General features: G+C 72.3%; 98 protein-coding genes and 2 pseudogenes (2 of these 100 running past the window's edge). 39 read left to right on the top strand and 61 right to left on the bottom strand.

The window, feature by feature from the left end:
- Window positions 1-329 carry the 5' portion of a DUF2891 domain-containing protein gene (locus miv_RS02135; RefSeq protein ID WP_207181191.1) on the bottom strand. Its footprint begins 676 nt before the window's first position, so 329 of the gene's 1,005 nt are visible here — the first part of the coding sequence; the start codon lies at window positions 327-329; its stop codon lies off the left edge, out of view.
- A 164-nt stretch (window positions 330-493) separates the two neighbouring features.
- Between miv_RS02135 and miv_RS02130 the strand changes: the two genes are divergently transcribed.
- The gene (locus tag miv_RS02130) at window positions 494-1,396 is read left to right on the top strand and encodes a PhzF family phenazine biosynthesis protein (RefSeq protein ID WP_207181188.1); all 903 of its coding nucleotides are present in this window, start codon (window positions 494-496) and stop codon (window positions 1,394-1,396) included.
- Entirely contained in the window at window positions 1,393-2,103 is a 711-nt protein-coding gene (locus miv_RS02125) for an NUDIX hydrolase (RefSeq protein WP_244748824.1), read from the top strand. Before miv_RS02130 ends, miv_RS02125 begins: the two co-directional genes overlap by 4 nt.
- Window positions 2,104-2,143: 40 nt before the next feature.
- Here the strand turns inward: miv_RS02125 and miv_RS02120 are convergent.
- A pseudogene (locus tag miv_RS02120) lies at window positions 2,144-2,913 on the bottom strand (IS5 family transposase); the annotation flags it as partial.
- A 74-nt stretch (window positions 2,914-2,987) separates the two neighbouring features.
- Window positions 2,988-6,050: a DNA polymerase I gene (gene polA, locus miv_RS02115; RefSeq protein WP_207181185.1), complete on the bottom strand. Its 3,063-nt coding sequence runs from the start codon at window positions 6,048-6,050 to the stop codon at window positions 2,988-2,990.
- Between the two features lie 262 nt (window positions 6,051-6,312).
- On the opposite strand from polA, the gene miv_RS02110 reads away from it, so the two are divergent.
- Window positions 6,313-6,798 (top strand): hypothetical protein, encoded by a 486-nt coding sequence (locus tag miv_RS02110; protein WP_048427432.1) that lies wholly within the window; start codon window positions 6,313-6,315, stop codon window positions 6,796-6,798.
- Entirely contained in the window at window positions 6,798-7,463 is a 666-nt protein-coding gene (locus miv_RS02105; RefSeq protein ID WP_048427431.1) for a ribonuclease T2 family protein, read from the top strand. The genes miv_RS02110 and miv_RS02105 overlap by 1 nt, the downstream gene beginning before the upstream one ends.
- 275 nt (window positions 7,464-7,738) lie before the next feature.
- On the opposite strand, the gene miv_RS02100 is transcribed toward miv_RS02105, so the two are convergent.
- Window positions 7,739-8,626 carry an alpha/beta fold hydrolase gene (locus miv_RS02100; RefSeq protein ID WP_207181183.1) on the bottom strand — a complete coding sequence of 296 codons (888 nt, stop codon included), beginning with the start codon at window positions 8,624-8,626 and terminating at the stop codon, window positions 7,739-7,741.
- 14 nt (window positions 8,627-8,640) lie between these two features.
- Here miv_RS02100 and miv_RS02095 point away from each other — a divergent pair, with 14 nt between their 5' ends.
- Together miv_RS02095 and miv_RS02090 are read left to right on the top strand one after the other, a co-directional pair.
- Entirely contained in the window at window positions 8,641-9,840 is a 1,200-nt protein-coding gene (locus miv_RS02095) for a LysR family transcriptional regulator (RefSeq protein ID WP_425312960.1), read from the top strand.
- 187 nt (window positions 9,841-10,027) lie between these two features.
- Window positions 10,028-11,008 carry a catalase family peroxidase gene (locus tag miv_RS02090; protein ID WP_048427428.1) on the top strand — a complete coding sequence of 327 codons (981 nt, stop codon included), beginning with the start codon at window positions 10,028-10,030 and terminating at the stop codon, window positions 11,006-11,008.
- Window positions 11,009-11,012: 4 nt separating this feature from the next.
- Here the strand turns inward: miv_RS02090 and miv_RS02085 are convergent, their stop codons facing one another.
- From miv_RS02085 to miv_RS02070, 4 genes are read right to left on the bottom strand one after another with little or no spacing between them, the layout of a single operon-like run.
- Window positions 11,013-11,603 carry a class I SAM-dependent DNA methyltransferase gene (locus miv_RS02085; protein ID WP_048427427.1) on the bottom strand — a complete coding sequence of 197 codons (591 nt, stop codon included), beginning with the start codon at window positions 11,601-11,603 and terminating at the stop codon, window positions 11,013-11,015.
- Window positions 11,604-11,614: 11 nt separating this feature from the next.
- Window positions 11,615-12,352 (bottom strand): PIG-L deacetylase family protein, encoded by a 738-nt coding sequence (locus miv_RS02080; RefSeq protein WP_207181179.1) that lies wholly within the window; start codon window positions 12,350-12,352, stop codon window positions 11,615-11,617.
- Window positions 12,352-13,497: an acyl-CoA dehydrogenase family protein gene (locus tag miv_RS02075; RefSeq protein ID WP_122982699.1), complete on the bottom strand. Its 1,146-nt coding sequence runs from the start codon at window positions 13,495-13,497 to the stop codon at window positions 12,352-12,354. Before miv_RS02075 ends, miv_RS02080 begins: the two co-directional genes overlap by 1 nt.
- Window positions 13,490-14,695: a glycosyltransferase family 2 protein gene (locus miv_RS02070; RefSeq protein ID WP_244496337.1), complete on the bottom strand. Its 1,206-nt coding sequence runs from the start codon at window positions 14,693-14,695 to the stop codon at window positions 13,490-13,492. The genes miv_RS02075 and miv_RS02070 overlap by 8 nt, the downstream gene beginning before the upstream one ends.
- Before the next feature lie 206 nt (window positions 14,696-14,901).
- Here miv_RS02070 and miv_RS02065 point away from each other — a divergent pair, with 206 nt between their 5' ends.
- Together miv_RS02065 and miv_RS02060 are read left to right on the top strand one after the other, a co-directional pair.
- The gene (locus tag miv_RS02065) at window positions 14,902-15,555 is read left to right on the top strand and encodes an outer membrane protein (protein WP_207181176.1); all 654 of its coding nucleotides are present in this window, start codon (window positions 14,902-14,904) and stop codon (window positions 15,553-15,555) included.
- Window positions 15,556-16,037: 482 nt separating this feature from the next.
- Entirely contained in the window at window positions 16,038-17,432 is a 1,395-nt protein-coding gene (locus miv_RS02060; RefSeq protein ID WP_207181175.1) for a Hint domain-containing protein, read from the top strand.
- A 641-nt stretch (window positions 17,433-18,073) separates the two neighbouring features.
- Here the strand turns inward: miv_RS02060 and miv_RS02055 are convergent.
- A complete protein-coding gene (locus tag miv_RS02055; protein WP_207181172.1) occupies window positions 18,074-19,282 on the bottom strand; it encodes an MFS transporter in 1,209 nt (402 codons plus the stop codon).
- 91 nt (window positions 19,283-19,373) lie between these two features.
- Between miv_RS02055 and miv_RS02050 the strand changes: the two genes are divergently transcribed.
- Window positions 19,374-19,949, top strand: a complete 576-nt coding sequence (locus miv_RS02050) for a TetR/AcrR family transcriptional regulator (RefSeq protein WP_048427421.1) — start codon at window positions 19,374-19,376, stop codon at window positions 19,947-19,949.
- A 36-nt stretch (window positions 19,950-19,985) separates the two neighbouring features.
- Here the strand turns inward: miv_RS02050 and pepT are convergent, their stop codons facing one another.
- Window positions 19,986-21,248, bottom strand: coding sequence for a peptidase T (pepT, locus tag miv_RS02045; protein WP_207181170.1), 1,263 nt, complete (start codon window positions 21,246-21,248; stop codon window positions 19,986-19,988).
- Window positions 21,249-21,262: 14 nt separating this feature from the next.
- On the bottom strand, window positions 21,263-21,883 hold the full coding sequence (locus tag miv_RS02040) for a glutathione S-transferase family protein (protein ID WP_207181168.1): 621 nt from the start codon (window positions 21,881-21,883) through the stop codon (window positions 21,263-21,265).
- 462 nt (window positions 21,884-22,345) lie between these two features.
- On the opposite strand from miv_RS02040, the gene miv_RS02035 reads away from it, so the two are divergent.
- Window positions 22,346-24,076, top strand: coding sequence for a phospholipase D-like domain-containing protein (locus tag miv_RS02035; protein WP_207181166.1), 1,731 nt, complete (start codon window positions 22,346-22,348; stop codon window positions 24,074-24,076).
- 56 nt (window positions 24,077-24,132) lie between these two features.
- Window positions 24,133-25,182, top strand: a complete 1,050-nt coding sequence (locus miv_RS02030) for a DUF2278 family protein (protein WP_058617094.1) — start codon at window positions 24,133-24,135, stop codon at window positions 25,180-25,182.
- 66 nt (window positions 25,183-25,248) lie between these two features.
- On the opposite strand, the gene mqo is transcribed toward miv_RS02030, so the two are convergent.
- The 4 genes from mqo to miv_RS02010 all read right to left on the bottom strand — a co-directional run bounded on the left by mqo (window position 25,249) and on the right by miv_RS02010 (window position 30,617).
- On the bottom strand, window positions 25,249-26,955 hold the full coding sequence (mqo, locus tag miv_RS02025) for a malate dehydrogenase (quinone) (RefSeq protein ID WP_207181165.1): 1,707 nt from the start codon (window positions 26,953-26,955) through the stop codon (window positions 25,249-25,251).
- 512 nt (window positions 26,956-27,467) lie between these two features.
- Window positions 27,468-27,974, bottom strand: coding sequence for a CYTH domain-containing protein (locus miv_RS02020; protein ID WP_048427415.1), 507 nt, complete (start codon window positions 27,972-27,974; stop codon window positions 27,468-27,470).
- A 140-nt stretch (window positions 27,975-28,114) separates the two neighbouring features.
- Window positions 28,115-28,885: a histidine utilization transcriptional repressor HutC gene (gene hutC / locus miv_RS02015; RefSeq protein WP_207181164.1), complete on the bottom strand. Its 771-nt coding sequence runs from the start codon at window positions 28,883-28,885 to the stop codon at window positions 28,115-28,117.
- A gap of 373 nt (window positions 28,886-29,258) precedes the next feature.
- Entirely contained in the window at window positions 29,259-30,617 is a 1,359-nt protein-coding gene (locus miv_RS02010; protein ID WP_058617090.1) for a formimidoylglutamate deiminase, read from the bottom strand.
- A 120-nt stretch (window positions 30,618-30,737) separates the two neighbouring features.
- Here miv_RS02010 and hutI point away from each other — a divergent pair, with 120 nt between their 5' ends.
- The 3 genes from hutI to hutU all read left to right on the top strand — a co-directional run bounded on the left by hutI (window position 30,738) and on the right by hutU (window position 35,490).
- Window positions 30,738-31,961 carry an imidazolonepropionase gene (gene hutI / locus miv_RS02005; protein WP_207181163.1) on the top strand — a complete coding sequence of 408 codons (1,224 nt, stop codon included), beginning with the start codon at window positions 30,738-30,740 and terminating at the stop codon, window positions 31,959-31,961.
- Entirely contained in the window at window positions 31,958-33,493 is a 1,536-nt protein-coding gene (hutH, locus tag miv_RS02000) for a histidine ammonia-lyase (RefSeq protein WP_048427411.1), read from the top strand. Before hutI ends, hutH begins: the two co-directional genes overlap by 4 nt.
- A 332-nt stretch (window positions 33,494-33,825) precedes the next feature.
- Window positions 33,826-35,490: a urocanate hydratase gene (hutU, locus tag miv_RS01995; protein ID WP_207181162.1), complete on the top strand. Its 1,665-nt coding sequence runs from the start codon at window positions 33,826-33,828 to the stop codon at window positions 35,488-35,490.
- Window positions 35,491-36,695: 1,205 nt separating this feature from the next.
- On the opposite strand, the gene miv_RS01990 is transcribed toward hutU, so the two are convergent.
- On the bottom strand, window positions 36,696-37,775 hold the full coding sequence (locus tag miv_RS01990) for a replication initiator protein A (protein ID WP_207183358.1): 1,080 nt from the start codon (window positions 37,773-37,775) through the stop codon (window positions 36,696-36,698).
- 290 nt (window positions 37,776-38,065) lie between these two features.
- Between miv_RS01990 and miv_RS01985 the strand changes: the two genes are divergently transcribed.
- Both miv_RS01985 and miv_RS01980 read left to right on the top strand, forming a co-directional pair.
- Window positions 38,066-38,482, top strand: coding sequence for a DUF1236 domain-containing protein (locus miv_RS01985; RefSeq protein ID WP_207181161.1), 417 nt, complete (start codon window positions 38,066-38,068; stop codon window positions 38,480-38,482).
- 78 nt (window positions 38,483-38,560) lie between these two features.
- Window positions 38,561-40,879, top strand: coding sequence for a PAS domain-containing protein (locus miv_RS01980; RefSeq protein WP_207181159.1), 2,319 nt, complete (start codon window positions 38,561-38,563; stop codon window positions 40,877-40,879).
- Between the two features lie 381 nt (window positions 40,880-41,260).
- Here the strand turns inward: miv_RS01980 and miv_RS01975 are convergent, their stop codons facing one another.
- The 5 genes from miv_RS01975 to miv_RS01955 form a co-directional block, all read right to left on the bottom strand.
- A complete protein-coding gene (locus miv_RS01975; RefSeq protein ID WP_207181157.1) occupies window positions 41,261-43,690 on the bottom strand; it encodes a glycosyl hydrolase 2 galactose-binding domain-containing protein in 2,430 nt (809 codons plus the stop codon).
- Between the two features lie 164 nt (window positions 43,691-43,854).
- Window positions 43,855-44,841 carry a DUF1839 family protein gene (locus miv_RS01970; RefSeq protein WP_207181155.1) on the bottom strand — a complete coding sequence of 329 codons (987 nt, stop codon included), beginning with the start codon at window positions 44,839-44,841 and terminating at the stop codon, window positions 43,855-43,857.
- A gap of 7 nt (window positions 44,842-44,848) precedes the next feature.
- On the bottom strand, window positions 44,849-45,829 hold the full coding sequence (locus miv_RS01965) for an amino acid--[acyl-carrier-protein] ligase (protein ID WP_207181154.1): 981 nt from the start codon (window positions 45,827-45,829) through the stop codon (window positions 44,849-44,851).
- Window positions 45,829-47,070: an acyl-CoA dehydrogenase family protein gene (locus miv_RS01960; RefSeq protein ID WP_244748823.1), complete on the bottom strand. Its 1,242-nt coding sequence runs from the start codon at window positions 47,068-47,070 to the stop codon at window positions 45,829-45,831. The genes miv_RS01965 and miv_RS01960 overlap by 1 nt, the downstream gene beginning before the upstream one ends.
- Complete coding sequence (locus miv_RS01955) at window positions 47,067-47,321, bottom strand: acyl carrier protein (RefSeq protein ID WP_048426474.1); 255 nt, start codon at window positions 47,319-47,321, stop codon at window positions 47,067-47,069. The genes miv_RS01960 and miv_RS01955 overlap by 4 nt, the downstream gene beginning before the upstream one ends.
- A gap of 382 nt (window positions 47,322-47,703) precedes the next feature.
- Here miv_RS01955 and repA point away from each other — a divergent pair, with 382 nt between their 5' ends.
- Together repA and repB are read left to right on the top strand one after the other, a co-directional pair.
- Complete coding sequence (repA, locus tag miv_RS01950) at window positions 47,704-48,930, top strand: plasmid partitioning protein RepA (protein ID WP_207181151.1); 1,227 nt, start codon at window positions 47,704-47,706, stop codon at window positions 48,928-48,930.
- Window positions 48,927-50,027 (top strand): plasmid partitioning protein RepB, encoded by a 1,101-nt coding sequence (repB, locus tag miv_RS01945; RefSeq protein WP_207181149.1) that lies wholly within the window; start codon window positions 48,927-48,929, stop codon window positions 50,025-50,027. The genes repA and repB overlap by 4 nt, the downstream gene beginning before the upstream one ends.
- Window positions 50,028-50,205: 178 nt before the next feature.
- On the opposite strand, the gene miv_RS01940 is transcribed toward repB, so the two are convergent.
- Entirely contained in the window at window positions 50,206-50,613 is a 408-nt protein-coding gene (locus miv_RS01940; RefSeq protein WP_048426750.1) for a MerR family transcriptional regulator, read from the bottom strand.
- Window positions 50,614-50,756: 143 nt separating this feature from the next.
- Between miv_RS01940 and miv_RS01935 the strand changes: the two genes are divergently transcribed.
- The 4 genes from miv_RS01935 to miv_RS01920 all read left to right on the top strand — a co-directional run bounded on the left by miv_RS01935 (window position 50,757) and on the right by miv_RS01920 (window position 52,550).
- The gene (locus miv_RS01935; protein WP_207181147.1) at window positions 50,757-51,506 is read left to right on the top strand and encodes a MauE/DoxX family redox-associated membrane protein; all 750 of its coding nucleotides are present in this window, start codon (window positions 50,757-50,759) and stop codon (window positions 51,504-51,506) included.
- A 71-nt stretch (window positions 51,507-51,577) separates the two neighbouring features.
- Window positions 51,578-51,781 carry a hypothetical protein gene (locus miv_RS01930; protein ID WP_207181145.1) on the top strand — a complete coding sequence of 68 codons (204 nt, stop codon included), beginning with the start codon at window positions 51,578-51,580 and terminating at the stop codon, window positions 51,779-51,781.
- 59 nt (window positions 51,782-51,840) lie between these two features.
- Window positions 51,841-52,083, top strand: a complete 243-nt coding sequence (locus miv_RS01925; protein WP_048426752.1) for a DUF551 domain-containing protein — start codon at window positions 51,841-51,843, stop codon at window positions 52,081-52,083.
- Window positions 52,083-52,550 carry an MgtC/SapB family protein gene (locus miv_RS01920; protein WP_207181143.1) on the top strand — a complete coding sequence of 156 codons (468 nt, stop codon included), beginning with the start codon at window positions 52,083-52,085 and terminating at the stop codon, window positions 52,548-52,550. Before miv_RS01925 ends, miv_RS01920 begins: the two co-directional genes overlap by 1 nt.
- Window positions 52,551-52,798: 248 nt before the next feature.
- Here the strand turns inward: miv_RS01920 and miv_RS01915 are convergent, their stop codons facing one another.
- The 6 genes from miv_RS01915 to miv_RS01890 form a co-directional block, all read right to left on the bottom strand.
- Window positions 52,799-55,132 carry an FdhF/YdeP family oxidoreductase gene (locus tag miv_RS01915; protein ID WP_048426754.1) on the bottom strand — a complete coding sequence of 778 codons (2,334 nt, stop codon included), beginning with the start codon at window positions 55,130-55,132 and terminating at the stop codon, window positions 52,799-52,801.
- Window positions 55,133-55,217: 85 nt separating this feature from the next.
- A complete protein-coding gene (locus tag miv_RS01910; RefSeq protein ID WP_048426755.1) occupies window positions 55,218-55,685 on the bottom strand; it encodes a YaiI/YqxD family protein in 468 nt (155 codons plus the stop codon).
- A 5-nt stretch (window positions 55,686-55,690) separates the two neighbouring features.
- On the bottom strand, window positions 55,691-55,882 hold the full coding sequence (locus miv_RS01905; protein WP_048426756.1) for a hypothetical protein: 192 nt from the start codon (window positions 55,880-55,882) through the stop codon (window positions 55,691-55,693).
- An 87-nt stretch (window positions 55,883-55,969) separates the two neighbouring features.
- On the bottom strand, window positions 55,970-57,151 hold the full coding sequence (locus miv_RS01900; RefSeq protein ID WP_207181140.1) for a glycosyltransferase family 4 protein: 1,182 nt from the start codon (window positions 57,149-57,151) through the stop codon (window positions 55,970-55,972).
- 5 nt (window positions 57,152-57,156) lie between these two features.
- Entirely contained in the window at window positions 57,157-58,188 is a 1,032-nt protein-coding gene (locus miv_RS01895) for a glycoside hydrolase family 5 protein (RefSeq protein ID WP_207181138.1), read from the bottom strand.
- A gap of 16 nt (window positions 58,189-58,204) precedes the next feature.
- Window positions 58,205-59,569: a lipopolysaccharide biosynthesis protein gene (locus miv_RS01890; RefSeq protein WP_207181136.1), complete on the bottom strand. Its 1,365-nt coding sequence runs from the start codon at window positions 59,567-59,569 to the stop codon at window positions 58,205-58,207.
- A gap of 362 nt (window positions 59,570-59,931) precedes the next feature.
- Here miv_RS01890 and miv_RS01885 point away from each other — a divergent pair, with 362 nt between their 5' ends.
- From miv_RS01885 to miv_RS01875, 3 genes are read left to right on the top strand one after another with little or no spacing between them, the layout of a single operon-like run.
- Window positions 59,932-60,741 (top strand): WecB/TagA/CpsF family glycosyltransferase, encoded by an 810-nt coding sequence (locus miv_RS01885; RefSeq protein WP_058618572.1) that lies wholly within the window; start codon window positions 59,932-59,934, stop codon window positions 60,739-60,741.
- Window positions 60,742-60,767: 26 nt separating this feature from the next.
- A complete protein-coding gene (locus tag miv_RS01880) occupies window positions 60,768-62,609 on the top strand; it encodes an alpha/beta fold hydrolase (protein ID WP_207181133.1) in 1,842 nt (613 codons plus the stop codon).
- Between the two features lie 39 nt (window positions 62,610-62,648).
- Window positions 62,649-63,515, top strand: coding sequence for a glycosyltransferase family 2 protein (locus miv_RS01875; RefSeq protein ID WP_207181131.1), 867 nt, complete (start codon window positions 62,649-62,651; stop codon window positions 63,513-63,515).
- 13 nt (window positions 63,516-63,528) lie between these two features.
- Here the strand turns inward: miv_RS01875 and miv_RS01870 are convergent, their stop codons facing one another.
- Window positions 63,529-65,469: an SDR family NAD(P)-dependent oxidoreductase gene (locus miv_RS01870; RefSeq protein WP_207181129.1), complete on the bottom strand. Its 1,941-nt coding sequence runs from the start codon at window positions 65,467-65,469 to the stop codon at window positions 63,529-63,531.
- A gap of 186 nt (window positions 65,470-65,655) precedes the next feature.
- Between miv_RS01870 and miv_RS01865 the strand changes: the two genes are divergently transcribed.
- Together miv_RS01865 and miv_RS01860 are read left to right on the top strand one after the other, a co-directional pair.
- Complete coding sequence (locus miv_RS01865; protein WP_207181127.1) at window positions 65,656-67,251, top strand: GMC family oxidoreductase; 1,596 nt, start codon at window positions 65,656-65,658, stop codon at window positions 67,249-67,251.
- 44 nt (window positions 67,252-67,295) lie between these two features.
- Window positions 67,296-67,772, top strand: a complete 477-nt coding sequence (locus tag miv_RS01860) for an ureidoglycolate lyase (protein ID WP_207181125.1) — start codon at window positions 67,296-67,298, stop codon at window positions 67,770-67,772.
- A 4-nt stretch (window positions 67,773-67,776) separates the two neighbouring features.
- On the opposite strand, the gene miv_RS01855 is transcribed toward miv_RS01860, so the two are convergent.
- The 5 genes from miv_RS01855 to miv_RS01835 all read right to left on the bottom strand — a co-directional run bounded on the left by miv_RS01855 (window position 67,777) and on the right by miv_RS01835 (window position 71,831).
- Window positions 67,777-68,550 carry a DUF4198 domain-containing protein gene (locus miv_RS01855; protein ID WP_207181124.1) on the bottom strand — a complete coding sequence of 258 codons (774 nt, stop codon included), beginning with the start codon at window positions 68,548-68,550 and terminating at the stop codon, window positions 67,777-67,779.
- 447 nt (window positions 68,551-68,997) lie between these two features.
- Window positions 68,998-70,314, bottom strand: a complete 1,317-nt coding sequence (locus miv_RS01850) for a CCA tRNA nucleotidyltransferase (protein WP_207181123.1) — start codon at window positions 70,312-70,314, stop codon at window positions 68,998-69,000.
- Entirely contained in the window at window positions 70,311-70,568 is a 258-nt protein-coding gene (locus miv_RS01845; protein WP_207181122.1) for a DUF6111 family protein, read from the bottom strand. Before miv_RS01845 ends, miv_RS01850 begins: the two co-directional genes overlap by 4 nt.
- Before the next feature lie 7 nt (window positions 70,569-70,575).
- A complete protein-coding gene (locus tag miv_RS01840; protein ID WP_058618579.1) occupies window positions 70,576-71,235 on the bottom strand; it encodes a CoA pyrophosphatase in 660 nt (219 codons plus the stop codon).
- Window positions 71,232-71,831: a DUF1285 domain-containing protein gene (locus tag miv_RS01835; RefSeq protein ID WP_048461285.1), complete on the bottom strand. Its 600-nt coding sequence runs from the start codon at window positions 71,829-71,831 to the stop codon at window positions 71,232-71,234. The genes miv_RS01840 and miv_RS01835 overlap by 4 nt, the downstream gene beginning before the upstream one ends.
- Before the next feature lie 384 nt (window positions 71,832-72,215).
- Here miv_RS01835 and miv_RS01830 point away from each other — a divergent pair, with 384 nt between their 5' ends.
- Window positions 72,216-73,625, top strand: coding sequence for a pilus assembly protein TadG-related protein (locus miv_RS01830; RefSeq protein WP_058618581.1), 1,410 nt, complete (start codon window positions 72,216-72,218; stop codon window positions 73,623-73,625).
- Window positions 73,626-73,649: 24 nt separating this feature from the next.
- On the opposite strand, the gene miv_RS01825 is transcribed toward miv_RS01830, so the two are convergent.
- Complete coding sequence (locus miv_RS01825; protein WP_048430791.1) at window positions 73,650-74,081, bottom strand: PaaI family thioesterase; 432 nt, start codon at window positions 74,079-74,081, stop codon at window positions 73,650-73,652.
- 113 nt (window positions 74,082-74,194) lie between these two features.
- Between miv_RS01825 and miv_RS01820 the strand changes: the two genes are divergently transcribed.
- Window positions 74,195-74,647, top strand: coding sequence for a PaaI family thioesterase (locus tag miv_RS01820; protein ID WP_048430790.1), 453 nt, complete (start codon window positions 74,195-74,197; stop codon window positions 74,645-74,647).
- A gap of 44 nt (window positions 74,648-74,691) precedes the next feature.
- Here the strand turns inward: miv_RS01820 and miv_RS01815 are convergent, their stop codons facing one another.
- The gene (locus miv_RS01815) at window positions 74,692-75,048 is read right to left on the bottom strand and encodes a c-type cytochrome (protein WP_048430789.1); all 357 of its coding nucleotides are present in this window, start codon (window positions 75,046-75,048) and stop codon (window positions 74,692-74,694) included.
- A gap of 267 nt (window positions 75,049-75,315) precedes the next feature.
- On the opposite strand from miv_RS01815, the gene miv_RS01810 reads away from it, so the two are divergent.
- On the top strand, window positions 75,316-76,749 hold the full coding sequence (locus tag miv_RS01810) for an FAD-linked oxidase C-terminal domain-containing protein (protein ID WP_207181121.1): 1,434 nt from the start codon (window positions 75,316-75,318) through the stop codon (window positions 76,747-76,749).
- Window positions 76,750-76,771: 22 nt separating this feature from the next.
- Here the strand turns inward: miv_RS01810 and miv_RS01805 are convergent, their stop codons facing one another.
- The 6 genes from miv_RS01805 to miv_RS01780 all read right to left on the bottom strand — a co-directional run bounded on the left by miv_RS01805 (window position 76,772) and on the right by miv_RS01780 (window position 84,614).
- A complete protein-coding gene (locus tag miv_RS01805) occupies window positions 76,772-77,617 on the bottom strand; it encodes a 23S rRNA (adenine(2030)-N(6))-methyltransferase RlmJ (RefSeq protein WP_207181119.1) in 846 nt (281 codons plus the stop codon).
- An 80-nt stretch (window positions 77,618-77,697) separates the two neighbouring features.
- Window positions 77,698-79,311 (bottom strand): ABC transporter ATP-binding protein, encoded by a 1,614-nt coding sequence (locus miv_RS01800; RefSeq protein ID WP_207181117.1) that lies wholly within the window; start codon window positions 79,309-79,311, stop codon window positions 77,698-77,700.
- Window positions 79,312-79,577: 266 nt separating this feature from the next.
- Window positions 79,578-80,990: a M20 family metallopeptidase gene (locus miv_RS01795; protein ID WP_207181115.1), complete on the bottom strand. Its 1,413-nt coding sequence runs from the start codon at window positions 80,988-80,990 to the stop codon at window positions 79,578-79,580.
- A 262-nt stretch (window positions 80,991-81,252) separates the two neighbouring features.
- Window positions 81,253-82,170 carry an ABC transporter permease gene (locus tag miv_RS01790; protein ID WP_048426210.1) on the bottom strand — a complete coding sequence of 306 codons (918 nt, stop codon included), beginning with the start codon at window positions 82,168-82,170 and terminating at the stop codon, window positions 81,253-81,255.
- A complete protein-coding gene (locus miv_RS01785; protein WP_048426209.1) occupies window positions 82,167-83,081 on the bottom strand; it encodes an ABC transporter permease in 915 nt (304 codons plus the stop codon). Before miv_RS01785 ends, miv_RS01790 begins: the two co-directional genes overlap by 4 nt.
- A 12-nt stretch (window positions 83,082-83,093) precedes the next feature.
- On the bottom strand, window positions 83,094-84,614 hold the full coding sequence (locus miv_RS01780; RefSeq protein ID WP_244749021.1) for an ABC transporter substrate-binding protein: 1,521 nt from the start codon (window positions 84,612-84,614) through the stop codon (window positions 83,094-83,096).
- A gap of 231 nt (window positions 84,615-84,845) precedes the next feature.
- On the opposite strand from miv_RS01780, the gene miv_RS01775 reads away from it, so the two are divergent.
- The 5 genes from miv_RS01775 to miv_RS01755 all read left to right on the top strand — a co-directional run bounded on the left by miv_RS01775 (window position 84,846) and on the right by miv_RS01755 (window position 90,422).
- Entirely contained in the window at window positions 84,846-85,745 is a 900-nt protein-coding gene (locus miv_RS01775) for a LysR family transcriptional regulator (protein ID WP_207181111.1), read from the top strand.
- Window positions 85,746-86,094: 349 nt separating this feature from the next.
- A complete protein-coding gene (locus miv_RS01770; RefSeq protein ID WP_207181109.1) occupies window positions 86,095-87,792 on the top strand; it encodes a methyl-accepting chemotaxis protein in 1,698 nt (565 codons plus the stop codon).
- Between the two features lie 352 nt (window positions 87,793-88,144).
- Window positions 88,145-88,543 (top strand): DUF350 domain-containing protein, encoded by a 399-nt coding sequence (locus tag miv_RS01765; RefSeq protein WP_058618588.1) that lies wholly within the window; start codon window positions 88,145-88,147, stop codon window positions 88,541-88,543.
- Window positions 88,544-88,551: 8 nt separating this feature from the next.
- Window positions 88,552-89,250, top strand: a complete 699-nt coding sequence (locus miv_RS01760) for a DUF1190 domain-containing protein (protein ID WP_207181107.1) — start codon at window positions 88,552-88,554, stop codon at window positions 89,248-89,250.
- Window positions 89,250-90,422, top strand: a complete 1,173-nt coding sequence (locus miv_RS01755; protein ID WP_207181105.1) for a glutathionylspermidine synthase family protein — start codon at window positions 89,250-89,252, stop codon at window positions 90,420-90,422. The genes miv_RS01760 and miv_RS01755 overlap by 1 nt, the downstream gene beginning before the upstream one ends.
- Before the next feature lie 6 nt (window positions 90,423-90,428).
- Here the strand turns inward: miv_RS01755 and fhuF are convergent, their stop codons facing one another.
- From fhuF to miv_RS01725, 6 genes are all read right to left on the bottom strand, one after another.
- Window positions 90,429-91,136 (bottom strand): siderophore-iron reductase FhuF, encoded by a 708-nt coding sequence (gene fhuF / locus miv_RS01750; RefSeq protein WP_058618590.1) that lies wholly within the window; start codon window positions 91,134-91,136, stop codon window positions 90,429-90,431.
- On the bottom strand, window positions 91,133-92,368 hold the full coding sequence (locus tag miv_RS01745; protein ID WP_207181103.1) for an MFS transporter: 1,236 nt from the start codon (window positions 92,366-92,368) through the stop codon (window positions 91,133-91,135). Before miv_RS01745 ends, fhuF begins: the two co-directional genes overlap by 4 nt.
- Before the next feature lie 350 nt (window positions 92,369-92,718).
- Entirely contained in the window at window positions 92,719-93,171 is a 453-nt protein-coding gene (locus miv_RS01740; RefSeq protein WP_058618592.1) for a response regulator, read from the bottom strand.
- Entirely contained in the window at window positions 93,168-94,283 is a 1,116-nt protein-coding gene (locus miv_RS01735) for a sensor histidine kinase (RefSeq protein WP_048461292.1), read from the bottom strand. Before miv_RS01735 ends, miv_RS01740 begins: the two co-directional genes overlap by 4 nt.
- A 91-nt stretch (window positions 94,284-94,374) precedes the next feature.
- Window positions 94,375-94,740: a hypothetical protein gene (locus miv_RS01730; RefSeq protein WP_207181101.1), complete on the bottom strand. Its 366-nt coding sequence runs from the start codon at window positions 94,738-94,740 to the stop codon at window positions 94,375-94,377.
- 76 nt (window positions 94,741-94,816) lie between these two features.
- A complete protein-coding gene (locus miv_RS01725; protein WP_207181099.1) occupies window positions 94,817-96,784 on the bottom strand; it encodes an alpha/beta hydrolase domain-containing protein in 1,968 nt (655 codons plus the stop codon).
- 206 nt (window positions 96,785-96,990) lie between these two features.
- Between miv_RS01725 and miv_RS01720 the strand changes: the two are divergent.
- Window positions 96,991-97,958: pseudogene (locus miv_RS01720) on the top strand (IS3 family transposase); the annotation flags it as partial.
- Here miv_RS01720 and nadC read toward each other — a convergent pair.
- The 9 genes from nadC to miv_RS01675 form a co-directional block, all read right to left on the bottom strand.
- Window positions 97,922-98,791 carry a carboxylating nicotinate-nucleotide diphosphorylase gene (gene nadC, locus miv_RS01715; RefSeq protein ID WP_058618594.1) on the bottom strand — a complete coding sequence of 290 codons (870 nt, stop codon included), beginning with the start codon at window positions 98,789-98,791 and terminating at the stop codon, window positions 97,922-97,924. The pseudogene miv_RS01720 and the gene nadC sit on opposite strands and share 37 nt — an antisense overlap.
- Entirely contained in the window at window positions 98,788-100,320 is a 1,533-nt protein-coding gene (locus tag miv_RS01710) for an L-aspartate oxidase (RefSeq protein WP_207181097.1), read from the bottom strand. The genes nadC and miv_RS01710 overlap by 4 nt, the downstream gene beginning before the upstream one ends.
- Window positions 100,317-101,318, bottom strand: a complete 1,002-nt coding sequence (gene nadA, locus miv_RS01705; RefSeq protein ID WP_207181096.1) for a quinolinate synthase NadA — start codon at window positions 101,316-101,318, stop codon at window positions 100,317-100,319. The genes miv_RS01710 and nadA overlap by 4 nt, the downstream gene beginning before the upstream one ends.
- Before the next feature lie 133 nt (window positions 101,319-101,451).
- Complete coding sequence (locus tag miv_RS01700; protein WP_207181094.1) at window positions 101,452-102,411, bottom strand: NUDIX hydrolase; 960 nt, start codon at window positions 102,409-102,411, stop codon at window positions 101,452-101,454.
- Between the two features lie 100 nt (window positions 102,412-102,511).
- Window positions 102,512-103,180 (bottom strand): RES family NAD+ phosphorylase, encoded by a 669-nt coding sequence (locus miv_RS01695; RefSeq protein WP_207183356.1) that lies wholly within the window; start codon window positions 103,178-103,180, stop codon window positions 102,512-102,514.
- Between the two features lie 26 nt (window positions 103,181-103,206).
- On the bottom strand, window positions 103,207-103,746 hold the full coding sequence (locus tag miv_RS01690; protein WP_207181093.1) for an MbcA/ParS/Xre antitoxin family protein: 540 nt from the start codon (window positions 103,744-103,746) through the stop codon (window positions 103,207-103,209).
- 68 nt (window positions 103,747-103,814) lie between these two features.
- A complete protein-coding gene (locus miv_RS01685; protein ID WP_244748822.1) occupies window positions 103,815-105,185 on the bottom strand; it encodes an ATP-binding protein in 1,371 nt (456 codons plus the stop codon).
- Between the two features lie 5 nt (window positions 105,186-105,190).
- Window positions 105,191-105,922: a response regulator gene (locus miv_RS01680; RefSeq protein ID WP_207181092.1), complete on the bottom strand. Its 732-nt coding sequence runs from the start codon at window positions 105,920-105,922 to the stop codon at window positions 105,191-105,193.
- Entirely contained in the window at window positions 105,919-106,611 is a 693-nt protein-coding gene (locus miv_RS01675; protein WP_425312959.1) for a MarR family winged helix-turn-helix transcriptional regulator, read from the bottom strand. The genes miv_RS01680 and miv_RS01675 overlap by 4 nt, the downstream gene beginning before the upstream one ends.
- Window positions 106,612-106,819: 208 nt before the next feature.
- Between miv_RS01675 and miv_RS01670 the strand changes: the two genes are divergently transcribed.
- Together miv_RS01670 and miv_RS01665 are read left to right on the top strand one after the other, a co-directional pair.
- On the top strand, window positions 106,820-107,707 hold the full coding sequence (locus miv_RS01670; RefSeq protein WP_207181091.1) for a branched-chain amino acid aminotransferase: 888 nt from the start codon (window positions 106,820-106,822) through the stop codon (window positions 107,705-107,707).
- Between the two features lie 175 nt (window positions 107,708-107,882).
- Window positions 107,883-108,143: a DUF3072 domain-containing protein gene (locus miv_RS01665; protein WP_058620194.1), complete on the top strand. Its 261-nt coding sequence runs from the start codon at window positions 107,883-107,885 to the stop codon at window positions 108,141-108,143.
- Between the two features lie 416 nt (window positions 108,144-108,559).
- Here the strand turns inward: miv_RS01665 and miv_RS01655 are convergent, their stop codons facing one another.
- Window positions 108,560-109,498 (bottom strand): LysR substrate-binding domain-containing protein, encoded by a 939-nt coding sequence (locus tag miv_RS01655; protein WP_207181090.1) that lies wholly within the window; start codon window positions 109,496-109,498, stop codon window positions 108,560-108,562.
- Window positions 109,499-109,645: 147 nt separating this feature from the next.
- Here miv_RS01655 and miv_RS01650 point away from each other — a divergent pair, with 147 nt between their 5' ends.
- Window positions 109,646-109,969: a DUF1127 domain-containing protein gene (locus miv_RS01650; protein WP_207181088.1), complete on the top strand. Its 324-nt coding sequence runs from the start codon at window positions 109,646-109,648 to the stop codon at window positions 109,967-109,969.
- Window positions 109,970-110,034: 65 nt separating this feature from the next.
- On the opposite strand, the gene miv_RS01645 is transcribed toward miv_RS01650, so the two are convergent.
- From miv_RS01645 to miv_RS01630, 3 genes are all read right to left on the bottom strand, one after another.
- Window positions 110,035-110,436, bottom strand: coding sequence for a nuclear transport factor 2 family protein (locus miv_RS01645; protein ID WP_207181087.1), 402 nt, complete (start codon window positions 110,434-110,436; stop codon window positions 110,035-110,037).
- 277 nt (window positions 110,437-110,713) lie between these two features.
- Entirely contained in the window at window positions 110,714-112,111 is a 1,398-nt protein-coding gene (locus miv_RS01635) for an MATE family efflux transporter (protein ID WP_058620642.1), read from the bottom strand.
- Window positions 112,104-112,773: the final stretch of a monovalent cation:proton antiporter-2 (CPA2) family protein gene (locus tag miv_RS01630; RefSeq protein ID WP_058620641.1), read on the bottom strand. The gene runs 1,190 nt beyond the window's last position; the window shows 670 of its 1,860 coding nt (coding positions 1,191-1,860); its start codon lies beyond the right edge, outside the window — the gene reads right to left on this strand; it ends in the stop codon at window positions 112,104-112,106. Before miv_RS01630 ends, miv_RS01635 begins: the two co-directional genes overlap by 8 nt.

Here is a 112,773-nt window from a genome sequence, read left to right as displayed (position 1 = left end):
TTGAAGCCCCGCGCGGTCGGGGCCTCCAGGTAGGCGCACTCGCCCGCGACCTTCTCGGGCGTCAGCTGGCGGTCGAACAGCGCGCGGATCGCGGCGGCCTGCGGTCCTTCGGGGAAGAGCCGCAGCACCCGGGCGAGCAGCCAGTAGCCATGGACGCAGGAATGCCAGTCGAAGCTGCCGTGGAACACCGGGTGCAGGGCGGCGGGCGTGCGCGCGTCGTCCGGCCCGGCCAGCGTGTGGTCGGGCTTGTTCGGGTATTCCCGGGTGACGTGGCCGAGGGTGAGCGCGGCGAAGCGGGCGCCGGTCTCGGGGGTGAGAATATGGGGCATGGCAGGGCGCTCCGTCGGATCGTCCCGCACGCCTACACCATTCGGCGGCGGCGTTTCACCTGCAGCCGTCAGACCTTGCCGCCCTCCCCTTGCCGCCCTCCCCTTGCGCCCTCCCCCCGATCCGTGCTGCCTCGCGCCACGCCTTCGGACGGATGGATGCTCCAATGCCCGCACGCCGCTACGCCACCCTGGACGTGTTCACGCAGACGGCGCTCGCCGGCAACCCGCTGGCGGTCGTGCTCGACGCCGAGGGGCTGGACGAGGCCGCGATGCAGGCCATCGCCCGGGAATTCAACCTGTCGGAGACGGTGTTCGTGCTGCCGCCCGCCGAGAGCCGGCACCGGGCGCGGCTGCGGATCTTCACGCCCACCCAGGAGCTCGCCTTCGCGGGCCACCCGACCGTCGGCACCGCGGTGCTGCTCGCGCTGGGCGACCGGCGGGCGGAGGTCGCCGACGCGGTGGCGTTCGGGCTCGAGGAGCAGGTCGGCGTGGTGCCCTGCGTGGTCGAGGCCGGCGAGGGACGCGGCCGCGCCCGCTTCCGCCTGCCGCGCCTGCCGGAGAGCTGGGGCGAGGAGCCGGACGCCACGGCGCTCGCCGGGGCGCTCGGCCTGTCGCCCTCCGAGATCGGGTTCGCCCGCCACCGGCCGAGCCGCTACAGCGCCGGCACGCCGTTCCACCTCGTGCCGGTGCGGAACCTCGACGCCCTCGGGCGGGCCCGGGCGAGCGCCGCCTCCCTGACCGAGGCCCTCGGGCCCGGCGCCAAGGTCTTCCTCTATACCGGCGAGACCGGCGATCCCGCCCACGACTTCCGGGCCCGGATGTTCGCCCCCGCCGCCGGCATCGCCGAGGACCCGGCGACCGGCGGGGCGGTGGCGGCCTTCGCGGGCGCCCTGATCCAGTTCGAGCCCTTGGGCGGCGGCACCCACGACCTCCGCATCGCGCAAGGGGTCGAGATGGGCCGGCCGAGCGAGATCCTGCTCCAGCTCACGATCGATGACGGGGCCTTGCGGGCGGCGGAGATCGGCGGCAGCGCCGTCCTGGTCTCCGAGGGCGTGCTGCACCTGTGACCGGCGTCACCCTCACGCCGGCCCGCGCGGTCGCGGCCCGGATGGTCGCGCAGGACTGGCCCTGGGCCCGCGACAACCGGGCCGCCATCGCGGCGCATTGGGAGCGGCGCCGGGCGGCCCGGCCGGCGATGTTCAACGGTACCGTGCTGATGCTGCGGCGCTGGGCGCTCGCCGACGGGGTTCTGGACCTCGACCTGGTCGAGGCCGAGTTCGCCGCCCTCCTGGCCTTCAAGGATTGGGGCTTCCCGGACGGGAGCGTCCTCAACGTCTTCGCGGCGGCGGTGCCCCGCACCCGGGACGGCGCCTTCCTGCTCGGCGAGATGGGACCGCACACCGCCGCCGCGGGGCGGGTCTACTTCCCCTGCGGCACCCCGGACCGCAGCGACATCGCCCCCGACGGCCGGGTCGACCTCGCGGCGAGCGCATTGCGCGAATTGCGGGAGGAGACCGGCCTCACCGCGCCGGAGGGGCCGGATCCCGGCTGGATCGTCGTGCGCGACGGCGGCCTGATGGCGCTCCTGCGCCCGGTTCAGCTCGCCGAGGACGAGGCGGAGGTGCGAACGCGGATCGCCGCCCACCTCGCCGCCGAGGCGGAGCCGGAACTGTCCGGCATCGTCGCCGTGCGCAAGGCCGCGGATCTCGACCCCGCCCGGATGCCGGGCTTCGCGCGGCACTACCTCGAGGCCGTGCTGGCGGGGACCGCCTGAACGTGCGTTCGGCGAGGCGCAGCTGTTTCGAGAGCGCCTGACAGGACGGCACGATCCGGGTGAGCGTGACGAGGCTGGCCTGGAGGAACGTGAAGGCCTCGTGGATGTCGGCGCGGCGTTCGTCGCGGACGGGCAAGCGGCGGGCGCGGCTGAGCCAGACATGGCTGCGCTCGACCACCCAGCGATGCCGCCCGTGCCCGTCGCTCCGCTCGATGCCGTGCCGGGCAATCCGCGGCCTGATCCCGCGCGCCCGGCGCTCCTGCCGCCGCACCTTGGCATCAGGCCTTGTCGGCGTGCAGCGTGTCGGGCCGCCCGCGCGGGCGTCCCCGCTTCCCGCTGCGGACAGGCGGGATCGCGCCCAGCGTCGGGCCATCGGCGGGCTGTCGCGGCAGTGGGCGCCGATCCGAACGAGGCCGAGCGGCGTGCCGCGCGCGTCGGTGACGAGGTGGCGCCTGGTCCCCGGCTTGCCCCGATCCGTCGGGTTCGGGCCGGTGGCAGCCCCCCTTTCTTCGCCGGCACGCTCGCGCCGCCGACGCTCGCCCGGCTCCCGTCGATCTCGCCCGCCACATACCGGTCGCTTGCCGGCCGCTTGCCGGTCGCGCAGTCGGCGCCGGCAACTCATGCCGCGGCGGCACGTCATCTCGGCCGGCAGCCTCTCCCGGGGAATGCCCGGGCGCAACACGAACAGGATGCCCGTCAGGGCAGCCCGATCGTCCACCCGGGGACGCCCGCCCCTCGGGCGGGGCGGGTGCGGCGGCAGAAGGGGGCGGTCGCAGCCCAGAGATCGTCGGGGAGAAGCGGGCGAGCCATAACAACCCGACGACCCACCCGACCCGCTCGTGCCGGTCTGGTAGGCGCTCTCGAGGACGGGGGACGAGCCGCCCTCAATGCGCCTCCTGCCAGTTCAAGGCTGCCTTGGCCTCGACGGCGAGGGGAACCCGCAGGGTGACGGCCGGGTGGGGCGCCTCCTCCATCACCCGGGCGATGATCGGCAGCGCGCGGTCGACCTCGTCGTCGGGCGCCTCGAACACGAGCTCGTCGTGGACCTGGAGCAGCATCCGGGTCGCGAGGCCGGCTTCCGCCAGCGCGCCCTCCATCCGGGCCATCGCCCGCCGGATGATGTCGGCGGCCGTGCCCTGGATCGGCGCGTTGATCGCCTGGCGCTCGACCGAGGCGCGCTCCTGCGGGTTGTTGGAGCGGATCTGCGGGTAGTGGCAGACCCGGCCGAACAGGGTCGTGACGTAGCCCTTGTCGCGGCAGAGCTTCTTGGTGTCGTCGATATAGGCGCGGATGCCGGGGAAGCGCTCGAAATACTGCTTGATGAAGGCCGCGGCCTCGCCCTGCGGGATGCCGAGCCGGTCGGCGAGGCCGAAGGCCGAGATGCCGTAGATGATGCCGAAATTGATGGTCTTGGCCTTGCGGCGCAGGTCCGAGGTCATCTGGTCGAGGGGCACGCCGAACATCGCCGAGGCGGTGGCCGCGTGGATGTCGATGCCGTCCTCGAAGGCCTGGCGCAGCTGCGGGATGTCGGCGATGTGGGCGAGCAGGCGCAACTCGATCTGGCTGTAATCGGCCGAGATCAGCTTGTGCCCGGCATCGGCCACGAAGGCCTGGCGGATGCGCCGGCCCTCCTCGGTCCGGACCGGGATGTTCTGGAGGTTGGGGTCCGACGAGGAGAGGCGTCCGGTCGTGGTCGCGGCGAGCGCGAAGGAGGTGTGGACCCGGTCGGTGCCGCGGTCGGCGTGCTCCTGCAGGCTGTCGGTGTAGGTCGATTTCAGCTTCGAGAGCTGGCGCCATTCGAGGATCCGGCGCGGCAGGTCGTGACCCTGGCCGGCCAGCTCCTCGAGCAGGGTCGCGGGGGTCGCCCACTGGCCGGACGGGGTCTTCTTGGCGCCGGGCAGGCCCATCTTGCCGAACAGGATGTCGCCGATCTGCTTCGGGGACGAGACGGAGAACTTTTCCCCCGCCATCTCCTGGATCTCGTCCTCGAGCCGCGCCAGCGACTGGGCGAAATCGCCCGAGAGCCGGCTCAGCATCTGGCGATCGACCTTGATGCCCTCGCGCTCCATCCGCGCCAGCACCGGCACGAGGGGCCGCTCCAGGGTCTCGTAGACGGTGGCGCGGCGCTCGGCGGCGAGCCGCGGCTTCATCAGCCGCCACAGCCGCAGGGTCACGTCGGCGTCCTCGGCCGCGTAGGCCGTGGCCTTGTCGAGGGCGACACGATCGAAGGTGATCTTCTGGCGCCCGGTCCCGGCGACGTCCGCGAAGGTGATCGGCTGGTGGCCGAGATGGCGGCGGGCGAGCTCGTCCATGCCGTGCGAGCCCTTGCCGGCATCGAGCACGTAGGAGATCAGCATCGTGTCGTCGAAGGGCCGGACCTCGATGCCGTGGCGGGCGAGCACCAGCCAGTCGTACTTGACGTTCTGGCCGATCTTGAGCACCGCCGGATTCTCCAGCAGCGGCTTCAGGCGCGTCTGCACGGCCTCCCAGGAGAGCTGCCCCGGCAGCAGGCCGCCGCCGAACAGGTCCTCGCCGCCGCGATGGCTGAGCGGGATGTAGCAGGCCTGGCCCGGCGCGGTGGCGAGCGAGACGCCGACGAGGTCGGCCTTGTTGGCGTCGAGCGCGGTCGTCTCGGTATCGACCGCGACGATGCCCGCCTCGACCGCCTCGGCGATCCAGGATTCCAGGCTCTCGACCGTGGTGACGGTCTGGTAAGCGGCGGTGTCGAACGGCTTGACCGATTCCGCCGCGCGCGCCGCCACCAGGGTGGTGGGCGTCGCCTCGGTCGGGGCCTTGGGCTTGGGCGGCCCATCCGGCAGGGCGAGATCGGCGAAGGGATCGACCTCGGCCGCGGCCGAAGCGGGGGCGCCGTCCGGCGTGTCGCCGAAGAACGGCGTGACGTCGCTGCCGCCCTTCTCGTTCGAGAAGCCCGAATCGGCGCCCGCCGGCAGGAGCGAGGGGTCGGGGCGCACCGCCTCGGGGTCGACGTGCAGCATCTGGGCGATGCGGCGCGTCAGGGTGTTGAACTCCATCGCCTTGAGGAAGCCGACCAGGCGCTCGGGGTCGGGCTTCGGAAGCCTGAGGTCGTCGAGCGGCACCGGCACCGGCACCGCTTCATCGAGGGCGACGAGGCGGCGCGACAGGCGGGCCTGGTCGATGTTGGCGAGCAGCGTCTCGCGCCGCTTGGGCTGCTTGATGGTGGCGGCCTTGTCGAGCAGCGCCTCCAGGCTGCCGAACTCCTTGATGAGCGCTGCGGCGGTCTTCAGGCCGATGCCCGGCACGCCCGGCACGTTGTCGGAGGTGTCGCCGATCAGCGCCAGGGCGTCGCCGATCTGCTCGGGCCCCAGGCCCTCCCAGCGCTCCAGGATGGCGGCGCGGTCGAGGTTGCGCTCGGGCCGGTAGCCCGGCTTGCCCTTCTGGCCCGATTCGAAATCATAGAACCGCACGAGATCGCCGACGAGCTGCATCAGGTCCTTGTCGGAGGACACGATGATCACGCCCGCCCCCCGCGCCTCGGCCTGGCGGGAATAGGTCGCGATCAGGTCGTCGGCCTCGTAGCGCTGCAACTCGATCGGGTGCAGGCCGAAGGCGCGCACCGCGTCGCGCATCAGCGGCATCTGGCGCTTGAGGTCGTCGGGCGCGTCGGGCCGGTGGCCCTTGTAGTCCGGAAAGATCTCCTTCCGGAACGAGCCCTCGGACTTGTCGAACACGATGCCGAGATGGGTCGGCACCACGCCGGCCGCGCCCTCCTGCACGAACTGCGCGAGCTTGGCGCAGAACAGCCGCACCGCCCCGGTCGGCAGCCCGTCGGAGGGCCGGAAGTTGTAGCGCTCGGGCTGGTTGATCGACTGGAAATAGGCCCGGAAGATGAACGACGAGCCGTCGACCAGGAGCACCTGATCGCCGGGGCCGACGGGCTTCGTCTCGGGGGCGGTCTCGGTGCTCATGCGGGCTGACACTTTTGCGGCGGTCGGTCGAGACCCGTCTTAGTGCGTCGCCGGGACGAGGCAAACCGCGGCGCGGGCGCGCTCCCCGGGGAATGGGTGTGCCTCCCGCACACCAGGAGCCCGTGAAAGCGCGGGCGGACTAGCCCGGAAGCTTGACTTGGCGCGGGCGGAAGCCTGGTGTCGGGTGAGAGAGCAACCGTCATTCGCCCGGGGACAGGGTGCCGCCTTCGGGCCGGCGCCGACCGGGCCCGGGGACCGGCCCATGCCCAAGACATCCATCAGCAGGACACCCCTTCTCGCCGCCCTCCTGCTGGGTCTCACCGCCGCCGGCCTGTCGGCCGCGCAAGCCCGCTCGGCCCGCCAGGAGATCGCCCCGGCCGAGGAGCGCGAATTCCCGTTCGACGCCCAGATCCCGGGCTGCCAGGACGAGGGCGTGCTGGAGAAGATCACCTACCAGTTCGCCGAGAAGGAGGCGAAGTTCTGGAACTCGACGCTGACGATCGCGACCTACGACAGCATCGAGCGCACCGCCTGGCGTCCCTGGGGCCTCGACTTCTACCCGCGCCGCTTCTGCACCGCGGTCGCCACCACCTCGGACGGGGTGCGCCGGCGGGTCGACTACTCGGTGCGCGAGAGCCTCGGCATCATCGGGTCGACCTACGGCGTCGAGTTCTGCGTCCACGGCCTCGACCGCAACCTCGCCTACGCCTACGCCTCGGCCTCGTCCTGCCGCGAGGCCCGGCCCTGATGCGCGCGCTGGCCGCCCTCCTCCTCGCGGCGAGCGTCGCGGGGTCGCTCGCCGCCGGCCCGGCCGCCGCGCAGGGGCGCGGGGGCGGCGAGCCCGGCGTGTTCGACTTCTACGTCCTCGCCCTGTCGTGGTCGCCGACCTATTGCGCGCTCACCGGCGAGCGGCGCAACGACCGCCAGTGCGAGACCGGCCGCAACCCCGGCTTCGTGGTCCACGGTCTGTGGCCGCAATACGACCGCGGCTTCCCGAGCGAGTGCGGCGCCTTCTCCCGCAGCCCGAGCCGCCCGGCGCTGCAGGAGGCCGAGGGCGTCTTCCCGAGCGAGGGCCTGGCCCGCCACGAATGGCGCCAGCACGGCACCTGCTCGGGCCTCGACCCCGCCGCCTATTTCCGCGCGACCGCCAAGGCCCGCGACGCGGTGACGATCCCCGCCGCGCTCGCGAGCCCCAAGGAGGATCTGCGCGCCGCGCCGATCGACATCGCCCGCCAGTTCGTTGCCGCCAATCCGGGCCTGCGCCCGGACATGATGTCGGTGACGTGCCGGTCCGGGCAGCTCCAGGAGGTGCGGATCTGCTTCACCAAGGATCTGCGCGGCTTTGCCGCCTGCCCCGAGGTGGCGCGCCAGAACTGCCGGGCCGGCGAGGTGACGGTGGGGGCGGGGCGGTAGCGCCTCGCCGTCCCGTGGGGGGCGTTCGCGCGCGGGCGCCGCGGAGCGCCCGGGGCGGTGAACGCCCGACGTGAACGCCCGACGTCGTCGTGCCGGGGCCCGCGCGCGATCCCGCGGAAAGGCCGCCGCGGTGGAAAGCCGTCGGCCCGCTTCGGCTCGCGGTGTCGACAAAGCGGGCCTCGACGGCGTGCGATCGTGGCGCCGGGCCCGATCGCCTTGCCGCCGGGCAATGCCCCCGGCCTTCGATTTTTGCCGACTTTGCTTCGAAGGACCCGTCAGTCCGTCGTCGAAAACCCCCTCTCGTCTCTCTCGAGATGTCGACCCAGGAAATCGCCCACCAGGTGTGCGATCTCGGCGGCGTGCGTCTCCAGGGCGAAGTGTCCCGTGTCGAGGAAATGGATCTCGGCCTCGGGGAGATCGCGTCGGTAGGCCTCCGCCCCGGGCGGGATGAAGAAGGGATCGTTTTTCCCCCATACCGCCAGCAGCGGCGGCCGATGCTCGCGGAAGTAGGCCTGGAATTGCGGGTAGAGTGCCACGTTCGTACGGTAGCTGAGGATCAGATCGAGCTGGATCTCCCGGGCTCCCGGACGATGCATGTAGTGCATGTCCAGCACCATCCCGTCGGGGGATAGGCGGCCGGCCGGCGCGCCGTGCGCGTACTGCACATGGATCGCCTCGTCGGTGAGCGCTGCGCGGCAGGCCTCGCGGTTCCCCGGGCTCGGGTCGCGCCAATAGGCCTGCCACGGCTCCCATTCCCGGCTGAGCCCCTCGAGGTAGGCGTTGCCGTTCTGGGAGACGATGGCCGTCACCCGCTCGGGATGACGCATGGCGAGCCGGAGTCCGGTGGGGGCGCCGTAGTCGAAGATGTACAGCGCGTAGCGAGTCAGTCCCATGGCCTCGACGAAGCCTTCGATCACCCCGGCAAGACGATCGAAGCTGTAATCGAAGGCATCGCGCCCGGGCGACGTCGTGTTGCCGAAGCCCGGGAGATCGGGGGCGATGACGCGGTAGCGATCGGCCAGGAGTGGGATCAGATCGCGGAACATGTGCGAGGCGGTCGGGAAGCCGTGCAGCAGGAGGAGGACCGGCGCATCGCGCGGACCCGCCTCCCGGTAGAAGACGCCAACATCGCCGACTTGCTTGGTGCCGTAGCCGACCGTCATAGTGCCGTTCTCCGATGGGGAGGGAGCGTGCGGACGAGGCTCATGCGGCGCTGCCTCCACGGACCGTCGCGGCGAGACGCATCACGGTCCCGCCCGGTCCGAGCGCTCCTGAGACGCGTGCGTCGCGCCTGGCCGTCTCGTGGCGTCGTCATGATCCCCGCGGCTCCGCGCCGCTGGACGAAGGGGATCTAGCACCTTGCTGCAGATGCAATAAGATCGCCCCATCGCAAGCTACGATTTCAGGACATGAAACGATGGATCGGCTCGATGCGATGGCGGTGTTCGTCGCCGTCGTCGAGACCGGCTCGCTCGCCGCCGCGGGGCGAAAGCTCGGCCACTCACCGGCGACCGTCACCCGGGCGGTGGCGATGCTGGAGGAGCGCCTGGGCGAGCGTCTGCTGCACCGCTCGACCCGGGCGCTGCGATTGACGGAACGCGGCGAGCATCAGGTCGCCGTCTATCGCAGCATCCTGGCCGAGCTCGCCGAAGCGGATGGTAGCGATGCGGCCGGTGATCGGATCACGGGCCGGATCGCCCTGACCGCGCCGGAGCTGTTCGGCCGCTCCGTCCTGATGCCCGTCGTCGAGACGTTCCTCGACGAGCACCCCGACGTCAGCCTGCGCATGCTCCTGCTGAACCGCGTGGTGAGCCTGGTCGAGGAAGGCGTCGACGTCGCGGTCCGGCTCGCGCCGCTCCCCGCCTCGGGCATGATCGCCGTCAGGCTCGGCGAGATGCGCAGGCTGGTATGCGCGGCACCGGACTATCTTGCCCATGCGGGGATACCGCCGGATCCGGGCGCCCTGCAGCATCACCGCTGCATCGGCACGGAGGACGGCGCCGCCCGCGAGCAGTGGCATTTCATCGATCGCACCTCGGCCCGCGAACGCCGGCTCTCGATGGCCGTCCAGCCCCGCATCGCACTCAACGGCGCAGGCGCCGCCATCGATGCCGCGATCCGCGGTCAAGGCGTCTGCCGCGCCATGGCCTATCAGGCGGTCGAGCACATCGAAGCCGGCCGCCTGACGGCGCTCCTGTGCGACTTCGAGCCCGAGCCGCTGCCGATCCACCTGGTCTTCCATGCGATTCCGCGGCGGAACGCGGCCCTGCGCGCCTTCGTCGACCATGCGACGCCGAGATTGAGGGCGGCCGTCAGAAACGTCTCGGATCGTACCGCACGCGCCGCAGGTGCTTCGTCGGATGTCCGCTCCGGGTGACCTGCGGCGCAGCGTTCAGGCGAAATAACTCAGTCGAACGCAGTCCGTCCGGCGGCCGGTCCCGCGCGATTCCGCCCCTCCGGCGTGCCCCTTTGGCAGAGAGCATCGGCAACACGCCAGAAACAGACTTGCCAACAAGTTGCGCCCAATTCATTCTGCCGCCGCAGAATCCTGGGGAAACGCCGTCATGATCCGATCTTCCGCGCTCCTGGCCGGCGCCGCCGCGCTCGCCGCCCTCGCCGCTCCCGTGCACGCGGAGGAGGCCGATCCCGCCGCCATCGTCGGCCTGCAATTCGCGGTCAGCGGCAACCACAAGGGCGTGCGGGCGAGCGGGGCCAAGGGCATCTGCCTGAAGGGCACCTTCACGCCGGCCGCCGACGCCGCCTCCCTGTCCAAGGCGCCCCAATTCACGAAGACCGTGCCGGTCACCGCCCGCTTCTCGATGGGCGGCGGCAATCCGAAGATCTCGGACAAGACGAAGGCCACGACCCGCGGCTTCGCGATGCGGATGGCGGACCCGGGCGGCGACATGACCTTCGTGATCATCTCCGCCCCGGTCTTCTCGACCAAGACGCCGGCGCAGCTGGAGGAATTCCTGAAGGTCCGGGTGCCGGGGCCGGACGGCAAGCCGGATGCCGACAGGATCAAGGCCTTCGCGGCGCAGAACCCCGAGACCGGCCGCCAGGCGGCGTGGCTCAACGCCCGGCCGGTGCCGGCGAGCTTCGCGGGCACCGATTACTGGGCGGTCCACGCCTACACGCTGACGAACGCCAAGGGCGACAAGACCGTCGCGAAGCTGAAGTTCGTCGCCGCCGACAAGGCCGGCCTCTCCGACGAGGAGCTGAAGACCAAGCCCGATTCGTTCTACGCCGACGAGTTGAAGGAGCGGCTGGCGCGAGGCCCGGCGCGGTTCGACCTCGTGGCGATCCTGGCCAAGTCCGGCGACCCGACCGCGGACGTCACCGCGACCTGGCCGGAGGAGGAGCGCCAGACCCGCAGCCTCGGCGCCCTGGCGATCACGGGAATCGAGCCCGACGCCACCTGCGACGCCGCCACCTTCGATCCCGTGGTCGACCTGCCCGACGGCATCGCCGGCCCGGCCGACGACCCGATGTTCGCGATCCGCTCGCCGGCCTACGCGGTGTCGCTGTCGCGCCGCTCGAACTGAGGGATCACCCCCCGCGGCCGCGCAGCACGTCGAGGCGGTAATCCGCCGTGCGGACCTGCCGATCGAGGGCGAGGTGGCCGCGGGTCTCGCGGATGAACAGGTCGGCGGCCTCGTCGCCGGTGAGCGGGTAGTGGGTCTCGCCGGTCCAGTGCACCAGCACGACGTCGCCGTCCGGGTGCAGGCTCGCCCGGACCCGGGCGACGAGGCGGGCGACGTCGCCGGCATCGAGGTAGTAGACGACCTCCGACAGGAGGATCAGGTCGAAGCGCCCCTCCGGCCACTCCTCCGGGATCCGGGCCCGCATCAGGCGCAAGCCCGGCCGGTCGCCGCAGCGCGCCCGGGTCTGGGCCAGGGCGGCCTCGGCCACGTCGAGGGCCATGAGGGTATCGCACCGGGAGGCGAGGGCCGCGGTCAGCACCCCGATCGAGCAGCCGACCTCCAGGGCCGAGGCGTAGCGCGCCCGCGGCAGGGCCGCGAGGGTGGCGGCGTACTTGTCGCGCTCGTAGGGGCTTTCGGCGAAGTTCCACGGATCGGGATCGGCGGCGTAGCGGGCGTCGAAGTAGTCCGGCGGCAGCGAGGTCGCGTAGCGGGTCATCGAACGGGTCCTCACGGATCGACCGCGAGGACGATCTCGTCCTCCCGGAGGAAGCGGGCGATCATCGCCGGTTCCAGGCGGAATCCCTGCGGGTCGTCGGCGATCAGGGTGGTGGTCTGCGAGCGGTGGGCGGCGATGGCCGCCGCCTTGGCGTCGCGGTGCGGGGCGACGGCGAGGCGCGCGCCCCGGGGCGGCGGACCGACCTCCGTCTCCGGTGGCAGCGTCCAGCCCCAGACCGGGTAGGCGTAGAGCCGCACGTCCCCCAAACGATCCCGCGCCGTGCGGGCGAGGGCCGCACTCGCCCGGTGGTCGCCATGCGGGTCGTGGTCCCAGGTCACGAACAGGGCGCCCGCCCCGCAATCCCGGGCCGCGGCGGCGATCGCCTCGGCCGCCGCCTCGGCCCGCGGGCCTTCTGCCGGCACGAACCGGTCGGGCAGGCGCAGGAAGGCGACGTGGGCGGCGGGCAGGCCGAGGCAGGCCGCCGCCGCCAGGGTCTCGGCCTCGCGCAGGGCCCGCAGCCGCTCGGGCGGGTGGCTCGGCGAGGTCGGGTGCGAGCCGGTCCCGTCGCTCACCACGACGAGGCGGAGCGGGATCCCGCGAAGGCAGGCCTCGGCGATGAGCGCGCCGCAGCCGAGGCTCTCGTCGTCGGGATGGGGCGCCACCACGACGATCCCGCCGCGCGGCACGATCTCCCGCAGGTCGCGAAGCGGCAGCGCCGCCGCGGCGGCGAGGAAGGCGTCGGCCCGCATCAGCCCGCGCCTCCCGGGACCCAGAGCCGGTCGGCCGGCTCTCCGGCGGCCAGGATCGTGGCGGCGGCGGCGGTGAGCGCCCGGTCGGGGGCGGGCTGGCGCAGATAGGTCGCGAGGTCCCGCGACAGGCGCTCGAGCGGGTGACCGCTCAGGAACCCCTGCAGGCCGACCGAGCGCTGGGCGAGGCCCAGCACCTCGAGCCCCGCCCGCTCGACCGCGAGCCGGGTCAGGCCCACGAAGGCGACGATGCGCCCGGGAGCCAGGGTCTCGTCCGCGACGAGGCCGGCGGCCCGGGCGACGAAGAGCCGGGCGCCTTCGAGCGCGATGGCGCCCTCGCCGAGGCGGGCGAGCTGGTGGGGGTCGGCGCCGCGCCCGGTCCGGGAGAGGTGGCCGCGCCAGGCCTCGAACACCGCCTCGATGCCTCCGAGTTGCACCGCCGCGAAGCGCCAGGCGCCGCCGGAGAAATGCGGCTCGCGGTGGTAGTCGTCCGGCTCCCCGAGGCGGGCGAGGGGGGCAAGGCCGGTGAGGTCGACGGTGCCGGTGGCCGAGGCCCGCATGCCTTGCGCGCGCCAGGCCGAGAGGTCGGCCCGCGTGCCGGGATCGAGGGCGACGACGAGCATCTCGGGCTCCGTCCTCCCCGGGCGGCGCGCCGTCACGAGGGCGCGGGTGACCCGGCCGGCCCCGGACGCGAAGGTCTTGCGGCCGCGCAGGGACCCGTCCTCGTCAAGGACGAGGCCGCCCGTCGGCGGCTCGGTGTTCCAGACCCCGAACAGATGCCCGCTCACGGCATCCGCCAGGAGGGCGCGGCGCTCCGCCGGGGCGGCATAGCGCAGGACGAGGTCGAGGGCGTTGACGTGGCCCTCGTAGAGCCGGCCGAGCGCCAGGCTGCCCGAGCCGACGAGCCGCAGGACCTCGGCGAGGTCGGCCGCCCCCGGCTCGCCGCCGAGGCCGTCGCCGCCCTCCTCCGCCGGCACCGGCGCGGCGAGGAGGCCGAGCCGGGCGAGGTCGAGGATGTCGGCGGCCGGGAAGCCGTCGTCGCGGTCCTGCGCGTCGGCCCGGCCGGCGGACAGGGACGCGATCCGGCGCGCGGCGGCGACCGCGCGGGCGGGCTCGCGGTCCCGGCCGCGGTCGATCGGATCAGGCATTGCCCGCCTCCCCCGAGGCCCGGCCGAGCACCGGGCGGCCGCGCCGGACGGATCTCAGGCGGCGCAAAACGTCGGTCCCGTGCCGCAACCCGGCGAGGACGAGGCGCGCCGCGGCGATCCGCCGGGGCAGCGCGTCCGGGCGCAGGGGCCGGCGGGCGAGGAGCGGGCTCGCCGCCTCGATCGCGGGAAGCGCGGCGCCGAAGGCCGGCAGGGCGGCGATGCGGCGGGCTTCCGCCGGCGCGATCCGCAGCCACGGCGCCCAGAGCCGGGTGTGGCCGAGGCGCCCGGCCCCGTGCAGGCGCCGCAGCCGGCGCGCCCAGGCGTAGCGGAACAGCGCCCGGCCCAAGGGTTCGAGGCGCGGGTCGCACGGGCTCTGCGGCGCCTCGCAGCGCAGCCGCATCGTGTCGGCCGCGCCTCCGGGGGCGCGGCCGTCGAGCCGGCCCGAGGTGACGACGACGATGCCGGGGTCGTGGCGCACCCGGGCATCGATCGCCAGCAGGGCCGCGACGAAGGCGCGGTCCTCCCCGAGCGGGAGCGCCGGCAGGCCGCCGGCGGCGCGATAGGCCGACAGGCTCACGGCGAGCGACGCGCCGGAGCGGGTGGCGTGGCGCGGCGCGGGATCGTGCGGCAGCGGATCGATGCGGGCTTCGAGGGCGACGAGCAAGGCCTCGTAGGCGCCTTCGCGCCGCCCGCGGGCATGGAGGGCATCCGGCAGCCGCGCGGCCTCGGCCTCGTCGAGGGCGATCCGGCCGGCGACCGCGTCGGCCCCCCGCGCCAGCGCCGCGAGGTTGCGGGCGATCCAATCCGGCGGCACCCGGCTGTCCGCGTCGGTGGTCAGGATCACGCCCTCGGACGCCCCCTCGTCGAGCCAGGCGGCGGCCGCCTCCATCGCCTCGCGCCGGGCCCAGCCGGCCTGGGCCCCGGGCCAGTCGCGCGCGATCACCCGCAAGGGCAGGCCGAGCGGGCCCGCGAGTTCCGCGACGGCCGCCGCCGTGCCGTCGGTGCAGTTGTTGAGGAACAGGACGATCCCGAAGGCCCCGGCCCCCTCCTGCCCGGCGAGTGCCCGCAGGCAGGGGCCGATCCGGTCGACCTCGTTGCGGACCGGCACGGCGACGACGCAGCGCGGCGGGCCGGCCGGCTCAGGGATGCAGCCGCAGGTCGGCTGCTCTCGATGAGTCGGCCCCTCTCGATTCGTCACGTACGGGGTCTCCGGCGGGCCGCAAAGCCGGCCCTCCGGAACAACCTAATTCATACCCCACCCCAGTTCTCTGGGGTGCGACCTTGTCGACACCGGGAGGCCGGGCCTCGTCGGCCGCTTCCCGAAGTTTGCAGGTTCAAACCGCCGCGCCGCGCAGCCCGTACGGACCGGGTGCGAATCCGAGCGAGCTCGGCTATGCTGCCGGCATGATCGCACCTGCGGATCGCCGTCCTCGCCGCCTCGCGGCCTGCTCCGTCCTCTGCGCCGCCCTCGGCGTCGCGACCTCGGGCGTCGCGGCCCTGCGGCCGGATCCCGCCGCCGCCCAGGGCCTTGCCGGGTTCGGGTTCCTGCCCGTCTTCGCCTGGCCCCGGGGTCTCGAGGACCGGCTCGGCGAGGAATCGCGCTGGTCGGGCTCCTACGCCCGGTTCTCCACCGGGTTCGAGGCGGTGTCGTCGCGGCGTTTCGGCAGCTATGCCGGGCCGACGATCGGCTTCGAGGGCGGACGGATGTGGCGGGAGGGCGACTTCGTCTACGGCATCGCCGGCGGGTTCGACTACCTGGCGGCGACCTCCGGCGGTCTCACCCCGGGCTTCGGTGGCCTGTCCTACACCCGCGACTTCGCCGGGGCGGTGCAGGTCAAGGTCGGCACCCTGCTGACGCCGGACGTGCTGCTCTACGCCCGCGCCGGGGCGGCGGCCGTGCACGGCACGCTGCGGGCCGGGGCAACCCCGGTCTCGATGCCGTTCTCGCGCGACGACGTCGTGGTCCGGCCCGACGCGCATGTCGGGGTCGAATGGGCGATCACCGACCGCCTGTCGGTCGCCGTCGAGGCGGGCGTGGGCGGCTACGGGCTGCGCTGAGCCGCACAGCCCCGCGCCGATCACGGCCGTCCGGGGTCGCGGCGATTCCCCAGTCCCTTCGCGTGCTCCTTGATCGGCACGAGCGATCCGAAAGCCCGGAACCGCGCGCAGCCCTGTTCCTCTCGATCGTCCCGTCAGACGAGGGCCGGGAGCGGCGCATCGCCGGCATGCCGCGGACGTTCGGCGTCGGCCAAGCCGGGATCCTGCACGAAGACGAGTTACCGACTGACGCAGGATAATCTGGCAATTTTTCTACCGCGCGAAGACGATTTTTCATGCCATCATGTCACCCGATGTTATCAAGAATGTCTCAATAAGATCACATCTCACCACGATGTGTCATCGAGGATGCAACAAGCCCCGGATTGACCCCGACGGCTCTTTACCGAATCCCGGACCTGTTGCGAAAAATCGTGCACCGACGCGATTTCGGCGGTGCCGCCCCGACGCAGGCACCGAACAACGATAAGGGGGACGGCGCGATGGCGATCACCTTCAACGGGACGGTCTACGGGCCGGGATTTGCGGGGCAGGACGACGGCGCGCCGTCGGCGGGCTTCAGGCTGGACAGCGTCTCGACCGGCAACATCACCCTGACCGGCACGGTCAACAAGGCAGGCGATCCCGTTCAGGCCGTCGGCATCCTGCCGGGTGCCACGGCCTCCTCCACCCAGACCCTCTACGCGACGCAGTACGATTCCAGTAGCCTGATCCAGTTCACGGACAGCACCACCACTCCGGCGAACCGCTACATCTTCTCCAACACGCAGCTGGCCCCGCGTCAGCAGGTGACCTTCGACAGCAACAACACGGTCGGCGACTACGCACCCTGCTACGCGAGCGGCACGCTGATCCGCACCGCGACCGGCGACGTCGCGGTCGAGGCGCTGTCCGTCGGCGACCGCGTCGTCACCGCCTCCGGCGAGGCCCGCCCGATCCGCTGGATCGGCCACCGCACGGTGAATTGCGCCCGCCACCCCAACAGCGCGGCGGTTCACCCGGTGCGCGTCCTCGCCCACGCCTTCGGCGACGGTCTGCCCGCCCGCGACCTATGGCTTTCCCCCGACCATGCCGTGCGCGTCACCGTGCTCGACGACGTGCTGATCCCGATCAAGCACCTTCTGAACGACGCCACCATCGCCCAGGAGCCGGTCGACGAGATCACCTATTGGCACGTCGAACTTGACAGCCACGACATCCTTATCGCCGAGGGCCTGCCGGCCGAGAGCTTCCTCGACACCGGCGTGCGCGCCGGCTTCGAGAACGGCGCCGAGCACATGACGCTCCACCCGGACTTCACCCCGCTCTCGCTCGACGATTTCTGCCTGCCGCTGGTGCAGGACGGGCCGATCGTCGACGCCGTGCGCACCCGGTTGATCGCCCGCGCCAAGGCGCTGGGCTGGACCCTGACCGACGAGGACGACCTCCACCTCGTCGCGGACGGCGTGGCGATCCGGCCGGAGCGCGACGGGACGACGGCGCGCTTCGTCCTGCCGGCCGGGATCGTCACGGCGTGGCTGACGTCGCGCAGCTTCGTGCCCGAGCGGGTGCGGGTCGGCGCGGGCGACGGGCGGCGCCTCGGCGTGCCGGTGCGGGGCATCTCGGTGATCGACGGCCACGGCGTGATCCGTGCCCTGCCGATGGACAGCGCCGTGCTGGAGACCGGCTTCTCCTTCGTGCAGGACGGCCAGGCAGGTCCCTGGCGCTGGACGACCGGTGCGGCTCCGCTGCCCGCCTCGCTGTGGGCCGGCTGCGACGGCAACGTGACGCTGGTGGTCGAGACCGCCCCGGATCAGGGCACCCTGCAGGCCTGGCTCGCGCCGGCCGTGGCTGCGGAGAGCGCAGCCTCCACGACCCGGGCCGGCATCGCCGCCTGAGGCTGCGGTCTCGCCGTCAGGGCCGGAGGCCTCGGTCTCCGGCCCTGCCCCGTCACGCCGACGTCCGGTGCCGGCTGCCAGCTTCGCACCGAAACGTCGCTCCGGCTTGCTCGAGCGCCACGCCTTCCGGCCCGGGATCCTGACGACGGTACGCCCGCGGGCAGTCCGCCTGCCCTCGTCGTACCCTTTGGCGGATTCGGTTCCGGAGCCCGATCTCGCCGACCGTCCGATGCCGCTCCCTGCGGTGGCCGAGCTCGTCTACCGCGACAACGAGAGCCTGGGGCCCATCGGGCCAGAAGCGTCGCGGCTCCGGCGGGTGCAAGGGTCCGTCGACGGATAAAGGGCTGACGGGGCAGAAGGCGCTCCCGGCCGAGCCCCGCGCGGACCGACGGCGCCGCCCGCCGGCTCTGGGACACCAAATCGCGGGCCGGCATCGCCGCCCCCGCTGCAGCAGAAGAGCGGGCGCGGTTCCGGGCCGAGATCGGGCGGGAGACGGAGACCACCGATATTCTCGCCGCGGTCCGGGGCGGGTTCGCCGGGCGATTGCCTGACGGGGGCCCGGCCGGTGCAGTTCGCCCGCCGGATCCCGTCGCGCGGTTCAGACCGCCGGCCGGAGGGACTATCCATCGCCCGGCACACTTTTACGCCACCGCCAGCCCCCGCCCCATCCGCGCCCGCATCACCGTGAGCCCGCCGAGACTCACGGCCAGGACCACCCCGGCATAGAGGTCCGCCGTCGCGGCGTAGCCGAGGCTGCGGGCGAGGAAGCCGGCGGCGACGGCCGGCAGGCTGAAGGCGAGGTAGCTCTGGACGTAGAAGGCGGCCAGGAGCCCGGCCCGTTCCTCGGGCTCGGCGAGCGGCATGATCGTGCCGAGGCAGCCGAGGAAGCTGGCGCCGAAGCCGGCGCCGGTCACGAGGGTTCCGAGGATCAGGACCGGTACGCTTGCCGCGTGGATGCCGGCAACGACCGTGACGACTCCGAAAGCCGTGGCGAGAACCCCGAAGGTCAGGTTGGTGCGCGGCGCCGCCATGCGCCGCACCAGCACCGAGACGGCGCCGGCCACCATCAGGGCGGTGACGACGGCCCCGCCGGTGAGCGGCGCCCGGCTGCCGGTGGCGGTGGCGACGACCGAGGGGACGAGGGACAGGTAGAAGCCGCCGAGCGTCCAGTTGGCGAGGTTGATCGGCGTCACCAGCGCCAGGGGCCGGCGGATCCGGGGGGGCACCGCCATGCGGGGCCGGAGCGAGGCGAGCGCCCCCGGCCGGAGCATGGCGGTCTCCGGGATGCGCCAGATGGCGAGCGCCAGCCCGGCGAAGACGAGGAGCAGCACCCCGTAGACGAGGTGGAGCGGCCACGGGCCGTACTGGATCAGCGCGGCGGTGCCGAGCGCCCCCAGCGCCATGCCGGCGAGCGGCGCCACCGCATTGACGACCTGCCCGCGGGCGCGATCGACATCGACCAGGGCCGCGCCCAGGGAGGCGGCGGCGGTGCCGGTGGCGAGCCCCTGGACGATCCGGGCGACGACGAGCCAGCCCGCGCCCTGGCCGACCAGCAGGAACAGCCCCATGGCCAGCGCCTCGAGCGCCAGGGCCCCGGCGATCACCGGGCGCCGCCCGAGATGGTCCGAGAGCGAACCGGCGACGAGCAGCGCCTTCAGCAGCGCGACCGCGTAGACCGCGAAGACGAGCGTCACGAAGACCGGCGAGAGCGCCAGGGTCTCCTGGTAGATGCGATAGAGCGGCGTCGGGGCGGCTGCGGCGACGAAGAACGCCCCGAGCGTCGCGGCGTGGAAGACGAGCGGGTCACGCCACTGGGGGCCACGCCACCGGAATTCTTGACCTTCGCGCATCGCTGTGGCCCTTAAAGCAAATCCGTTGCGTTAATGGTCTAAAGCTGCGGCGCGCTAAAAGCAAATTCTTTGCGTTTGGAGGATGGGACGAATGGCGGAGCGGGGGGGAGGGCCACGCCCCGGCGGGCGCAGCGCGCGGGTCCAGGCCGCGGTCCACCGGGCCGCCCGCGACCTGCTCGCCCGGATGGACCGCGCCGAGGTCACGATCCCGCTCATCGCCGCGGAGGCCGGCGTCACGCCCTCGACGATCTATCGCCGCTGGGGCGAGCTGAACGAGCTTCTGGCCGACGTCGCGGTCGAGCGCCTGCGCCCGGACATGGTGCCGGTCGAGACCGGCCACGGCCGCGGCGACCTCCTGGCCTGGGCCGAGCAATATGCCGAGGAGATGTCGTCCGGCCTCGGCCGCGAGATGATCCGCGACGTGCTGGCGGCCGAGGGTGGGACCGGCCCCCGCCGCTGCTGCAGCTACGCCCGCCAGCAGATCGCCCTCATCGCCGAGCGCGCCGCCGCCCGGGGCGAGGCGTTTCCGAGCCTCGACGCCGTGCTCGACGGCGTGCTCGCGCCGATCCTGTTCCGGATCCTGTTCGACGAGGCGCTCGGCCCCGCGCGGGTCGGGGAACTGGTCGAGAGGGTGTTCGAGGGCGATCGGCGCGTCGACGATCCGTAGTTTTCACGAACCACGGGATGAAAGCCTCCGCCCGAATCATTTCGGCCCCGAATCGACGCTCCCCTCCCCCGCCGCCAGCCCGCAGATCCGCCGCGTCACCCGGTACGACGCCGCGAAGGCCGGGACCGGCAGGAACTCGAACCGGGAGTGGAAATTGCTGGCGCCGGTGAAGTAGTTCGGGGTCGGCAGGCCGCGGGCCGAGAGCGCCGCGCCGTCGGTGCCGCCGCGCATCGGGATCGCCTTCGGCGCGATCCCCTCCGCGGCCAGCGCGGCGAACAGGAGGTCGACGGAGCGGCGGTCGTCGCCGAGGCTGTCGTGGATGTTGCCGTAGGTGTCGGCGATCCGGCATTCGACCCGCCCGGTCGGGTAGAGGGCGGCGATGTCCTCGGCCACCGCGTGCAGGCGCGCCTTGCGGGCGGCGAAGCCTTCGCGGTCGAAATCGCGGATCATCGCCTGGAGGCGGGCCTCGCCGGAATGCGCCTGGAGGCCGTTGAACCAGACGTAGCCCTCGCGCCCCTCGGTGGTCTCCGGCGTCTCGGCCCGGTCGAACCGGCCGATGAAGTCGTGCGCCATCAGGAGCGGGTTCACCATCACGCCCTTGGCCGACATCGGATGCGCGGCGACGCCGGTGAACACGATCTCGGCGCCGGCCGCGTTGAAGGTCTCGATCACCACCTCGCCGACCGCGCAGGCGTCGATCGTGTAGGCGAAGTCGCACGGGAAGCGCGCGAGGTCGAGAGCCTTGGCGCCGCGAAGCCCGATCTCCTCGTCGGGCACGAAGGCCACCACGATGTCGCCGTGCGCGTCCTCCGGCGCCAGGGTGGCGAGCAGCGTCATCACCACGGCGATCGCCGCCTTGTTGTCGGCTCCGAGCACGCTGGTCCCGTCGCCGACGATCACGTCCTCACCGCGGTAGTGCGCGAGTTCGGGATGCTCGGCGGCGCGCAGCCAGATGTCTTTGGCGGGATTGAGGCAGAGGTCGTCGCCCTCGAATCGCAGGACCTGCGGGCGGATCTCGGGCGAGAGCCCGACATCGACCGTGTCGAGATGGGCGATGAAGCCGATCCGCGGCGCGCCCGGCCGGGTCCCGGGCTTGCGGGCGGTGAGGATCGCGTGCGCGTCGAGCACCACGTCGCGGAGGCCGAGCTCGCGCAGCTCGACGGCCAGCAATTCGGCGAGCCGGCGCTGGCCCGGCGTGCTCGGAAGGGCGGCCGCCCGGGCGTCGCTCTGGCTCGGCACGGCGAGGTAGCGGAAGAACCGCGCGATGAGCTGCGCCCGGAGCGCGGTCTCGTCCGTCATGGCGTGGGGCTCCATCAGCTGAGCGCGACCGAGAAGCCGCGCTGCACCGCCGGGCGGCTCATCAGGGCATCGTACCAGCGCCGCACGTTCGGATACTCGGCGAGGTCGACCCGGTGCCGGGCGTGGCGCCAGGCCCAGCCCAGGATGGCGAAATCCGCGATCGAGAGGTCGCCGGCGACGAACGCGCGATCGGCCAGGCGCCGGTCGAGCACGCCGTAGAGCCGGTGCGTCTCCTTCTGGTAGCGGGCGAGCCCGTAGGCGCGGTCCGTCTCGTCGACCGAGAGGAAGTGGTGGACCTGGCCCGGCATCGGCCCGAAGCCGCCCATCTGCCACATCAGCCACTCCATGACCTGGACCCGGCCGCGGCCGGTCGCCGGCAGGAAGCGCCCGGTCTTCTCGGCGAGGTAGACCAGGATCGCGCCGGATTCGAACACCGAGAGCGGCGCCCCGTCCGGCCCGTCGGGATCGACGATTGCCGGGATGCGGTTGTTGGGGCTGATGGCGAGGAAGTCGGGCTCGAACTGCCGGCCCTTGGTGATGTCGACGGGCTCGACCCGGTAGGGGAGCCCCATCTCCTCGAGCGCGACGCTGATCTTGCGCCCGTTCGGCGTGTCCCAGGCGTAGAGCTGGATCATGCGGTGCCTCCTCCGGTGACGGGGAGGGACCGTAATGCGGTTCCGGTCCGGAGTCGTGTCGGTTCTGCAGCCGGCATATCCGCTGCGGATCGTGCGCCCTCCAGCTCTTGGACGATGGGGATCGGTCTCGGCGCACCGACAACGGAATCAGCCTTGGATAGTCGGCCGCATCCTCGATGAACAAAAGAAATTTACTTAAAAGATATTTTTTATCTAATTATTTCATCTATATTTTTCTACCTAATATTGAATTAGATACGGATGGACGACATTTTTGCTTGATAAAAGCATTATTGAAATCGATTTCGCATCAATATAGTCGGCTACTGAAATCGTCGTCGTATCGATCGCCGATCGAGATCGGATATTTTTTGCGGCTTAACCTGTAATACAATTGCTGAATTTATAAAATATCGCTACCCTGCCCTCGCAATCGACATTCCTTTGGCGGGAGACGCAGGGATGCGGGCGGCGACGGCGGGCGGATCGATCGACCTGAAGGCGATTGCAGGCACGCGGGTGGTGCTCCTCGCGATCGCGATCGCCGAGGAGGCGCGCGAGGGCCTTCTCGGCTTCGCCATCGCGCGGATGAACGGGGAGGCGCCCGACTGGCTCGAGGGCCGCAAGGTCTTCCGCTCGGTCGTGCCCCGTCCCGATCCCCAGGACCGCTTTCCGAGCAACCTGCACCCGATCCAGAGCCTGATCTGGTCAGACTACGAGGCCCGGCCCGGCACGACCACGCGCTACCGCGTGCAGCCCGTCCGCGGCACGCCCGCGGCCCCGGTCCTCGGCGAGGGGACCGAGATCACGGTCACGACCGAGGACCCCGCAACCGGCACCCACGGGATCTGGTTCAACCGCGGCGCCATCGCCTCGCAGGCCTTCTCCAGCCATTTCCAGAACCGGCCGCCCGAGGACGAGGACGATCCCGCCGATCCCGAGGTGCGCTGGCTCTCTCGCGGCGCCCTCGATGCCGCCCTCGCCTTCATCGACCGCGCGCGGGACGGCGAAGCGCTGCGGGTCGCCGCCTACGAGTTCACCTACCCGCCGATTCTCCTCGCCCTGAAGCGGGCGGCCGCCCGCGGGGTCGACGTCCAAGTCGTGCACGAGGGCGGCCAGGATTACGACCGGGACGACAAGCGGCTGGAGGATACCTCCGCCACCGTCGCGGCGCGCACCGCGATCGAGGCGCTCGGCCTCGACGGGCAGGCGAACCTGCGGCTCATCCCGCGCATCCGGCGGCGCAAGATCCCGCACAACAAGTTCATCGTCTGGATTCGGGCGGGCGGCGCCCGCGAGGTCCTGACCGGCTCGACCAATTTCACCGCCTCGGGCTTCATCGGCCAGACCAACGTCTTGTATGTCGTGCGCGACGAGGGCGTGGCGCGGGCCTATCTCGACTACTGGACCGAGCTGTCGCTCGACCCCACGACGCCGACGCTCTCGACCTGGACGCAGGGGCGCACCCCGCCGGACGCGCTCGACGCCCTGACGGCCGTGCCCGGCATCACGCCGTTCTTCTCGCCGCGCAAGAACGACGCGATGCTGAGCTGGTACGCGGCCCGCATCGCCGAGGCACAGGAGACGGTGATGTTCACCGCGGCCTTCGGGGTGAACAAGCTCCTGGCAGCCCAGTTCGGCATCGACCGCAACTTCGTGCGTTTCCTCCTGCTCGAGGACGCGCCGGACCGGGAGCTGCGCGACACGTTGAGGAGCGACCCGGACGTGGTGGCCGCCTACGGCGCGCTGCTGGGCGCCTATGCCGAGGGCAAGAAGGCGTTCCCGGACACAAGCCTCGACGACTGGTTCCTGAAGGAGGAGCTCTTCCGCAAGCAGGGCCACGTGTTCTTCATCCACACCAAGTTCCTGCTGATCAATCCGCTCGGCGACGATCCGCTGGTGTGCACCGGCTCTGCGAACTTCTCCTCCTCGTCGCTCACCGGCAACGACGAGAACATGCTGCTGATCCGCGGCGACACGCGGGTAGCCGACATCTACCTGACCGAGTTCGACCGGCTCTTCCGCCATTTCTACGCGCGCCAGACCATCGACCGCCTCGCCGAGCGGGGAGCGCCGCTGGCCGAGGCCAAGTTCCTCGACGAGACGGCCGGCTGGCTCGACGCCTACGTCGCGCCCGGCCGGATGAAGACCAACCGCCAGCGCCTGTTCTTTCCCGCCTGGCCCGACCGCTGAACGGACCGGTTCCCCCGGACCGATCCGCGTCCGAGACATCACCCGGGAGCCCCGTCATGCCGCTCAAGAACTATTCCGTCCTGAAGGGCCGGCCGATCAACAACCGCCTGGCCACCGGCCGCAGCCCGCATTACCAAGTGCTCGTCTCGGCCAACGGCGAGTTGCACCGCATCGCCATCAACGTGCAGTCGCAGGACGGCAGCGAGGTGCAGTTCCTCGTCCGCTCCCGCTTCGAGCACCCGATCACCGAGGCGCTGGCGGCCCTTGCCGAGGGCGTGAGCCCGGCGCCGAGCCAGCCGAACGGCATCGCTCTCGACTACGTCCGGGGCAACCTGATGCAGCCCTGGGAGTTGAAACCGCTGCCCCTCTCGGCCGCCGGACCGGACAACGACCTCAACGAGAAGCTCGACGCCTACGTGCAGCGCGCGATGGCGGACGAAGAATCCTGGATCTATGCCTTCGGCGAGACCTGGGGACCGGAGAACGACAAGGCCGACCGGTATTTCGGTTTTCGGCCGGGCCGGGGCATCCACGACATCCACATGAACCAGGGCAACCCGCCCGGGCGCTTCGCCGGCGATAACGGCCCCTACCAGGATGGGGGCCTGATCTTCTGGTTCCCGCGCGAGGAGCAGTGGGTGTCGGTGTTCCTGAAGTTTCAGACCCAGGCCTGGCACTCGGACGACGCCTCGGCGAATCCCGCGGTGCCGGCCGATCCGGACCACGGCGGGGAGCCGCACGCCCCGGTCGACCGCGACCGCATCCCGCCTCGCGACGTGCCGGACGGGCTGGTGCGCATCATCGCGGCTCTCGTCAACGACACCCACACGCCAGAGCGCGAGACGGTGACGCTGCTCAACACCGCGGATGTCCCCGTCGACCTGACCGGCTGGTCGCTCAAGGACAAGCAGAAGAACGCGATGCCGCTCACCGGCACGATCGCGGCCGGCGCGACGCTGACCGTGGCGGTGCAGGCGCCGGTCGCCCTGTCGAACAAGGGAGGCATCATCACCCTCCTCGACGAGAAGAAGATCAAGGTGCACGGCGTCGCCTACACGAAGGAGCAGGCGCGCCAGCCCGGCCGCACTATCCCGTTCCAGGCCTGAACCACCTCGCCCCGGGTCCGACCGGGAACGCCGACCGGACCCGGACGTCGCCGGGGGCGAGGTCGATCAGGGCGCCAGATCGCCCACCGGCCCCTTGGCGGGGGCCTCGCCGCCGGACGCGCTCACCGGAATCGGCTTCAGGGTGCCGCGGTCGATCGCCGGCGGGGTCGGGAGCTGGAGCTGCTCGCTGGTATAGGCCCATTCCCGGGCCACCTTCTCGGGATCGTCGTTGAGCTTCTCGCCGAAGCTCGGGACGATCCGGCGGATCTTCTCCTGCCACTCGGGGGTGGCGACCCTCTGGGCGAAGACCCGCTGGAGCACCTCGAGCATGATCGGGGCGGCCGTCGAGGCGCCCGGCGAGGCGCCGAGCAACGCCGCGATGGTGCCGTCCTTGGCGTTGACGATCTCGGTGCCGAGCTTCAGCACGCCGCCCTTGTTCGTGTCGCGCTTGATGATCTGCACGCGCTGGCCGGCCTGCCACAGGCGCCACTCGCCCTTCTTGGCGTTCGGGAAGTATTCGCGCAGCGCCGCCATCCGGTCGTCGTCGGAGAGCATCAGCTGGCCGGCGAGGTACTCGACCAGCGGGTACTCGTCGATGCCGACCCGCATCATCGGCCAGACGTTGCTGCTCGTGGTCGAGGTGAGCAGGTCGAGATAGGAGCCCTCCTTCAGGAACTTGGTCGAGAAGGTCGCGAACGGCCCGAACAGCAGGACGCGCTTGCCGCCGAGCACCCGGGTGTCGAGATGGGGCACCGACATCGGCGGCGAGCCGACCGAGGCCTTGCCGTAGGCCTTGGCCAGATGCAGCGTCGCGACGTCCGGGTTCTCGTTGATCAGGAACGAGCCGCCGACCGGGAAGCCGGCATAGTCCTCGCCCTCCGGGATGCCGGAGGCCTGGAGCAGGTGCAGGGCGCCGCCGCCAGCGCCGATGAACACGAACTTGGCGTCGATGCTCCGGCGCGACCCGTCCTTGAGGTTGCGCGCGGTGACCCGCCAGGAGCCGTCGGCGTTCCTGGCGATGCCCTGGACCTCGGTCGAGGCATCGAGCCGGAAGGTCTTCTGGCCCTGCAGGTGGGCGACGTACTGGCGGGTGACCTCGCCCCACTCGACGTCGGTGCCGAGCGGCGACCAGGTGGCGGCGACCTTCTGGTTCGGGTCGCGCCCCTCCATCATCAGGGGGACCCATGTCTTGAGCTGCTCGGGGTCGGTCGAGAACTCCATCCCGGCAAACAGCGGGCTCGCCTTCAGCGCCTCGTAGCGCTTCCTGAGATAGGCGATGTTGTCGTCACCCCAGACGAAGCTCATGTGGGGGGTGTAGTTGATGAAGGTCTTGGGGTCCTTCAGCACGCCGTTCTTGACCTGCCAGGCCAGGAACTGGCGGGTGACCTGGAACGCCTCGTTGATCTCGACCGCCTTGGCGATCTCGATCTTGCCCTTCTTCTCGGGCGTGTAGTTCAGCTCGGCGAGCGCGGAATGGCCGGTGCCGGCGTTGTTCCAGCCGTTCGAGCTCTCCATCGCCACCTTGTCGAGGCGCTCGAGCATGCGGATCGACCAGGTCGGCTCCAGCTCGTTGAGCCAGACGCCGAGCGTCGCGCTCATGATGCCGCCGCCGATCAGCAGCACGTCGACCGTGTCGGCGCCCTGCGCCAGGGCGAGGGACTCGGGCAGGGCCGAGGCCGCGAGGCCGGCGGCGGCGCCGCCAAGAATCCGGCGGCGGCTGATCCCGGTGGAGCCGGTGGCCTTCGGGGAGGTGGTCGTGTCGTCGGCGCGCATGGCCCAATCCCGTTCTCGTTCAGGCCGGTCCGGCCGCGCGATGCGCGGGCCCCCGGTCGTGACAGGCGTCCGATCGCGACGCGCGGGCGGGCCCGCACGGCGCGTGAAGCCATTTTCGGGGTGGTTTCCTCGTGAGGCCGCTGTCGCGGGGCCGCGGCACCCCGACCCGGTCCGGTCGGTCCCTCGCGGCGACGTGTCCCGGTCCGCTCGATCGGACGCGCGAGGCGACGCGGATTCTACGATCCGCTGGCCGGCCTCGGGCGGTCGCGACCGCCTGGGACGAGAAGAATGCCGCCGATCTGAGCTCGGCGGTTGTGTGGCGGCCTCATAGACGATGCGCAGGCGAAGGACAATCGCCGCCCGGCCCTCGGCGCAGCCGATTCCATCGGCCCGCAGGGCGGGCCGTGCTGAAGACCGTCAACGCTTCCTCAACGGAGCGGGCCCGGAGACCTTGGGGGATGCTCCCCGCGATCATCGTCCGGGCGCCGTCGGAGGGGCGCCCGCCCCGGGCCTCACAGCCGCGCCGCGACGACCTCGGTCAGGGTCACGGGGCGGCCGGCCTCGCGGGCGAGCCGCAGCAGCGTCGACTGGCGGAAGCGCACATCGGCGGTGATCTCTCGGCCGATCCAGTCCGGCAGGGCGAGGGGTTGCGCCTCGTGCTCCAACTCGACCTCGGCCAGGACCATGCCGGCGAGCGCGCCGCCATACTCGTCCACCACCCACTCCATCCCGTCATGGGGCACGCAGTGGCGGGTCTTCTCGATCAGGCAGGTCTCGCAGACGAGGCCCAGCATCGCCTCCGCGTCGGCCCGGGGGATCTCGTACTCGAATTCCGGCCGCGCCAGGCCGTCGCGCCGGCCCTTGACGGTGATCCAGGCCTGCTCGTCGTCGAGCCGCACCCGGACCTTGCCGCCGGCGAACTCGCCGACGAGCCCGTCCGTCAGCCGGCGCCGGCTCACCGCCCGGTCGCGCCAACCCGCATGGGCGACCAGGAACTTCCGCTCGACCTCGTACCGCATCACCCTCGACCGCGCGTGCCCCGCCCCCGACGGAGGTCCGTCCCGGGCGACGATCGCGCGACCGCGCGGGCCGGGATCGGCCGTGGCCGGGGCGGCGGGGCTGATAGCCGATCGCGCCCGTAAGAGCCAGGGCCGGCGAGCTAGGCCTCGCGTCCTACCCCTGGGCCCGGCCCATGCGAGGGCGCGAAGCGGGCGACGAGCTCGTGCGCCTCGCCCGGATAGGTCAGGCGCACGACCGTGACGGGGCGCCCGGCACTCCAGGTCCGGCGTTCGACGACGAGGCAGGCCGCGCCGGGGGCGCAGGCCATCGCGGCGGCGATGTCGGCGTCGGCGGCGCGGGCGCGGATGCGGTGCTCGGCCGCGGTCCAGGGCACGTGGCGGACGAGCCAGGTCCCGGGCGGCTCGTCGGCGAAATCCTGCGCCTCGGCCTCCGGCACCGCCGCGAGATGGACCAGTCGCTCCTCGAGGCAGAACGGGCGCGGTCCCGCATCGTGCCGCACGGTGAGCGCCAGGACCGGGGCCGGCGCGTCGAGCCCGAGCGCCGCGCGGTCGGCCTGCGTGCTGCGCCGGCGTCGGCGCGCCAGCAGGGCGAAGCGGTAGGGCAGGCCCAGGGCCTCGACCTCGGTGCGGATCTCCGGGATCTCCAGCACCGCCGATTGCGAATGCGGCTGGCGCACGAAGGAGCCGACCTTGCGCCGACGCTCGATCAGCCCGGCGGCGGCGAGCTGAGTCAGCACCTTGTTGACCGTCATGCGCGAGCAGCCGAACTGCGCCGTCAGCTCGTGCTCGAACGGAATGCGGTGACCGGGGGGCCAGCGGCCGGACAGGATATGACCCTGGATCTCCGACAGGATCTGCTGGTGCAGCGAGATCGGCCGGGCCTCGGGGCGGGCGGGATCGTGCGCGGTCATGAGTCAGCCCGTCCGCTCAGGTGATCGTGCGCGCCCACGCCGCCTCCGCCGTCCGCCGGCCTTCCCGGAAGGGCCGGACCGCCTCCCCATACCCGAGCTTGATAGCGGGATCGGCATGACAATTTCAACTTGGCCCGACGCGATGACGGAAAGTCGCGGGATCCCCTCTCCCGTGTGGAGGAGGGGTAGGGGTGAGGGCGATACGCTCCAGCGTGAAACTCTGATCGTCGCTCCGGCCGCGTGTCCGTCGAGCTTTACTCATGACCGCGGCATCATCGCGTGGGATTTTCGATCGCCCGGACCCTCGCACTCGGGAGAGGCGGGACGTACTCTGATGGAATCAGCGGGGTGATCTCGAACCGGCGACCGCCCCTCACGCCGCCATCAGCCGCCCGAGCACCCGCGCGTACCGCGCCGCCACCGCCTCCCGGGCGACGTGCCGCCCGCCCGCGACGACCTGGCGGCCGTCCACCCAGACCGCGTCCACCGCCCGCGCGCCGGCAGCGAAGATCCAGCCGTCGAGAAGGGCGTCGCCCCGGCGCTCGATCAGGGCCGGGTCCGCTCCGTCGAGCGCCACGCCGTCGGCCGGGGCGCCGACCGCGAGCCCGCCCCCCTCGGCGGCCAGCGCCTGCGTGCCGCCGGCAAGGCCCGCCTCGAACAGGGCGCGCCCGGTCGAGGCGCCGGGGGCGGCGAGCACGTTGCGCTGGCGTGCCCCGAGGCGCTGGGCGTATTCGAGCTGACGCAGCTCGTCGGCGGCCCCCACCAGCACGTTCGAATCGGTGCCCACGCCGTAGCGCCCGCCCGCCGCGACGAAACCGGGACCCGGGAAGATGCCGTCGCCGAGGCTCGCCTCGGTCACCGGGCACAGGCCCGCGACGGCGCCGCTCGTGGCAAAGCGCGTCGTCTCGTCGGGCGTCATGTGGGTGGCGTGGATCAGGCACCAGCGGGAATCGAGCCCGGCCTGGTCCAGGAGCCATTGCACGGGCCGCGCCCCGGACCAGCTCAAGGAATCCTCGACCTCCCGCACCTGCTCGGCGGCGTGGATGTGGATCGGCCCGCCCTCCGCCAGCGCGGCCGCGGCGGAGAGGTCCTCCGGCGTCACCGCCCGCAGGCTGTGGGGTGCGACGCCCAGCGTGGCGCCGGGGAGGCCCGCCACGACGGTCCGGGAGGCGTCGACCATGCGGGCGAAGAGATCGAGGTCGGAGACGAAGCGGCGCTGGCCGTCGGTCGGCGCGACGCCGCCGAAATTCGACCAGCGGTAGAGCACCGGCAGCAGGGTGAGGCGCAGGCCCGTGAGGGCGGCCGCCGCCGCGATCCGCTCCGCCATCTCGGCGACCTGGGCGTAGGGCGCGCCGTCGGGCGCGTGATGCAGGTAGTGGAACTCGCCGACCCGGGTGAAGCCGGATTCGAGCATCTCGACATAGGCCTGGGCCGCCACCGCCTCGGCCTCGTCGGGGCTCATCCGCAGGGCGAAGCGGTACATCGTCTCGCGCCAGGTCCAGAACGTGTCGGCGGAGGGGCCGCGCCGCTCGGCGAGCCCCGCCATGCCGCGCTGGAAGGCGTGGCTGTGCAGGTTCGGCAGCCCCGGCACCAGCACCGCCACCCGGGTGTCGCCCGGCTCCGGCGCGCAGGCAGCCTCGACCGCCGAGAACCGCCCCGCCGTCACGGTCAGCCGGACGTCGGCCTGCCAGCCCGTGGGGGTGAGGGCGTGGCTCGCATGCAGCACGGTCATCGGCGCGTCTCCTGCGGTGGGGCCCGGAACGGGAGGGCTGGGCTGCGCCCTGGTCCGCTCATGTCTATACAAAGCGCATCGATCATGTCTATACATATGCACGAATCAAGGGAGACGCGCATGAGCGAGACAGAGGACGGACCGCGGGTCTGGCGCAACGTCCGGCTCGCCACCTTCGCGCCCGGACGTCCCGGGATCGGCGCGGTGGACCACGGCGCCCTCGCGATCCGCGACGGCCGCATCCTGTATGCCGGGCCCGAGGCCGCGCTGCCGGGCGCCGCTCTGAGCGAGGCCGAGGTGATCGACGGCGAGGGCCGCTGGATCACCCCGGGGCTGATCGACTGCCATACCCACCTCGTCTGGGCCGGCGACCGGGCGCACGAATTCGAGCTGCGCTTGCGCGGAGCCTCCTACGAGGAGGTGGCGCGGGCCGGCGGCGGCATCGTCTCCTCGGTCGCGGCCCTGCGCAAGGCGAGCGAGGACGACCTCGTGCGCCAGACCCTGCCGCGGCTCGACGCGCTGATGGCCGAGGGGGTCACCACCGTCGAGGTGAAGTCGGGCTACGGGCTCGACCTCGCCGGCGAGCGCAAGTCCCTGCGGGCCGCCCGCCGCCTCGCCGGGATGCGGCCGGTCTCGATCCGCACCACCTTCCTGGGCGCCCACGCCCTGCCGCCGGAGGCCCGCGGCGACAAGGACGCGTTCATCGGCGAGGTCGCCGACGCGATACTGCCGGCGCTCGCCGCGGAGGGGCTCGTCGATGCGGTCGACGCATTCTGCGAGGGCATCGCTTTCTCGCCCGAGCAGGTGGAGCGGGTGTTCGCGCGGGCGAAGGCCCTCGGCCTGCCGGTGAAGCTCCATGCCGACCAGCTCTCGAATCTCGGCGGCGCCGCGCTGGCGGCCCGCCACGACGCCCTCTCGGCCGACCATCTGGAGCACACCGACGAGGCCGGGGCGATGGCCATGGCGCGGAGCGGCACCGTCGCGGTGCTGCTGCCCGGCGCCTACTACTTCATCCGCGAGACCAGGCTGCCGCCGGTGGAGCTGTTTCGCCGCCACGGCGTGCCCATGGCGGTCGCGACCGACGCCAATCCGGGCACCTCGCCGCTGACCTCGCCGCTGCTCGCCATGAACATGGCCGCGACCCTTTTTCGCCTCACCGTCGACGAGTGCCTGGCCGGCACCACCCGCGAGGCCGCCCGCGCCCTCGGCCTCCTGTCCGAGATCGGCACCCTCGAGGCCGGCAAGCGCGCCGACCTCGCGGTATGGTCGGTCGAGCGGCCGGCCGAGCTCGTCTACCGCATGGGCTTCAACCCGCTCCACGCCCGCATCCGGGGGACACGATGACCGAGACGATCACCCTCGTGCCGGGCGCGGTGCCGCTGGCCGGCTGGCGCGCGATCTATCGCGGCGCACCCGCCCGCCTCGATCCCTCCTGCGCGGCCGTCGTGGCGGAGAGCGCGGCCGCGGTCGCCCGGATCCTCGCCCGCGGCGAGCCGGTCTACGGGATCAATACCGGATTCGGGAAACTGGCGAGCGTGCGGATCGAGGCCGGCGACCTCGCGACGCTCCAGCGCAACATCGTGCTCTCCCACGCCGCCGGAATCGGCGAGCCGAGCCCCGTGCCGGTGGTGCGGCTGATGCTGGCGCTCAAGCTCGCGAGCCTGGCGCAGGGCGCCTCGGGCGTGCAGCCCGCCACCCTCGACCTCTTGGGCGCGATGCTCGCCCGCGACGTGATCCCGGTCGTGCCCTGCCAGGGCTCGGTGGGGGCGTCCGGCGACCTGGCGCCGCTCGCCCACATGGCCGCGGTGATGATCGGGGTCGGCGAGGCTTTTACGCCGGCCGGCCGCCTGCCCGCCGCCGAGGCGCTGGCGGCGGCCGGCCTCGTCCCGGCCTCGCTCGGCCCGAAGGAGGGACTGGCCCTTCTCAACGGCACCCAGTTCTCGACCGCCAACGCGCTGGCCGGCCTGTTCGAGGCCGAAGCGGTGCTGCAATCGGCCCTCGTCGTCGGCGCGCTCGCGACCGACGCGGCACGGGGCTCCGATGCGCCGTTCGATCCGCGCATCCACGCGCTGCGCCGCCACCCCGGCCAGATCGCCACCGCGGCGACGCTGCGCGCCCTGATGGCCGGTAGCGCCATCCGGGCCTCGCACCTGACCGGCGACGAGCGGGTGCAGGACCCCTACTGCCTGCGCTGCCAGCCCCAGGTGATGGGCGCCTGCCTCGACCTGCTGCGCCAGGCCGCCGAGACGCTGGCGACGGAGGCCAACGGCGTCTCCGACAACCCGCTGATTTTTTCCGAGACCGACGAGGCCCTGTCCGGCGGCAACTTCCACGCCGAGCCGGTGGCCTTCGCCGCCGACATGATCGCCATGGCGCTCTGCGAGATCGGCTCCCTGTCGGAGCGGCGCATCGCCATGCTGGTCGATCCGGCGCTCTCGGGCCTGCCGGCCTTCCTAACGCCGAAGCCGGGGCTGAATTCCGGCTTCATGATCCCGCAGGTGACGGCGGCGGCCCTCGTCTCCGAGAACAAGCAGCGGGCGATGCCGGCGAGCGTCGATTCGATCCCGACCTCCGCCAACCAGGAGGACCACGTCTCGATGGCCGCCCACGGCGCCCGCCGCCTGCTGCCGATGGCCGAGAACGCCGCCGCCGTGGTGGCGATCGAGGCCCTGGCAGCCGCGCAGGGCTGCGACTTCCACGCGCCGCTCATCTCGAGCCCGGCCCTGGAGGCGGTGCGGGCGCGGCTGCGCGCCGAGGTGCCCCGCCTCGACGACGACCGGCACTTCCACCCCGACATCGCGGCGGCGCTGGCGCTGGTGCGAGATGGCAGCCTGGTCGCGGCGGTGGCGGGGGTGTCCCTGCCGGTGCTCGACTAGAGCATTTTCCGACGAAGTGGATACCGGTTCGTCGAAGAAGAGGCGGCAAAACAAAGACTTAGAGAGCTTCGCGATTGCAACGCGATCGTGAATTGCTCTAGAAGCCATTCATCCGCTCGACAGAACCGATGCGATTTTTGTTTGATCGGTTCAGATCAATGAAAGCGATGGATCCCCTCTCCCATACGGGAGAGGGGAAATGCGCCACGTTTTGTTCGAACACATCAGTCAATAGTGCAGATGTTCATCGATGAGCGGATCTGCCCATCCAGCCTGACAGCCGTCGAAGCGAATCGCGCCTCGACCTCCCCCCTCGCCCGGAACCCCCGCCCATGACCCGCATCGACAACGCCCGCACCATCCGCGCGCCCCACGGCACCACCCTCACCGCCAAGAGCTGGCTCACCGAGGCGCCGCTGAGGATGCTGATGAACAACCTCGATCCCGACGTCGCCGAGAGGCCGGGGGAACTGGTGGTCTATGGCGGCATCGGCCGGGCCGCGCGGGACTGGGCGAGCTTCGACCGCATCGTGGCGGCGCTGAGGGATCTCGACGACGACCAAACCCTGCTGGTCCAGTCCGGCAAGCCGGTCGGGATTTTTCGCACCCACGCCGACGCGCCCCGGGTGCTGATCGCCAACTCGAATCTCGTGCCGCACTGGGCGACCTGGGAGCATTTTCACGAGCTCGATCGCAAGGGCCTGATGATGTACGGCCAGATGACGGCGGGCTCCTGGATCTACATCGGCAGCCAGGGCATCGTGCAGGGCACCTACGAGACCTTCGTGGAGATGGGCCGCCAGCATTACGCCGGCGACCTCTCCGGCCGCTGGATTCTGACGGCGGGCCTGGGGGGCATGGGCGGGGCCCAGACGCTCGCCGCCACCATGGCGGGCGCGTCCTGCCTCGCCGTCGAGGCGCAGGCCTCGCGCATCGAGTTCCGCCTGCGCACCGGTTACGTCGACGTCCAGGCCCGCGACCTCGACCACGCGCTCGCGCTGATCGAGGAATCCTGCCGCGCCAAGACCCCGCGGTCGGTCGCGCTGCTCGGCAACGCGGCGGAGATCTTCGGCGAACTCTACGCCCGCGGCGTGCGCCCCGACTGCGTCACCGACCAGACCTCGGCCCACGATCCGGTCAACGGCTACCTGCCGGCGGGCTGGACGGTCACCGAATGGGAGGCCAGGCGGGAGACCGATCCGGCGGCGGTCGCCGCGGCGGCGAAACGCTCGATGGCGGTGCATGTCCGGGCGATGCTCGATTTCCACCGCGCCGGCGTGCCGGTGGTCGATTACGGCAACAACATCCGCCAGATGGCCCTGGAGGAGGGCGTCGAGGACGCCTTCGCCTTCCCGGGCTTCGTCCCGGCCTATATCCGCCCGCTCTTCTGCCGCGGCGTCGGCCCGTTCCGCTGGTGCGCCCTCTCGGGCGACCCGGAGGACATCTACCGCACCGACGCCAAGGTGAAGGAGCTGCTGCCGGACAACCAGCACCTCCACCGCTGGCTCGACATGGCGCGGGAGAAAATCCGGTTCCAGGGCCTGCCGGCGCGGATCTGCTGGGTGGGCCTCGGCGACCGCCACCGTCTCGGCCTCGCCTTCAACGAGATGGTCCGTACCGGCGAGTTGAAGGCGCCGATCGTCATCGGGCGCGATCACCTCGATTCCGGCTCGGTCGCCTCGCCGAACCGCGAGACGGAGGCCATGCGCGACGGCTCGGATGCGGTCTCGGACTGGCCGCTGCTGAACGCGCTCCTCAACACCGCGTCCGGCGCCACCTGGGTCTCGCTGCACCATGGCGGCGGTGTCGGGATGGGCTTCTCGCAGCATGCCGGCATGGTGATCGTCTGCGACGGCAGCGAGGCCGCCGACCGGCGCCTGGAGCGGGTTTTGTGGAACGACCCCGCCACCGGCGTGATGCGCCACGCCGACGCCGGCTACGACGACGCGGTGGCCTGCGCCCGCGAGCATGGGCTCGACCTGCCGTCGCTCGGGTAAGGACGTCCACGCGTCAGCCCACCTGCGCCTCGTGTCGATGATCGACCGATCCCGAAGGATGGCTCCAGCAAGGACCGAGATTTCTGGAGCCATCCTTCGTGGTCATCCGATCGTCTGCCGTCATTCTTTCGCGGTCGAAGCCGGGGCGGAATGGCGATCCGAACGTCGGCTTGTCTGCCGTATGGTATCGGGTGGCGCAGGACGTATTTCGGGAACGGGGCCGAAATCCACGGTGACCGGACGCCTGGACGTTCTGACAGCCCGGTCCGACCGCGCGTCGGATTTCGCCGTCGTGATCCCCAGGACCGCCTTCCCGGGCCCGCCTCGTCCACTGGAACAGGGTCCGGGATTGCGGGGAAACCGTGCAGGGCTTCGAGCCGGATCGGCTGCTTGTCCCCGCTGTCCCCGATGTACGTCCTCGTGCCGCGACGGTGTTTTTTCATCCCGCATCGCTGGCGCGGACGCATCGCGATCGGGACTGCCGACCCGCAATGTCCTGTCCGCCGCGCCCGGCCGCCACTCGCCATAGGGATCCACCGCCGCCCGGGCGTACTTCACGAACGGCTCGCCGAGGCGCCGCCCTCCGCTCTTCCGCCTTCATGCCTCGTCTGGCAGCCCGTCCGATCCCGTGATTCCGCTCGTACGATGCGAGGTTCCGCGAGTCGAGAACCCGATCCTCCCTCCCGGAGAGTCCCACAGGAAAGCTTACGCGAGTCGAGTCCAGCCCGGCGCCCCCGGTTCGACAGACGCGATGGCCGATCGGTTCGTTCCGACGAGTCGGTGGACTCCTGTGGATCGCCTGTGACTCGCCTCTCGACTCGGGAATGCGGCGCACGACTCGGGGATCACGGTCCCTGTCCGGGTTTTCCCCAGTATGCACCGTTTAGAGTGTTACAGGAATCTTTATGGATTTAGGCGCTCCGGCGGCGGCGATTCCTCGAACTCGCCCAAAAGCTTAATGCGGGTGGGCCGTTCCCGATGTGCCGAGGATCCGTCCCCGTTGTACCGGCCGTCCCGTCCCCGATGTGCCGTGCCGGCGTTCCCGATGGGACGGGGCCGTTCCCGAAGTACCGATCCACCCCGGTGCCGTTCCCGATGTGCCGACTCGGCCCGAGTCATTCACAGGGATTCCGGGGATTTCCCCTCGGGGCCGGGGGCTCCCCGCGCCCGCCGACCCGTACATCGGGAACGGGCGGGCCTGTGGATTACCGGGCGTCGCGCACGAACCGCTCGGCGAAGCCCAAAAAGGCGCTCTCGTAGTGCTTCGGCTCGCGGGTCGCGTCGCCCTCGAGCCAGTGGTCGAACTCGGTCTTGAGGCCGTAGACGTCCCAGCCCGGATGGGCCTTGCGGCAGAGCGCGAGCGTCTCGTCCGACAGGTGGCGGAAGAGCGGCAGCTCGGTCCCGGCCTTGGGCTTGCGGCTGCGTTTCGGCTTTTCCGCCGGAGCCGCCAGCACCTCGTCGCTCGCGAGGTCGCGGCGGATCATCCGCAGGTGCGGCTCGCCGCGCTCCTTCTCCTCGATCCGCAGGACGAAGCCCGGCAGCTCGTCGGCCTTGGCGATCTTGGCGATCTCGAACTTGAACCGGCGATAGGTCCCCTCGGCGCCCGACTTGTCGAACAGGGTCGGCAGGCTGATGGCGAACCCCCCCTCCCCCGCCCCGCCGGCATGCTTGCGGGCGATGCGGTAGAGCCAGCGCTCGCGCCCGCCGGTGATGCCGAAATAGGCGGGGTCGATGGCGAGCACGCCGCCATCCATCAGCACGCCCTCGTAGAACCAGTCCGACAGGGTGATCGACATGCCCCGGCTGGCATTGGTCTCCTCGTCGATCGTGTCGTCGAAGGCGTCGATCCAGCTGAACTGCCGCTCCTTGCGCTTGGCCTTCTCGGCCCGGATGTTGGTGCGCACCGAGGTCGATTGCAGGCGAAACAGCGCGTCGCGCAGGAGCTTGTACTGACGCCCGCCGGTCTCGCGGCCGATCCCCTTGAGGAGGTCGTAGGGCATGAAGTGGAGCTTGCGCGGGATGTCGTTGCGGCCCCGCTTTTTCATCTCGCAGATCGTCGAGGCGGCCCAGATCAGGATGTCGGCATCCCAGATCGTCGCCATGCCGTAGGCCTGGTTCGGCAGCACCCGCACCCAGACCGAGCCGTCCGGGCTCGTATAGTCGATTTCTTTCAGGCGCTTCTGCTTGGCGATCGAGAAGAACGGCCGCTCCATCGTCTCCCGCTGGTCGCGGAAGTGCACGAAGGGCACCACCATGTCGATCTGGTCGTTGCGCCGATGGCTCATCGTCACGCCCGTCTTCAATCCCGCAGCCGTGGGCGCCGGCCCTCGCCGTGCCGGGCCGCTCCCGTCGCCATGCCGTTCCGATCGCATCCCATGCCGGCGACGCTAGGACCCGCCCGCCTTCCAAATCGTGGACGAAACAGGGGTTTTCGATCCCGTCCCCGATCCTCTTCAATCGCGGTTAACGGCGAATCCGGATTCCACCCGCGGCCTTAACCGGTCGCGTCCGGGAACCGGGACGGCGGCCGCGCGGTTCTCGACCCAACAGCCAAGCTCGCTCGGGACCGCCCGCCATGACCTCTCGCCTCATGCCCCTCGCCGCCGCCCTCCTCCTCGGTCTCGGCATCACCGCCGCCGAGGCCCAGGGCACGGCGCGCGGCGCCCAGGACGGCGCGACGCGGGGCGAGGCGATCGCCGGGCCGGTGGGCGCGGTGGTGGGCAGCGCGATCGGGGCGGCGGTCGGGACCGCCAACAGCCTGCTCGGCATCGACCGGCGCGAGCGCTTCCGCATCTACGCCGCCGGCGAGCACCGGCCGTCCTTCCGCTATGCGGGCCCGCTGCAGGTCGGCACGGTGCTGCCGCCGGACGGGGTCGTCTACTACGACGTGCCGCCGGAATTCGCCCTGAAGGGCCTCAACTACACGATCGTCAACGACCATCCCGTCCTGGTCGAGCCCGGCACTCGCCGCGTCGTCGAGGTGATCGACTGAGGATGACGGGGGGATCGCGCGTGGCGCCGGGCGGCCGTTCGCGCTAAGAGCGGGGCCGGATCACCCCGCCGGCCCTGAATGTCCCGTCCCCCCGACCTGCCGAGAGCCGTGTGCGATCCCGAGCGCCTCGCCGCGCTCGAGGATTACGCGGTGCTCGACACCCTGCCCGAGCGGGGCTTCGACGACGTGGTGCGGCTGGCGAGCCGCCTGTGCGACGCGCCGGTGGCGCTGGTGAGCCTGGTGGCCGGCGACCGGCAATGGTTCAAGGCCCGCACGGGCTTCCCCTGGCCGCAGACGGATCTCGACCGCTCGGTCTGCGCCCATGCCCTTGCCCAGCCCGACTCGCTCCTCGTCATTCCCGACCTGAGCCAGGATCCCCGCACCCGGGCCAATCCCCTCGTCACCGCCGCGCCCGGCATCCGGTTCTATGCCGGGGCCCCCTTGCGGACGGCGGAGGGGCAGGTGCTCGGCACGCTCTGCGTGATCGACTACGTGCCCCGGCCGGACGGCCTCTCCGAGACCGAGGCCGGCGACCTGCGGGCGCTGGCGCGCCAGCTGATGAGCCAGCTCGAGCTGCGCCGGGCGGTGGCGGACCGCGAGGCGGCCCTGCGGGCGGCGCGGGCCACCGAGGAGCGCTACCGCCTCGCGGCGCGGGCCACCAACGACGCGATCTGGGACTGGGACTTCGCCGCCGACCACGTCCTGTGGAACGAGGCCCTGGAGGCCGCCTACGGCCACGTCCTCGACACGGTCGCGCCGACGGGCGCGTGGTGGATCGACCACATCCATCCCGACGACCGCGCCCGGATCGACGCCTCGATCCACGCCGTCATCGACGGGGCCGGGACCGCCTGGAGCGACGAGTACCGCTTCCGCCGCGCCGACGGCTCCTATGCCCGGGTCTTCGACCGCGGCTCGGTGATCCGCGACGAGACGGGCCGCGCCATGCGGATGATCGGCGCGATGTTCGATCTGTCCGAGCGCGAACGCGCGGAGGCCGCCCGGCGCGACTCCGAGCGCCGGCTCGACCTCGAGCGCAGCCTGCTCGAATCGGTCTTCCGGCAGGCACCGGTCGGCATCTCGGTCGTCGGGCGCGAGCCGGGCGGGCCGAACCTCGTCAACGCCCGTGGCGAGGAGATCCTGGGCCACGCCGTCGGCGAGCGCACGCTCGCCCGCTACGAATCCTACGGCGCCGTGCATGCCGACGGGCGCCCCTACGCCCCGGACGATTACCCGTCGCTGCGCGCCCTGCGGGACGGCACGGTGGTGACCGGCGAGGCGATGCGCTACCGCAACGCCGCCACGGGCCTGCGCCTGCTCGAGATCTCGAGCGCGCCGGTGCGCGACGAGGACGGGGCGATCCAGGCGGCGGTGACGGTGTTCCTCGACGTGACCGAGCAGCGCCGGGCCGAGGCGCAGCTGCGCCGCCTCGCCCTCGTCGCCGAGCAGTCGAGCGACTTCATCGCCATCGCGGATGCGGAAGGGCGGATCGCCTACGTCAACCCGGCCGGCCGCACCCTGGTCGGCCTCGCCGACGAAGCCGCGGCCCGGGCGATGCGCCTGACCGACTTCTTCCCGCCCGACGACCTGCCCTTCGCCGAGACCACGATCCTGCCGGCGATCCGGGAGGGCGGGGCTTACGGGGGGTCCTGGAGCGGCGATTTCCGCCTGCGCAACCTCGCCACCGGCGCCACCGTGCCGGTGCGCTACAACCTCTTTGCCCTGCGCGGGCCCGGCGACGCCTTCGAGGGCTTCGCGGCGGTGAGCCACGACATCTCGGCCCGCAAGGCGGCGGAGGCGCAGCAGGAGATCCTCAACCGCGAGCTGAGCCACCGGCTCAAGAACACCCTGGCGATGGTGCAGGCGATCGCCATGCAGACCCTGCGCAACGCCGCCGACCCGATGGCGGCCCGCGAGGCCCTGGCGGCCCGGCTGATCGCGCTCGGCAAGGCCCACGACCTCCTGCTCACCGGCGAGGGCGAGAGCGCCGACCTGCGGGCGGTGCTCGACGGGGCGCTCGCCATCCACGACGACGGCCGGCCCGGGCGCTTCCGCCTCTCGGGGCCGCCGGTGCCGTGCGGCTCGCGGGCAGCCCTGTCGCTCGCCCTGATGGCGCACGAGCTCGCCACCAACGCGGTCAAGTACGGGGCCCTGCGCGCGCCGGACGGCCACGTCACCCTCGCGTGGCGCATCGACGGTTCCGACATCCTCGCCCTGCGCTGGCAGGAGCATGGCGGCCCCCGGGTGACGCCGCCGGCCCGCCGGGGTTTCGGCTCGCGCCTGATCGAGCGGGGCCTTGCCGGGACCGTCGACGGCGAGGTGGCGACCCACTACCCGCCCGAGGGCGTGGTCTGCACCCTGAAGGCGCCGCTGGCGGAGCTCATGCGGGGGGAGTGACGGCCCCCGGCCTTCCGGAAGCACGGCCGCACGATGGGCCTCGCCCACCGCTCATCGCGCCAGGAACGCGCCTGCGCGCCCGCACCACCTCGCCCGGGCGGTCCTCGGGCCGGAGGTGGCCGCCGGGCCAGGGCACGAGGACCCGGGCAGGCGAGCTTGCGCCCGGCCGGCCTCGTCCTGGCCGGATCCTCGTCCAGCGCGGCGCGATAAGTCTCGCACGCCGCGGTGGCGGACCGCCGGATCCCGGATCTCCTTCCACGGCGTTGCGGCCGTCCGGGAAACGGGTTGGAGCCGTCATGGAACGTTCAGTGCGCCGGCACGCATGTTCGTCAGCGTCCGGGTACCGTGTTGCCGTGCGATCGGGCGCCGCGGCGCGGGCGCTCAGAACCGGACCGTCCCGCTCCCGTTCACCGCCCGCACCGTGCCGCTCGGCCGGTCCGCCGTCTCGTGCAATGCGATCAGGCGTTCGCTTCCCGGCGCCAGGTGGAACCAGTTGTCCGCCGGCCTCCCCGCCCCGTCGAGCGCAAGGTGGACCGATAACGCGTGCCGCTCCGCCGCGACCCTCAGCGCGAGGCCGGCCTCGCCGTCGACCAGCTCCGCCGAGAGCCCGATCTCCCGGGGAGCGGCGGCCCGCCCGGCCGGGAAATGGAAGGCATCGGCCAGCACCGTGCCGCCGGTGCGGCTGAGCCGCAGATGGGCGAGGTCGTGCGCCGCCGGGCCGAACCGGTAGGCGCTCGTGGCGTCGAAGAAGCGTCCGAGCAGGGCGGCCGAGGACAGGGTGAGCGACGAGCGCGGCGCCAGCGACACCGCCCTCTCGGCCCGGGCAGCGACCTTGCCGGCGCCGGTGGTGAAGGTGAGCGCCAGGGTGGCGTCCAACGGTTCGGCGGTCTCGTTCAGCAAGTGGGCGTGGAGGCCGTTCAGCCCTTCGTCGGTGAGGAGCGCCTGGACCGGCCGGAAGGCCCGCTTCAGGGCATACCAGGCGGATTTCGGCCGCCCGGCGACGTCGACCACGCCCCAGCCCGCGCCCGGCGCGAGGTCGCGCCAGAGCCAGACTAGGCCGCCGGCGGTGACCGAGCCGGCGCGCCGCCACTCGGCGAAGGTCGCCTCCGTCACCTCGGCGACCGCCGCCCGGCCGAGCGTCAGGTAGCGCTCCGGGTCGTCGTCGCGCAGGCGCGCCGGGTCGACGCCGTAGAGGGCGCCGACATAGTGGTCGCGCACGCCCTCGAAATCCCAGTCGGCGCCGCGGTCGCGCGGGATTCCGAGGCCCCAGGCCGGATCGCGCGGATCGGTCAGGCCGGCGTCGGCGAGCGAGGCCGGCTCCGGCACGTTGGCGAAGGCCAGGCACTCCGAGGCGAAGCGCACCTCGGCCCGGCGGGCATCCTCGAACGGGCGGAGATAGGCGCCCACGCCGTAATAATGGGTGACGCCGGCATCGGGGGAGAACGGCAGGTCGCCGCCCGCGGGCGAGTTCGGCACCACGACGAGGTCGGGCCGGCGCAGGGCCGCCGCCTCGCGCAGCATCGCCTCCACCGCCGTGGTCCGCCAGACGGCCTCCGGAAATCCGAGCATCGCGGCCTGCTGCTCGATCTCGCTGCCGCCGCCGAGGACGCAGAGCGAGGGCGAGGCCTGGAGCCGGTCGAGGAGCTGGGCGATCTCGGTCTCGAGCGCCGACCGGAAAGCGGGATCGTCGACCGGATAATCGAAATTGGCGAGCATCAGGTCCTGCCAGACCAGGAGACCGAGCTCGTCGCAGAGATCGTGGAAGGCTTGGCTCTCGTACAGCATCGTGCCGCCGACCCGCAGCATGGTCATGCCGGCCTCGACGGCGAGCCGCAGGAGCGGTTCGTAGGCGGCGCGCTCCCCTGGCAGCCCGACGAGGTCGGGCGGGGTCCAGCAGGCGCCGCGGCAGAAGACCGGCACGCCGTTGACCGCGAGGCTCAGGCCCTCCGCGAAGGGGCGCCGCTGCGTGATCGTGCGAAATCCGACCCGGCCGAGGTCGAAGGTCCGCCCATCGGCCTCGACCGTGACGGCGTGCCGCCGCGGCTCGCCGTGGGTGTGGGGCCACCACAGGGCGATGCCGGGCAGGGCGAGCCGGCCCTCGAACCGGCCGGGCGCGGTCGCGGGCAACACGGTCGTCCGGCCGTCGCAATGCAGGGTCACCGGACCGGCGGCGTCGGGCAGGGTGAGACCGACGGCGAGGATCCCGGTCCCGTCCGCGACGCTCGCCCCGAGGTCGATCTCGGTCGGCCGCCCCCCCTCCCCTCTCCGGGTGATCGGCCGGTAGGGGCCGACCGCGTCGATGCTCGGGCACCAGCCCGGCATGAAGCCGAGCAGCGTGGTGCGGGCGTGGCGCAGCGAGCCCGGGGTCGCGAGCTGCGGCCGCCAGCGGCCGCGCTTGTGCGGACGGGCGAGGTCCTGCGCCAGCGACCGGAAGGCGAGCGCGAGGGTGTGGGAGCCGTCGAGGTCGAGGCTCACCTCGTGGGCGAGGAACATCGAGCGGGAGGTGAGGCGAAGCTCCCCGTCGAGCCAGACCTCGCACAGCGTCGCGAGACCCTCGAAGCGCAGGGTCTCGCGGCCCCGGCCTTCGATCCGCGTGCGGTACCAGACGTCCGAGCCGTGCAGCGGCGTCGGCGCCGCATCCGACCACAGCCCGGCGGCGCGCAGCGCCCCGGCGGCGGTGCCGGGGACCGGGGCCGGGATGAATCCGGCGAGCCCGTCGAGGGCACCCGGATTCGTGCAGGCGCCCGGGGCGGTGACGATCATCTCCCACGGCCCGTCGAGGGGCCGGTCGACGGTGCGCAGAACGGCCATGGTGTCCCTGGTGGCTGCTGTCGCGTGTTCGAGGGCGCTGAAACGCTCCCCGGCATGCCGGGGGAAGGAGGGCGCGGGGTGTCTCCTCTCCCCGCCCACGGGGAGAGGAGACACCCCGCGCCATTCGTCTGTGCCGGATCGACCCACTCCGTCGATCGCGCGCGTCAGCCCGCCGCCAGCGCCCGGTCGAGGGCCGCGAACACCGCCGCGTAGGTCGCCTCGGCGCCGGCGAGGCGCTCGGGCAGGCCGGCGAGCTTGCCGCGGGCATAGGCGCGGGCGAGCTGGAACTGGAAGGCCTTGGCCTCCTGCGACAGCCGCGTCGCCGCCTCCGCCGCCTCGTCGAACGACCCCGCCCCTTGCGCCGTCAGCCAGGCGAGGTGGCTGCCGAGCAGCTCGAAATTCGCCCCGAGCTGGCGCGTGGTGTTGAAGGCGTAGGCGTGGAAGGCCGAGAGCGGGCGCTGCACGAAGGCATCGTCCTTGCCCGCGAGCGCCGCGCGGAAGGCCGTCACCGGGTTCCCGACCGGCGCGTGGGCGCGGTGCCGGCGCAGCAGCGCCAGGGCGGCGCCCGCGAGTTCCGACCCCGCCAGGGCCGGGCCGCAGGGCTTCACGAACTCGGCGTAGGGCAGGAGCTCGCCGCGGGCGAAAATCCCGTCGTAATCCTCGCCCGCGAGCTGGAAGCGGCCGGCATTGTGGAGGTAGTCGAGCCGGCGTTCCTGCGGGTCGAGGGCGAGGATCCCGATCGTGGTCTTCGAGGCCTCGCGCCGGTAGGTGGTGCCGGCGGTGTCGGGCAGGAAGAACGCGTTGACCTCGACGAGGACGGGCAAGCCGCGGGCCGCCTGGACCCGGGCGTGGTCCTCCAGGGTCTCGTAGAGCGCGAGTTCGAGGATCTCGAGGCCGTAGAGCGCCTCGAGATCGGCGGCCTTCGGCTTGAAGAACGTGAACTGGTCGCCTTCGAAATCCTGGCGCAGGGTGAAGCCCAGCATCGCCTCGGGCTCGAGCCCCCGCAGGTGCAGGAGCTCGATCCAGAGATCGACGTAGCAGTTCGTCTCCGGCCAGGTCCGGTCGGCGGCGTGGAGCGGGTGCGGGGCGTGGGGCGCCGCGGACGTCTCCGTCCGCGGCGATTCCAGAGGAAGGGCGAGGGCGGCCGACATCGCGGCCTCAGCCGAAGAGCCGGGCGCGGACCTCCGCCGGCCAGGCGTCGAGGTCGAGGCCGTGGTGGCGCAGGAGCGCGAGGGTGATCCGCTCGAGCCCGAACCCGACGCAGGCCGTGTGGGCCGTGGTGCCGTCGGCCTGGGCGATGCCCCAGGTCGTGCCGAAATGGTCCTGGTGGTAGTTGAAGCTCAGGCAGGCGGTCGGCTTGTCCTCGCTGTTGACCGGCACGTTCAGCTCGAACTTCAGCGCCTGGGCGCGCTGGTTGTTGGCGAGCATCTTGCCGGCGCGGCCGAAGAACGGATCGTTGGCCGGATCGATGGCGAGCGGCAGGCCGAGGTCGCTCATCATCGTGGTGCCGCGGGTCAGCCACAGCTCGCGGAAGGCCAGCACCTGCTCGGGCGTGCCCATGCGGACGTATTCGCGCATGCGGAACAGCTGCATGCGGGTCGGCTCCAGCGAGGGCTCGTGCCGGAAGCAGTAGGATTGCAGGTCGAACAGCAGGCCGCCCTCGGGCAGCCGGCCGCGGGCGGCGGCGACCGGATAGAGCGGGTAGCAGGCGGCCGGGGTCAGGACGATGTCGGTGGCGGCCTGCTTGGCGGTCCAGTCCTCGTCGGCATCGAGGCAGGCGAGCAGGCGGGCGTGGTCGGCCTCGTTGCCGCAGAAGCTGTGCACCGTGCCGGCGAGGTGCGGGAAGCCCTTGAGGTAGCCGCTGCGCTCGAAGCTCGCGCGGGCCATGCCGGGCGGGAAGCGCAGGACCTCGGCCCCGTCGGCCGCGCCGATCCGCGAGACCAGCCGGTCGAGGGCCTCGACCACGCTCTCGAAGGCGCCGGAGCGGCCGTAGAGCCCGTCGACCCCGGTGCGGATCAGGAGACCGCGATCGAACAGGCGGTCGAGGAACGAGCGCGGCTCGGAGGGCTCGGGCAGGGTTCCGACGAAGGAGGCCTCGTCGGCGGCGGGCAGCAGGTCGGAGGAGAGGCTCTGGTCCATCACGCGCTCAGGAGCTTGCCGCTGCCCTTCTGCACCAGCAGGAGGTTGGCGGTGTTGGAGAGGATGCGGTCGTTGTTGATCATCAGCGGCGCCGAGAGGACGTCGCGCAGCTGCCGGCCGAGGCTGAACGGGGTGCCGTTCTTGTAGCCGAGGATGCCGACGACGCTCAGCGCCCGCTGCACGATGTCGACGGCCTGGACCGAGACGGTGGTCTTGACGTTGTTCAGCATGATCGAGAAGCCGATCGCGCTCAGAGCATCGGGGTCGCCCTTGGCGGCCTCGTAGCGGGCGAGCCCGGCGACGACCGTGCTCTTCATCGCCTGGAGCTCGTTGGCGGCTTCCGCGAGCCGCAGCGCGCCCGGGGGCACCTGGCCCGGCTTCTTGCGCGCCTCGGCCTGAACGAAGGCGCGGGCGCGGTCGACCGCGTAGGACGCGATCCCGAACCACACGCTGCCCCAGAGCAGGTGCGAGGCGGCGAGCATCGATTGCGCGGCGATCTCCGCGAAGGGCTTCTGCAGCACCTGGGCCAGGGGCAGGCCCTCGGCCTTGAGCAGGAAGCCGTCGCTGCAGGTGCCGCGCATGCCGAGCGTGTCCCAGGTGCTGGTGCGCTCCAGGGTGATCTGGTCGGCCAGCAGCGCCACCAGCACCTGGTCGGAGGTCGCGGCCTCGGGGTGACGGCGGGCGGTGGCGAGGATCAGGTCGGCCTGCGCGCCGTACGAGATGACGCTCGCCTCCTTGGTCAGCCGGAAGGTGTCGCCGTCTCCCGTTCCCTGGGCCTCCACGGCGCAGAGGCTGTTGCGGAGATCGCCGCCGATTCCGGCCTCGGTGGTCGAGGAGGCGATCAGCATCTGCTCGCCCGCGATCCGCCGCATCAGCGCGGCATGCCAGGCGCTGTCCTGCCCGTGGGTGACGAGGCTCGCGAGTTTGATGTGGTGCATCGCGAACACCATCGCGGCGGCCGAGCAGGCGCGGCCGAGAATGGCGCAGACCTCCGCGATCTCACTCATCGAGGCCCCCTCCCCTCCCAGCGAGACGGGAACCTGGATGCCGAACAGGCGCTCGGCCTTGAGCGCGGCCACCGCCTCGGCGGGGAACCGGCCCTCGCGGTCGACCGCGTCGGCGTGGCGGCCGGCGATCTCCGCGGCGCGCTTGGCGCGCGCGTCGAGGTCGCCCGCCGGTGCGTCCGTCGCGACGGGTGCCGCACCGGGCACCGTCGCCGCGACCTCGACATGCATGTTCATGCGGCCTCCTGCTGGCGCAGGCCCGCCACGGTGTCCCGGATGATCCGGATGGTCGAGAACGAGCGCCGGCCGAGCGCCGAGTCCGGGAACTCGATGTCGAACCGCTCCTCGAGGGCCAGCATCAGCTGCACGGAGCCGAAGGAATCGAGGCCCTTCTCGAACAGGTCGTCGTCGTCCGACAGAGTGTCGACCACGCCCTTGAGCGATTCCAGCGACTTCAGCACGTCACGAATGTCGGAGATTTCGACCATGAGACTCCACCTTATCTGCTTGGCGTAGGATCGCATCCCGTAGATGAAATTGCAATCTTGCGCCTAATTCGTGGTAAATTTTTACATGTCTATTTTTGAGAATTTCCTGCTCCATTGTGGAGCGGGTGGTTGATCCGATTTGACACGGCCATTCAACTCCAGACAGCTTAACGGCTGGCGAAGCGCCGGGCCGACGCCAGGGTGGAGATCTCGTCAAGCTTACGGAATTGCCCTCGGGGGCCGGGTGAACGGGGCGCTGTCGCGCCGGGCTTGTGCGGGGCTTGCGCCGGGATCGGGCCGGCGATTGCGAATCGGCCGAAAACCGGCGAATTGCAGATCGAGCGCCGAACCGGCGAATTTTCTGCAAACAGGGCCCGCGCGGATGAATCAGCACACGCCGCCTCACTCCCCTGCCCCGGTCTCCCCGTCCGCGCAGGTCGCGCCCGCCGCGACGATCGGCGCCCACGCGGCGACCCTGCGGGCGCAGTTGCAGGCGATCTCCTCCGGGCTGTTTCCCCCCACCGCCGCCAAGGGCCTGCGCCGCTTCACCTCGGCGGAGGCGGCCCGGATCATCGGCGTGACGGTGTCGCGGTTGCAGCAGCTCGCCGCCGAGGGGCTGGGGCCGCAGCCCGAGGTGTCGTCGAACGGCCGCCGCTCCTATTCGCTGTCCGACATCCACGGCCTGCGCGCCTATCTCGACGAGAACACCCGGGGTGGCCGGCGCTACCAGCCGCGGCGCAGCGGCGCCGAGCATCTGCAGGTCGTCGCGGTGGCGAACTTCAAGGGCGGCTCGGGCAAGACCACCACCACCGCCCACCTCGCCCAATCCCTGGTGCTGCGCGGCTACCGGGTGCTCGCCATCGACCTCGACCCGCAGGCGAGCCTCTCGGCCCTGATGGGCGTGCAGCCCGAGCTCGACGTCGGCGCCGACGAGACGCTGTACGGCGCGATCCGGTACGACGACGCCAGGCCCCTGCGCGACGTCGTGCGGCCGACCTACTTCACCGGCCTCGACCTCGTGCCGGCCAACCTCGAACTGATGGAGTTCGAGCACGAGACGCCGCGGGCGCTGACCCGCCGCCGGGCCGGCGAGCCGCTGTTCTTCGACCGGGTGGCGCACGCCATCGACACGGTGGCGGAGGATTACGACATCGTCGTCATCGATTGCCCGCCCCAGCTCGGCTACCTGACCCTCTCGGCGCTCTGCGCCGCGACCTCGCTCCTCATCACCGTGCATCCGCAGATGCTCGACGTCGCCTCGATGAGCCAGTTCCTGGCGATGACCGAGGACCTGCTCGGCGTGGTGGCGGAATCCGGCGGACGGCTGCACTACGACTGGCTGCGCTACCTCGTGACCCGCTACGAGCAGCAGGACGCTCCGCAGACCCGCATCGTCGGGATGCTGCGCACCCTGTTCGAGGACGCGGTGCTGACAGCGCCGATGCTGAAGTCGTCCGCTGTGTCGGATGCCGGCCTGTCGAAGCAGACCCTCTACGAGATCGGCCGCGAGGGTGTGACCCGCTCGACCTACGACCGGGCGCTCGAATCCCTGGAGGCGGTCAACGGCGAGATCGAGGGCCTGATCCGTCGCGCCTGGGGCCGCGCATGAGCCGCAAGTCGAACCTCGACGCGCTGTTCGGCGCCAAGCCCAGCCTCCAGCCCGCCCCGACGCCCGCCCCGCCTCCGGTCGACCCCGCGGCCGAGGCCCTCTCGCCGGAGCCGGAGGCGTTTGCAGCTGCAAACCCGGCGCCGGCCGAGCCCGAGTTCGCAGCTGCAAACCCGGGGAATCCGGGCCCGCGCCCCCCGGAGCGCAGCCGCAGCGGTGCCGTGCGGGCGATGAGCAGCACGCTGCGCGGGCTCGCCGCCCGGGCCGATGCCGCCGCCGAGATCGAGGCCGGCACGGTCGTCGTCGAGATCGCGCCCGAGCGGATCGACGATTCCTTCATCGCCGACCGGGTGGCGGACGCGACCGATCCGGGCCTGCCGGCTCTCGTCGAGAGCATCCGCGAGAGCGGCCAGCAGGTGCCGATCCTGGTGCGGCCGCACCCGTCCGACCCGGACCGGTTCCAGGTCGCCTACGGCCGGCGGCGCATCCAGGCGGCGCGCCGCCTCACCCGGCCGGTCCGCGCCGTGGTGCGCCCGCTCTCGGATGCCGAGCTGGTGGTGGCCCAGGGCAAGGAGAACCTGGAGCGCCAGGATCTCAGCTACATCGAGCGGGCCTTCTTCGCGCTCCGGCTCGAGGAGCACGGCTTCCCCCGCGCCACGATCATCGCCGCGATGGGCGTCGGCAAGGGCGACCTCTCGACCCTGATCTCTGTGGCCCGCACGGTCCCGGCGGAGGTCGTCCGGGCGATCGGCCCGGCCCCTGCCGCCGGGCGCCCGCGCTGGATGCTGCTCGCCGAGCGGATCCGGGCGGCGAGCCCGAAGCGGATCGCCGGGCTCGTCGCCGATCCGGCCCTCGCCGACAAGCCGACGAACGAGCGTTTCGCGGCGGTGCTCTCCGCCCTGTCGCCGCCGGCGGCCCCGCGGCCGGCGCCGCAGATCTGGAGCGACGAGGCCGGCCGCGGCATCGCCCGGATCGAGCGCGGCCCCGACCGGGTTGCGCTCTCCTTCGACGAGACGGCCGAGCCCGGCCTCGCCGATTACGTCCTCGACCGCCTGCCCGAGATCCTGGCCGCCTACCGGGCCGGTCGCGCCCGGCCCTGACACGGGATCCGGTGCGAGATCCGAAGGCGCGCGTCGCGCTGCGCGTGAGCGGCGCCCGATCGCCTTGCAGCGGGGAGCCGCTCCCGATCATTGGTCTTGCCACATGTTCTCTCGGCGAACCGGCGCCCGCTTCGTCGAAAAATGCTCCAGGCCCGAAGGAATCCCGCGGGTTGGCGCGTCAGCCGGGCTCGAAGGCGGTGATGATCGGGCACGGCCCGCTCTCGGTCGCGCCGCAGGCCGTCGCGAGGCGCGCGAGCGCGTCGCGGGCCGCCGTCAGCTCGGCGATCCTGGCGTCGAGGGCGTCGATGCGGTGGCGGGCGAGCTCGCGCGCCCGGGTCCGGTCCTCGCCGGCATCGAGCGACAGGAGTTCGGCGATTTCCTCCAGGGTGAAGCCCGCACCCTGCGCCCCGCGGATGAAGCGCAGGCGCCGGATCTCCTCGGCGCCGTAGCGCCGGATGCCGCCGGCCCGCGCCGGCACCGGCAGGAGCCCGCGGCGCTGGTAGTAGCGGATCGTCTCGACCCCGACGCCGCCCGCCCGGGCCAAGCCGGCAATGGTCAGACCGGCAATGGTCAGGTCCGTGGTCATCGGGGGCGATCCGGCGGGGTGGCGGGCATGGCTTGACTCCGTAGCGTGGTACGGATGTTAGGCCATCGATCCTCCTTCGTGAAACCGACCCGCGTGAAACCGACGCGCGAGCCCGTTTTCCGCGAACCCGACGAGGATGCCCGATGACCACCCCCACCGGCCGCACGGCCACGCTCTACCGCATGGAGACGGACGCGCATGTCTGTCCCTACGGCCTCAAGGCCCGCCACCTGCTCCAGCAGGCCGGCTACGCGGTCGACGACCGCCCGCTCGCGACGCGCGAGGCCACCGATCGTTTCAAGGCCGAGCACGGGGTGAAGACCACCCCGCAGGTCTTCATCGCGGGCGAGCGCGTCGGGGGCTACGACGACCTGCGCCGCCGGCTCGGCCGGACGGTGCGCGATCCGAACGCGGTGAGCTACCGCCCGGTCGCCGCCGTATTCGGGATGACCGCCCTGATGGCGCTCGCCGCCAGCCAGGCCGCCTTCGGCACGCCGTTCACCCTGCGGGCGGGCGAGTGGTTCATCGCCTTCAGCATGTGCGTGCTGGCGATCCTCAAGCTCCAGAACGTCGAGACCTTCTCGACCATGTTCCTGGGCTACGACCTGCTGGCGCGGCGCTTCGTGCCGTACGCCTCGATCTATCCCTATGCCGAGGCGCTCGCCGGCCTGCTGATGGCCGCCGGGGTGCTGACCTGGCTCTCCGTTCCGGTGGCGCTCGTCATCGGCGGGATCGGCGCGGTCTCGGTGTTCAAGGCGGTCTATCTCGATCGGCGCGCGCTGAAATGCGCCTGCGTCGGCGGCGGCAGCAACGTGCCCCTCGGCTTCGTGTCGCTGACCGAGAACCTGATGATGGTGGCGATGGCGGTCTGGATGGCCGCGACGGCGCTGTGAGCCGACGGGGCGGGAACCATCGGGAGAGTGCGGCGATGGACCGGGAGACCCGCCGCATCCCGAGGCTCCCCATGCGCTACGCTCTCCTGATCCTCGCGCTCCTCGCGCCCACCGCACTTCTCGCGCAGGCCGGGCCGGCGCCGGATCCCGCCGAGGGGCGAAAGGTCTGCGAGGCCAAGGCCGACCGGAGCGGCATCACCGGGGACAACCGGGCGACCTACCTGCGCGAGTGCGAGGCCGGCGAGCGCCTGGTGCGCGGGACCGCGCCCCGTTGAGGGCGAACGTCGGCAGGGACGGCGCGTTGATCCGAGGAGAAGACCCGCCGGAGGAGCCGATGACCGATTGGAGGCCCATCGACCGCGCACCCCAGGATGGCCGCTGGATCATCGCCATCCACCGGGGCGAACCCGACCGGCGCGCGGTGATCCGCTGGGATCCCGGGCGTGTCGGCGACGGGCGGCCCTGGCATGTCGCCACCACGGAATACGGCTACGCGCCGGAGGCGTTCACCCACTGGATGCCGTTTCCCGACCCACCGACACAGGATCGAGAAACGGAGGGAGAGCAGGGGGCCTGATGCCGTCAGACGCCACGGCCTTCACCCTGTCGGAGATCGTCTGGCGCCTCGGCGTCGCCACCCTGTGCGGCATGGTGCTGGGCCTGGAGCGCGAATGGCGCGGCAAGGATGCGGGGCTGCGCACCCACGCCCTCGTGGCGCTCAGTTCGGCGCTCATCACCGCCTCGGCGCTCAGCCTCTACGCGATGGTGCGCCGGCAGGGCGGGGATGCCGATCCGCTGCGGGTGATCCAGGGTCTGGCGCAGGCGATCGGCTTCATCGCCGCCGGCACGATCTTCGTCGCCCGCCGCAGCGTGAAGAACCTCACCACGGCGGCGAGCGTGTGGTTCTCGGCCTCGGCCGGCATCGTCGCCGGGGCGGCGCAGTTCACGCTGCTCGCCGTCGCGATGGGGTTCGGCCTGACGATCCTGGTCGTGCTGAAGCTGCTCGACCGGTTCGGCCTGGCGCGCAGCGAGGAGGGGGAGTGACCCCTCGAACGAGAAGCACCGCCGCGATGGCGTCGCGGCGGTGCTTGCCCTTCGCGAGGGCCTTCCTCCCCAGACTGCGGACCGCTCTCGAGGGCGGCTTGTGTCGTGTCTGTGATCACAGTGGTACCCGCCGAGTCGCGCCCGTACAAGCACAATTGTGCGCCATCCGCGGGCAACCGGCACTTTGATGCGCAAGGCCGGGCGCCGAAACGGGCAGGGGAGGGGTGCGTGCACCCCTCCCGCCGCGATCAGATCGGGTGGGCCGAATGCCCGGTCGGCTCGCGCCGGTCCGCCTTCGGCCCGCCGGCCTCCGGCCGAATCCGCACCGGTACCGATTTCGCCGCCGGCGTGCCCGACTGCACGTCGTGGTGCGAGAGCGCCATCAGCGGGTTCATCTCGGGGTAGTAGGCCCCCAGGCACCCGTCCGGCAGGGAGAACGGCGTCACGGTGAGGCCGGTCACCTCGCGGGTGATGCCGTCGCCGGCATCGCTGACGAGCGACACGACCTGTCCCGCGGAGAGGCCCGCCCGGCGAATCTCGGCCGGGTTCATCAGGAGCACGTCACGAGTGCCCTCGATCCCGCGCAGGCGGTCGCTGTAGCCGTAGATCGTGGTGTTGAACTGGTCGTTCGACCGCATGGTGATCAACCGGTAGCGGCCCTCCGCGTCCTCGAAGCCGGTGGCCGACATCACCTCGGGGGCCGTGAATTCGGCCTTGCCGCTCTCGGTCTTCCAGATCCGCTCGCGTGCCGAGTTGCCGCGGTAGAACCCGCCGGGGATCCAGAGCCGGTCGTTGAAATCGTGGAACTCCTCGACGTAGGTCTGGGCGATCTCGTCGCGGATCAGGCCGTAATCGCCGACCCAGGCGTCCCAGGTCACCTTCGGGTTCGGCGCGAGCGTCGCCTTGGCGAGGCCGGCCACGATCGCGACCTCGGATTTCAGGAAGTCGCTCGCCGGGGTGCGGCGCCCTTGCGAGCCGTAGATGCAGCTGAACGTGTCCTCGATGCTCACCGCCTGCGGCCCGCCGGCCTGCTTGTCCTCCTCCGTGCGGCCGAGGCAGGGCAGCAGGTAGGCGATCTCGCCGTTGACGAGGTGCGAGCGGTTGAGCTTCGTCGCGACCTGCACGGTGAGCCGCATCCCGGTCCAGGCCTTCTCCATCCGGTCCTGGTCGGGGATCGCCCGCACGAAGTTGCCCCCGAGCCCGATGAAGGCCTTGATCGTACCCGCGAGGATGCCCTCGCAGGCCTCCACCGTGTTGACGCCCTTCTCCCGCGGCGGCTCGAAGCCGAACTGCTGGCTCAACCGGTCCAGGGGCACCAGCTCGGGCTTCTCCGAGATGCCGACGGTGCGCTGCCCCTGGACGTTGGAGTGGCCCCGCACCGGCGACACGCCGGTGCCGTCGCGCCCGATATTGCCCCTGAGGAGCAGGAGGTTGACGACCATCGCGACGTTCTCGAAGCCGTGAACGTGCTGCGTCAGGCCCATGCCGTAGAAGGCACAGACCCGCTCGGCCTCGACATAGACCTGGCCCGCCGCCTCGATGTCGGCGCGGCCGATCCCGGATTCGCGCTCGATCTCCTCCCACGAGGTCGCCCGGACCTTCGCCTCGAAGGCGTCGAGCCCGGTCGTGTGCTGGGCGATGAAGTCGACGTCGAGGACGCGGGTGCCGCGCGCCTTGGCGGCGTCGTCGGCGGCGAAGACGTGCTTGCACAGGCCGAGGATCACCGCGATGTCGCCGCCGGGCCGGACCTGGTGGTACTGCGCGCTGATCGGCGTCGCCTTGCGGGTCAGCATCTCGACCGGGCTCTGCGGGTTGGTGAAGCTCTCCAGGCCCCGCTCGCGCACGGGGTTGAAGGTGATGATCTTCACGCCGCGCTTCGAGGCCTCCTGCAGCGGGTGCAGGAACCGCGGCGAGTTGGTGCCGGTGTTCTGGCCGAAGAAGAACATCGCGTCGCACGTCGACAGGTCGTCGAACACCACGGTGCCGACGCTGGCGCCGATCACCTTCTTCAGGGCCACCGAGGTCGTCTCGTGGCACATGTTGGAGGAATCGGGCAGGTTGTTGTGGCCGTAGAGCCGCGCGAACAGGGCGTAGAGATACGAGGTCTCGAGGCTCGCCCGCCCCGACGAGTAGAACACCGCCGATTTCGGATCGAGCCGCTGCAGCTCCGCGCCGATCTCCCGGAAGGCCTCGTCCCATCCGCACGCCACGTAGCGGTCGCTGGCGCGGTCGTAGCGTAAGGGGTGGGTCAGGCGGCCGGTCTGCTCCAGCTGGTAGTCGCTCCAGCCGCGCAATTCGGTCAGGGTGTGCTTGCCGAAGAACTCGGGGGTGCAGCGCCGCGTCGTCAGCTCCCACAGGGTCGCCTTGGCGCCGTTCTCGCAGAACTCGAAGGGATGGTAGTTCGCGGGCTTCGCCCACGAGCACGAGACGCACATGAAGCCTTTCGGCTTGTTCTGGCGAAACAGCGTCTCGGTGGCGAGCGGCGTCGCCCATTCCTTGCCGAACACCTCGGCGATGCCGCGCACCGAGCCCCAGCCGCCGGCTGGGCTGTCGTAGTGGACCGTCTTTTCCTCGACCGACATGCTGGCTCTCCCGTCCGGCAGGCGCGGGAACCGCGGCTGACGACAAGGAACCCGCAGGGGGTAGGGAAGTTCGCCCGCGCCCGGCTCAGCCGCCCTGGGCGTTGCGCCGCAGCCGCACCAGGGCCCGGTCGAGGGCGCCGAGGAAGGCCGAGCGGTCCTTCGCCGAGAAGGGTTTCGGGCCGCCGGTGACGGCGCCGGCCTCGCGCAGGGACTGCATCAGGTCGCGGGTGGCGAGCGCCATGCCGACGGACGAATCGGTGAAGGCCTTGCCGGTGGGCCCGAGCACGCTCGCCCCGGCCTTCACGCAGCGGCTCGCCAGCGGTACGTCGGCGGTGACCACGACCGCCTGCGGCCCGGCCCGCTCGGCGATCCAGTCGTCGGCGGCGTCGAACTTGTCCGACACGATCACCCGCTCGATCCACGGCTCGCGCGGGATGGCGATGAAGCTGTTGGCCACCACGACGACATGAGCGCCGTGCCGCCCGGCGACGCGGTAGACCTCCTCCTTCACCGGGCAGGCATCGGCGTCGACGTAGACGGTGATCGCGGTCATGCGCGTCAGGTACCGGGATTGAGGAAGAGGCTGTCGAATTCGGGCGGCGCGTAGTTCCGCCCGGTGATGTCGGTGATGACGACGTAATCGTGGCCCTCGGCCTCGAGTTCCTGCGCCTTCTCCAGGGCGTCCTCCGGTGAGGTGCGCTGGTGCGAGAGCGGGCCGTTGGCGGTGTGGGCGGTCACGACGAGCTGCATCTCTGTCCTTGTGCTGGCGGGGCGCGCCTCGGGCGCCGCCTCGACCCCCCGGCAGGGGAGGGGGCCGTCCAGGGTCGGGGAAGAGGGTTAACGAGGTGTTGACGGCCCGGCCCCGCGGTCCTGCCCGGTGAGGACGGCCTCGTAGACCGCGACGTAGCGGGCGGCGACGCCCGACCAGCGGTAGGCCGACAGGTCCTCGGTGCCGGGCAACTTCGCGCCACCAGGATCGAGCCGGCTTTCGGCCAGGCTCTCGTAGGCGTCCCGGATCGCTCCGGCCACGGTTGCGGGATCGGCGAAATCGCACAGCGAAATCAAGGGGTGGCGCCGTTTAAGCCAAGCGAAGGCCTCGTTGGGATGGGCCACCGGAACGAGGCCGGCGCTCAGCGCCTCGATCAGCGCGAGGCCGAAGCCCTCGTATTCGGAGGCCGAGACGAACAGGCTCGACTGCCCGATCAGCGCACGGACCGCCGGAACGTCGAGCCCGACATGCAGCGTGACCGCCTCCGTCAGGCCGAGCCGGTCGATCTCGGCGGTGAGCGCCTCGACCGTCACGTCCGACGGGACCCCGACGATCCGCAGGCGCCAGCCGGGGCCCAGCGCCCGCATCGCGGCGAGCAGCCGGTCGAGGCGCTTGTTGTGCGAGAAGCGGCCGATGGTCAGGAGCGCGCGGCGCGGCTCGGCCGAGGCGGCGCCCGCGAACTTGTCGAGGTCGACCCCGTTCGGGATCACCGTGACGCCGCCCGGCGTGATCGGTGCGAACATCCGGGCGTCGCTCTCGCTGCAGGCGACGATGGCCGCGTAGGCCCGCACGCTCAGCCGGGTCGGTCCGGCGAACCACAGCGCCTTCAGGCGCGACTGGGCGTTGGTGTGGAAGAAGCCGCCATGCGTCGTCGCCACCATCGGCCGGCGGTGGAAGGGCCGCGCAAAGGCCAGCGCATCGAAGAAGAAGTCGACGGCGTGGACGTGGACGAGGTCGGCGTCGCCGAGGTGGCGGAAGACCGAGGGCGCCAGCGGGTAGCGGTGCGAGCCGGAGAAGGGGATCCGTTCGATGTCGATCCCCTCCAGGCGCTCGCGGGCCGGCAGCCTGACGTCGGGATTCGAAAAGAGCCGGTCGAGGGTCACGACGCGCACCCGATGGCCGAGACGCGCCTGCTCGCGGGCGAGGTTGGCGACCACGTCCTCGAGCCCGCCGCGGTTCGGCAGGAACTGGCGGACGACGTGCAGGATCGAGCGCGGCCGCGCCGGAAGCGTCGTGCGAGGGGCCGTCATGCCGCTCACCGCTCGCAGGTCGGCTTGGCCTGGGCGGCGCCCTGGATCGCGGCCACCACGGGAGCGTTGGCGCCGGACGGGTCGAGCTTCAGGGGGTAGTCGGGCGCCCACAGGTCGCCGGCGGACCAGGCGGTCCAGCCGACCCATTGCTGCGGGTTGGCGTTGACGTGGTCGAGCACCGCCCGCAGGCGCTCCGGGCAGTTCCGGCGCGCCGAGGCGCCGATCTCGCCCAGGAAGGCGCGGCGCCCGGTCTTCGCCAGCCAGCCGGTGAGGCGCTCCACCGCCTCCAGCGCGTCGGCGCCCCGGCTGCACTCGGCATGGGTGCCCGAGAAGTCGGCGTCGAGGTACTGGTGGACCTCGTAGGCGAAATTCCGGCCCGGATCGGCCACGCCCAGCATGATCGCGGCGTTGTTGCCGGTCGGCAGGTCGGCGGTCCAGCTATGGGCGCCGCTCCAGCCCGAGCCCGAGACCAGCACCAGCTGCCGCGCCCCCGTCTCGCGGATCGCCGCGATGGCGGCGTTGGCGGCGACGAGCCAGCGCGCCGCCGGGATGTCGTGCGGCTCGTTCATCAGCCCGAACGCCACCGAGGCGTCGCCGCGGAAGTGCTGCGCCAGGCGCCGCCAGACATCCGCGAAGGCCTCGGCCGTGACCATCTCCGAATCGATCCGCGCCTTGCCGTGATAGGCGTAGTTGTGCAGGTCGATCACCGTGCGCAGGCCGGCCTGCGTTGCGGCCGAGACCGTGGCTTCGAGGCGGGCGAGCTCGTCCGGGTCGAGGGGCTGGCGCAGGACCGGCTGCAGCCGTTCCCAGCGGATCGGCAGCCGCACCGCCGTGAGGCCGAGGGCGGCGAAGCGGCCGATCGTCTCGGCCGAGGGATAGAGGTAGTCGAAGCCGTAGCGCCCCGGCACGGTGCCGAACTCGGCCCCGCTGAGGTTGACCCCGCGCAGGCACAGCGGCTCGGCCGCCCGCGCCGGGGGGGTGAGAAGCGCGCCGGCCAGGGACAGGGCGACGGCGAGGCGGGCGAGACGGTGGCGCATGTCACTCTGCCGCTTGTCACTCTGCCGCATGGGGAACCGCCGCGGGCGGAGCGGCCGGCGTCGGCGCCCAGGCCCGGCGGGTGAAGAACGCGGTCGCCCGGCTGTCCACGTCCCAGTGCGCTCGCACCCAGTGTGCCAGGACGAGATTGATCACCACCGTCCAGACCACGTTCGCCACCGCGACGCCGAGGATGCCGAACGGCACCGCCACGAGGCAGAGCAGGACCGCGTAGACCGAGAACAGGGCCGCGTTGGCGACCAGGATGTAGCGCTCGCCGCCGCCGATCGTCAGGAGCGAGGCCCCCGGCCCGAAGAACGCGATGACGACCGAGGACAGGCTGAGCACCATCAGCACGTCGGTATGGGCGGCGAAGTCGGGCTTGAACAGCGCGAGCGCGAAGGGCGCGCCGACCGCCATCATCACCGCGCCGGCCGCGGAGATCGCGAAGCTCGCGAGCGACAGCCGGCCGACGAGGCGCTGCGCGCCGACCCGGTCGCCGGCCTGGAAATGGGCGGCGATCATCGGCATGCTCACGGTGTCGATCGCCGCGCTCGGCAGGTTGACCAGCGTCGCGTAGCGCAGGGCCACGAAGTAGAACGCCGCCTGCTCCATCCCCAGCAGCGCACCGACGATCACGGTCTCGAGGAAGGCCGTCACCGCCACCATGGCGTTGTTGGCGGTGAACAGGAGGCTCTCGCCGCGCCAGGCCGGGCCCTTGGCGGGATGGCGCAGGCCCCCGCGCCAGGAATCCCAGCCGTGATGCCGGGCGAGGTGCCAGAACTGGTAGAGCGTCATCGCGGCGAGCAGGCCGAGCAGGATCAGCATCGCCTCGGTGGCGCCGCCGAGGAGGCCGAGGAAGGCCGCGCCCGCGAACAGGACCGAGCAGGCGCCGCGCCAGATCACCTCCCTCGGCAGCAGCGCGAGCCAGATGCGGCCGTGGATGCGGAAGTAGCTCTGCAGGTACTCGGCGAGCGCGAACACCGCCGCGAAGGCGCAGGCGAGGTGGAGCCGGTGATAGGGATCGGGCAGCGATTCCTCGGCGAAGAACACCACCGCGCTCACCGCCGCCATCGCGGCGACGGCGCCGCCGAGCCAGCCGAGGTTGTAGCGCACCAGGGCGTCGTTGTGCGGAGCCACCCCGTCCTGCGCCCGGTAATGCTTGAGCACCAGGTTCTGCTGGCCGAGCGCCGCGATCAGCCCGAGCCCGCTGCCCAGCGTGAACAGGAAGACGTAGACGCCGTACTCGTAGGTGGTGAGGAGCCGGCTCGCGACGAGCAGCATCACGAAGCCCAGGACGGCGCTGGCGATCCGGGCGACGAAGGCCGAGGCGAATTGCTGCGAGCGCCCCGACCGGCGCAGTCGCGCGACGAGTGTCAGCATCGTGTCGGTCGCCTCTCGATCGGGCGAAGGGGCGGCAGCCGGCGCCGGCCCTCCTCGTCGTTCGACCTAGCAGGCATCTCCTATCGGGGCTTTAACGAGGTCGCGCGTGCCCGAGACGATCGCCGTAAAAGCTTCGTGGTCGTCGAACTATAACGACAAGCTTAGCCTTTCATCAAGGTTGCGAAACCCACGAGTCGAGATCACTCCAAGGTGCCGTTAACCTTGTGTTGAATTAAGGCTGCATCTGCGAAGAGGGGAGGTGCATTGACTTTGCGCGGGGTGGCGCCGGTCGGTACTTCTTCACCGATCCCGGCGATGATCTTGCCTCGACACGGATCATCCCAACCCCTCGGAAGCCTCCCATGCCTGACCGCGCCCTCGACGCGGCGCCCCGAGCAGCGAGCGCAGACCGGCTCGACCTCGAAGGCGTCAGCGTCGCCGACATCACCCGCGACGAACTCCTCGCGCAGCTGCACGAGGCCCTGGAGCGGCGAACGCAGCTCTGCCTCGGCTTCTGCAACGCCAACATGCTGCTGGCGGCCCTGCGTCTTCCGGCCTACGCGGCGGCGTTGCGCGGCTTCCTGCTCGTCAGCGACGGCCTCGGCATCGACCTGTGCTCGGCGCTGTTTCGCGGCCGCTTCTTCCGCGAGAATCTCAACGGCACCGATCTCGTCCCGGCCTTCCTCGCCGCCGAGACCACGCCGCGCACGCTCTATCTCCTGGGGGCGAAACCCGGCATCGCCGGAGCCGCGGCGCACAACCTCGCGCTCGCCTATCCGCAGCATCGGGTCGTCGGCGTCCGGCACGGCTATTTCCGGCCCGAGGAGGCCGGCGCGGTCCTGGCCGAGATCAACGCCGCCGCGCCCGACATCCTGCTCGTCGCCCTCGGCAATCCGGCCCAGGAGATGTTCATCGCCGAGCACGGGCCGCGGATCGACGCGCGCCTGCTGATGGGGGTCGGCGCGCTCATCGACTACACCGCCGGGGTGGCGACCCGCGCGCCCGAATCCGTCCGGGCGCTGCGGCTCGAATGGGTCTTCCGCCTGCTGCGCGAGCCGCGCCGCCTGGGGCGGCGCTACACCCTCGACGTCGTGGTGTTCCTGGCCACGATCCTGAAGCTCAGGCTCGCGCGCTGGCGGCGCGATCATCCCGTCCGGGTCGCCCGCCCGTGAGCCCGTCCTCGAATCCGAGACCGCCCGTGAGCCCGACCGCCCACACCCAGCCGCCCGGCTCCCACGGGTCCGAGGCCGTCGCGCCGATCCCGGTCGACATTCCTGTCGCCTTGGGCGACGCCTTCGCCTGGTACACGCCCGGTCAGCTCCCGCGCGGGGTGCTGCTCTGCGGCACCTTCGGCTTCGAGCAGGGCTGCGCCTACCGCTCCTGGCGCGAACTCGCCGCCCTGATTGCCGGGGCCGGCTGCCCGACCCTGCGCTTCGACTATCCGGGCCAGGGCGATGCCCGCGACCCCGACGGTCCCGAGATCCCGGCCGCCCTCGATGCGATCCGCGCCGGCATCGCCTTCCTGCGCGAGCGGGCGGGGGTGGACGAGATCGCGGTCGTGGGCCTGCGCCTCGGCGCCACCCTGGCGGCCCTGTCGCAGGAGGGAGACCCGGGGCCGGGGATCGACCGGCTGGTGATGCTGAGCCCGTTCGCCACCGGCAAGGCCTACCGGCGCGAGATGGCGATGCAGTCCCGCCTCCTCGACGTGATGCCCGACCGCACGCCGATGCCCCAGGAGCCCGACGCGCTGATGGTCGGCAGCTTCGTGCTCGGGCCGCAGACCCTCGCCGATCTCGGCCGCCTCGACCTGATGGCGCCGGCCCGGGCGCCCGCCCGGCGGATCCTGCTGCTCGGCCCGAAGGTCGATTCCCTGGCCGAGCGCTACCGGGCGCTCGGCAGTGCCGTCGAGACCGGCCCGTTCCCCGACCTGACCCAGCTCGTCTCCGATCCGCTCTTCTCCCGCACCCCCGTGGAGACCTTCGCGGTGGTGCGCGACTTCGTGGTGGCGGGTGCGGACGGGGCCAGCGCGGCGGGGACGAGGGCCGCGGCGGGGGCGGTCGCCCCCGCGCCCGGCCGGCTGACGGATGCGGCGTGGTCCGAGGAGGTGTCGCGCTTTAGCCCCGGCCTCGTCGGCATCCTGTGCCGGCCGGCCGCGGCGTGGAGCGGCGATACCGTGCTGGTGGTCAATTCCGGCCGCAACCCGCGGGCCGGGCACGGCCGGCAGACGACGCGGCTGGCGCGACGGCTGGCGGCGGCGGGCATCGCCTCCTTCCGCTTCGATTTGCGCGGCATCGGCGACAGCCCCGACCGGCCGGACGGCTCGCTGCCGCTCTACGCGGCGGATTCGGTCGCCGAGGTCACGGCGGCGATCGACCATCTCGCGGCGCTCGGCCACACCCCCGGCGTGGTCCTGGGCAATTGCAGCGGCGCCTACCAGGCGTTCCAGGCGCTGGCGCAGGATGCGCGCCTGCGCGCCGCGCTCCTCGTCAACCTCTACTGCTTCGACCTGAAGCCCGGCACCGACGTCGAGACGATGGTGCGGGACACGTTTCGCCACAGCCAGGGATATCTCGCCCGCGCCCGCCAGGGGCGGTTCTGGCGCCGGATCCTCAGCGGGGAGATCGGGCTCACGCGCATCGCGGCCGCGCTCCTGCGCGACGGCCGCGCCCGCCTCGACCGCTGGACCACCCGAATGCCGTGGCGCACGCTCCAGCGCGCCAGCGTCGCCGGGCGGGTGGCGCGCATCCGCCGGCGCGGCGCGCGGATCTGCATGGTCTACAGCGCCGACGACCTCGGCATCCCGACGGTGCGGGCGCATTTCGGTGCCTCGGACGACCGGATCGGCCGCCGCCTCGGCTACCCGGTCACGATCCTGCCGGGCACCGACCACAATCTCAGCCGCCAGGCCGACCAGGACCGGATCTTCGCGCTGCTCGAACGGGTGGTGCGCGACGCGCGGCCCGCGGCCGGCGAGCCGGCCCCGGCGCGGCCGAGCCGCAGCCCGCGCGGCCTGGCGCTGCGCCTGTCGCGCAGCGGCTGACCGCCGATGCCCGGAGACCTCCCGAACCCGAGCCGCGCCATGCCCCCGCTCCTCTCGCTCCTCGTCTGCACCAAGGGCCGCTCGGCCCAGATCGAGCGGCTGTTCGACTCGCTGACCCGCCAGACCCGCCGCGACTTCGAGGTGGTGCTCGTCGACCAGAACGAGCCCGGCATCCTCGACCCCGTGGTGGCGCGCTACCGCGGCGCCCTCGCCATCGACCACGTCCGCTCGGCTCCGGGCCTGTCGCGGGCCCGCAACGTCGGGCTCGCCCGCTGCCGCGGCGACCTGATCGCCTTCCCGGACGACGATTGCTGGTACCCGGACGCGCTCGTCGCCGAGGTGGTGGAGCTGTTCGCCGCGCACCCGGAGGCCGACGCGGTGACCGGGCGCACCCTCGACGCGACGGGCCGCGAATCCCTCGGTGCCTTCCTGGCGACCGACAGCACGGTCGACCGGCGCAACGTCTGGTCGGCGGGCAATTCCAACGGCCTGTTCGTGCGCCGGGAGGCGGCCCGCGCCGTCGGCGGGTTCGACGAGACCCTCGGGGTCGGGGCGGCGACCCCGTTCCGCTCCGGCGAGGAGACCGACTTCCTGCTCCGCCTCCTCGGGCAGGGGAGGGGGGTGGTCTTCCGCCACGGATTGATCGTCCACCACGATCAGGTGGCGAGCGCCGGCCGCCACCGGCGCGCCGCCGACTATGCCCGCGGGTTCGGCCGGGTGCTGCGGCTCCACCGCTACGGCCTGCCCTACCTCGTCTTCCGCCTCGCCCGCTTCACCGCGAGCGGCGGCCGCGCGCTGCTACGGCGGGATGCCGGGACGGCGTACGACAAGGCGCTGTGGGCGATCGGGACGGTGGCGGGCTACTGCGCCGGGCGGTCGAAGGCCGGGATGGCCGCGGGGGAATAGGCCACCCTCGTCCTCAGCCGGCGTGCGAGAGCTGCGCTGCCTCGCCCGCAGCCTCGTGCCGCGCGAGAAAGTCCGGGATTGCCTCGCCGAACACCGCGTCCGCCGCCGCCCGGTCGTCCGCCGCCACGGCCGCCGCGAGGCGGTCGAGCCAGGCCGACAGCTGGGCGCGGTCGGCGAAGATGGGCTTGGCCGCCATCACGCCGTCGATGCCGGCGAGGTTCACCATCGGCTCGTCGCGGGCGAACAGGATCTCGTTCAGGCGCTCGCCCGGGCGGGCGCCGGTGACCACCACGTCGATGTCCTCGCCGGGCTCGAAGCCGGCGAGGCGAATCATCCGCTCCGCGAGATCGCGGATGCGCACCGGCTGGCCCATCTTGAGCACGTAGACGGCGGCGCGCTGGTCGCCGGCCTGCGGATCGCGGGCCTCGCGGTCGGCGTGCGAGGCGGCGGTGAGCACCAGATCGGCGGCCTCCCGCACGGTCATGAAGTAGCGCACCATGTCGGGGTGGGTCAGCGTGACCGGACCGCCGCGGGCGATCTGCGCCTTGAACACCGGCACCACCGAGCCGACCGAGCCGAGCACGTTGCCGAAGCGCACCGCGACGAGGCGGGTCTCGTCGGGCGCGCGGCCGGCATCGAGGGCCTGGGCGTACATCTCGGCGAAGCGCTTCGTCACGCCGAGCTGCGAGACCGGCTCGATCGCCTTGTCGGTCGAGATCATCACCAGCGCCCGCGCACCCGCCGCCAGCGTCGCGTCGGCGACGTTGACCGAGCCGAAGACGTTGGTCTTGATCCCCTCGCTCCAGTCGCGCTCCAGGTAGGGCACCTGCTTGAGCGCGGCGGCGTGGAAGACGGCATCGGGCCGGAAGTCCGCCAGCACCCGGAAGAGCCGGTCGCGGTCGCGGATGTCGGCGATGACGCCGCTCACCCGCGCGTCGCCGGAGAGGCCGGGGCGGCTCAGCACCCCGTGCAGGGCCGGCTCGGAACTCTCCAGCACCAGGACGGCGCTCGCCCCGAAGGCGAGCGCGCGGGCGCAGATCTCCGAGCCGATCGAGCCGCCGCCGCCGGTGACGACGACCCGCTGCCCGGTCAGAAAATGCTCCAGCCGCGGCCGGTCGATGGCGACCGTCGGGCGCAGCAGGAGATCCTCGATCTCGATCGGGGCGAGCTCGGCCCCGCGGCCGGTATCGCCGAGGCTCGTCACCCGGGCGAGCGGCAGGCCGAGGCGGCGCGCCTTGGCGATCAGCGCCTCCGGCTCGGCCTCGGGGGCGAGCGCGCTCGGGGTCGCGACGAGGCGGCGGATCGGTACGCCGCGGGCGGCCATGCCGGCCACCACCTCGTCGAGGTCGGAGACCGCGCCGAGGACCGGCACGCCGCGCATGGTCTGGCCCTGCTCCTCGGCCCGGGGCGAGAGGATGCCCTTCGGATCGAGCTTGCGCACCGCGCCCGATTCGATCGCGCGGAGCACCACCTCGATGTCGTGGCCGCGCCCGATCAGCAGGGTCGGGGTGCTGGCGGCCCGGGCCGCGCTCTGGCGCGAGCGGCTGTATTTCAGGTACCGGAACGCCAGCCGCGGCCCGCCGAGCAGGAAGATCTGCAGGACGAAGTAGAGGCCGATGGCGATCTTGCCGAAGAAGTAGATCCCGAACAGGACCGGCGAGACCAGGACGTAGTCGAGCACGAGCAGCAGCAGCGTGAGCACCGCCACCGCCCGCACGATGTTGGCCAGATCCGGCAGCGAGGCGAAGCGCCACTTGGTCCGATAGAGCCCGAAGGCACGGTAGACCAGGCCGGCGCAGGCCACGAAGGGCGGCAGCAGGAGCGGCAGGTGGGCGAGCCGTTCGGCCAGCAGCGGGCCGTCGAACCGGATCACGAAGGTGAGGAGCACGGCGAGGGCCGTCGCCACGAGGTCGTGGGCGATGATCGTCGCGGTCTTGAGGATCTGTCTGCGCATCGGGAGCCGGCCGCGGTATCGGCCGCGGCTCCCGCGGTGTCAACGCGGGGGCGGGCGCAGGCGCCGCGCGGGCCATGTCCCAGTGCCATGTCCCGGTGCCATGTCCCCGGTGCCATGTCCCGATGCGGGATCGCCGCCGGGCGGCGCCCGGCCTATAACGACGGGAACGAACAGCCCGGGGGGAGCATGGACGCGTTCGACTTCGTCATCGTCGGCGGGGGCACGGCGGGCTGCGTGCTGGCCGACCGCCTGAGCGAGGACGGCCGCCACCGCGTGCTGCTGCTGGAGGCCGGCGGCGAGGGGAGGGGGTTCTGGGTCGGCATCCCGGCGGGATTCCCGAAGCTCCTCACCGGCGCGGCCTTCAACTGGCGCTTCGCCACCGAGCCCGAGCCGAACACCCACGACCGGACCATCGTGGTGCCCCGCGGCAAGGGGCTCGGCGGCTCGACGCTGATCAACGGCATGATCTTCGTGCGCGGCCAGCCCCAGGACTTCGACACCTGGGCCCAAAGCGGCAACCGCGGCTGGAGCTGGACCGACGTGCTGCCCTATTTCCGCAAGCTCGAGCATTTCGAGGGCGGCGACCCCGCCCTGCGCGGCCGCGGCGGTCCGCTCCACGTCACCCGGGTCGGGGTGAAAAACCCCCTCGCCGACGCCTTCATCCGGGCCGGCACCGAGGCCGGCTATCCCGAGAACCCGGACTACAACGGCGCCTCGCAGGAGGGCTTCGGCTACTATCAAGCCAACCAGCGCAACGGCCGGCGCTGGAGCGCCCGGGACGCCTACCTGACGCCCGCCCGCCGGCGCCCGAACCTGACGGTGCGCACGAACGCCCACGTCCTGCGCCTCGACCTCGACGGCACCCGCGCGACCGGCGTCACCTACCGGCGCGAGGGACGCGAGGAGCGGGTGGCGGCACGGGCCGAGGTGATCCTGGCGGCGGGCGCCGTGCAGTCGCCCCACCTCCTCCAACTCTCCGGCATCGGCCGGCCCGAGGTGCTGGCGGCGGCCGGCCTCCCGGTCCGCCACGCCCTGCCGGGGGTGGGCGAGAACTACCGCGACCACTACGCCACGCGGATGAACTGGCGGGTGAAGCTCCCGGTGACCCTGAACGAGGCGACCCGCGGCTGGCGCCTCGGCCTCGCGGTCGCGCAATACGCGCTCACCCGCCGCGGCATCCTCACGCTGGGCACCGGCCTCGCCCACGGCTTCGTGCGCACCCGGCCCGAGCTGGCGGGGCCCGACGTGCAGTACTTCTTCATGCATGCGAGCTACGCCAACGCCGCCGACCGCACCCTGGACCGCGAGCCCGGCATGACGATCGGCGTGACGCAGCTGCGCCCGGAATCCCGCGGCACCATCCACGCGGTCTCGAGCGACCCGTTGCGCCCCCCGGCGATCCGCCCGAACTTCCTGAGCGTGCGCAGCGACCAGGAGGCCCTGATCGAGGGCATGCGCATCGCCCGCCGGGTGATCGACCAGCCGGCCATGGATCCCTACCGCGCCCACGAGCTCGCTCCCGGCCCGGGCGTGCAGTCGGACGACGAGTGGCTCGATTTCGCCCGCCGCAACGGCCAGACCATCTACCACCCGGTCGGTACCTGCAGCATGGGCCAGGGGCCCGAGGCGGTGGTGGACGAGCGCCTGCGGGTGCGCGGGATCGAGGGCCTGCGGGTGATCGACGCCGCCGTGATGCCGACCGAGGTCTCGGCCAACACCCAGGCCGCCGTGATGATGATCGCCGAGAAGGGAGCCGACATGGTGCGCGAGGATCGCCGCTGAGCTACGGCACCCGGGACCAGAGATCCCCTCGAGGAGCCGACCCGATGCGCACCCTTCCGATCGCGCCGATCACCGCGGAGGCCTTCGCGCCCTACGGCACCCTGCTGGTCGGCCCCGCCGCCGGCCCGCGGCAGGACCGGGCGGCCGAGATCGAGAACGGCCGGCCGGGCGTGCCGCTCAACCTCGCGCTGATCCGGAGCGAGCCCTTCGCCGCGACGATGCCGCTGCGCCGGCTTGAGCGGCACCCGCGCTCGGCGCAAGCCTTCCTGCCGCTCGCGGTCGGCGACTACCTCGTGGTGGTGGCCCCGGATGCGGGGGACCGGCCGGACGAGGCGGGTCTCTGCGCCTTCCGGGTCCCGGCCGGCACCGGGATCGTCTATCGCAGCGGCACCTGGCACGCCCACATGACCACGCTCGCCGCCCCCGGCACCTTCGCGATGCTGGTCCACGAGGATGGCGGGCCGGAGGATTGCGTGTTCGCGCCGATCGAGCCGGTCTCCGTGGACCTGCCGGAGGCGTGAGGCGTCAGTTCACCGACGGTTCGTCGAGGCGGAACGCGAAGGTCGCCGTGTAGACGTCCTCGTCGGCGAGCGTCGGGGTGGCGGACGGACTCACCGTCTGGCTCACCGTCAGCACCTGGCTGCCGGCCTTGCGGATCGGCACCGTGGCGATGCCGTCCTGGTCGGTGGCGTAGGCCGGCAGGCCGGCCCGCTCGGGCTCCATGCCGCTCTCGCCGTAATAGAGATCGGCCCCCGGCAGCGGTGCGCCGCGAAACAGCACCCGCACCCGGATCGCCCCGGCGGTCGGGCCCGGCACCTCCACCGGCACGATCTCGAGCGTGTGGCCCACCACCCGCAGCCAGGGCGCGCCGGGGCCGAAGGCGGCCTTGGCGTACTTCACCGACCAGCGGCTCTCGCGGGCCTCCGCCACCAGGCGCCGGCTGGCATTGACGTGGGTGCCGTCGCGCAACGTCGTCCAGTAGCCGGAATCGTAGGTCGCCGCGACGAGCGTCCGGCCGGGCTTCGTGCCGAGGGGCGCCAGCAGGGCGGGGGGCACGTCCGGGGGCGCGGGCTTCACGCCGGCCCGCAGGCCGTTCGCCCCGTCCTGCGTCAGGGCGACGAGCTCGATCAGCTTCGGCAGGCTCGGCGCCCGGCGCTTCGAGGCGTGGCCGTAATTGACCCGCACCTGCGGCACCGCATCGATGGTGCTCAAGGTCAGCCACAACTCGTGCGCCCCGGCGCGGGCCGAACCCCCGAGGACGAGGGCGGCGGCCAGGGTGGTGCGGAGCAGGGGCAGCATCGGTGATCGAACTCCTCGGGCCGGCGTCGAGGACCATCGGCCCCGTAGGCGCCAAGGGCCATCGGCCCTCGGATGCGTCAAGGCCGTGGGGCCCCTGCGGCCGGTGCGAGGCACGCATCGCCGTCGCGGTCGCAACGCACCATAACGCATCCCGAGGCGAAACGGCTCCCCGCCGGATGCCCCGGAGTCACATTCCCTTGGTCCGGATGCCCTCGGACAGGATGGCCCACGGCCGACTTGCCTTGGCTCCGCACTCCCAGCCTGCATCGGCCGGGTCGTCCGTGACCGGTCGGCCGGTCATGTCGGCTTGGCCTGCCGGCCTTGGCCTCTGCCGGTCATTTCGTCCGCCAGCCTGAACGGGACCAGTGCCCCGGCGGCGCGCGCCGCCACCGTGCCCACCGTCGTCGCGGTCCGCATCCTCCCGCCTCCCATCCGGGCGAGCCCGGATCAGCCGTTGCAAGAGCTTTGCGGACGGGTGGCGTCTTCGGCCGCTCCTCGATCCGTCCCTTGGTCTGTCCCCCCGGCCGCCGCCAGGGCGAGCGCCGCGAGGCGCTTGCGCGCCGCCGCGTCGGTCGGGCAGCCCTCCGCCAGCCAGGCGTGACGGGCGGCCGCGAGGCCCTGCCCGAGGCCGCGGCCGGGCGGTGCGCCCGCCGCCACCAGGGCGGCCCCGGTCACCGGCAGGACCGGCACCCGCTCCTCGCCGGCGGCGAAGCGGGCGAGGAGGTCCGCGGCCCCGGGCGCGAGGACGGGCCGCGGCTCGCCCGCCAGCACCAGGGCGGCATCGGCCGAGGCGACCGGGCCGTGCAGGGCGACGAGGCGGCGGATGTCCTGGTCCGTCAGGGGCGCCGGCGCCCCGTGCAGGGCGGCCTCGGCCCCGGCATAGCCCATGAGCCGGGCGTGCTCGGCCTTCGACAGGCGAAGAGTCTCGCGCAGCCGCTCGGCATCGGCGGCCGAGCGCACCGCCAAGGCGGCGAGGCGGCGCGCCGGGTCGGGCGCCGGCTCCGCCGCGGCGAGCCGCGCGAGGCGGCCGAGATCGCCGACCCCGCCGATCAGGCGCTGCAGCAGGCCCGTGCCCGACAGGACCGCGACGACGGCGGGCGCGCCGGGGGCGACGAGGAGCTTCAGGAGTTCCCCCCGCACCCGCTCGCGCGAGAGGAGCGCCAGCCCGTCCCGGGCCTCGACCGCCGCAGTCAGGCCCTCCGGGTCCGGGGCGCCGGCGCCGTAGCGGGCGTGGAAGCGGAAGAAGCGCAGGACCCGCAGGTAATCCTCGCGGATGCGCTGCGGCGCCGCGCCGATGAAGCGCACCCGGCCCGCCGCGAGGTCGGCCAAGCCCCCGACCGTGTCGTGGATCCGCCCGTCCGGCGTCGCCGACAGGGCGTTGATCGTGAAGTCGCGCCGGGCGGCATCCTGCGCGAAATCGCGGCCGAAGCGCACCACGGCGTGGCGCCCGTCGGTCTCGATGTCCTCGCGCAGGGTCGTGACCTCGAACGGCTCGCCCTCCGCCACCACCGTGACGGTGCCGTGGGCGATGCCGGTCGGCACCGGCTTCAGGCCGGCCGCGCGGGCGCGCGCCACCACCTCCTCGGGACGCAGCGTGGTGGCAAGGTCGATATCCTCGACCCTTCGGCCGAGGAGCGCGTCGCGCACCGCGCCGCCGACGAGGCGGGTCTCCTCTCCGGGCGCCTCGAGCGCCGCGAGCACCCGGGTCAGGCGCGGCCGCGCCAGGACGGCGCGCAGCGCGGCCTCGTCGAGGGGGTGGATCACCGGAACTGCCCGGGCACCACCCGGCCGTTCTCGATATGGGTCGGCACGAAGCCGTCCCGGTGCCGCTCGGCGGTGAGCGCCACCACCACGAAGGACAGGATCACGAAGGCGGCGCCCGCGATGGCGAGCCGCGTCGCCTGCTCGCTCCAGTGCGACCAGAGCAGCGGGTTGCGCCGGCTCACCACCAGCCAGCCGGCGAAGACCGCGAAGGGCAGGAGGAACAGCAGCACGTCGTCGATCAGCGCCCGGGCCATGGATGTCTCACTCGTTCCCGTCGCGGAGCCGGTCGTAGAGGTTGCGCACGATGCCGGCGGTGACGCCCCAGATGTAGCGCTCGCCGAAGGGGATCGCGTAGTAGCGCCGCTGGCGCCCGCGCCATTCCCGGCTGTGCAGGGCGTGGTTGGCCACGTCCATCAGGAAGGCGAGCGGCACCTCGAACGCCTCCGCGACCTCGTGCGGGTTGAGGGTCAGGCGCGCGTCCGGCGCCACCAGCCCGACCACCGGCGTCACCAGGAAGCCGGTGCCCGACAGGTAGGGGTCGAGGTAGCCGAGCGGCGTCACCGCCGCCGGATCGAGGCCGACCTCCTCCTGCGCCTCCCGCAGGGCCGCCGCCAGCGGCGAGGGATCGGCCGGATCGATCTTGCCGCCCGGGAAGGCGATCTGGCCCGAATGGTCGCGCAGGTGCGAGGCCCGCAGGGTGAACAGCACCGAGACGCCGTCGTCGCGCGGCACCACCGGCACCAGCACGGCGGCGAGACGGGGCGGGCGCGCGAGGGCGGCCTCCAGCACGTCGGGTTCGAGGTCGTGGTCGCCCCTCGGATTGGCGGTCGAATCCTCCGGGCCCGGCGGCGCGGGCCGCAGGCGGGTGCGGGCCCTCGCGAGGAAATGGTCCAGCGCGGTCGGCGCGGCGAGGTCGGTCACGACAGCTCGGCCGCGCGGGCGAGCCGGTGGAAGCGCCCGCCGGCCGCGAGGCCGAACCAGCGCTCGCCCGCCTCCTCGCGCTCCTCGCACAGGGCCACGAGGTCGTAGGCGAGCGCCCGGGTGATCCGGGCCCAGAGGCCGTGGCGCACCGCGATGTAGGGCTTGAACCCGCCCTCCCGGTCCTGCTCGACCCGCAGCGGGTGGGCGTCGTCGAGGGGGACCACGTCGTCGAGGTTGGTGCGGAACGCGATCACCCGGTTCTCGCCCTCGCCCTCCACCGCCATCTCGACCGCCAGGAAGGCCGCGTCCTCGACCTCGATCCCGACCCGCTCGACCGGCGTCACCAGCACGGTGCGCCCGTCGGGGTCGCGGCGCAGGATGGTGGAGAACAGCTTGACCATCGCCGGCCGGGCGATCGGGCTGCCGTTGTAGTGCCAGGTCCCGTCGGCGGCGATGCGCAGGGGGATCTCGCCGCAATAGTCCGGGTTCCAGCGCTCGACCGGCGGCGGCCCGCGCCGGCCCGCTTCCGCGCCGAGTGCCGCGGTCAGTCGTTCGAGGACCCCGCCGGGCGGGCTGCCGTTCGGATCGTGCGTCATCCCCCTCGATATAGCGGATCGGGGCGGTTTGTGCAGGCGCGTCGGGCGATCCCGCGCGCCTCGTCGGGATGCCGAGGCCGCACGTCTGTCGGCCCGTGCGCGCACCCGCGACGGGGCCGCGATCCCGCGGCGGCAGCCGCCCCACGCGAGGCGACGTCGCGGGAATTGGGAGGAATTGGCAATGGGCTTCCAAAAACACCGCGGCGCGGCAGGCCCGAAAAGATGCACAAACAGGCAAATCATCACGGATTCCGGCTTTCCACAATCATTTTAATATATTTTTTATGATTGCTGACCCAGCGTCATGGAATAATGAAAGCGCATGAGCATTCGTTTGGGCATCGCGGGAAGCTCCGGCGATTTTCGGGAGATGATGATGCCAGCGTGGCGATCATCTTCGCGATCGTCTTGCCTGTCTTGCTGGCCAGCATCGGGGTCGCGGTCGACTACGCGTCCTGGCTCGTTCGCAAGCAGCAACTCCAGGCCATCGCCGACGCCACGGCGCTCGCCGTCGTCTCCGACATGCAGGTCAGCGCCTACGACCGGCGCCGGATCCAGGCCGTCGCGGAAGCTCAGGTGAAGAGCCTGGCGGGCACGCGGCTCGGCGGCGACCCGATCGGGGTGGTGGCCGAGCCGGTCACTCGTCGGCCGGGGCCGGCCGGCGGCGGCGCCCTCACCGAGGAGGTGGCCGACGAGCGCGACCGGGCGCCGTCGGGCGTGAGGGTGAGCCTGTCGCAGCGCAAGCGCGCGATCATGACCACGCTCGTCACGCCGCAGCTCACCGACATCACCGTCCAGGCGACCGCCGAGCTCGTCGGCATCTCCAAGGTCTGCGTCATCGCGTTGAACGGGCAGGCGAACGGCGCCATCGACCTGCAGGACCGGGCCCGCGTCTCGGCCACCGGCTGCTCGGTCTACGCCCTGTCCGCCGCTGCCGCGGCCATCGATGTCCGCGGCACATCCGAGCTGAGCGCCCTGAAATCCTGCGCGGTGGGCGGCTATGCCGGCTCGTCCCAGCGCTACAAGCCGCTGCCGATCACGGGCTGCCCGGCGATCAAGGACCCCCTCGCCGGCCGGGTCGCCCCCGTGGTCGGCCCCTGCAAGTTCCCGCAGGCGCTGGTGATCGGAAACCGGACCATCACCCTCGACCCCGGCACCTATTGCGGCGGGCTGATCCTCACCGCCGGGGCGAAGGTTAGGCTCAATCCCGGGATCTACGTCATCAAGGACGGTCCGCTCGTGATCGGGTCGGACATGGTGACGGTGAACGGTCATCATGCCGCCGCCCCGTGCCTGTGCTATCACAAGGACACGTCGTCCCAGATGCGGGAGGCGATGCATTGCGCAGGGCCATCCTCGTTGCCGCCGGCCTCGCTCAGCGGCGACGAGGTCGGGTTCTACTTCACCGGGACGGTGCCGCCGGAAGGCGACAACGTCGCCCGGCCCCTGCAGATGATGCCGCGCTCCAGCGTGTCGCTCAGCGCGCCGAAGGACGGGGCGATGGCGGGGCTGCTGTTCTTCGAGGACCGCAACGCCGTGGCGAACCGCGCCTTCGAGATCCTGAGCGACGAGGCGCGCCGCCTCGTCGGCACGATCTACCTGCCGCGCGGCACCTTCCTGGTCGCCGCCGATCAGGTCGTCGCCGATCGCTCGGAATACACCGCCATCATCGCGCAGAAGCTGGTGCTGTCGCAGGCCCCGCGCCTCGTCGTCAACGCGAACTACTCGGCGAGTCCCGTGCCGGTGCCGCAGGGGGTCGGCCCGACGAGTGCGTATCCGGCGCTCACGAACTGATCCGGGTGCCGGAGGTGAACCGGATCAGGCCGCGCCGGCCTCCGGCCGCCGCCGCAGGATCTTCCACACCCCGGTGGCGGTGGCGACGATGCGCCCGTCGCAGCGCGCATCCCCGCGCAGGAAGACCAGGCTCTGCGTGCGGCGCACCACCTCGGGCGTCATCGTGATCGTCTCGCCGATCCGTCCGGCCGCGACGAACTGCATCTCGAACTGCACCGTGACGCAGTTCGCCCCGCCCGCCGCCTGCATGGCGGTGAAGCCCAGCGCCCGGTCGGCGAAGGTCATCATCATGCCGCCCTGGATCACGCCGATCAGGTTGGCATGCCGGGGCTCGGCCCGGAACGCGAAGTGCAGGGTCTCGCCCTCCTCGCGTAGGAGCACCGGACCGACCAGGGCGATGAAGCCCGGATCGTCGAAGGCGCGCCAGCCGGCCGGGTCGGAATCGGGCGAGGTCATGAAGGGTCTCGGGGCTCGAGGGTGCTGGACAGCGCGGCCGCGGCCGTGCCTCAACGGTCCTACACAACGAGCCGGGGGGAGGCCCAGCGCCCGTGACGGACCAGACGCCAGAGATGCGAAGGCACGCCGATCCCGAGGAGATCGCCGCCCGCGTGCGCGCCAGCTTCGACAGGCAGGGCCTGATGCGGACCCTCGGGGCGACGCTGGAGGCGGTCTCGCCCGGCGCGGTCGAGATCGCGCTGACGCCCGGTCCCGGGGTGTCGCAGCAGCACGGCTTCGTCCATGCGGGGGCGGTGAGCGCCATCGCCGACAGCGCGGCGGGCTATGCGGGCCTGACCCTGATGCCGCCCGGCGCCGGGGTGCTGACCGCGGAGTTCAAGATCAACCTGCTCGCCCCTGCCACCGGGGAGCGCCTGCGGGCGAGGGGCCGGGTGGTCAAGGCCGGCCGCACCCTGACGCTGGCGCAGGCCGAGGTCTTCGCCGAGAGCGCGGGGCGCGAGAAGCTCGTCGCGCTGCTCACCGCCACCCTGATGGCCGTGCAGGACCGCGACGGCATCGGAGATTGAGGCAAAAAAGGCCCCGGCGAGCGCCGCCGGGGCCGGAACGAGCCTTACTTCTGGGTCTCGAGGTAGGCTTCCAGGTCCTTGATCTTCTTGTCGTCCTTGATGCCGGCGAAGATCATCTTGTTGCCGGGGACCTTGGCCTTCGGGTCCTTGATGTATTCCATGAAGGTGGCCGAATCCCAGGTCAGGCCGGAATTCTTCATCGCGGCCGAATAGTTGTAGCCTTCGTGGGTGCCGGCCTTGCGGCCGATCAGGCCCTTGAGGTCCGGGCCGACGCCGTTCTTGCCGAAGGCGTGGCAGGCCTTGCACTGGGTGAAGACCTTCTCGCCGGCCGCGGCGTCCTGCGCCTGGGCGGCGAAGGGGGCGAGGACCGCCAGGGCGGCACCGAGGATGAGCTGACGCATGAGGTTCCCTCCAACGGACGTCGTTCGCGACGGACCAAGGGCATATGGCCCAGCCTGCTGTTTGGACCAGTTAAAAACGCCGGCCCTTCGTTTCGGCTCCCGTGCGGCGAAAAGAAGCTCTGCCGCGGCAAAGCGCAATCGGACGAAGGTGCGGGGGATTACGACGCGAGAAGTTATGACCCATGGGCGTCTCAGCCGCCCTCCGGTAGGGTGGGACGGAACCACGGCCCGCACGACAGGCGCCGACCCGAGCCGAGAGGACACGCCATGACCATCGCCTTCCCGCCCCCGGACCCCGCGATCCTCGCCCGCCGCGACGCGATCGTGGAGGGTCTGCGCGGCCTGGTGGCGCCGGAGGCCCTGGTGACCAGCGAGGACGAGCGCCGCGCCTTCGAGACCGACGGCCTCACCGCCTACCGCAAGATGCCGCTCGCCGTGGTGCTGCCCTCGACGACCGCCGAGGTCTCGGCGGTGATGCGCTACTGCCACGAGCAGGGCGTGAAGGTGGTGCCCCGCGGCGCCGGCACCTCGCTCGCCGGCGGCGCCATCGCGCAGGAGGACGCGGTGATCCTCGGCGTCGCCAAGATGACCCGGGTGCTCGACGTCGATTTCGCCAACCGCGCCGCCCGGGTCCAGGCCGGCATCACCAACCTCGCCATCAGCGCCGCAGTGGCCCACGAGGGCTTCTTCTACGCCCCCGACCCGTCGAGCCAGCTCGCCTGCACCATCGCGGGCAACATCGCGATGAATTCGGGCGGGGCGCACTGCCTGAAATACGGCGTCACCACCAACAACCTGATGGGCGTGACCCTGGTCATGGTCGACGGCACGGTGGTGGAGATCGGCGGCGACCACCTCGATTCCGCCGGCTACGACCTCCTGGGCCTCGTCTGCGGCTCGGAAGGGCAGCTCGGCATCGTCACCGAGGCGACGGTCAGGATCCTGCGCGCCGCCGAGGGCGCCCGGCCGGCCCTGATGGGCTTCGGCACGGTCGAGGATGCCGGCGCCTGCACGGCGGCGATCATCGGGGCGGGCATCATTCCCGTCGCGATCGAGTACATGGACCGCGAGGCGATCACGATCTGCGAGGCCTTCGCGCATGCCGGCTACCCGCTCGACGCCGAGGCGATGCTGATCATCGAGGTCGAGGGCTGTAAGGAAGAGTGCGACGCGATGCTCGCCCGCATCGTCGAGATCGCCAAACCGTTCAACCCGACGAGCCTGAAGGTCTCGCAATCGGAGGCCGAGAGCGCCGCGATCTGGAAGGGCCGCAAGTCGGCCTTCGGCGCCACGGGCCGCATCTCCGACTACATCTGCATGGACGGCACCATCCCGACCGGGCAATTGCCGCGCGTGCTGGAGCGCATCGGCGAGATCACCCGGTCCTACGGGCTGCGTTGCGCCAACGTCTTCCATGCCGGCGACGGCAACCTGCACCCCCTGATCCTGTTCGACATCAACACACCCGGCGAGATGGAGAAGGCCGAGGCCGCCGGCGAGGAGATGCTCAAGCTCTGCGTCGAGGTCGGCGGCTGCCTCACCGGCGAGCACGGCGTCGGCATCGAGAAGCGCGACCTGATGAGCTACCAGTACAACCCCGAGGATCTGCACCAGCAGATGCGGGTGCGGGCGGTGTTCGATCCGGCCTGGCTGATGAACCCCGCCAAGGTGTTTCCGCTGGAGGGGCGGATCGCCGCGTGAGGGGCAAGCGGGACGGCGTCGCTCAAGCCGGCGGTCCCAGGGCCGCGCAGCGGAAGGCGCCGTAGCCGCCCTGCGCCAGGCGCTCGGCCAGCGCCGGCAGCACGGCCTCGGCCTCCTCGCGCAGGGTCCAGGGCGGGTTGACGACGATCAGCCCGCTGCCGCTCAGCCGCGTCGGGTCGGGCCGGTGGATCAGCAGGTCGAGGCGCAAGGCGGGCCGGGGCAGGGCGGCATCGAGGGCGGCGGCCATCCGGTCGATCGCCGGGGCGTCCTTGATCGGGTACCAGGCGAGGTAGGTGCCGGTCGCCCATTTCCCCACCGCCTTCAGGAGGTCGCGGCCCAGCCGCTCGATCTCGCCCGGCACCTCGTAGGGCGGGTCGATCAGCACGAGCCCGCGGCGCTCCTTCGGGGGGATCAGGGCGGGGAGCGCGGTCCAGCCGTCGAGGGCCAGCACCTTGGTGCGCGGGTCCTGGTTGTAGCGCCCGTGCAGCACCGCGCCGTCGGCCGGGTGCAGCTCGACGAACACCCCCTGGTCGCCCGGGCGCAGGAACTCGCGGATGATCGCCGGCGAGCCCGGATAGATCGTGTCGCCGTGGCGCGCCCTGACCGCCGCCACCGCCGCCCGGTAGGGGGCGAGCAGCGCCTCGACCGGGTCGGGGAAGGGGGTGTCGAGCCGCCCGATGCCGTCGTGCCACTCGCCGGTGCGGCCGGCCTCGTCGGCGGTCAGGTCGTAGAAGCCGAGGCCGGCATGGGTGTCGATCGCCCGGAACGGCGTCGCCTTGCGCTGGAGATGCGCCAGCACCCGGGTCAGCACCCAGTGCTTGAGCACGTCGGCGTGGTTGCCGGCGTGGAAGGCGTGGCGGTAATTCACGGCGCTCGGGTCCTCGTCCCGCCGTCGCGGCGGTACGGGTCCTTACCCCATCGCGCCGGTCCCGGGCGAGTCGGAGGCGCTCACGCCGGCTCGGCGAGCCGTGCGCCGGGCACCGCCGCCAGCAGGCCTCGCGTGTAGGGATGCGCGGGTGCGCGAAAGAGGGCGGCGGTGTCGGTCATCTCGACGATGCGGCCGCGATGCATCACGGCGATCCGGTCGCAGATCGTGGCGGCGACACGCAAGTCGTGGGTGATGAACAGCATCGCGATGCCGAGCCGTTGCTTCAGGTCCTCCAGGAGCGCCAGCACCTGGGCCTGGACCGAGACGTCGAGAGCCGAGACCGCCTCGTCGGCGACGAGCACGTCCGGCTCCATGGCGAGCGCCCGGGCGATGCCGATGCGCTGGCGCTGCCCGCCCGAGAAGGCGTTCGGGTAGCGCTCGGCGGCGGTCGGCGGCAGGCCGACGAGCTCCAGGAGCTCGCGTGCCCGCGCTCGCGCCTGCCGGGCGGGAGTGCCGTGGGCGATGGGACCGCCGGCGATGATCTGCTCGACGGTGCGGCGGGGGTTGAGCGAGGCGAAGGGATCCTGGAAGATCATCTGGATCCGCCGGCGCTCGTCGCGCAGAGCCGTGGTCCCCAGAGCGGTGAAGTCGAGGCTGCCGAGGCGCACGCTGCCCCGGTCGGGCTCGATCAGGCGGATCGCCAGCCGCGCGGTGGTCGACTTGCCGGAGCCCGATTCGCCGACGAGGCCGAGCGTCTCGCCGCGGCGCAGATCGAAGCTCACCTCCTCGACCGCCGCCACCACCCGGGGCTTGCCGAGGAACCCTGAGCGCGTCGCGTAGGTCTTGGCGAGGTTCGTCACCGAGAGGGCGACGGGCGCGGCGGTGATCGGCTCGCGCACCGGCGGGGTCAGGCTCGGCACCGCGGCGAGCAGCGCCTTGGTGTAGGCGGCCTGCGGCCGGCGCAGCACCGAATCGGCCGGGCCGGATTCGACCAGGCGGCCGCGCTGGAGCACGGCGACGTGGTCGGCGATGTCGGCCACCACGCCGAAATCGTGGGTGATGAACAGGACCGCCATGTTGCGGCGGGTCTGGAGGTCGCGGATCAGCGTCAGGATCTGCGCCTGGGTCGTCACGTCGAGCGCCGTCGTCGGCTCGTCGGCCACCAGCACGGCGGGTTCGAGCGCGAGCGCCATCGCGATCATCGCCCGCTGGCGCTGCCCGCCCGAGAGCTGGTGCGGATAGGCCCGGACGATCTGCTCGGGGTTCGGCAGCCCGACCTCGCCGGCGAGCGCCACCGCGCGCGCGCGCCGCTCCCGGGGGGTGAGGAGGTCGTGGGCCTCGAACATCTCGGCGATCTGGTCGCCGATCCGCATCACCGGGTTCAGCGCCGTCATCGGCTCCTGGAAGATCATCGCGATCCGCCGGCCGCGCAGCGCGCGCCACTCCCGCTCGTCGAGGCGCAGGAGGTCGCGGCCCTCGAACCGGATCTCGCCGCCCACGACGGTAAGCGAGCGCGGCAAGAGGCCGGTGAGCGCGTAGGCGCTCATCGACTTGCCCGAGCCCGATTCGCCGACGACGCAGAGAATCCGTCCCGGTATCAGGTCGAGGCTCAGATCCTCGACCGCGTGCGGCCGGTCGGCCCCCCGCGGCAGGGCGAGGGTCAGGTTGCGGATCTGGACGACCGGTTCGCTCATCGCTGGCCCTCATGCGCCCGATGGGCGGGCTGGTTCGATCGACGGAAGTGTTGTCGGGAGTATCTGCTTTGCCGCGACGGAAACGATCCCCTCCGCGTCATCCCGGGGCGGCACGGCGGAGCCCGGGATCCAGACCCTCCGGTGCTGCAGGACGAGGCGGAGACCTCTCCGCCGTATCCTGAACCAGCCGCGGTTCTGGATTCCGGGCTCCGCTTCGCGGCCCCGGAACGACCCCGAGGGTGCCGGTGCATGGGTTTGGCGATCCCTTACATCGCCTTCCGCCCGTCCCGGATCGTCACTCCGGTCTCGGCGAGGTCCCAGAACAGGCCGGCCATCAGCCCCAGCGCCTCGCGGGTCGGGGCGCCCAGCAGGTGCTCGTCGGGCGCGTGCTGCGAGCAGGCCGGGTAGGAGTGCGGCACCCACAGGGTCGGCAGGCCGAGAATCTCCGAGAAGGCGTCGTTCGGCAGCGAGCCGCCGAGATTCGGCAGGAGGGCCGGGCGCTTGCCGGTGCTGGCCTCGATCGAGGCGAGCGCCCACGCCACCCACGGGTCCTCGACGGGCAACCGGGTGGCGCGAAACACCTCGGTGCGGGTCGCCCGGACCTCGACCATGGGAAAGCCCGCCGCGTCGAGGTGCCGGCGGATCGCCGGCACGACGCCCTCCCAGTCGGTGCCGACGACGAAGCGCAGCTGCAGCGTCGCCTTGGCCGACGGCGGCACGGCGTTCTGCGGCCCGTCGGGGTCGCCGCACTTGAAGGCCAGCACCTCGAGGGTGTTCCAGCCGAAGACCCGCTCGGCCGGGCTCAGGCCCGGCTCGCCCCAGCCCTCGTCGATCGAAGGCGCGTTCGGGTCGCCCCCGACCGTGATGTCGGCGAGCGCCGCGCGCACGCCGGCGGGGATCGGCGGCGGGCGCAGGGCGTCGAGGAGGATTTGCCCGCGCCCGTCGACGAGGCTCGCGATGGCGCTCGCCAGCACGGTGCCGGGGTTGCGCAGGAGCCCGCCCCAGTTGCCGGAATGGTGGCCGCCCTCGCGCAGGTCCGCGACGAGCTCGAAGGTGACGCCGCCGCGCGAGCCGAGAAACAGCGTCGGCCGCTCGGCCTCGATCCGCGGCCCGTCGGAGGCGATGAGGAGGTCGGCGGCGAGCGCGTCCTTCTCGGCGCGGCAGACCGCGTGCAGGCCCGGCGAGCCGGCCTCCTCGCCCATCTCGACCAGCAGCGTGACGTTGAAGCCGAGATGTCCGCCGCGGGCCTGCATCACCGCCTCGAGGGCGGCGAGGTTGATCAGGTGCTGGCCCTTGTTGTCGGCGGTGCCGCGCCCGTACCAGCGCTCGCCCTCGACCACGACGTCCAGCGGATGCAGGCCGGCGCGCCACTGCTCGGGATAGTTCCGCACCGTGTCGCCGTGGCCGTAGGTCAGCACCGTCGGCAGGTCGTCGCCCTCGTGCCGGGTGGCGATCAGGAACGGGCCGCGGCCTTCTTGCGGGTTCTCGACGAGGCGGGTCGCGAAGCCGAGCCGCGTCACCGCCGGGATCATGAACTGCGTGAGGTAGGCGGCGAGCGCCGGCCCCTGGTCCGGGGCCTGGCTCTCGGTCGGCAGGGCGACCGCCCGGCGGAGCACGGCGAGGAAGCCGCCGTCGTCGTAGTGCCGGTGGGCCAGCGCGATGGCGTCGCGTCGCGACATGGAGGGACTTTCTATGCGCGTGTGAGAAGGAGAAGATTGTTGGATCTTGATCGTCGCTTGGTGGAAACCCGGGCGGCCTCGCCCCCTCCCACCCGCGACCTCATCCTGAGGTGTCTGGCGATCGAAGATCGCACACGAAGGGAGCCTCGAAGGAGGGCTCCAGGGATCTCGGAGACTTCTGGAGCCCTCTTTCGAGGATGCTTCGCAGCACCTCGGGGTGAGGTTGAGGGCGGGACGAAAGGAAAAGCCGACGGAGACATCGTCAATGCCGCCCCTCGGGAGCGGTGATGTCGCGCACCCCGTCCCCCAGGAGGTTGATGCCGAGCACCAGGATCAGGAGCGCCACGCCCGGGATGGTGATGACCCAGGGCTGGAAGAACATGTACGGCTTGCCCTCGGCGATCATCAGGCCCCAGGACGGCAGCGGCGGCTGCACGCCCAGCCCGAGGAAGGAGAGCGCCGCCTCGAGCAGGATGGCGTGGGCCATCTCCAGGGTCGCGACGACGATCAGCGCGTTGAGGATGTTGGGCAGGATCTCCTGGGCGAGGATCCGGACCGGGGAAAAGCCCGCGGCCTTGGCGGCGGCGACGAAGTCCTGGGCCCGCACCTGCCGGGTCGCGGCGCGGGTGACCACCGCGAAGCGGTCCCAGAGCAGGAAGCCGAGCACCAGCACCACCACCTTGAGCGAGCCGCCGACCAGCGAGGCCATGGCGAGCGCCACCAGCACCACCGGTAGCGCCAGGCGGGTGGTGACGACGTAGCTCACCACCGCGTCGACCCGGCCGCCGTAATAGCCGGCGAGCACGCCCAGCGTGGTGCCGATCGCCCCCGAGATCAGGGCGGCGGACAGCCCGATCAGCAGCGAGATCTGGCTGCCGTAGATCAGGCGGCTGAGATAGTCGCGCCCGAGCTTGTCGGTTCCGAGGAGATGCTCGACGCTGCCCTTGGCGTGCCAGATCGGCGGGATCAGCCGGCGCGACACGTCCTGGGCGTAGGGGTCGTGCGGGGCAACCAGGGGGGCGGCGAGCGCCGTCAGCACGACGAGCCCGACGATGCCGGCGCCGATCAGGAAGCCGCCGTGGGACAGGCCGCGCCTGAGCGCGATCGCCGCGGGCGAGCGGGCCGGAGGGAGGGCGATCTCGGCCTGAGCCGAGGGGAGGGAGGCGGGCCGGACGGTCATGAGCGCAGCCGCGGATCGAGGAGGGCGTTGAGGAGGTCGGCGGCGAGCGTCAGGCCGATATAGATCATCGCCAGCACCAGCACGATCGCCTGGACCACCGGGAAGTCGTTGCGGGCGATCGATTCCCAGGCGAGCTGGCCCAGCCCCTGGAGCGAAAAGACCGCCTCGATCACGATCGAGCCGCCGAGCATGAAGCCGAACTGCACCGCGGCGAGCGCGATCACCGGGATCACGGCGTTGCGAAGCGCGTGCCGGATCAGGATCTTGCGCGGGGGGAGCCCCTTGGCGCGGGCGGTGCGGACGTAGTCCGAGGACAGGACCTCCAGCATGCCGTTGCGGGTGAGCCGCATCACCGCCGGCATGGCGTAGTAGCCGAGCGCCACCGCCGGCAGGATGAAGTGCTTCCAGGTCGCGTTGCCGGAGACCGGCAGCCAGCGCAGGTTGACGGAGAAGATCAGGATCAGGGTGAGGCCGAACCAGAAGCTCGGCATCGCCTGGCCCAGCACCGAGACGGCGAGCGCGGTGCGGTCGATCCAGGTGTCGCGGTGGAAGGCCGCCACGACCCCGAGCGGGATCGCGACGAGGAGCGCGACCGCCAGCGCGATGACGCCGAGCGTCAGGGTCACGGGCAGGCGGGACGCCAGGAGGTCCGTCACCTGCTCGGGGAAGTAGAACGAGCGCCCGAAATCGAACTGGAGCGCGTGCCAGGCCCAGGTGCCGAACTGGACCACCAGCGGCTGGTCGAGCCCGTGCTGGACGCGGATCGCCGCGATCTGCTCGCCCGTCGCCTCCGGGCCGGCGATCGCGGTGGCGAGGTCGCCCGACAGGTGCAGGAGCAGGAAGCTCGCGACCGAGACGGTCAGCGCGACGCCGACCGCGACGAGGATGCGGCGAACCGCGAAGCCCAGCATGGCGCCCGCCTCCTACTTCTTCCAGGAGGCGGCATAGAAGCGCGGCACCTCGTCGGTCTGCGCCGTAAAGGCGAGGTCGGCGCTGAAGGCGTAGTTCGACGGATAGGAGAACATCGGCAGGGCGTAGGCTTCCGCGGCGATGCGCGTGAGCGCTTGGCGGTACTTCGCCTTGCGCAGGGCCGGATCGGTGCTGGTGTCGCCGGCCTGGAGATCGGCGATCACCGCGGGATCGCGGGCGAGGTCCTCCTCGCCGCCGCGGAAGTAGATGCCGGTGAAGGCCGAGACGTCGTTGATCGAGAACGAGCCCCAGGTCTGGTAGCCGATCGAGGTCTTGCCGGCGCGCAACGCGTCCCGGAAGGCGGCGTAGCGCAGGTAGTTGAGCTTCGCCCGGATGCCGACGGCGCGCAGGTAGCCGATCACCGCCTCGGCGTAGTCGCGCTCGCGATAGGCCGAGAGGTCGATGTCGAAGCCGTTTCCGTAACCGGCCTCCTTGAGGAGCGCCCTGGCCTTCGCCGGGTCGTAGGCGTAGGTCGGCACGCCCTCCTCGGTGCAGCCGAACTGCTCGATGAAGCAGACCGCGTTCATCACCCGGGCGCCCCCGCGCGCCAGGTTGTCGACCATCGCCTTGCGGTCGATGGCGTAGGAGATCGCCTGGCGCACCCGCACGTCCTTGAGGGGCGAGGTCGCCTGGGCGCGGCCCGCTACGTCGAATTGCAGGTAGCCGACCCGCATCGTCTCGGCGGAGAGCACGGTGAGCGTCGGGTCGGCCTTCAGCTGCTCGGCCTGGTCGGCCGGCACGCGCCAGATCCAGTCGACGCCGCCGGTCATCAGTTCGGCCATGCGGCTGTCGGCGTCCGGGATGATGCGGAATTCGAGCTTGCCGATCGTCGCCTTGCCGATCGGGCTGCCCGGCCAATACGTGTCGTTGCGCACCATCCTGACGCGCTTGCCGCTCTCGACCGAGACGATGCGGTAGGGGCCGGTGCCGACCGGCGCCTTGCTGAAGCCGTCGAGGCCAACTCGTCTGAAGTAGGCGGCGGGCAGGATCGGGGTCGGGCCCGACAGGTATTCGAGGGCGGCCGGGAACGGTGCCTTGAGGTGGATGCGCACGCTGTGCGGCCCGGTCACCTCGGTCGACTGCATCCAGTCGACGTTGCCCTTGGTGACGATCTTCGCCTCGGGCGTCAGCACGTAGTTGAAGGTGAAGGCGACGTCCTCGGGGGTGAGGGGATCGCCGTTGTGGAAGGTGACGCCCTCGCGGATCGTGAGATCGAGCGTCACCGGGTCGACCCAGGTCCAGGCGGTGGCGAGCATCGGCCGGTGCGCGCCCGTCTTCGGGTCGCGGTCGATCAGCGTGTCCCAGACGTTCCGGGCGAGGATCACGCCCTCGCGCAGGTTGTTGTGGTACGGGCTCAGGTTCTCCGGCTCGCTGTCGGAGGCGTAGACCAGGGTGTCGTTGGCCTTGCCGGCGAGCGCCGGGCCCGCGACCCCGGCCAGCAGGAGGCCCGCGAGCGCCAGGCCCGCCCGGCGCATCCGCGCATGACCCGTCCGCACCCGGCCCGCTTCGATCCGTATCAGCATGTCGGCTCCGCCTGGTCGAGGGCAGCGCGGGGGACCGTCCGCCCGTCTTGCTGCACTGCCGCAAAATACACCATGCCAGGATGTTGCGCAGATCCGATCGCAACAAGACGAATTTGGCGATAGGTTCGTTGCCGAAACGGCAAGGCACCGAAACGGCAAGGCACCACGACGGCGGGCAGGACGATGCAGACCACGGCGTTGCGCTACTTCCTGGCGGTCGCCCGCGACGGCACGATCGCGGCGGCCTCCGCCCGGCTCAACGTCGCCCCCTCGGCGATCAGCCGGCAGATCGCCAACCTCGAGGCCGAACTCGCCTGCCTGCTGTTCGAGCGGCGGCCGCGCGGGATGGTGCTGAGCCAGGCGGGCGAGCTGCTCGCGCGCCACGCCCGCCAGGTGCTGGCGAGCGCCGAGCAGGTCGTCACCGAGATCCGGGAGCTGGAAGGCCTGTGGCGGGGCCTCGTGCGCGTCGCCACCACCGAAGCCTTCGCCATCGACCTCGTGCCGAGCGTGATCGCCGGCTTCCACGCCCGCCATCCGGGCATCCGCTTCGAGCTGAGCGTGCTGCCGCCGAGCCAGGTGACCCAGCGGGTGATCCAGGGCGAGGCCGATCTCGGGCTCACCTTCAGCCTGGACCCCTCCGCCGACACGGCGGTCGCCTATCGCAACAGCCTCGACATGGTGGCCCTGTGCGCCCCCGACCATCCGCTCGCGGGACGGACGGTGATCGGGCTTTCCGACATCGCCGCTCATCCGGTGGCGCTCCTGCCCCGGGATACGACCCTGCGCACGATCCTGGACGCGGCCTGCCGGGCGGAGGGGATCGCCATCGAACCGGCCTTCACCTCCAACGTCCTCTCGGCCCTCCTGCCCTTCGTGCGGCTGACCCGCGGGCTGACCCTGATGTCCTCGATCGCACTGCCGGACCATGTCGGGCGCGGCGAGTTCGTGGCGCTGCCGATCCGCTCCCGCCGCAGCCTCGCCCGCGGCATCGAGGTCCAGACCATGCGCGACCGCCCCCTGCCGCGGGCGGTCCAGGCGTTCCTGACCGCCCTGGTGACGGCGTTACCGCGGGTCGGGGAGTGAGGCGCGGGCCGCCGGTCCATCTTGGGGATACGGCTCCAAGCTTGGCTCGTTCAAGCCCGGACCGCCGAGCGGGAGGGCGGCGCGGTCCAGGCGACGACCGGCCGCCCATTCGCTTAGGCTGCATGTCCTAATCTAGTCGCCAAACGACAATGGTCGTCTGCGGTCGACGACAGCATGTTCTGGATTAGGTCGCCGGATTTGCCGCATTATCCTGATTTTCTGCGAGAGAATAAAACATAAATTAATCCGACGCGGACGATACGGTCGGCCACGAGAGGAACATATGCCTATCTTTGTCCCGCACAGCGTCGTGCGGGCCTCTCGCGCCGCAACGGAGCTTCGTGTCCTCATGCCCGCTCGCCTCCTGTCCCTGCCCGCGATCTCCCTCGCCGTCCGCAGCAGCGCCATCGGGACCGTCGTCCTGGTGACGGCGATCGCCGGACTCGCCGGAATCATGGTGCGGGACGTGGACGAGGAGATGCGGCACCAAGCGGCGGCCGCCCTAGACGGCAACCTCCGGCTCCTGAAGCAGACCCTCGTCGACGAGGGCGGTTCCTCCACCTTCGCGGTGCGGGACGGGACGCTGGCGATCGGCTCCCACGTCATCGGGGCCGCGGAGCCCGCCGTCGACCGCGTGCGGGCGGTGATGGGCGGTACCGCGACGGTGTTCCTGGGCGACATGCGGGTCGCCACCACCGTCACCAATCCGGACGGCTCGCGGGCGGTCGGCACGCGGCTCGCGCCGGGGCCCGTCCACGAGGCGGTGCTCGGCCGGGGCGAGAGCTTCCGCGGGGAGGCCACGATCCTCGGCGTCCCTCATCTCGCTCTCTACGAGCCGATCCGCGACGCCGACGGGCGGGTCGTCGGGATCGTCTATGCCGGCGTGAAGAAGAGCGAGTATTATTCCCTGATCGACCGCATCCGGACGAAGTCCGCCGGGCTCGCCGCGGTGCTGGCGCTGGCCGGGGCCGGCATCCTCTGGCTCGGCCTCAACCGGGCCGTGGCCCCGCTCCACACCCTCGACCGCGCCATGCGCCGGCTGGCGGCCGGAGACGTCGCGACCGCGATCCCCGGTACCGGCCGGCGCGACGAGGTCGGCGCGATGGCGGCCGCCGTCCAGGTGTTCAAGGACGGCCTGATCCGCACCCGCCTCCTGGAGGCGGAGACGGCGCAGGCCCGCGACACGGCCGAGGCCGAGCGCCGGGCCGGCATGCACGCGATGGCGGCTTCCTTCGAGGCGGCGGTCGGCGGCATCGTCGGCGGGGTCTCGGCCTCGGCGGCCGACCTCCAGGCCACCGCCCGGTCGATGGCGGCGACCGCGACGCAGACCGCGGCCCAATCGACCGCCGTGGCGGCCGCAGCCGGGCAGGCCTCGTCGAACGTGGGAACCGTGGCGGCGGCGGCCGAGGAACTCGGCGCCTCGGTCCAGGAGATCGGCCGCCAGGTCGACGGCTCGGCCCGGCTCGCCCGGGCCGCGGTGGCGGAGGTCGGCGAGAGCGCGGCCCGGGTCCGCGCCCTGACGGACGCCGCCGCCCGCATCGGCGACGTGGTCGGGCTGATCTCGTCGATCGCCGCGCAGACGAACCTTCTGGCGCTCAACGCCACCATCGAGGCCGCCCGCGCCGGGACCGCCGGGCGTGGCTTCGCCGTGGTGGCGGCCGAGGTGAAGGACCTCGCCGGCCAGACCGCGAAGGCCACCGCCGAGATCACCGGCCAGATCGCCGCGATCCAGGCCTCGACCGGCCTCGCCGCCGGGGCGATCTCCGGAATCACCGCCCGGATCGAGGAAATCTCGGATGTCGCGACCTCGATCGCCGCGGCGGTGGAGGAGCAGGGCGCGGCGACCCAGGAGATCGTCCGCAACGTCTCCCAGGCCGCGGCCGGGACCGGCGAGGTGACGGGCACCATCGCGGGCGTGGCGGGCGCGGCGGAGGAGACGGGCGCGGCGGCGGGCCAGGTGCTCTCGGCGGCCTCCGCCCTGACGCGCCAGTCCGAGTATCTCTCGGCCGAGGTGACGCGCTTCCTCGCCAGCGTCCGGGCGGCCTGACGCGGGCTGCCGGCATCGGCGCGGGCCGCGCGAGGGCGCTGGCCGCGCAAGGGCGCGGCCTGTGCCGGCCGCGACGCCGGAAAGATGTCTCGGGCGAGAGGAAGTCGCGCGCGATGTCGTTGTCGGCGTGGCGCTGCCATCCCCGGCGACGCGGAGTTGACGCGGGGCAGCAGCTTGACGATGATCGGAGCCGCGGTCGCGAGGGATGCTGCCGCTGCGCGCGGAGAACGGAAGCGGACAGCCGGGATCGACTGGCCGGACCGATCCGTCCGGCGTGATCGACGGGGTGTTGCTTGGTCCTCTCTTCCGTTCCGCTCGACGAGAGCCGCGCCTGCGATAGAATCGCGCCCCGGTGACCTCGATCGCCGGGCTGCCCGACTTTCTCCTCTATCTCGGCACGGCCGCGCTCCTGACCGGCCTCTATCTCGTCGTCTACACCTTCGCCACGGCCCATAACGAGCTGGCGCTGATCCGGCGGGACGTGACCGCGGCATCCGTCTCCCTCGGCGGCAGCCTCGTCGGCTTCGCCCTGCCGCTGGCGGTGGCGATCTACAACGCCCGCTCGGTCCTCGACTGCCTGGTCTGGGGCCTCGTCGCCCTGGTGGTCCAGGTCGGGATCTACTGGCTGGTGCGCCTCGTCCTGCCGGACCTGTCGCGGCGGATCGAGGAGGACCGGATGGCCGCGGCCGTGCTGCTCGGCGCCGCGTCCCTGGCCGGCGGCGTCGTGAACGCCGCCTCGATGACCTATTGAGGCGCGCGATGGGCGATGCCCCCGGCAAGGATTTTGGCAAGGACCCCGACGCGGAATCCACCCGGCGCATGAAGCGCTCGGCGACGATCTCCCTGGTGCTGGTCGCCGGGGCGGGGGCGGCGGCCTTCGGGCTCGCCCGCCTCGACCCGTCGCAGCGGGAGGAGGACGCGCTGGTCTACGGCACTGTCGGCGCCTGTATCGCCGAGGGCCGGCGCAAGCCCGAGGACTGCACCACCGCCGAGGCCGCGGCGCGCCGGGCCTACGCGGCGACCGCGCCGCGCTACGAGACCGAGGCCGATTGCGAGCGCCATCACGGGCGCGGCGGCTGCGTGCCGGGCGCGACGGTGACGGCGGAGGCGCAGGACCGCTACCTGCCGGTGATGGCCGCCTTCATGCTGGGACCGGAGGCGCAGGACCTGCCGGCCCAGCCGCTCTACGCCCATGCCCCGGAGGAGGAGCGGGAGGCGCAGGGCGGCACCCAAGGGGGCTCTCATGCCGGCGGGCACGGATTCGGCTACTGCACCGGCACGGGTGCCCGGATCGTGCCGGTCGGCGGCTCCTCCCGGGTCCACGTGCCGTCCACGGTCGCCCGGACGGTTGCGACGACCCCCCGGATGGTCTCGCGCGGCGGCTTCGGCGGCACCGGACGGGCGATGGCCTCCTCGGGCGGGCATGGCGGCGGGCATGCGGGCGGGTCGGGCGGCTGATGCGCCGCGTCGCGACGCCCGAGCGGCCCGATTGGCGCGAGCACGCGGCCCGCGCGGGCTTCCACTTCCACTCCTTCGACGGGGCGCCCTACTGGGACGAGAGCGCCCACTACGCCTTCGGCCTCGCCGAGATCGAGGACGGGATCGAGGCGCCGAGCCGGGACCTGCACGACCTCTGCCTCGCCTTCGCGGCCCGCGCGGTCGAGGACGAGCGGATCCTCGCCTCGCTGCGGATCCCCGAGCATGCCTGGGACGCGATCCGGGCGAGCTGGCGCCGGGGCGACCCGTCGCTCTACGGCCGGCTCGACCTCTCCTACGGCGGCGCCGGCACCGGCCCGGCCAAGCTCCTCGAATACAACGCCGACACGCCGACGGCCCTCTACGAGAGCGCGGTGTTCCAGTGGCTCTGGCTCGAGGACGGCCTCGCCCGCGGCCGCCTGCCGGCGGGGTCCGACCAGTTCAACGCCCTGCACGAGCGGCTGGTCGCCCGGCTCGCCGCCATCGGGCGCGCGCTTCGCACGTCGCGCCTCGCCTTCACGAGCTTTCCCGACGCGCCGGAGGATCGCGGCACGGTGGCCTACCTCCAGGATTGCGCGCTCCAGGCGGGTCTTGCCGCCCCGTTCCTGTCGGTCGAGGCGATCGGGCTCGACGAGGGTCACTTCGTCGACGAGGCCGGGGCCCCGATCGCGGCCCTGTTCAAGCTCTATCCGTGGGAATGGATCTTCGCCGATCCGTTCGGCCGGGCGGTCGGCGCCGCACCGACCCGCTTCATCGAGCCGCCCTGGAAGGCGGTGCTCTCCAACAAGGGGCTGCTTGCCCATCTCTGGGCGATGGCGCCGGGCCACCCGAACCTGCTGCCGGCCTTCTTCGAGGAGGATCCGCACAAGGCCGTCCTCGGCACGAGCTTCGTGAAGAAGCCGCTCTACGCCCGGGAGGGGGCCAACGTGCTGATCGTCGAGGACGGCGCGGTGGCGGCCCGGGCCGAGGGGCCCTACGGCGCCGAGGGCTTCATCCGCCAGGGCCTCGCGCCCCTGCCGCACTTCGACGGGCGCCACGTCCTCGTCGGCAGCTGGATCGTCGGGGACGAACCCGCCGGCCTGTGCCTGCGCGAGGCCGACGGGCCCATCACCACCGACCGGGCCCGCTTCGTGCCCCACATCATCGACCCGTGACCCGGATCACGCCCCGCAGCCGCAATCCCCGCAGGCCTCGACCGGGCAGAGCGCCCCGCAGGACGGCACCCCCGGCAGGCGCTGGCGCAGGCAGCAGGTGCGCCGCCGCCGTTCCCCCGGCGCCCCGCAGAGCGCCTGGGCGAGGGGATGGAGGCGCGGGCACGGCGTCCCGCACCAGCCGAGGCAGGTCGCGACCTCGGGGCAGGCCATCGTCTCGGGCTCGCCGAGCTCGCGCGCGACGTAGTCGAGGATGACCGCGGCGTTGCCCCAGATCACCCGGGGGGCGATGCCGCATTGCGCCCGGCACAGCTCGACGAAGGGCCGCAGGTGGTCCTCGACCAGGCCGGCGAGCCCGCCGAGGCGGCACGGCGCCGGGCCGGGCCGGACCAGGAAGCGGGCCGGGCGGCCGGCCGCGTCGAGTTCGAGGTTCGTCGTCGCGAAGGCGAGCGGCAGCGGCCGGCGCAGCCGCACCAGGGCGGTGAGCACCGGGGTCGCGAGCGGGGCGAGGTAGAACTGGCTCCAGTACGAGACCAGCGCCCGCCGGTCGGTCGTGCCCGGCGCCACGCCGAGGCCGGCCTCGAAGGCCGCGAGCGTCGCGTCGAACACCGCGGGATCGCGGAGCGCGGTGAGCGGCGTCCCCCCGGTGCCGTCGGCGACGCCCTCCCGGTAGGTGCCGAGGGAGGGGGGCACGTGCGGCGCGACCTCGCCGATCATCGGATCCGCTCCCGGTCGGCCCGCAGGGTGCGGGCGATGGTGACGGCGAGCCAGGCGAGGGCCGCGGCGTAGAGCGGCAGCGTGGCGGCGAAGTAGCCCGGCCAGCCGGCCCAGCCGGCGAGCGCCGGGGCGGCGACGCGCAAGGGCATCGCCGCGAAGAAGGCGGCGCCGAACAACAGCGCGTAGTCGGTGGCCGGCCGCGGCCCCTCCGACCAGCGGTAGATCATGTTGAACACCGGCACCCCGAGGAAGCCGCCGAAGACGAAGTTCAGGACCGTGGCGGCCACCGCCAGCCCCTCCGCGCGCAGGAGGCAGGCCGCCGCCATCAGGCCGCCGGCGGCGAGCACCCCGGCGCCGCCGACCACGACCAGCCGGACGGTGCCGAACCGGGCCGCGAGCCCCCCGGCCATCAGCGCCATCACGAGGTTGACCGCCGGCAGGACGGTGCCGGTGAGGAGGCCGACCCGGGTGAGCGGCACCCCGAGATCGAGGAGGGCGAGGGTGTTGGGCCCGCCGATGAGGTAGGCCGCCGCGAAATAGGCGCCGAGGGCCGCGATCCGCCCGGCGAGCGCCCGCAGGCGCGCGAGCGACCCGGCGCGCCGCTCCCGGTCGCCCCCGGCGCCCCGCAGCCGGGCTTCCGGATAGGCGAGGATCGGCAGGAGGCAGAGCGCGTCGAGGAGCGCGCAGGCGAGCACTGCCGCCCGCCAGCCGAGGACGTCGTAGGAGCCGACCAGCACGCCGACCCCCAGGATGCCGCCGAGCGAGGCGCCGCAGAGCTTGGCCGAGGCGACGAAGGCACGCCGCTCCGCCGGCACCGTCTCGACGACGAGGGCCTCCAGGGCGATGTCCATGGTGGCGACGCAGGCGCAGGTCGCGACCGCGAGCGCCAGCAGCGCCCCGAGCGGCCAATGCTCGCCGAGGCTCAGAAGGACCAGCAGTCCCACCGTGGCGCCCTGCGCCACCACGATCCAGCCGAGGCGCCGGCCGAGGAACGGCAGCCGCACCCGGTCGAGCAGGATCGCCCACAGGAAGGTCAGCCCGACCGGCAGGTTGATGAGCTGCAGGAGCCCGACCCCCGCGAGGTCGAGCCCGCGCGCCCGCAGGATCAGCGGCGCCCCGCCCGACAGGAAGCCGAGCGTGGCCCCGAAGGTCACGTACAGGCAGAAGAACGGGGCGAGCGGGCGCAGGGCCGCGAGGCTGCCGCGGGCGTCGCGAATCGCGAGGGCGTGCATCACCGGAGGACGGACACGATGCGCGCGGTCCCGGTGCGGCGGTACTTTGGAATCACACTAATTCTTATTTGGTTGCAGTGACTTGCAGCTTACGGGGGCGAGGTGCGCGCCGCAAGGGCGGCCGATTTCACGCTCGCTGCAGGCGTTGGTGCGGCGGCGCAACGGCGCCGGCCGGGATGGCCGATGGTGGTCGTCCCGTCCCCGGCCGCCCCGGTGCCAGGCTCATGGCGACGACCTCGGGAATGCGGCTGGCGCGAATCGGCGCGACGGCGGCCGGCGCCACCCCGTTGCGCTCCGGGTCGAACCCGGGGATTGAAGTCGCCCCTTTGCGACCGGACGCCCCTACGCCGTCACGGCGCCGGATCGGCCCGGAACTGCGGCGCCCCGTCGTCGTGCTCCCGGCAGCGGCACCGGGGCGGTTGCGCTTCCGTCCGGTCCGCCGCTCCCCCGGCCAGGAGCCCGGCGAGCAGCGCCGCCAGTTCCGCCATCCGGTATGGCTTCTGCATCACCGGGGCGGCCTGGTAGGCCGGATCGACGCCCTGGCGGCCGTAGCCGGTGGCGAACAGGAACGGGACCCCGCTCTGGCGCAGCAGGTCGGCGACCGGATAGCTGCGGGCGTCGCCGAGATTGACGTCGAGCACCGCGAGGTCGAAGGGCTGGGTCCGGGCCTGGGCGAGGGCCTGGTCGAGGCGCATCGCCACCACCACCTCGCAGCCGAGGTCGAGCAGCATGTCCTCGGCCAGCATGGCGACCAGGCTCTCGTCCTCCACCAGCAGGACCCGGCGACCGGGCAGTCCGCTCATCGCGACGCCCCGCCCGCCGGGGCGCGGCCCTGGACGACGGCCTGGCCGTCCCAGCCGAGGGGCGTGAGCGGGATCCGCAGGCGGCAGGTCACGCCGCCGGGCGCGTAGGCGATCTCGGTGCCGCCGCCGAATTCCAGGGGCAGTTGCCGCTCGACCAGCCGCGAGCCGAAGCCCCGGCGGGCCGGCGCCACGACCGTGGGACCGCCCTCCTCGCGCCAGTCGAGGTCGAGGCGCTCGCGCCCGTCCTCGCCGTCGGCGAGGGACCAGCCCACCGCGACGCGGCCCTCCGGACCCGACAGCGCCCCGTGCTGGAGCGCGTTGGCGGCCAGTTCGTGCAGCGCCATGCCGAGGGCCACCGCCACCTTCGGGTGCAGGCGGGCGTCGGGTCCGTCGAGGTGGAGGCGATCGGCGGGAAGGGGGGCCAGCACCCGCTCGATCACGCCGCGCAGGCTGGCGCTCTCCCACTGGTCGGCCACCAGCACGTCGTGCGCGGTGGAGAGGGCGGAGAGCCGCGCCTCGAACAGGTCGCGGGCCGCCGCCTCGGCGCGGCCGCGGAAGGTCTGCGCGGCGATCGACTGCACGGTGGCGAGCGTGTTCTTCACCCGGTGGTTCAACTCGTCGATGAGCAGGCGCTGGCGCGCGGCCGCGGCCTTCTCCTCGCTGATGTCGCGCACCTCGATGATGGTCCCGATGACCTGGGCGGCGTCGTCCCGGATCGGGCTCGCGGTGAAGCCGACGGGATAGAAGTGGCCGTCGCGGTGGACGAAGACCTCCTCGCCGCGCTCCTGGTTGTTCTCCGGGAAGGCGCGGTCGATGGCGCATTCGTGCAGCGGGAAGGGGCGCCCGTCCGGATAGGTGTGGTGCACGATGTCGTGCAGCGGGCAGTCCCGGGCCAGCACCTCGGCGAGGGTCCAGCCGGTCAGCTGCTCGGCCGCGCGGTTCATGTAGACGCAGTGCTGGCGGTCATCCATCAGGAAGATCGACACCGAGGCGTTGTCGAGCACCGCGTTGAGGCGGCGCTCGGTCTCGAACAGCTGGTCGCCGCGCCGCAGGGTCGGCAGCGCTGCCGCCGCCGCGGCGGGCGATCGCAGCGGCTGGCGCGCATCCGTCACAAGCCCACCTCTCGTCCCGCCGGCCGGGGAAAGCCCGTGCCGCAGCCGAAACTAGGGCAGCCGCGGCCCGCGGCAATTCGGGCGTGCCCCGTCACCCGGCATCCCGCAGCCGGACGCCGGCCTCGCCGTAGCCGAGCGCCGCCGCCGCCCGGTTGGCGATGCCCCGGCTCAGGGTCACCCATTCGAGGTCGTTGATCGCCTTGACCAGCCGCTCGCGCTCGGGGACGTCCTCTTCCTCCCCACCGGCCTCGGCGAGGGTCACGGCGGCGATCAGCACCTGGTCGCGGCCGTCCTCGATCCGGGGATCGCGCTCGACATGGCCGCGCACGTCCGCGTCGAAGCGTTCGACCACCGCCCAGGGCAGCGCCGCGGCGCTGCAGCCCTCCGGATAGGCCCGGGCGATGGCGCGCGCCCCGGCGGCGGCCTCCCGGACGAGTGCGACGAGCTTGGCGGCCATGGCGGCTCCGTATCGGGTCCCTGCGGGGCGGCAACCCGCGAGGGGGCGTCCCGGGTCCCTCTTTCCCGGATTCGCGCTACCGCGCCAGCCGCCCCTCGGCCGCGTCCTTCGCCATCTCGTCGGCATCGGCCGGCAGCAGGGTGCGCTCCGCCACCATGCGGGCGGCCGCCGCCTTCACGGCCGCCGCGTAGGCGCCCGGCTCCGGGTAGCGCTCTTCCAGGGACGGCCGCGGGTCGTCGGGGGCCTTCGCGGCCGTCGTCGCCGCGAAGGGGAGCACCCCGCCCTTCTGGTTGCACAGGGTCGCGGCGGCGCTGCCGCGGGTCGGGTTCCAGGCGGTGTAGGTCGCCCGCGGCGCCTCGATCAGCGGCAGGCGGATGCCCGCCAGGGTGTTGCCGTCCGGGTCCACCTTCGGCAGCAGCAGCGGGTAGGTGCCGCGCACCACCGGCGGATCGAGGGGGCCGGCCCCGGGCTCGATCCACTGGGCCGGGTTGTAGAGGCCGGTATAGGGCAGGCCGGGGATCGGCGGGTAGAGATGGGCCGGGGCACCGAGCGTGCCGTCGGCCCGCGACGGGTAGCGGCTGGCCGGCGGGGCGACCCCGTCGGTGATCCAGGATTCGAGGGCGACGAGGAGGGCCCGCGACGCCGCCCCGGCATGGACCGGGCTCACCGGCAGGGCGCAGCCCGGATCGCTCGCGGTCTTGGCGTCGGGCGCGGAGAAGTGCGGCGTGCCGGTGACCATGTAGACCCGGACCTCCGGCGGCTGGGCGAGGTCGGCGCCGCGCGTGTCGGTGGTCACGAGCGCCCCGCGGGAGCCCCACAGCTCGTACTCGCTGTCGACATGCATCAGGCGCGGGCAGGTGTTGGTGATCCGGCAGCGCAGGAAGAGGCCGTCGCGCCGTCCCGTCAGCGCATCGGTCGTCGTCGCGTAGGCGAAGGGGAACTGGTCGGCCGGGTAGTAGCGGTCGAGATGCGGCCCGGGATTGCGGCCGGGCTGGGCGAAGCGGGCATTGGTGAAGCTGCGCCGGCTGCCGGCGATGTGCGGCATCATTCCGTCGAACACCATCCGGCCGCTCTCGTCCTCGTTGAGGCCGAGATAGAGCAGGTCGCGCAGCACCCGCCCCGATTGCGAGATGCCGAAGCCGACCGCCCGGTCGATGCCGCTGCGCCCCTGCGCGGCGAGGGGGTTCCGGTCGCTCGTATCGTGGCGCAGGAAGGTCGCGACGTCCCGGATCGCCGCGAGGCCGAGGCCCGTCACCGCCGGGTCGCGGGCGGTGTAGCTCAGCTCGTAGAGGGCGCTGGCGTCGAAGCCCGCGGGCCGGGTGATCGCGATGCGCGTCGGGCTCACGAAGCGGAACGACAGGCCCGGCGGCGTCGTGCGCGGGTCCTCGGGCCGCGCCCGCACGGTGAGGCGCGCCTTCGACGGGTCGAGGTCGGCGGCGGGCCAGGTCAGCGGCGCCTCGATCGGAGAGGTCGTGGTCTCGAAGCTCCATTCCTCGCGCGACGGCCCGGTGACCCCGGCCAGCACCGGCAGGCGGATGCCCATGGCGGCGCCCGTCTTGCCGTTCCCCGGCGCGATGTCGCCCTGCCAGCCGATCCAGGCCAGGGTGTAGCCCCGCGACAGCAGGAAGCCCCGCCCGGCATCGTCCGGCCCTTCCAGCCGGCCCGACGCCTCGGTCGAGGTGCCCTCGACCAGCGGGCCGATCAGCTTGCGGCCGCGATTGGGGATCTCGACCAGCAGCAGCCCGTTCGGCCGCTCGGGCCGCAGCAGCACCACGTCGGCGGTCGCCTCGACCTTGCCCTCCGGGTTGCGGGGCGCGAGCGCGATGTCGGCGATGACCGCGTTGTGCGGGTCGGCGGGATCGAGGGCGATGGTCGCCCGCCCGGTGATCTTCCGGGCCTGGCCGTGTTCGCCGAAGCTGCGGCCCTGGAAGGCCGGCGCCTCGGTCGCGACGGCCTCGAACCGCGTCACCTCGGCGGCGGCCGGGCCGGCGGCAAGGCCGCCTCCGAGAAGCGCCACGGTCGCGGCGCGCTTGATCCCCGTCATCACGGTCTCCCCCCTCGCGGCGCCTCGTCCCGGGCGCCTGCCCGGCGAGGGTAGCGGCGGGAGGGATTGCTGTGAACCGTATTGATCCTTGTATCGCTCCGTGGCTTCCGCTCATCGCGCCGCGTCACCCGCCACAGCCTGGTTTGATCCTCCCTCGGTTTCGCGGACACCGCTGCGACGCCCGTCACGGGCGGGGGAGGTGTTCGATGGCAAAGACACGAGCGCGCGTTCACCCCCGAGTTCAAACGCGAGGCGGTCGCCCTGCTCGAGAGCAGCGGCCGGTTGCAGATGCAGATCGTCGCCGAGCGCGGGATCCAGCCCTCCAGGCTGCGCCAGTGGCGGACCGTGCTGATGGACGGCTCCCCACAGCAGCGGCCCGCCGACGCGCCGGGCTCGGCTCCTACGAACCCGGTTGCCTCGCCGTCCGACCAGGCGGCCGAGATCGCCCGCCTGCGCCGTGAGCTCGACCGGACGCGCATGGAGCGCGACGTGCTAGAAAAAGCGATCGGCCTCTTCGCGCAGATGCCCAAGTGACGTTCACCTCCTTCGAGCAGCATGCGGCCACTTGGCCGGTGCCTCTCGTGTGCCGCGTGCTCGGAGTGTTGTCCCCGAAGCGGGGATGACGGCTGGCGATCACGTCCCGGGAGCGCCCGGTCGATCTCCAACCGGCAACTCCTCGACGACGTGCAGCGGATCCATGCCGGGCATCGGAGGCGAGACGGTTCGCCTCGGGTGCATGCGGCCCTGCGCGTGGAGGGCCGCACAGCCAGCCGCGGGCGGGTGGAACGACCGAGGCGTCGCCATGGCATTCCGGGTGCCGGCGGGACGTCGGTTCCGGCCCTGCACGACCGACGGTCGATACGACCTGCCGCTTGCTTCCAACCTCCTCGAGGAGCTTTTCTCGGTCGCGTTGCCCGGCCAGGTCCGGCTGGCAGACATCACCGGCCTGCCCACGGCAGAAGGCTGGCTCGACCTGGCCGCCGTCCCTGATCTGGCCACCCGCAAGATCGCCGGCTGGTCGATGCGCGACGACATGCGGACAGCGTCGACATCGGCCGCTCCGACGATGGCCATCCAACGGCAGCGGCCGTCTGCCGGGGGCTGCGGAGGAGACGAGCAGGGCTGCCCCGCCCCGCCTCACGCCACGTCCAGCCCCAGATCGACGATCGGCGCGCTGTGGGTGATCCATCCCGTCGAGATCAGGTCCACCCCCGTCGCCGCCACCGCGCCGACGGTCTCGCGGCTGATCCGGCCCGAGGCCTCGCTGACTGCCCGTCCGTCGATCATCGCCACGGCTTCGCGCAGGGTCTCCGGGCTCATGTTGTCGAGGAGCACCGCGTCGGCGCCGACCGACAGCGCCTCCTCGAGCTGGGCCAGGGTGTCGACCTCGACCTCGATCTTCACGAGGTGGCCGATTCCGGCTCGCGCCCGCCGCACCGCCGGGACGACCCCGCCCGCCACCGCGACATGGTTGTCCTTGATCAGCACCGCGTCGTCGAGGCCGAAGCGGTGGTTGGCCCCGCCCCCGGCCCGCACGGCGTGCTTCTCCAGGCTGCGCAGGCCCGGCGTGGTCTTGCGGGTGCAGACGATGCGGGCCTTGCCGTGCGGGCGCGCCGCCTCGACCAGGGAGGCGGTGGCGGTGGCCACGCCCGAGAGCCGGCAGAGCAGGTTGAGGGCGACGCGCTCGGCCGAGAGGATCGCCCGGGCCGGGCCGTCGAGGGCGATCACCGCCTCGCCCGGGGCGATCGGGCTGCCGTCCGGGCGGAGCACCGACACGCGCACCGCCGGGTCGAGGAGCGCGAAGGCGAGCGCCGCGGCCTCCGTGCCCGCGACCGTGCCGGCCTGGCGCGAGACGATGGCGCCGGAGAAGCGGGCATCCGCCGGGACGATGCTGTCGGTGGTGAGGTCGCCGGCGCGGCCGAGATCCTCCAGGAGGGCGGCCCGCACGATCGGCTCGACCAGCAGGCGGGGCAGGGCAGGGGGCAAGGGAAGAGACATGTCGGTCATCGGGCTGCCTCGACGAGGGGGGAGGGGGCGACGACGGAATCGGCCGTCGCGAGCGCCTGGGCCAAGGTGATGTCGGCGGAGCGGGGCGCCTGCTGGCCCGGATGGTCGGCCCGCCAATGGGCGCCGCGGCTCTCCCGCCGGGTGAGCGCCGCCGCCGCGACGAGGAGCCCGGCGACGGCCTCCCCCGAGTCGGCCCGGGCCAGGGCGGCGAGCCGGGCGGCGGCCCGGGCGAGGCCGGCCTCGTCGCGCACCAGCCCGACCTCCGCCTGCATCAGGTTGCGGATTTCTTGCAGGTCTCGGATCTCCGGCAGGGCGTCGCACGCGGCGAGCGGGTCCGGGCCGCGGCCCGCGCCCGCGGCAGGGGCGTCCATGCCCCGGATGTCCGCGGCGATCCGCACCGCGAAGGCCATCGCCTCGAGGAGCGAGTTGCTGGCGAGGCGGTTCGCCCCGTGCAGGCCCGTCGCCGCGACCTCGCCGCAGGCCCACAGGTTGGGAAGCGTGCTGCGGCCGCACCCGTCCACCCGGATCCCGCCCATGTGGTAATGCGCCGCCGGCCGCACCGGGATCGGCGAGACCGCCGGGTCGAGCCCGGCCGCGCGGCAGAGGGCGGCCACGGTCGGGAAGCGGCGCGCCACGTCGATCCGGCGGGCATCGAGGAAGACCGCCTCGCCCCGGCCGGTCCGCCGGGCGATGGCCCGGGCGACCACGTCGCGGGGCGCCAGTTCCGCCCCGGCGATGCCGGCCATCACCCGGCCGCCCGCGGCGTCGACCAGGATCGCACCCTCGCCGCGCAGGGCCTCGGTGGCGAGCGGCAGCGGGCCGTCGGTGCGGAGCGCGATCGCCGTCGGGTGGAACTGCACGAACTCGACGTCGCGCAGGACCGCGCCGGCCCGGGCCGCCAGGACGAGGCCGGCCCCGACCGCGCCGGCCGGGTTGGTGGTCGCGCGGTAGAGCCCGCCGAGGCCCCCGGTCGCCAGCACCACGGCCCGGGCCGGCAGGTCCAGGGCTCCCCGGTCGGTGCGCAGCACGAGGCCGGTGACCCGGCCCTCGCCGTCCTGTGCCAGGGCCGTCGCCCGCCCGACCGTCACGGTGATCGACGGGCAGGCCGCGGCCGCCCGGGCCAGCGTGCGCAGGACCGCGGCGCCGGTGGCATCGCCCCCCGCCTTGACGATGCGGCGGCGGGAATGCGCCGCCTCGAGGCCGAGCGCCAGGGCGCCGTCGGGGCCGCGATCGAAGGCGAGGCCGAGCCCGACGAGCCAGTCCACCAGTCCGGGGCCGGCCCCGGCGACGATGTCGGCGATGCCGGCGTCGCTCAGGCCCGCGCCGGCCGCGAGCGTGTCGGCGGCGTGGAGCGCCGGGGCGTCGTCGGCGCCGATCGCCGCCGCGATGCCGCCCTGCGCCCAGGCAGTGGCGGTCTCCTCGCCCAGCGGCGCCGCGGTGACGAGGGTGACGGGGAGCGGCGCCAGCCGCAGGGCCGTGGCGAGGCCGGCGACGCCGGCCCCCACCACGACGACGCGATCGGCCGTCATGCCCGGACCGCCAGCATGCGCTCGACGGCGCGGCGCGCCGGGGCGATCAGGTCGTCCGGCACCGTGACCTCGTGGGTCAGCCCTTCCAGGCTCCGCCGGATTTTTTGCAGGCTGATCCGCTTCATATGCGGGCAGAGGTTGCACGGCTTGACGAACGCGACGTCCGGATTGCGGACCGCCAGGTTGTCGGCCATCGCGCATTCGGTGATCAGCACCACCTGCGCCGGGCGCCGCGTCTCCACGTAATCCTGCATCGCCGCGGTCGAGCCGGAGAAGTCGGCCTCCGCCACCACGCCCGGCGGGCATTCGGGGTGGGCCAGCACCGTCACGCCCGGATAGGCCTCCCGCGCCTCGCGGATGTCGGCTGCCGTGAAGCGCTCGTGCACCTCGCAATGGCCGGCCCAGGTCAGGATCTCGATCTCGGGCAGCTCGGCCTGGACGTTCTGCGCCAGGTACTCGTCCGGGATCATCAGGACGCGCTTCGCGCCGAGCGACTCGACCACCGCCTTGGCGTTGCCGGAGGTGCAGCAGAGGTCGGATTCCGCCTTCACGGCCGCGGAGGTGTTGACGTAGGTCACCACCGGCACGCCCGGGTGGCGGCGGCGCAAGGCCCGCACGTCGGCGGCGGTGATCGAATCGGCCAGGGAGCAGCCGGCGGCGAGGTCCGGGATCAGCACGGTCTTCGTCGGGTTCAGGATCTTGGCGGTCTCGGCCATGAAGTGCACGCCCGCCACCACGATCACGTCGGCATCGGTGCGGGCGGCCTCGCGGGCGAGCGCCAGGCTGTCGCCGACGATGTCCGCCACCGTGTGGAAGATCTCCGGCGCCTGGTAGTTATGCGCCAGCACCACGGCGTTGCGCTCCCGCTTCAAGGCCTGGATCGCCGCGACGTCGCCGGCCAGCGCCGGCCATTCGATCGCCGGGACGTGGTGGCGCACCCGGTCGTACAGCTCCGGCAGGGGCGGGGAGCCCGCCCGATCGAGGGATGCCGCGTCCATTCTCGCCTCCCGATATGCTCATAATGAGCATTTACCCGGCTAGGCTAATCCCCGGATCTCAGGCTGTCCAGATATGTTGTATCTGAGCATAAGTGAGGCAGGATGCCGCATCATCGTCGATGGCCGACGTCGCTCAACCGGTCCGGTTCGAGGGAAGCCGTAGGCCGGGTGCCGGACGTTCCAGCAGCACCTCGCGGCGAAAGCGCATCAGCCGCGCCGGGCGGCCGCCGGTCTCGGCGGTGACGGCCTCGGTCTCCTCGACGAGGCCCTGATGGGCGACGAGGCGGCGAAAGTTCTGCTTGTGCAGGAGGATGCCCGACAAGGCCTCGACGACGCGCTGGAGCTGGCCGAGGGTGAAGGTCGGGGGCATCAGCTCGAACACGACCGGCCGGTACTTGATCTTGCCGCGCAGGCGCCCGAGGGCGGTGGCGAGCATCCGGCGGTGGTCGAAGGCCATCGGCCGGCCGGTGAGGAGGGCGCTCTCGTCCGGGCTCGCCCCGGCCTCCGGCACGAGGCCTGCCTCGAACAGCAATTCGTAGCGCTCCAGCACCCGCTCCTCGTTCCAGCCGCTCCCGGCCGCCCCGAAGGTCAGGCCGATCCGGTCGTGCCGGCGCCGCCGCGCCTCCGGGCTCGACGCCGCCTCGGCCCAGGCCGCGAGCCGGGCCGCGATGGCGTCGAGGTCGTCCGCCCGCTCCGCCCGCCGGTCCTCGTACGGGAAGTAGCGGTACCAACTCTGCCAGGCCGAATCGGCGGCGGGCCGCGCCTCGCGCACCAGGGCGAGATACGCCACCGACAGGGCGTGCAGCCCGGCCTCCCCCTTGCCGCCCCGCCGCCGGTCGCGGTCCCCGAAGGTGTAGAGCTGCTCGACATAGCCGAGGCTCTGGCCGGTCTGCCGCTCGACCCAGGCCCGCAGGCCCCGCTCCAGGGTGGGATGCGCCGGTTCGAGCGGCCCGGCCGGCAGCCCCTCGGCCCGCCCCTCGGGCTGGCCCGCCACCGGCACGGTGAGCACCCGCGGCTCGTCGAGCGTCGCCGCCAGGATCACGGCTGCGAGGCCGACCAGGGGTGCCGCCGCACTCGGTTCCGCCTCGCTCATCGTCCTGCTCTCCCGATCCGGCAGGGGCTTAGCACGATGGGCGGTGCGAAAGGGTTATTGTCAGAGCCTCGCGGCCGGGAGCGTCGGGCGTGACGAGGCTTCAGGGGGCGATCCGGCGCGCTTCGATCCGCGGGGCGGCGGACTGAACGGTGACCGCGTAGTGATCGCCCTGGGTGACGTCCAGGATGCTGCGGGTCCGATAGGCGACGGCGTTCGTGCCGCCCGCGTGCCGAAGGCTGTCGTACAGCAGGCCGTGCCCGCCGGCTGCCCGTACCGCCTCGCCGAAGCGTTGCGACGCCGCGTAGTCCTGCGGGTCGAGGAGGCCAGGCAGGTCCGGGCCGGCCCGCCCGCGCAGGTCGCGGAACCGCCCGTCGAGCCGCGCCGTGTAGGTGCGGTAGGTCCGCGTCAGTTCGGGTAGGCCCGTCGCCGCCGCCTCGCGGCGCAGGTGGTGGCCGACCTCCGCCACGGCGGTGCGCAGGGATGCGGCGGCGTACCAGGCGCCGAGATCGGCGCCGTTGAAGCGCATGCCGCCGGGGGCGACGTGCAGGAACGACGCCATGACGATGCTGGCATTCGCCCGGCCGTAGACCCACTCCGCTTCCGGCAGCCGGGCCAGCCGCTCCGCCACCAGGCGGTCGTTGGTCCAGCCGGCCAGCTCCATCACCGGCGCGAGGTCGGCTGCGGTCGCGACGGTGTCGAACAGGCCGATCGGCGGGAAGCGCGACGGGATCAGCCGGTAGGTCGGGTGCGGCGCCGGCACCTCGGCCACGCCGGGATCGCTCGCGCCGGAATCGCTCACGCGAAGACGATGTCGGCGTCGGTGAGAGGGGCCGCGTCGCGGTCGACCGCGTTCGGCGCCAGGAAGAGGCCGCCCCGGGCCGCGTCGAGGAACCGGCGCACCGCCATCAGCCCGTCCTGCGTGCCGCTCGTCACCAGGGCGAGGGGCGGCTGGCCGCCGAACAGGGGCGCCCGGTGCGGGCGCCGCAGCCAGGCGATCCCGTCCGGCTCGTCGGCGTGCAGGATTCCCAGGGCCTGATGGATGCCGAGCACCACCGAGATCCGCGTCAGCACGTCGACGCCGAGGGTGACGTCCTGGTGCTCCCGCGCGGCCTTGAGCCAGCCGTAATACGTCGAGCGCGACGGCAGGCCGAGGATCAGCAGGCGCTCGCCCTCGTCGAGCCGCCACAGGTCGGCGATGGCCGTGAAGGTCCGCAGGGCCGGCCCGCTCAGGCGGCGCCGGTTCGGCACCGAGAAACGATCCGCATCGAGCCGCGCCGGTTCGGCATCGACCGGCGGAACGGGCGGATCGAGAGGCCGGGCAAGGGCAGATGCCATGGTGCGACTCCCATCCTGATCCAGATATAGTCCAGATCTGGACAAGAGCAAACCGGTTCGATCGTTCCTTACGCCGGCACCCGCACCGTCGCCCGCAAGCCCCCCAGCGGCGAATCGTACAAGGCTACGTCGCCGCCATGCGCGCGCGCGATGTCGAGGGCGATGGCGAGGCCCAGCCCCGAGCCGCCGGCATCCTGGCGGGCATCGTCGAGGCGCACGAAGGGCTTGAACACCTCCTCGCGCTGCTCGACCGGGATGCCCGGGCCGTCGTCGTCGATCGAGACGGCGAGCCAGCGCGCCTCCTGGCGGGCGGTGATCGCGATCGTGTCGCCGTAGCGCGCGGCGTTGGCGGCGAGGTTGAACAGGCAGCGCCGGAACGCGTCGGGCCGGACCGTCACGGTCGCCTGGCCCTCCAGCGTCACCTCGGAGACGTGGCCGCCCAGGCGCTCGACGTCGGTGCGGACGTCCTCCAGCAGCGCCCGCAGGTCGATGGCGGCGGCCGGCTCGCCGGAATCGCCCTTGGCGAAGGCGAGGTAGGCCTCGAGCATCCGGCTCATCTCGTCGACGTCGCGCTGCAGGTCGTCGATCTCGGGGGTCTGGGGCAGCAGCACCAGGGAGAGCCGGAAGCGCGTGATGATGGTGCGCAGGTCGTGGCTCACCCCGTTGAGCATCGTGGTGCGCTGCTCCATCGCCCGCTCGATGCGCCGCTTCATCTCGATGAAGGCGTGGCCGGCCTTGCGCACCTCGCGGGCGCCGCGGGGGCGGAAATCGAGCTCGCGGCCCTTGCCGAAGCTCTCCGCCACGTCGGCGAGCCGCAGGATCGGCCGGATCTGGTTGCGCAGGAACAGGATCGCGACGCCGAGCAGCACCATCGAGGAGCCGCCCATCCAGAGCAGGAAGATGTGCGAGTTCGAGGCGTAGGCCTGGCTGCGCCGGGCGATCACCCGCATCACCCCGCCGGGGATCTCGACCCGGATCTCGATCAGGTTGGAGCGCCCCACCGTATCGATCCAGAACGGCCGGGCGATCTGGCGGCGGATCTCGTCGGACAGGGCCTCGTCGAGGAGGGAGAAGAACGGGCGCGGGCCGGGGGCGGGGAGCCTGGCGCCCTCCAGGATGTCGACGTCGAGGTTCAGTCGCTCGCTGGCGATCCGCTCCAGGGTCTCGGAGCCCTTGTCCTGCGGGTAGCTCTCGTAGATGTCGATCAAGGCCGCGACGTCGGCCGTCACGGCGGCCGAGAGGCGCCGGGTCACCAGCTGCCAGTGCCGCTCCATGAAGGTGTAGGCGATCACCGATTGCAGCAGCACCATCGGGGCGATGATGATGATGAGGGATCGGGCATAGAGCCCCTTCGGCAGCCGGTCGCCGATGACGCGGCCGAGGCGGCGCCAGGCCCGCCGGGGCGTCGGGAGCGTCCCGGCGAGGGTGGGGGCGGGCACGTCCTTCAGTCCAGGACCAGCCGGTAGCCGACGCCGCGCACGGTCTGCACGTAGCGCGGATTGGCCGGATCGTCCTCGATGCGCCGGCGCAGGCGGTTCATCTGCACGTCGACGGTGCGCTCGTTGGCCGCCCCGTTGGTGCCGGTGAGCGCCTCGCGCTCGACGTTGCCGCCGCGCGCCAGCGCCAGGATGGTCAGGATCTCGCGCTCGCGCTCGGAGAGGCGGATCGCCTCGTCGTCGCGGGTCAGCTCGCCGCGCTCGATGCGGAACTGGAACGGCCCGAACCGCACCGCGTCGAGGGGCGCGGCCGCGCCGTCGGCGGGGCCCCGGGCGTTGCGGCGCAGGATGTTGTTGAGGCGCAGAATCAATTCCCGTGGCTCGAAGGGCTTGGGGAGGTAATCGTCGGCGCCGATCTCGAGCCCGGTGACCCGGTCGTTCGGGTTCGAGCGCGCGGTCAGCATCAGGATCGGCACGCTCGAGGTCAGGCGGATCTGGCGGGCATAGTCGAACCCGGTCTCGCCCGGCATCATCACGTCGAGCACCACCGCGTCGAAGACGAGGCTGCGGCCCCGCGCCCGCGCCTCGGCGGCGCTCGCGGCGGCGGTGACGCGATAACCGTTCTCGCCGAGGAAGCGGGCGAGCAGGTCGCGCAGGCGGCGGTCGTCGTCGACCACCAGGATGTGGGGGGCGTGGTCGGGCAGCTCGGCCCGGGGGCTGAGGGCGGGGCCGGCGCTCACGGGCGGGCCCCGGCGCCTGCGGGCCTACCGAGCGGGCTCTCGGCCGGGATCTCGCCCGCAGGATCGCCGCCGCCGATGAGACGGCTCACCGCCGCGCGCTCCTCCGGCTCGATCATGGCGAGCAGGAACCGGCCCGCCGGCTCGCGGAGTGCGGGGCCGACCTCGGCCAGCGCCCGCCGGACCCGCTCGCCCTGGACGCCGGCGAGGCGCTGGGCGAGGGCGCGGCCCTGCGGCGTGCAGGTGAGGAGGCGGTGCCGGCGGTCGCTCGTGCCCGTCCGCTGCGCGATGTAGCCCTGCTCGATCAATTCCTTCAGCACCCGGTTCAGGCTCTGCTTGGTGATCCGTAGGATATCCAGGAGTTCGGCGATGGTGAGGCCGGGATTCCGGTCGACGAAGTGCAGCACCCGGTGGTGGGCGCGGCCGAAGCCGTACTCGGCCAGGATGCGGTCCGGATCGGCGACGAAGTCGCGGTAGGCGAAGAACAGGAGCTCGATCAGGTCGTAATGCGGCGGCGCCTCGTCCCGGGGCTCGCGCGAGGCGATCTCCCGCGACGGCGCCTCCAGGGCGGGCGATTCTTGTCGAGAGGACGACTCTTGCGCGGGCCGTACCGGGGAGTAGCCTGCCTCCGGCTGGTCCTCGTTCGCGACGTCCGGGATGGGGGCCGGACGGGTCCGGGCGGCCTGGGTCACGGGTCGCACCTCTTCGCGAGACAAGTCGACGGGAGTTTCGGCCCTCGAGGGCCGTCGTCATTTATGTCAGTCTTGTTGACATATCTCAGCCCCATTGATACCCGTCAACCCCGCCGGCGAAACGAACGTACGCCCCGCGCCCCGCTCAAGCACGAACGTTGCGCGAGAACGAGCCTGGCGGAAACGAACGCATACGAGGATCATCGTCATGTCCGTCATTCCCTTCGACCAGCGTGAAGGCCACATCTGGTTCGACGGCCGCATGGTGCCGTGGGCGGACGCGAAGATTCACGTACTCAGCCACGGCCTGCACTACGGCTCCAGCGTGTTCGAGGGCGAGCGCGCCTATGGCGGCCGGATCTTCAAGTGCACCGAGCATTCGCAGCGCCTGCGCCGCTCGGCCGAACTCCTCGACTTCGAGGTCCCGTACTCGGTGGCCGAGATCGACGCCGCCAAGAAGCTGGTGCTCAAGGAGAGCGGCCTCAAGGACGCCTATCTCCGCCCGGTCGCCTGGCGCGGCTCGGAGATGATGGGTGTCTCGGCGCAACACAACACCATCCATCTCGCCATCGCGGCGTGGGAGTGGCCGAGCTACTTCGACCCGGCGACCAAGATGAAGGGCATCCGCCTCGACCTCGCCGAGTACCGCCGGCCCGATCCGCGCACCGCGCCGTCGGCCTCGAAGGCGGCGGGTCTCTACATGATCTGCACGATCTCCAAGCACCGGGCCGAGAACAAGGGCTATGCCGACGCCCTGATGCTCGACTGGGAGGACAACGTCGCCGAGTGCACCGGCGCCAACGTGTTCTTCATCCAGGACGGGGTGATCCACACGCCCCAGGCCGACCGCTTCCTCAACGGCATCACCCGCCAGACCGTGATCGATCTGGCGAAGCGCCGCGGCTACGAGGTGGTCGAGCGGCGCATCCGCCTCGAGGAGCTGGCGGGCTTCACCGAGTGCTTCATCACCGGCTCGGCCGCCGAGGTGACCCCGGTCTCGGAGATCGCCCAGTACCGCTTCACCCCGGCGGCGATGACCAAGACCCTGATGGACGACTACACCGCCGAGGTGCAGCCGCGGGCCGAGGCGGCCTGAGCCTCGCGACGAACGCGGAGATCGAAGGCCCCGGGCGGGAGGACCGCCCGGGGCCTTCGCGCGTGGACGGCGGCGGTTTCCCGGGGACAAGCCGCTCCCCTGCATCCGGGGCGGGAACGCGAGCCGGGGCTTCCCCGTTGTCTGGATGGAACATTCAGAGAACACGGAAGCCCCCATGACCGCCAAGACCAAGAAGGCCGAGACCGAGACGCACGAGTCGGACAACCCGAAGCAGGATCCCAAGGATACCTCGAACCGCATCAAGGATCCGAAGGACTGGACCACCGGCTCCGAGCCGATGACCGGCGCCCAGGCCTCCTACCTCAAGACCCTGGCCGAGCAGGCCAAGGACGAGGACGCCTTCGACCCCGACCTCGACAAGGCCGAGGCCTCGCAGCGCATCGATGCCCTGCGCAAGGAGACCGGCAAGGACTGACGACATCGAACCCCGACGATGAGTGACGGGGACGAGGCCGCCGACAGGGAGGTCTCTCCTCGCCTCGACCTTTCGGGGCCGGGAGTTGCGGGCCCGGCCGGCCTTGCGCCGGCCGCTTCGACCATCGCGTTAACCCAAGATGAGGAGGTCTTTCCTTAGTCTGCGGCCCGACGGATCGTGGGAGCGGGGCGTGCGGGACAGGACGCGGGGAACGGAGGTTGTCCGGCGATTCCGGGACGAGACGTCCGGATCGACGGCGATCGAATACGCGCTCGTGGCCGGGCTGATCTTCCTCGCCTTGACCACGGCGCTCGCGGTCTACGGCAATTCCGCCGGCAGCCTGTTCACCAACCTCAGTACCCGCTTCCTCGCCGCGCTCCAGTAGGGAGCGCAGATCCGCCGACGGGGCCCGCCGCTCACTCCGCCGCCAGTCCGGACGCGTCGAGCGCCAGATTGTCCAGCGATTGCCGGATCTGCCCGGCCAGGATGTCGGCGAGCGGGTTCGGCTCGCCCGCCCGGTGGCGCATCAGCCCGATCCGGCAGGCCGGCAGGGCCGCGAAACCGTCCTGCGGCCCCAGCACCCGCATGCCCGAGCGCAGCGCGCTCTCCGGCAGGACCGAGACGGCGAGCCCCGCCAGCACCGCGGCGCCGACCGCGGTGGAATTCCAGCTCACGAACAGGATCCGGCTCTGGCGCCCGCCGCGCTCCAGCGCCTCGATGGCGGCGACCCGCCAGTTGCAGGCCGGCCGCCCAAGGGCGAGGGGCACCGGCTCCTCCGTGTGCACCGCGTGGCGGCTCGACGTGACCCAGAGGAGCGCCTCGGTGCGGATCGTCTCGACGCCCCGCCGCCGGTCGCCGCGTGCGCGTCCGACATCCGCCTTGTCCCGCGCCTTGTCCCGCGCCTTGGCCTCTGTGACGATGGCGAGGTCGATGTCGCCGTCGGCGATCCGCTCGGCCAGCATGTCGGAAGGCTCGCACACCACCGTGACCTCGGCCCGCGGATGGGCCCGGGCGAAGCGGCCGAGGATTTCCGGCAGGTAGCGGTCGGCGTAGTCGTCCGGGAGCCCGAGGCGGACCCGGCCGGCGAGGTCGCCCTCGTCGAAGGTCGCCAGGCACTCGGTCTGCAGCCGCACGATGCGGCGCGCGTAATCGAGCAGGCGCTCGCCGTCCTCGGTCAGCCGCACGCCGCGGCCGGCCTTGAGGAAGATCTCCCGCCCGATCCGCTCCTCCAGCCGCTTCATCTGCATCGAGACGGCGGATTGCGTCTTGTGCACGGCCTCGGCCGCGCGGGTGAACGAGCCGCTCTCGGCGATCGCCACCAGGGTGCGGAGCTGGTCGATGTCGAGAGGATGCACCGGGCGGCTCCGTTATCAATCTCCGTGATGTGACACATCTCAAGCATTCGCTCAACGCATCGGCCAAGCGGCGCTATGACGGACGCAGCGGAAGAGCGATGGCCGGCGCATGACGAGGTTCGCCGACAGCTCCCGCCGGAGACCACGATGACGATCAGCTTTGCCCCCCTCTTCGGTGTTCTCGCGCAGGCGCCCGGCTACGGCCGCAAGGCCGCGCAGATCGTGGCGCGGATCGTCACCCTGTGGATCAACCGCCGCGCCGCCTACCGCCTCGCCGAACTCGACGATCGCGGACTGAAAGACATCGGGCTGACCCGCAACGACGTGATGGGCGCCCTCGACCTGCCGTTCATGCAGGACCCGACCCTGCCCCTGGTGCATCGACGCCGCGCGCGGCGCCAGCCCCCGCCGCCGGCCGTGAGCCTGCGCGTCGCCGCCCGGGACGGGCGGTCGGTGGACCGGGGGCTCTGAGCCGCCCGCCCCGACCGAATCGCCCGGCCGACCTTCTCCGGATCGCGCGACGATCGGAGGCGACCTCAGTCGGCCGGCGGGTTGAGGAGCACCCACAGGCGGGCGATCCGGCCCTCCGCGATCTCGGCCACGTCGGCCCCGGTCACGGTGATCGGCCCGCCCTCGGGGCCCGCCTGCCAGGACAGTGAGCCCAGGCCGTGATGGCCGACGGCCCGGCCGGTCGGCACGAAGCGGAAGGTCGGGCCGAACCGCTCCAGCAGGGCTCCGGCGACCGCGGCGATGGCGGCGCGGCCCTCCACGACCCCTGCGGGCTCGTACATGACAGGCTCGTCGACGAAGAGCTCGGCCAGGGCGGCCGCCCGTCGCCCGGCATCGCGCTCGTTGAAGACGCGCTCCAGGTTGGCGCGGAGCACGCCGTCGAAATCGGGCTCCGGCGTGCCGTGGGTGGCCGGATCGGTGTCTGACATGGTGGTGTATCCTTCGGTGGCGAGCGGACCGCGCGGTCGGTCGCGCGTTACGAGGGCGGTCTTGCCGGCTTGGGATGTAGGGCTTGGGGATGCCCGCCAAGACCCGCGCCTTCGTCGACTGGGTTACCGATGCGTTCCGGGCGCACCGTCTGGCCGAGCGCTTCGCCGGCAGCGCGGCCTAGCGCCGGGAGGATACGATTCGCGGTTTCCGAGGATCCGCGACTGATCGCTCGGTGATCGCTGCGCCATCGCGTCGCGATGCGCAAGCCGGCTTCGCTCAGGCGCGTGGAGCCTGCGGCTCCGCGCTCGCCCCCTCCCGCCGCTCCAGCACCCCCACCGTCCGGAACGCCAGCGCCAGCCCGACCACTCCGAACAACGCCGACCCGATCCCCGTCCCGGCGAGCGCCCCTTCCGGCCCGGCGAGGTGCGCCCCGAGCCACGCCGTCGGCATCGTGCCCAAAGTCGCCCGGCCCCAGTTGAGGGCGCTCGCCGCCAGCGGGAAGCCGAGGTTGTTGAACGAGGCGTTGCCGAGGAACAGGAGCCCGTTGAAGAACCAGATCGCCCCGCCCGCGAGGCAGAAGAAGGCCAGCAGGTCGGCGCCGGCGCCCGTGAGCCCGAACAGGGCGGTGAGCGGCGCGCGGGCGAGCAGCAGGGCGAGCCAGACCACCGCGACGTAGAGGCCGGTCACCAGGGCGGCGTCGCGCAAGCTCGCGCGCATCCGGTCGAAGCGGCCGGCGCCCCAGTTCTGACCGAGGATCGGGCCGACGGCGCCCGAGAGCGCAAAGAGGCCGCCGAAGGCCACCGGCACCACCCGGTCGACCACCGCGTTGCCGGCGACCGTCGCGGTGCCGAATCCCGCCATGACGTGGGCGAGGAAGGCGCTCGCCACCGGCGGGGCGAGGTTGGTGAGCACGGTGGGCAGGGCCACGCGCAGGATCGGACCGGCATCGGCCATCACCGCCGCGAGGGTCGGTTTCGCCACCATCCGGTGGACGCGCACGGCGCCCGAATAGCCCACCCACGCGAAGGCGAGGCGGGCGATCACGATGGTGACCGCCGCCCCCTCGATCCCGAGATGGAGGCCGAAGATCAGGAGCGGGTCGAGCACCACGGTGACCGCGGCGCCGGCGAGCGTCACGTTCATGCCGCGCCTTGCATCGCCGACCGCCCGCAGCACGCCGGAGAACCCCATGCCGAGCGCCATCATGAGGGTCGAGGGCAGGGCGATCCACAGGAAGGTCCGGGCCGCCGGTACGGTCTCGGGCCCGGCGCCGATCAGCGTCAGGAACGGCGTGAGCAGCGGCAGCATCAGCACCGTGACGAGGCCGGAGGCGGCGACCGCCAGGACCAGGGACGAGGCGGCGAGCCGACGCGCACGTTCCACGTCGCCGCCGCCCAGCGCCCGCGAGACCAGGGCGCCGACGGCGATCATCATCCCGATATTGATCGAGACCGCGAAGATCTGGACGATGGTGGCAAAGCCCACCGCCGCGGTCAGGACCGGATCGCCGAGGCGCGCGATGTAGAGCAGCGACAGGAGGTCGACGACGAAGATCGCCATCAGGCCGACCGAGCCGGTCGCCCCCATCACCACGACGTGGCGGAAGGTCGAGCCGGTGACGAAGCGGGCGGGCGGGGGAGCGGGGCCGGTCTCCGGCGGGCGCACCTCACCCATCGGCGCCGGCCCGCTCGCGGGCGATGATGTCCTCGGTCTCCGGGTTGAGGCCGTGCGAGGCGTGGAGCGGCGCGGTCAGGGGCTCGGGCTTGATCCGCACCAGGCTGCGCAGGGGGTCGGCCCGGTCGAGGGGCTCGCCGGCCTGCTGCAGCACCAGCCGGGCGAGGTCGCGCTTGCGCACGTCGTCGACCGTGCGGGCCGCCTCCTCGGGGGAGAGGCCGAGCGCCTCCAGGGTGGCCCGCCCGAAGGCGAGGGCCGATTCGAAGGTCTCGCGGATCTGGTAGTCGACGTCGCGGCCCATCGCCTCGATCGCCTGGACCCGGTCGAACACCCGCACGTAGGTGCGCGCCGCCGGGAACTCGGCGTGGACGAGGTCGACGATCTTGAGGGTGGCCTCCGGATCGTCGATGCAGATGCACACCACCTCGGCCTTGCCGGCACCCGAGGAGCGCAGAACGTCGAGGCGGGTGCCGTCGCCGTAATAGACCCGGAAGCCGAAGCGGGCGGCGCTGCGGATCTGCTCGACGTCCTTGTCGATCACCGTGACGCTCAAGCCCTGCGCCAGCAGCACCTGGTTGAGGATGTGGCCGAAGCGGCCGAAGCCGATCACCAGGACGCGGGCCTCGGCATCCTCGATCACCTCGTGCTCGGGTTCGAGGGGC

The organism is Methylobacterium indicum, from assembly GCF_017347565.1.
In the GTDB taxonomy this organism is placed as follows: domain Bacteria; phylum Pseudomonadota; class Alphaproteobacteria; order Rhizobiales; family Beijerinckiaceae; genus Methylobacterium; species Methylobacterium indicum.
Note: the sequence above shows the minus strand (reverse complement) of the source record. Positions and strands in the feature narration are given on the sequence as shown.

What these genes read in the sequence shown, in the direction of transcription:
- miv_RS02130 (WP_207181188.1), top strand. Translation starts at nt 494, where the DNA reads ATGCCCGCACGCCGCTACGCCACCCTGGACGTGTTCACGCAGACGGCG.
- polA (WP_207181185.1), bottom strand. Translation starts at nt 6,050, where the DNA reads ATGAGCACCGAGACCGCCCCCGAGACGAAGCCCGTCGGCCCCGGCGAT.
- miv_RS02110 (WP_048427432.1), top strand. Translation starts at nt 6,313, where the DNA reads ATGCCCAAGACATCCATCAGCAGGACACCCCTTCTCGCCGCCCTCCTG.
- miv_RS02105 (WP_048427431.1), top strand. Translation starts at nt 6,798, where the DNA reads ATGCGCGCGCTGGCCGCCCTCCTCCTCGCGGCGAGCGTCGCGGGGTCG.
- miv_RS02100 (WP_207181183.1), bottom strand. Translation starts at nt 8,626, where the DNA reads ATGACGGTCGGCTACGGCACCAAGCAAGTCGGCGATGTTGGCGTCTTC.
- miv_RS02095 (WP_425312960.1), top strand. Translation starts at nt 8,641, where the DNA reads ATGGGGAGGGAGCGTGCGGACGAGGCTCATGCGGCGCTGCCTCCACGG.
- miv_RS02090 (WP_048427428.1), top strand. Translation starts at nt 10,028, where the DNA reads ATGATCCGATCTTCCGCGCTCCTGGCCGGCGCCGCCGCGCTCGCCGCC.
- miv_RS02085 (WP_048427427.1), bottom strand. Translation starts at nt 11,603, where the DNA reads ATGACCCGCTACGCGACCTCGCTGCCGCCGGACTACTTCGACGCCCGC.
- miv_RS02080 (WP_207181179.1), bottom strand. Translation starts at nt 12,352, where the DNA reads ATGCGGGCCGACGCCTTCCTCGCCGCCGCGGCGGCGCTGCCGCTTCGC.
- miv_RS02075 (WP_122982699.1), bottom strand. Translation starts at nt 13,497, where the DNA reads ATGCCTGATCCGATCGACCGCGGCCGGGACCGCGAGCCCGCCCGCGCG.
- miv_RS02065 (WP_207181176.1), top strand. Translation starts at nt 14,902, where the DNA reads ATGATCGCACCTGCGGATCGCCGTCCTCGCCGCCTCGCGGCCTGCTCC.
- miv_RS02060 (WP_207181175.1), top strand. Translation starts at nt 16,038, where the DNA reads ATGGCGATCACCTTCAACGGGACGGTCTACGGGCCGGGATTTGCGGGG.
- miv_RS02055 (WP_207181172.1), bottom strand. Translation starts at nt 19,282, where the DNA reads ATGCGCGAAGGTCAAGAATTCCGGTGGCGTGGCCCCCAGTGGCGTGAC.
- miv_RS02050 (WP_048427421.1), top strand. Translation starts at nt 19,374, where the DNA reads ATGGCGGAGCGGGGGGGAGGGCCACGCCCCGGCGGGCGCAGCGCGCGG.
- pepT (WP_207181170.1), bottom strand. Translation starts at nt 21,248, where the DNA reads ATGACGGACGAGACCGCGCTCCGGGCGCAGCTCATCGCGCGGTTCTTC.
- miv_RS02040 (WP_207181168.1), bottom strand. Translation starts at nt 21,883, where the DNA reads ATGATCCAGCTCTACGCCTGGGACACGCCGAACGGGCGCAAGATCAGC.
- miv_RS02035 (WP_207181166.1), top strand. Translation starts at nt 22,346, where the DNA reads ATGCGGGCGGCGACGGCGGGCGGATCGATCGACCTGAAGGCGATTGCA.
- miv_RS02030 (WP_058617094.1), top strand. Translation starts at nt 24,133, where the DNA reads ATGCCGCTCAAGAACTATTCCGTCCTGAAGGGCCGGCCGATCAACAAC.
- mqo (WP_207181165.1), bottom strand. Translation starts at nt 26,955, where the DNA reads ATGCGCGCCGACGACACGACCACCTCCCCGAAGGCCACCGGCTCCACC.
- miv_RS02020 (WP_048427415.1), bottom strand. Translation starts at nt 27,974, where the DNA reads ATGCGGTACGAGGTCGAGCGGAAGTTCCTGGTCGCCCATGCGGGTTGG.
- hutC (WP_207181164.1), bottom strand. Translation starts at nt 28,885, where the DNA reads ATGACCGCGCACGATCCCGCCCGCCCCGAGGCCCGGCCGATCTCGCTG.
- miv_RS02010 (WP_058617090.1), bottom strand. Translation starts at nt 30,617, where the DNA reads ATGACCGTGCTGCATGCGAGCCACGCCCTCACCCCCACGGGCTGGCAG.
- hutI (WP_207181163.1), top strand. Translation starts at nt 30,738, where the DNA reads ATGAGCGAGACAGAGGACGGACCGCGGGTCTGGCGCAACGTCCGGCTC.
- hutH (WP_048427411.1), top strand. Translation starts at nt 31,958, where the DNA reads ATGACCGAGACGATCACCCTCGTGCCGGGCGCGGTGCCGCTGGCCGGC.
- hutU (WP_207181162.1), top strand. Translation starts at nt 33,826, where the DNA reads ATGACCCGCATCGACAACGCCCGCACCATCCGCGCGCCCCACGGCACC.
- miv_RS01990 (WP_207183358.1), bottom strand. Translation starts at nt 37,775, where the DNA reads ATGAGCCATCGGCGCAACGACCAGATCGACATGGTGGTGCCCTTCGTG.
- miv_RS01985 (WP_207181161.1), top strand. Translation starts at nt 38,066, where the DNA reads ATGACCTCTCGCCTCATGCCCCTCGCCGCCGCCCTCCTCCTCGGTCTC.
- miv_RS01980 (WP_207181159.1), top strand. Translation starts at nt 38,561, where the DNA reads ATGTCCCGTCCCCCCGACCTGCCGAGAGCCGTGTGCGATCCCGAGCGC.
- miv_RS01975 (WP_207181157.1), bottom strand. Translation starts at nt 43,690, where the DNA reads ATGGCCGTTCTGCGCACCGTCGACCGGCCCCTCGACGGGCCGTGGGAG.
- miv_RS01970 (WP_207181155.1), bottom strand. Translation starts at nt 44,841, where the DNA reads ATGTCGGCCGCCCTCGCCCTTCCTCTGGAATCGCCGCGGACGGAGACG.
- miv_RS01965 (WP_207181154.1), bottom strand. Translation starts at nt 45,829, where the DNA reads ATGGACCAGAGCCTCTCCTCCGACCTGCTGCCCGCCGCCGACGAGGCC.
- miv_RS01960 (WP_244748823.1), bottom strand. Translation starts at nt 47,070, where the DNA reads ATGAACATGCATGTCGAGGTCGCGGCGACGGTGCCCGGTGCGGCACCC.
- miv_RS01955 (WP_048426474.1), bottom strand. Translation starts at nt 47,321, where the DNA reads ATGGTCGAAATCTCCGACATTCGTGACGTGCTGAAGTCGCTGGAATCG.
- repA (WP_207181151.1), top strand. Translation starts at nt 47,704, where the DNA reads ATGAATCAGCACACGCCGCCTCACTCCCCTGCCCCGGTCTCCCCGTCC.
- repB (WP_207181149.1), top strand. Translation starts at nt 48,927, where the DNA reads ATGAGCCGCAAGTCGAACCTCGACGCGCTGTTCGGCGCCAAGCCCAGC.
- miv_RS01940 (WP_048426750.1), bottom strand. Translation starts at nt 50,613, where the DNA reads ATGACCACGGACCTGACCATTGCCGGTCTGACCATTGCCGGCTTGGCC.
- miv_RS01935 (WP_207181147.1), top strand. Translation starts at nt 50,757, where the DNA reads ATGACCACCCCCACCGGCCGCACGGCCACGCTCTACCGCATGGAGACG.
- miv_RS01930 (WP_207181145.1), top strand. Translation starts at nt 51,578, where the DNA reads ATGCGCTACGCTCTCCTGATCCTCGCGCTCCTCGCGCCCACCGCACTT.
- miv_RS01925 (WP_048426752.1), top strand. Translation starts at nt 51,841, where the DNA reads ATGACCGATTGGAGGCCCATCGACCGCGCACCCCAGGATGGCCGCTGG.
- miv_RS01920 (WP_207181143.1), top strand. Translation starts at nt 52,083, where the DNA reads ATGCCGTCAGACGCCACGGCCTTCACCCTGTCGGAGATCGTCTGGCGC.
- miv_RS01915 (WP_048426754.1), bottom strand. Translation starts at nt 55,132, where the DNA reads ATGTCGGTCGAGGAAAAGACGGTCCACTACGACAGCCCAGCCGGCGGC.
- miv_RS01910 (WP_048426755.1), bottom strand. Translation starts at nt 55,685, where the DNA reads ATGACCGCGATCACCGTCTACGTCGACGCCGATGCCTGCCCGGTGAAG.
- miv_RS01905 (WP_048426756.1), bottom strand. Translation starts at nt 55,882, where the DNA reads ATGCAGCTCGTCGTGACCGCCCACACCGCCAACGGCCCGCTCTCGCAC.
- miv_RS01900 (WP_207181140.1), bottom strand. Translation starts at nt 57,151, where the DNA reads ATGACGGCCCCTCGCACGACGCTTCCGGCGCGGCCGCGCTCGATCCTG.
- miv_RS01895 (WP_207181138.1), bottom strand. Translation starts at nt 58,188, where the DNA reads ATGCGCCACCGTCTCGCCCGCCTCGCCGTCGCCCTGTCCCTGGCCGGC.
- miv_RS01890 (WP_207181136.1), bottom strand. Translation starts at nt 59,569, where the DNA reads ATGCTGACACTCGTCGCGCGACTGCGCCGGTCGGGGCGCTCGCAGCAA.
- miv_RS01885 (WP_058618572.1), top strand. Translation starts at nt 59,932, where the DNA reads ATGCCTGACCGCGCCCTCGACGCGGCGCCCCGAGCAGCGAGCGCAGAC.
- miv_RS01875 (WP_207181131.1), top strand. Translation starts at nt 62,649, where the DNA reads ATGCCCCCGCTCCTCTCGCTCCTCGTCTGCACCAAGGGCCGCTCGGCC.
- miv_RS01870 (WP_207181129.1), bottom strand. Translation starts at nt 65,469, where the DNA reads ATGCGCAGACAGATCCTCAAGACCGCGACGATCATCGCCCACGACCTC.
- miv_RS01865 (WP_207181127.1), top strand. Translation starts at nt 65,656, where the DNA reads ATGGACGCGTTCGACTTCGTCATCGTCGGCGGGGGCACGGCGGGCTGC.
- miv_RS01860 (WP_207181125.1), top strand. Translation starts at nt 67,296, where the DNA reads ATGCGCACCCTTCCGATCGCGCCGATCACCGCGGAGGCCTTCGCGCCC.
- miv_RS01855 (WP_207181124.1), bottom strand. Translation starts at nt 68,550, where the DNA reads ATGCTGCCCCTGCTCCGCACCACCCTGGCCGCCGCCCTCGTCCTCGGG.
- miv_RS01845 (WP_207181122.1), bottom strand. Translation starts at nt 70,568, where the DNA reads ATGGCCCGGGCGCTGATCGACGACGTGCTGCTGTTCCTCCTGCCCTTC.
- miv_RS01835 (WP_048461285.1), bottom strand. Translation starts at nt 71,831, where the DNA reads ATGACGCACGATCCGAACGGCAGCCCGCCCGGCGGGGTCCTCGAACGA.
- miv_RS01825 (WP_048430791.1), bottom strand. Translation starts at nt 74,081, where the DNA reads ATGACCTCGCCCGATTCCGACCCGGCCGGCTGGCGCGCCTTCGACGAT.
- miv_RS01820 (WP_048430790.1), top strand. Translation starts at nt 74,195, where the DNA reads ATGCGAAGGCACGCCGATCCCGAGGAGATCGCCGCCCGCGTGCGCGCC.
- miv_RS01815 (WP_048430789.1), bottom strand. Translation starts at nt 75,048, where the DNA reads ATGCGTCAGCTCATCCTCGGTGCCGCCCTGGCGGTCCTCGCCCCCTTC.
- miv_RS01810 (WP_207181121.1), top strand. Translation starts at nt 75,316, where the DNA reads ATGACCATCGCCTTCCCGCCCCCGGACCCCGCGATCCTCGCCCGCCGC.
- miv_RS01800 (WP_207181117.1), bottom strand. Translation starts at nt 79,311, where the DNA reads ATGAGCGAACCGGTCGTCCAGATCCGCAACCTGACCCTCGCCCTGCCG.
- miv_RS01795 (WP_207181115.1), bottom strand. Translation starts at nt 80,990, where the DNA reads ATGTCGCGACGCGACGCCATCGCGCTGGCCCACCGGCACTACGACGAC.
- miv_RS01790 (WP_048426210.1), bottom strand. Translation starts at nt 82,170, where the DNA reads ATGACCGTCCGGCCCGCCTCCCTCCCCTCGGCTCAGGCCGAGATCGCC.
- miv_RS01785 (WP_048426209.1), bottom strand. Translation starts at nt 83,081, where the DNA reads ATGCTGGGCTTCGCGGTTCGCCGCATCCTCGTCGCGGTCGGCGTCGCG.
- miv_RS01780 (WP_244749021.1), bottom strand. Translation starts at nt 84,614, where the DNA reads ATGCGCCGGGCGGGCCTGGCGCTCGCGGGCCTCCTGCTGGCCGGGGTC.
- miv_RS01775 (WP_207181111.1), top strand. Translation starts at nt 84,846, where the DNA reads ATGCAGACCACGGCGTTGCGCTACTTCCTGGCGGTCGCCCGCGACGGC.
- miv_RS01770 (WP_207181109.1), top strand. Translation starts at nt 86,095, where the DNA reads ATGCCCGCTCGCCTCCTGTCCCTGCCCGCGATCTCCCTCGCCGTCCGC.
- miv_RS01760 (WP_207181107.1), top strand. Translation starts at nt 88,552, where the DNA reads ATGGGCGATGCCCCCGGCAAGGATTTTGGCAAGGACCCCGACGCGGAA.
- miv_RS01755 (WP_207181105.1), top strand. Translation starts at nt 89,250, where the DNA reads ATGCGCCGCGTCGCGACGCCCGAGCGGCCCGATTGGCGCGAGCACGCG.
- fhuF (WP_058618590.1), bottom strand. Translation starts at nt 91,136, where the DNA reads ATGATCGGCGAGGTCGCGCCGCACGTGCCCCCCTCCCTCGGCACCTAC.
- miv_RS01745 (WP_207181103.1), bottom strand. Translation starts at nt 92,368, where the DNA reads ATGCACGCCCTCGCGATTCGCGACGCCCGCGGCAGCCTCGCGGCCCTG.
- miv_RS01740 (WP_058618592.1), bottom strand. Translation starts at nt 93,171, where the DNA reads ATGAGCGGACTGCCCGGTCGCCGGGTCCTGCTGGTGGAGGACGAGAGC.
- miv_RS01730 (WP_207181101.1), bottom strand. Translation starts at nt 94,740, where the DNA reads ATGGCCGCCAAGCTCGTCGCACTCGTCCGGGAGGCCGCCGCCGGGGCG.
- miv_RS01725 (WP_207181099.1), bottom strand. Translation starts at nt 96,784, where the DNA reads ATGACGGGGATCAAGCGCGCCGCGACCGTGGCGCTTCTCGGAGGCGGC.
- nadC (WP_058618594.1), bottom strand. Translation starts at nt 98,791, where the DNA reads ATGACCGACATGTCTCTTCCCTTGCCCCCTGCCCTGCCCCGCCTGCTG.
- miv_RS01710 (WP_207181097.1), bottom strand. Translation starts at nt 100,320, where the DNA reads ATGACGGCCGATCGCGTCGTCGTGGTGGGGGCCGGCGTCGCCGGCCTC.
- nadA (WP_207181096.1), bottom strand. Translation starts at nt 101,318, where the DNA reads ATGGACGCGGCATCCCTCGATCGGGCGGGCTCCCCGCCCCTGCCGGAG.
- miv_RS01700 (WP_207181094.1), bottom strand. Translation starts at nt 102,411, where the DNA reads ATGAGCGAGGCGGAACCGAGTGCGGCGGCACCCCTGGTCGGCCTCGCA.
- miv_RS01690 (WP_207181093.1), bottom strand. Translation starts at nt 103,746, where the DNA reads ATGGCATCTGCCCTTGCCCGGCCTCTCGATCCGCCCGTTCCGCCGGTC.
- miv_RS01670 (WP_207181091.1), top strand. Translation starts at nt 106,820, where the DNA reads ATGTCCGTCATTCCCTTCGACCAGCGTGAAGGCCACATCTGGTTCGAC.
- miv_RS01665 (WP_058620194.1), top strand. Translation starts at nt 107,883, where the DNA reads ATGACCGCCAAGACCAAGAAGGCCGAGACCGAGACGCACGAGTCGGAC.
- miv_RS01650 (WP_207181088.1), top strand. Translation starts at nt 109,646, where the DNA reads ATGACGATCAGCTTTGCCCCCCTCTTCGGTGTTCTCGCGCAGGCGCCC.
- miv_RS01645 (WP_207181087.1), bottom strand. Translation starts at nt 110,436, where the DNA reads ATGTCAGACACCGATCCGGCCACCCACGGCACGCCGGAGCCCGATTTC.
- miv_RS01635 (WP_058620642.1), bottom strand. Translation starts at nt 112,111, where the DNA reads ATGGGTGAGGTGCGCCCGCCGGAGACCGGCCCCGCTCCCCCGCCCGCC.